84 protein-coding genes and 26 tRNA genes (1 of these 110 only partly in view) are annotated in these 100466 nt (G+C 40.4%); 73 read left to right on the top strand and 37 right to left on the bottom strand.

The window, feature by feature from the left end; all coding sequences use genetic code 11:
- On the bottom strand, positions 1–421 hold a 421-nt coding region (locus BV372_RS05140; RefSeq protein ID WP_143844974.1), incomplete at its 3' end, for a transporter substrate-binding domain-containing protein.
- A gap of 770 nt (positions 422–1191) precedes the next feature.
- Here BV372_RS05140 and BV372_RS05135 point away from each other — a divergent pair.
- From BV372_RS05135 to ggt, 6 genes are all read left to right on the top strand, one after another.
- Positions 1192–1428 carry a hypothetical protein gene (locus tag BV372_RS05135; RefSeq protein ID WP_086684140.1) on the top strand — a complete coding sequence of 79 codons (237 nt, stop codon included), beginning with the start codon at positions 1192–1194 and terminating at the stop codon, positions 1426–1428.
- 170 nt (positions 1429–1598) lie between these two features.
- On the top strand, positions 1599–3359 hold the full coding sequence (locus BV372_RS05130; RefSeq protein WP_086684137.1) for a cell wall metabolism sensor histidine kinase WalK: 1761 nt from the start codon (positions 1599–1601) through the stop codon (positions 3357–3359).
- A gap of 364 nt (positions 3360–3723) precedes the next feature.
- A complete protein-coding gene (locus BV372_RS05125) occupies positions 3724–3954 on the top strand; it encodes a NifU family protein (protein WP_086684134.1) in 231 nt (76 codons plus the stop codon).
- 166 nt (positions 3955–4120) lie between these two features.
- A complete protein-coding gene (locus BV372_RS05120; protein ID WP_086684131.1) occupies positions 4121–6355 on the top strand; it encodes a glycoside hydrolase in 2235 nt (744 codons plus the stop codon).
- A 375-nt stretch (positions 6356–6730) separates the two neighbouring features.
- Entirely contained in the window at positions 6731–7450 is a 720-nt protein-coding gene (locus tag BV372_RS05115) for a phytochelatin synthase family protein (protein ID WP_086684128.1), read from the top strand.
- A gap of 230 nt (positions 7451–7680) precedes the next feature.
- Complete coding sequence (gene ggt / locus BV372_RS05110) at positions 7681–9447, top strand: gamma-glutamyltransferase (protein ID WP_086684125.1); 1767 nt, start codon at positions 7681–7683, stop codon at positions 9445–9447.
- A 45-nt stretch (positions 9448–9492) separates the two neighbouring features.
- Here ggt and BV372_RS05105 read toward each other — a convergent pair whose 3' ends face one another.
- Both BV372_RS05105 and BV372_RS05100 read right to left on the bottom strand, forming a co-directional pair.
- Positions 9493–9753 (bottom strand): hypothetical protein, encoded by a 261-nt coding sequence (locus tag BV372_RS05105; protein WP_086684161.1) that lies wholly within the window; start codon positions 9751–9753, stop codon positions 9493–9495.
- Between the two features lie 444 nt (positions 9754–10197).
- The gene (locus tag BV372_RS05100) at positions 10198–10797 is read right to left on the bottom strand and encodes a DUF1802 family protein (protein ID WP_086684122.1); all 600 of its coding nucleotides are present in this window, start codon (positions 10795–10797) and stop codon (positions 10198–10200) included.
- Between the two features lie 79 nt (positions 10798–10876).
- Here BV372_RS05100 and BV372_RS05095 point away from each other — a divergent pair, with 79 nt between their 5' ends.
- Both BV372_RS05095 and BV372_RS05090 read left to right on the top strand, forming a co-directional pair.
- Positions 10877–11836: an aldo/keto reductase gene (locus BV372_RS05095; RefSeq protein ID WP_086684119.1), complete on the top strand. Its 960-nt coding sequence runs from the start codon at positions 10877–10879 to the stop codon at positions 11834–11836.
- Between the two features lie 1037 nt (positions 11837–12873).
- The gene (locus tag BV372_RS05090; RefSeq protein ID WP_086684116.1) at positions 12874–13593 is read left to right on the top strand and encodes a hypothetical protein; all 720 of its coding nucleotides are present in this window, start codon (positions 12874–12876) and stop codon (positions 13591–13593) included.
- A gap of 284 nt (positions 13594–13877) precedes the next feature.
- Here BV372_RS05090 and BV372_RS05085 read toward each other — a convergent pair whose 3' ends face one another.
- From BV372_RS05085 to BV372_RS05070, 4 genes are all read right to left on the bottom strand, one after another.
- Positions 13878–14723, bottom strand: a complete 846-nt coding sequence (locus tag BV372_RS05085; RefSeq protein WP_143844972.1) for a hypothetical protein — start codon at positions 14721–14723, stop codon at positions 13878–13880.
- Positions 14724–14843: 120 nt separating this feature from the next.
- Entirely contained in the window at positions 14844–15083 is a 240-nt protein-coding gene (locus tag BV372_RS05080; RefSeq protein ID WP_086684109.1) for a 2Fe-2S iron-sulfur cluster binding domain-containing protein, read from the bottom strand.
- A gap of 15 nt (positions 15084–15098) precedes the next feature.
- A complete protein-coding gene (gene cobQ / locus BV372_RS05075) occupies positions 15099–16574 on the bottom strand; it encodes a cobyric acid synthase CobQ (RefSeq protein ID WP_086684107.1) in 1476 nt (491 codons plus the stop codon).
- A 290-nt stretch (positions 16575–16864) separates the two neighbouring features.
- Entirely contained in the window at positions 16865–17269 is a 405-nt protein-coding gene (locus tag BV372_RS05070; protein ID WP_086684104.1) for an Npun_F0494 family protein, read from the bottom strand.
- 571 nt (positions 17270–17840) lie between these two features.
- On the opposite strand from BV372_RS05070, the gene BV372_RS05065 reads away from it, so the two are divergent.
- The gene (locus BV372_RS05065; RefSeq protein WP_086684101.1) at positions 17841–18278 is read left to right on the top strand and encodes a peroxiredoxin; all 438 of its coding nucleotides are present in this window, start codon (positions 17841–17843) and stop codon (positions 18276–18278) included.
- Between the two features lie 94 nt (positions 18279–18372).
- On the opposite strand, the gene BV372_RS05060 is transcribed toward BV372_RS05065, so the two are convergent.
- From BV372_RS05060 to BV372_RS05040, 5 genes are all read right to left on the bottom strand, one after another.
- Complete coding sequence (locus BV372_RS05060; RefSeq protein ID WP_086684098.1) at positions 18373–18774, bottom strand: hypothetical protein; 402 nt, start codon at positions 18772–18774, stop codon at positions 18373–18375.
- Between the two features lie 44 nt (positions 18775–18818).
- Positions 18819–19706, bottom strand: coding sequence for an ABC transporter permease (locus BV372_RS05055; protein ID WP_086684095.1), 888 nt, complete (start codon positions 19704–19706; stop codon positions 18819–18821).
- A 132-nt stretch (positions 19707–19838) separates the two neighbouring features.
- Entirely contained in the window at positions 19839–20858 is a 1020-nt protein-coding gene (locus tag BV372_RS05050; protein WP_086684092.1) for an ABC transporter ATP-binding protein, read from the bottom strand.
- Positions 20859–20957: 99 nt separating this feature from the next.
- The gene (locus BV372_RS05045; RefSeq protein WP_086684159.1) at positions 20958–21854 is read right to left on the bottom strand and encodes a DUF4351 domain-containing protein; all 897 of its coding nucleotides are present in this window, start codon (positions 21852–21854) and stop codon (positions 20958–20960) included.
- 136 nt (positions 21855–21990) lie between these two features.
- Complete coding sequence (locus BV372_RS05040) at positions 21991–25230, bottom strand: NACHT domain-containing protein (protein ID WP_086684090.1); 3240 nt, start codon at positions 25228–25230, stop codon at positions 21991–21993.
- A 159-nt stretch (positions 25231–25389) separates the two neighbouring features.
- Here BV372_RS05040 and BV372_RS05035 point away from each other — a divergent pair, with 159 nt between their 5' ends.
- Positions 25390–25626, top strand: a complete 237-nt coding sequence (locus BV372_RS05035) for a hypothetical protein (protein ID WP_086684087.1) — start codon at positions 25390–25392, stop codon at positions 25624–25626.
- A 190-nt stretch (positions 25627–25816) separates the two neighbouring features.
- On the opposite strand, the gene ald is transcribed toward BV372_RS05035, so the two are convergent.
- Positions 25817–26908 (bottom strand): alanine dehydrogenase, encoded by a 1092-nt coding sequence (gene ald / locus BV372_RS05030; RefSeq protein WP_086684084.1) that lies wholly within the window; start codon positions 26906–26908, stop codon positions 25817–25819.
- A gap of 411 nt (positions 26909–27319) precedes the next feature.
- Here ald and BV372_RS05025 point away from each other — a divergent pair, with 411 nt between their 5' ends.
- The 3 genes from BV372_RS05025 (at position 27320) to BV372_RS05015 (ending at position 29419) form a co-directional block, all read left to right on the top strand.
- Positions 27320–27490 carry a chlorophyll a/b-binding protein gene (locus tag BV372_RS05025; protein ID WP_086684156.1) on the top strand — a complete coding sequence of 57 codons (171 nt, stop codon included), beginning with the start codon at positions 27320–27322 and terminating at the stop codon, positions 27488–27490.
- 338 nt (positions 27491–27828) lie between these two features.
- Positions 27829–28131, top strand: a complete 303-nt coding sequence (locus BV372_RS05020; RefSeq protein WP_086684081.1) for a hypothetical protein — start codon at positions 27829–27831, stop codon at positions 28129–28131.
- A gap of 283 nt (positions 28132–28414) precedes the next feature.
- On the top strand, positions 28415–29419 hold the full coding sequence (locus tag BV372_RS05015; RefSeq protein WP_086684078.1) for a WD40 repeat domain-containing protein: 1005 nt from the start codon (positions 28415–28417) through the stop codon (positions 29417–29419).
- 245 nt (positions 29420–29664) lie between these two features.
- On the opposite strand, the gene BV372_RS05010 is transcribed toward BV372_RS05015, so the two are convergent.
- The 5 genes from BV372_RS05010 to BV372_RS04990 all read right to left on the bottom strand — a co-directional run bounded on the left by BV372_RS05010 (position 29665) and on the right by BV372_RS04990 (position 35753).
- A complete protein-coding gene (locus tag BV372_RS05010; protein ID WP_086684075.1) occupies positions 29665–30738 on the bottom strand; it encodes a PstS family phosphate ABC transporter substrate-binding protein in 1074 nt (357 codons plus the stop codon).
- Positions 30739–30910: 172 nt separating this feature from the next.
- A complete protein-coding gene (locus BV372_RS05005; protein ID WP_086684072.1) occupies positions 30911–32086 on the bottom strand; it encodes a serine/threonine-protein kinase in 1176 nt (391 codons plus the stop codon).
- Between the two features lie 1033 nt (positions 32087–33119).
- Positions 33120–34118 (bottom strand): glycosyltransferase, encoded by a 999-nt coding sequence (locus BV372_RS05000; protein ID WP_086684069.1) that lies wholly within the window; start codon positions 34116–34118, stop codon positions 33120–33122.
- 117 nt (positions 34119–34235) lie between these two features.
- Positions 34236–35033, bottom strand: coding sequence for a DUF6391 domain-containing protein (locus tag BV372_RS04995; RefSeq protein ID WP_256973087.1), 798 nt, complete (start codon positions 35031–35033; stop codon positions 34236–34238).
- A gap of 456 nt (positions 35034–35489) precedes the next feature.
- Positions 35490–35753 carry a helix-turn-helix transcriptional regulator gene (locus tag BV372_RS04990; RefSeq protein WP_045870570.1) on the bottom strand — a complete coding sequence of 88 codons (264 nt, stop codon included), beginning with the start codon at positions 35751–35753 and terminating at the stop codon, positions 35490–35492.
- Positions 35754–36107: 354 nt separating this feature from the next.
- On the opposite strand from BV372_RS04990, the gene BV372_RS04985 reads away from it, so the two are divergent.
- The 3 genes from BV372_RS04985 to BV372_RS04975 all read left to right on the top strand — a co-directional run bounded on the left by BV372_RS04985 (position 36108) and on the right by BV372_RS04975 (position 39090).
- Positions 36108–37085, top strand: a complete 978-nt coding sequence (locus BV372_RS04985; protein WP_086684067.1) for a carbohydrate kinase — start codon at positions 36108–36110, stop codon at positions 37083–37085.
- A gap of 210 nt (positions 37086–37295) precedes the next feature.
- Entirely contained in the window at positions 37296–38453 is a 1158-nt protein-coding gene (locus tag BV372_RS04980; RefSeq protein ID WP_086684064.1) for a glycoside hydrolase family 18 protein, read from the top strand.
- The gene (locus tag BV372_RS04975) at positions 38428–39090 is read left to right on the top strand and encodes a phosphotransferase (protein WP_086684061.1); all 663 of its coding nucleotides are present in this window, start codon (positions 38428–38430) and stop codon (positions 39088–39090) included. Before BV372_RS04980 ends, BV372_RS04975 begins: the two co-directional genes overlap by 26 nt.
- 225 nt (positions 39091–39315) lie before the next feature.
- On the opposite strand, the gene BV372_RS04970 is transcribed toward BV372_RS04975, so the two are convergent.
- Complete coding sequence (locus BV372_RS04970) at positions 39316–40254, bottom strand: tetratricopeptide repeat protein (RefSeq protein WP_256973086.1); 939 nt, start codon at positions 40252–40254, stop codon at positions 39316–39318.
- Between the two features lie 893 nt (positions 40255–41147).
- Between BV372_RS04970 and BV372_RS04965 the strand changes: the two genes are divergently transcribed.
- Positions 41148–43208 carry a glycoside hydrolase family 31 protein gene (locus BV372_RS04965; protein WP_256973085.1) on the top strand — a complete coding sequence of 687 codons (2061 nt, stop codon included), beginning with the start codon at positions 41148–41150 and terminating at the stop codon, positions 43206–43208.
- 219 nt (positions 43209–43427) lie between these two features.
- Here the strand turns inward: BV372_RS04965 and BV372_RS04960 are convergent, their stop codons facing one another.
- Positions 43428–44354 carry a cation diffusion facilitator family transporter gene (locus BV372_RS04960; RefSeq protein WP_086684058.1) on the bottom strand — a complete coding sequence of 309 codons (927 nt, stop codon included), beginning with the start codon at positions 44352–44354 and terminating at the stop codon, positions 43428–43430.
- Positions 44355–45677: 1323 nt separating this feature from the next.
- The gene (locus BV372_RS04955) at positions 45678–46742 is read right to left on the bottom strand and encodes a TrkA family potassium uptake protein (RefSeq protein WP_306298948.1); all 1065 of its coding nucleotides are present in this window, start codon (positions 46740–46742) and stop codon (positions 45678–45680) included.
- 148 nt (positions 46743–46890) lie between these two features.
- On the opposite strand from BV372_RS04955, the gene BV372_RS04950 reads away from it, so the two are divergent.
- The 8 genes from BV372_RS04950 to BV372_RS04920 all read left to right on the top strand — a co-directional run bounded on the left by BV372_RS04950 (position 46891) and on the right by BV372_RS04920 (position 57783).
- Positions 46891–48174 carry an aspartate aminotransferase family protein gene (locus BV372_RS04950; RefSeq protein ID WP_086684053.1) on the top strand — a complete coding sequence of 428 codons (1284 nt, stop codon included), beginning with the start codon at positions 46891–46893 and terminating at the stop codon, positions 48172–48174.
- 443 nt (positions 48175–48617) lie between these two features.
- Positions 48618–48956 (top strand): CTB family bacteriocin, encoded by a 339-nt coding sequence (locus BV372_RS04945; RefSeq protein WP_086684050.1) that lies wholly within the window; start codon positions 48618–48620, stop codon positions 48954–48956.
- A 247-nt stretch (positions 48957–49203) separates the two neighbouring features.
- On the top strand, positions 49204–49524 hold the full coding sequence (locus BV372_RS35010) for a hypothetical protein (protein WP_143844970.1): 321 nt from the start codon (positions 49204–49206) through the stop codon (positions 49522–49524).
- Between the two features lie 208 nt (positions 49525–49732).
- Complete coding sequence (locus BV372_RS04940) at positions 49733–51883, top strand: peptidase domain-containing ABC transporter (protein WP_086684047.1); 2151 nt, start codon at positions 49733–49735, stop codon at positions 51881–51883.
- Positions 51884–51909: 26 nt separating this feature from the next.
- On the top strand, positions 51910–53316 hold the full coding sequence (locus BV372_RS04935; RefSeq protein WP_086684044.1) for an HlyD family efflux transporter periplasmic adaptor subunit: 1407 nt from the start codon (positions 51910–51912) through the stop codon (positions 53314–53316).
- A gap of 245 nt (positions 53317–53561) precedes the next feature.
- Positions 53562–54269: a hypothetical protein gene (locus tag BV372_RS04930; protein WP_373270742.1), complete on the top strand. Its 708-nt coding sequence runs from the start codon at positions 53562–53564 to the stop codon at positions 54267–54269.
- A gap of 169 nt (positions 54270–54438) precedes the next feature.
- The gene (locus BV372_RS04925) at positions 54439–55116 is read left to right on the top strand and encodes a response regulator transcription factor (RefSeq protein ID WP_086684038.1); all 678 of its coding nucleotides are present in this window, start codon (positions 54439–54441) and stop codon (positions 55114–55116) included.
- A gap of 783 nt (positions 55117–55899) precedes the next feature.
- Entirely contained in the window at positions 55900–57783 is a 1884-nt protein-coding gene (locus BV372_RS04920; protein WP_086684035.1) for a CHASE2 domain-containing protein, read from the top strand.
- Between the two features lie 630 nt (positions 57784–58413).
- Here BV372_RS04920 and tsaB read toward each other — a convergent pair.
- The gene (tsaB, locus tag BV372_RS04910; protein ID WP_086684029.1) at positions 58414–59070 is read right to left on the bottom strand and encodes a tRNA (adenosine(37)-N6)-threonylcarbamoyltransferase complex dimerization subunit type 1 TsaB; all 657 of its coding nucleotides are present in this window, start codon (positions 59068–59070) and stop codon (positions 58414–58416) included.
- Between the two features lie 426 nt (positions 59071–59496).
- Positions 59497–59745, bottom strand: coding sequence for a Ycf34 family protein (locus BV372_RS04905; protein WP_086684026.1), 249 nt, complete (start codon positions 59743–59745; stop codon positions 59497–59499).
- 86 nt (positions 59746–59831) lie between these two features.
- Between BV372_RS04905 and BV372_RS04900 the strand changes: the two genes are divergently transcribed.
- On the top strand, positions 59832–61106 hold the full coding sequence (locus BV372_RS04900; RefSeq protein WP_086684023.1) for a CCA tRNA nucleotidyltransferase: 1275 nt from the start codon (positions 59832–59834) through the stop codon (positions 61104–61106).
- Positions 61107–61163: 57 nt separating this feature from the next.
- Here the strand turns inward: BV372_RS04900 and BV372_RS04895 are convergent, their stop codons facing one another.
- Positions 61164–62012 (bottom strand): MBL fold metallo-hydrolase, encoded by an 849-nt coding sequence (locus BV372_RS04895; protein WP_086684020.1) that lies wholly within the window; start codon positions 62010–62012, stop codon positions 61164–61166.
- Between the two features lie 695 nt (positions 62013–62707).
- On the opposite strand from BV372_RS04895, the gene thrS reads away from it, so the two are divergent.
- The 32 genes from thrS (at position 62708) to BV372_RS04770 (ending at position 69824) form a co-directional block, all read left to right on the top strand.
- Positions 62708–64000, top strand: coding sequence for a threonine--tRNA ligase (gene thrS / locus BV372_RS04885; protein ID WP_256973084.1), 1293 nt, complete (start codon positions 62708–62710; stop codon positions 63998–64000).
- Positions 63975–64109 (top strand): hypothetical protein, encoded by a 135-nt coding sequence (locus BV372_RS37405; RefSeq protein ID WP_256973083.1) that lies wholly within the window; start codon positions 63975–63977, stop codon positions 64107–64109. The genes thrS and BV372_RS37405 overlap by 26 nt, the downstream gene beginning before the upstream one ends.
- Positions 64110–64187: 78 nt before the next feature.
- Entirely contained in the window at positions 64188–64406 is a 219-nt protein-coding gene (locus tag BV372_RS35990; protein ID WP_179197980.1) for a hypothetical protein, read from the top strand.
- Between the two features lie 79 nt (positions 64407–64485).
- Positions 64486–65022, top strand: a complete 537-nt coding sequence (locus BV372_RS04880) for an HNH endonuclease (protein ID WP_086684011.1) — start codon at positions 64486–64488, stop codon at positions 65020–65022.
- Positions 65023–65226: 204 nt separating this feature from the next.
- Positions 65227–65302: transfer RNA gene (locus BV372_RS04875), tRNA-Asp, on the top strand.
- Positions 65303–65305: 3 nt separating this feature from the next.
- A tRNA-Glu gene (locus BV372_RS35985) sits at positions 65306–65382 on the top strand.
- 5 nt (positions 65383–65387) lie between these two features.
- A tRNA-Cys gene (locus BV372_RS04870) sits at positions 65388–65462 on the top strand.
- Positions 65463–65467: 5 nt separating this feature from the next.
- Positions 65468–65542: transfer RNA gene (locus BV372_RS04865), tRNA-Ile, on the top strand.
- Positions 65543–65544: 2 nt separating this feature from the next.
- A tRNA-Trp gene (locus BV372_RS04860) sits at positions 65545–65615 on the top strand.
- Between the two features lie 146 nt (positions 65616–65761).
- Positions 65762–65835: transfer RNA gene (locus BV372_RS04855), tRNA-Glu, on the top strand.
- A 93-nt stretch (positions 65836–65928) separates the two neighbouring features.
- Positions 65929–66009: transfer RNA gene (locus tag BV372_RS04850), tRNA-Tyr, on the top strand.
- A 4-nt stretch (positions 66010–66013) separates the two neighbouring features.
- Positions 66014–66098, top strand: a tRNA-Ser gene (locus BV372_RS35980).
- 6 nt (positions 66099–66104) lie between these two features.
- Positions 66105–66178 (top strand) — tRNA-Arg (locus tag BV372_RS04845).
- Between the two features lie 6 nt (positions 66179–66184).
- Positions 66185–66258 (top strand) — tRNA-Phe (locus BV372_RS04840).
- A 9-nt stretch (positions 66259–66267) separates the two neighbouring features.
- Positions 66268–66342 (top strand) — tRNA-Asn (locus tag BV372_RS04835).
- A 5-nt stretch (positions 66343–66347) separates the two neighbouring features.
- A tRNA-Gln gene (locus BV372_RS04830) sits at positions 66348–66424 on the top strand.
- Between the two features lie 5 nt (positions 66425–66429).
- Positions 66430–66505, top strand: a tRNA-Gln gene (locus tag BV372_RS04825).
- Between the two features lie 6 nt (positions 66506–66511).
- Positions 66512–66588, top strand: a tRNA-Leu gene (locus BV372_RS04820).
- A gap of 5 nt (positions 66589–66593) precedes the next feature.
- Positions 66594–66670 (top strand) — tRNA-Pro (locus BV372_RS04815).
- A gap of 3 nt (positions 66671–66673) precedes the next feature.
- Positions 66674–66747 (top strand) — tRNA-Leu (locus tag BV372_RS04810).
- Positions 66748–66752: 5 nt separating this feature from the next.
- A tRNA-Leu gene (locus BV372_RS04805) sits at positions 66753–66830 on the top strand.
- A gap of 43 nt (positions 66831–66873) precedes the next feature.
- Positions 66874–66946: transfer RNA gene (locus tag BV372_RS04800), tRNA-Lys, on the top strand.
- A 97-nt stretch (positions 66947–67043) separates the two neighbouring features.
- A complete protein-coding gene (locus BV372_RS37400) occupies positions 67044–67925 on the top strand; it encodes an HNH endonuclease signature motif containing protein (RefSeq protein ID WP_256973082.1) in 882 nt (293 codons plus the stop codon).
- A 25-nt stretch (positions 67926–67950) separates the two neighbouring features.
- Positions 67951–68025, top strand: a tRNA-Leu gene (locus BV372_RS04790).
- 66 nt (positions 68026–68091) lie between these two features.
- Positions 68092–68191, top strand: a tRNA-Thr gene (locus tag BV372_RS35970).
- 4 nt (positions 68192–68195) lie between these two features.
- Positions 68196–68266 (top strand) — tRNA-Gly (locus BV372_RS04785).
- A 23-nt stretch (positions 68267–68289) separates the two neighbouring features.
- Positions 68290–68361, top strand: a tRNA-Gly gene (locus tag BV372_RS35965).
- A 5-nt stretch (positions 68362–68366) separates the two neighbouring features.
- Positions 68367–68468: transfer RNA gene (locus BV372_RS35960), tRNA-Val, on the top strand.
- 6 nt (positions 68469–68474) lie between these two features.
- Positions 68475–68549: transfer RNA gene (locus tag BV372_RS04780), tRNA-Arg, on the top strand.
- Between the two features lie 3 nt (positions 68550–68552).
- A tRNA-Ala gene (locus BV372_RS04775) sits at positions 68553–68626 on the top strand.
- Positions 68627–68713: 87 nt separating this feature from the next.
- Positions 68714–68796, top strand: a tRNA-OTHER gene (locus tag BV372_RS35955).
- 236 nt (positions 68797–69032) lie between these two features.
- The gene (locus BV372_RS04770; RefSeq protein WP_179197979.1) at positions 69033–69824 is read left to right on the top strand and encodes a DUF1868 domain-containing protein; all 792 of its coding nucleotides are present in this window, start codon (positions 69033–69035) and stop codon (positions 69822–69824) included.
- Positions 69825–70014: 190 nt separating this feature from the next.
- On the opposite strand, the gene BV372_RS04765 is transcribed toward BV372_RS04770, so the two are convergent.
- A complete protein-coding gene (locus BV372_RS04765) occupies positions 70015–70203 on the bottom strand; it encodes a hypothetical protein (protein WP_179197978.1) in 189 nt (62 codons plus the stop codon).
- A gap of 303 nt (positions 70204–70506) precedes the next feature.
- Here BV372_RS04765 and BV372_RS04760 point away from each other — a divergent pair, with 303 nt between their 5' ends.
- Positions 70507–71037 carry a pentapeptide repeat-containing protein gene (locus BV372_RS04760; RefSeq protein WP_086684005.1) on the top strand — a complete coding sequence of 177 codons (531 nt, stop codon included), beginning with the start codon at positions 70507–70509 and terminating at the stop codon, positions 71035–71037.
- A 255-nt stretch (positions 71038–71292) separates the two neighbouring features.
- On the opposite strand, the gene BV372_RS04755 is transcribed toward BV372_RS04760, so the two are convergent.
- On the bottom strand, positions 71293–71817 hold the full coding sequence (locus BV372_RS04755) for a DUF937 domain-containing protein (RefSeq protein ID WP_086684002.1): 525 nt from the start codon (positions 71815–71817) through the stop codon (positions 71293–71295).
- 273 nt (positions 71818–72090) lie between these two features.
- Positions 72091–72822, bottom strand: coding sequence for a 3-oxoacyl-ACP reductase family protein (locus BV372_RS04750; protein WP_086683999.1), 732 nt, complete (start codon positions 72820–72822; stop codon positions 72091–72093).
- 129 nt (positions 72823–72951) lie between these two features.
- Here BV372_RS04750 and BV372_RS04745 point away from each other — a divergent pair, with 129 nt between their 5' ends.
- The 3 genes from BV372_RS04745 to modB all read left to right on the top strand — a co-directional run bounded on the left by BV372_RS04745 (position 72952) and on the right by modB (position 77041).
- Positions 72952–74013, top strand: a complete 1062-nt coding sequence (locus BV372_RS04745) for an SDR family oxidoreductase (protein WP_086683996.1) — start codon at positions 72952–72954, stop codon at positions 74011–74013.
- A 269-nt stretch (positions 74014–74282) separates the two neighbouring features.
- Positions 74283–75098, top strand: a complete 816-nt coding sequence (gene modA / locus BV372_RS04740) for a molybdate ABC transporter substrate-binding protein (protein ID WP_086683993.1) — start codon at positions 74283–74285, stop codon at positions 75096–75098.
- A gap of 134 nt (positions 75099–75232) precedes the next feature.
- Complete coding sequence (gene modB, locus BV372_RS04735; protein ID WP_086683990.1) at positions 75233–77041, top strand: molybdate ABC transporter permease subunit; 1809 nt, start codon at positions 75233–75235, stop codon at positions 77039–77041.
- A gap of 21 nt (positions 77042–77062) precedes the next feature.
- On the opposite strand, the gene BV372_RS04730 is transcribed toward modB, so the two are convergent.
- Positions 77063–78382, bottom strand: a complete 1320-nt coding sequence (locus BV372_RS04730; RefSeq protein ID WP_086683987.1) for a sensor histidine kinase — start codon at positions 78380–78382, stop codon at positions 77063–77065.
- Between the two features lie 3 nt (positions 78383–78385).
- Positions 78386–80761, bottom strand: a complete 2376-nt coding sequence (locus tag BV372_RS04725) for an MASE1 domain-containing protein (RefSeq protein WP_086683985.1) — start codon at positions 80759–80761, stop codon at positions 78386–78388.
- A gap of 744 nt (positions 80762–81505) precedes the next feature.
- Here BV372_RS04725 and BV372_RS04720 point away from each other — a divergent pair.
- Positions 81506–81856, top strand: coding sequence for a hypothetical protein (locus BV372_RS04720; protein WP_086683982.1), 351 nt, complete (start codon positions 81506–81508; stop codon positions 81854–81856).
- Between the two features lie 104 nt (positions 81857–81960).
- Here the strand turns inward: BV372_RS04720 and BV372_RS38315 are convergent, their stop codons facing one another.
- The gene (locus BV372_RS38315; RefSeq protein WP_373270743.1) at positions 81961–82128 is read right to left on the bottom strand and encodes a Ycf66 family protein; all 168 of its coding nucleotides are present in this window, start codon (positions 82126–82128) and stop codon (positions 81961–81963) included.
- 178 nt (positions 82129–82306) lie between these two features.
- Here BV372_RS38315 and BV372_RS04710 point away from each other — a divergent pair, with 178 nt between their 5' ends.
- The 3 genes from BV372_RS04710 to BV372_RS04700 all read left to right on the top strand — a co-directional run bounded on the left by BV372_RS04710 (position 82307) and on the right by BV372_RS04700 (position 83940).
- Positions 82307–82783, top strand: coding sequence for a hypothetical protein (locus tag BV372_RS04710; protein WP_143844968.1), 477 nt, complete (start codon positions 82307–82309; stop codon positions 82781–82783).
- 227 nt (positions 82784–83010) lie between these two features.
- Positions 83011–83256, top strand: a complete 246-nt coding sequence (locus BV372_RS37395; RefSeq protein WP_086683976.1) for a DUF6737 family protein — start codon at positions 83011–83013, stop codon at positions 83254–83256.
- A gap of 534 nt (positions 83257–83790) precedes the next feature.
- Complete coding sequence (locus tag BV372_RS04700; RefSeq protein ID WP_086683973.1) at positions 83791–83940, top strand: PsaJ protein; 150 nt, start codon at positions 83791–83793, stop codon at positions 83938–83940.
- Positions 83941–84070: 130 nt separating this feature from the next.
- On the opposite strand, the gene BV372_RS04695 is transcribed toward BV372_RS04700, so the two are convergent.
- Both BV372_RS04695 and BV372_RS04690 read right to left on the bottom strand, forming a co-directional pair.
- Positions 84071–84874, bottom strand: coding sequence for an SDR family oxidoreductase (locus BV372_RS04695; protein WP_086683970.1), 804 nt, complete (start codon positions 84872–84874; stop codon positions 84071–84073).
- A gap of 807 nt (positions 84875–85681) precedes the next feature.
- Complete coding sequence (locus tag BV372_RS04690) at positions 85682–86272, bottom strand: thioredoxin family protein (protein ID WP_086683968.1); 591 nt, start codon at positions 86270–86272, stop codon at positions 85682–85684.
- A 145-nt stretch (positions 86273–86417) separates the two neighbouring features.
- Here BV372_RS04690 and BV372_RS04685 point away from each other — a divergent pair, with 145 nt between their 5' ends.
- A complete protein-coding gene (locus tag BV372_RS04685; protein ID WP_086683965.1) occupies positions 86418–86822 on the top strand; it encodes an NIL domain-containing protein in 405 nt (134 codons plus the stop codon).
- A 62-nt stretch (positions 86823–86884) separates the two neighbouring features.
- On the opposite strand, the gene BV372_RS04680 is transcribed toward BV372_RS04685, so the two are convergent.
- A complete protein-coding gene (locus BV372_RS04680) occupies positions 86885–87952 on the bottom strand; it encodes a DUF3616 domain-containing protein (protein ID WP_086683962.1) in 1068 nt (355 codons plus the stop codon).
- Between the two features lie 308 nt (positions 87953–88260).
- Between BV372_RS04680 and BV372_RS04675 the strand changes: the two genes are divergently transcribed.
- Entirely contained in the window at positions 88261–89277 is a 1017-nt protein-coding gene (locus BV372_RS04675; RefSeq protein ID WP_086683959.1) for a CHAD domain-containing protein, read from the top strand.
- On the opposite strand, the gene BV372_RS04670 is transcribed toward BV372_RS04675, so the two are convergent.
- From BV372_RS04670 to BV372_RS04660, 3 genes are all read right to left on the bottom strand, one after another.
- On the bottom strand, positions 89255–89890 hold the full coding sequence (locus tag BV372_RS04670) for a hypothetical protein (protein ID WP_086683956.1): 636 nt from the start codon (positions 89888–89890) through the stop codon (positions 89255–89257). The two genes, BV372_RS04675 and BV372_RS04670, sit on opposite strands and share 23 nt — an antisense overlap.
- A gap of 441 nt (positions 89891–90331) precedes the next feature.
- Entirely contained in the window at positions 90332–90634 is a 303-nt protein-coding gene (locus BV372_RS04665) for a hypothetical protein (RefSeq protein WP_086683953.1), read from the bottom strand.
- A 127-nt stretch (positions 90635–90761) separates the two neighbouring features.
- Positions 90762–91055, bottom strand: a complete 294-nt coding sequence (locus tag BV372_RS04660) for a helix-turn-helix transcriptional regulator (RefSeq protein WP_086683951.1) — start codon at positions 91053–91055, stop codon at positions 90762–90764.
- A gap of 246 nt (positions 91056–91301) precedes the next feature.
- Between BV372_RS04660 and BV372_RS04655 the strand changes: the two genes are divergently transcribed.
- From BV372_RS04655 to BV372_RS04635, 5 genes are all read left to right on the top strand, one after another.
- Positions 91302–91907 carry a hypothetical protein gene (locus tag BV372_RS04655; protein WP_086683948.1) on the top strand — a complete coding sequence of 202 codons (606 nt, stop codon included), beginning with the start codon at positions 91302–91304 and terminating at the stop codon, positions 91905–91907.
- Positions 91908–92070: 163 nt separating this feature from the next.
- Positions 92071–94152, top strand: coding sequence for a class I SAM-dependent DNA methyltransferase (locus tag BV372_RS04650; RefSeq protein ID WP_086683945.1), 2082 nt, complete (start codon positions 92071–92073; stop codon positions 94150–94152).
- Between the two features lie 2 nt (positions 94153–94154).
- Complete coding sequence (locus BV372_RS04645; RefSeq protein WP_086683942.1) at positions 94155–95477, top strand: restriction endonuclease subunit S; 1323 nt, start codon at positions 94155–94157, stop codon at positions 95475–95477.
- Complete coding sequence (locus BV372_RS04640; protein ID WP_086683939.1) at positions 95474–96466, top strand: hypothetical protein; 993 nt, start codon at positions 95474–95476, stop codon at positions 96464–96466. Before BV372_RS04645 ends, BV372_RS04640 begins: the two co-directional genes overlap by 4 nt.
- Complete coding sequence (locus BV372_RS04635) at positions 96463–99474, top strand: type I restriction endonuclease subunit R (protein ID WP_086683937.1); 3012 nt, start codon at positions 96463–96465, stop codon at positions 99472–99474. The genes BV372_RS04640 and BV372_RS04635 overlap by 4 nt, the downstream gene beginning before the upstream one ends.
- A 139-nt stretch (positions 99475–99613) precedes the next feature.
- Here BV372_RS04635 and dnaB read toward each other — a convergent pair whose 3' ends face one another.
- A protein-coding gene (gene dnaB, locus BV372_RS04630; protein ID WP_086683933.1) for a replicative DNA helicase crosses the window boundary here: on the bottom strand, positions 99614–100466 show its 3' portion. Its footprint extends 461 nt past the window's final position; only the last 853 of its 1314 coding nucleotides appear in the window; its start codon lies beyond the right edge, outside the window; its stop codon occupies positions 99614–99616.

Below are 100466 nucleotides of genomic sequence, written 5' to 3'. Positions count from 1 at the left end.
ATAAATTGTTGAGGGGTGACAAGCACACATCATTCGATAACCCGCAACTTGGGTTATTAGAAAAATCCACATTTTTCTGACGTTCTGGCGTCGGAGTCATCCCCGCCATCACAAAGTCAGCTCGATTTGCTTGGAGTGCGGGAATTAATCCATTAAAATCAGATTCCATGACCTGGAGTTTAAACCCCAATTTTTGAGCTAGGTTCTTGGCAATATCTATATCAAAGCCAACGATTTGCCTTTCACCACCCTGAGTATCATAAAACTCATAAGGTGGGTAATCTGGTGAAGTTATCATCGTCAGCGTGTCCTTGCCTAAAGATGAGGCAGCTTTCAGAGAATGGCTATGACCTGCGATGATGCTGATTACTAGCATGACTGCAAACAACATCGCTAATCGCCTGACTTTTTTTGTCTGCATCAGAATTTCTCCGATAAACCCCCGTCAGCAAACAACTTAACTCCTGTTGAGGTGCTTTTTTCAACATTAAACGTTAATTGTTGGGTTTCGTTTCTGGTTCTGTTGGCATAAAATTGCCAGGAATGACGCAAAATTTCTCAAATTGTTATTTCTACCCTAAGAGAAGTCGGCTCTAGACGTATACAGCAGAATTCAGGAGTTAGAATTCAGAATTTAGAAGTAAAACAGTCTTTATGCTTGGGTTTGAGGCTTAGGATCTGTACTTCACTAACTTGAAAATTGCTGTATCTGTCTTTTAATCCTTATCTTCTTGCAGTGCTGGACTCACCTCTTGTCCTCTGTATTGAAATACTACTTCGTCAAATATCGATGTACATACCCTCAGCCCAATGCATTGTGGTGAAATTGTTTCATTGGAACTGCCTGATTTCTCATCGAGCAAAAAGAATCTGTAAAAGTCTATTTTTAGCTGCTGGTATTGATCAACCAGAAGCGTACAATAAATATGTATAAGTACATAGTGTAGAGATCATGGGTAATTTAACCCGTAATTGCCCGTAACAATTGATTTACTGACAAAACTTCTAGAAAGCTACTGTATGGTGACTTCTATGAAAATTGCCACTTGCAAGCAGAAGCTGTTACTTTGGTAAAATTTCGGGGAACTATGTAACTATAAATTTTTACATTTGTCAGTAAACTAAGCCGAAATTCATAATAGTACTGCGTTACAAAGCTTTTGACACAACAATTTCTGAGTATATAAACCTATGAATATGAAAGAAAAAGCTACCGATGCGGAACACAGACAAGTCGATAAGGTAGAAATTGCCGTCCGCCTAGACTCTGAGTTAGTAGAGCAAATTCAGCATTTAACTAACGACCCGAGTAAAGTCATTGAAGTAGCGATTCGGCAATGGTTGCGGGGTGAAGTTCCCAGAGATGATGAACTGACACGTACCCCTGTACGCGCTCCTATTCCACCCCGGGGAGAATGGAACGATTAAATATAAATAAAGTGTAAACATAAAATCAAAAAAATGTAAAATTTGCAACTTAGGCTCGCAGAATTACCAAAACTTCAAATAAAAACTCCAAAGCTGTAATAATTTATGCCAAACTTTAAGCAGCTTTAGTAATAATGTTGTCGGCTGCTATTTGTCTATCCAACTCGATAATGACTATTACTGCCAATTCTCAATTGCCGTACTTATTCTCCCAGAATCGAAACTCTATTAATAATCCGACTGATTACCTGCTACCAACTCTAGGAGCTGAGTTGGTATATACACAAGATGGATCAGGGCGTTACCTGACTTTTTGTTGGCAGCACAGTGAGCTTCTGGGGTTAGATCCTGACCAAATAATTGATGAGTTCAATGATGAGGCAACCTTCGACCCAGTGGATAAGGTTGCTTATTTGGAGCGGTTGCACCGGATTTTGACAAGTTTGGTGCCGGAAAAATTGCAGTGCTGGTTTAGTTGCGGCCAGGAGTTGTTTGAGTTGGAATTGGTAATCACTCCGATTATGCCGCAATTGGGTAAAGCGGCTAGCACTGTTTTGGTAATGGGACGCTTAGTGCAAGCTAAAGTCAACAGAGGCAAAGTAGATGTAATCACAAAAACACCTACACAGATAGAGTTGGCTTTACGCTCACAGCGACACCAAAAACTGGTGAATCGAATTACCAAAAATATTCGCCGCAACCTGGATCTAGACATTATTTGGCAGCAAACAGTTGATAGTTTGGGGAAAGTGCTCCGGCTAGAACGCTGTATTATTTGTCCCTACCAGCCTTTTAGCCCAAAAGTGCGGGTAATAGCAGAGTATCACCAGCCAGAGTGCAAATCCCTCCTAGGCGTAGACATAGATTTAGGTACTGAGCCTGCCTTTGCCCAAGCCTTGGCTACCTTAGAACCGATAGTCATGGAAGTACCAGGATATAGTCTTTGTCCACACCAGAAAATTTTAGTGGTGGCTACATCCTATCAAGACCAAGCAAATGGATTGGTAGCATTGAATCTGCGGGATGAATGCTACCCGTTGACAGATGCAGAAATCGAACTAGCCAAAGAGGTCGCGGATCAGCTGGGAACAGCGATCGCTCATGCTACTTTATACAAAGAACTAGAAGCAGCCCGTCAAAAAGCTGAAGATGCCTCCCGTCTTAAAAGCGAGTTTCTTGCCAATGTCTCCCATGAAATTCGTACTCCTCTTAACGGCATGATTGGATTTTTGAAGCTGATTTTGGAGGGGATGGCAGACGATCCCGAAGAACAACATCAATTTCTCAAAGAGGCTCACCACTTATCGATTCATTTGCTGAACATCATCAACGATATCTTGGACATTGCCAAAATCGAAGCTGGCAAAATGGACCTAGATTGTGCTCCTGTTCAATTAGCTGAGTTATTCGGTGATGTAGACAATTTTATGCGTCCTCAAGCCGAGATGAGAAACCTGAGCTTCCGGATGCAAATGCCTATTACCTCAGATGAAATTATTGTTCAAGGCAATTACCAACGGCTGCTACAAGTAATGCTCAATTTAGTAGGTAATGCCATTAAATTTACCCAAGAAGGCGGTATAACTATCAGCGCCGATATCGCCATCAAAAAGGCAAAACTCCAAGGGCAAGAATACCCTGGCATGGTGAGAGTACGCGTAGCAGACACTGGTATTGGTGTTTCTTTAGACAAACAAGATAAACTATTTCAATTATTTTCTCAAGTTGATGGCTCTCGCACCCGCCAGTATGGTGGTACAGGTTTGGGATTGGCAATCTCCCAGAAGCTAGTAGAGGCAATGGGTGGTGAGGTACATTTTTATAGTCTAGGTGAAGGACTTGGCTCCACAGTGACATTTACAGTACCCTTGTATCAACAGCCAGTACTCGTTACATCCACTGACAACGATCTACAAAATAGCATCTGTTAGTCAAGTGTCTAATGTTAGAATTCTCAATTAGATTTAAGAATTGATCGGCTACTGCTAGCTACAATGCGAGTCGCTACAATGCGGTATTCCGCAACTCGAATACTCATAAAGCTAGTACAGTACAGCGGCACAAGATTAGAGATATCATCCAATACAGCTTCTAGATTTAGAGATTTTTGCTATAGCCTAAAGTCATCACAAACAGATAACTGGCTACCAATAACTAACAACTAGCTGCAATTAGATCTAGGATCGTTTTAACAAGGCAAGAAAATAAAATTTTGGGAAATAGCTTGACAGTTGTGCTTTAGCTCTACTGTAGACTAATTCCCCATATCCTCGGTTAACTTACAGGTCTAAAACTATGGAACTGACAACTGACAACGTAGAAACTGTATTAGATGAAATGCGCCCTTACCTAATGTCTGATGGCGGCAACGTGGAATTAGTAGAACTGGATGGGCCTGTGGTCAAATTGCGGTTGCAAGGAGCTTGCGGTTCTTGTCCTAGCTCTACCATGACCTTAAGAATGGGTATTGAGCGCCGCCTGCGGGAAATGATTCCCGAAATTGCTGAAGTAGAGCAAGTTATCTAGGGACTGGGTGCTGGGGATTAGGGAATAGGGGCTAGGGGCTAGAGGCTAGGGACGGGAAAATTCTTTTCCTAATTATCAATCCCCAATCTTAGTACTCAGTATCCAATCCCCAATACCCCTTATCCCCAATCCCCAATCCCCATTGCCCAATACCCTATTATTCCCTATGACCCAACCTCTTTACGTCGCCTTTATCTGGCATCAACATCAGCCGCTGTACAAATCTCCTGGCAGCGGCGTTTCGTTATCTTCCAGCCAACAGTACCGCTTACCTTGGGTCAGGTTGCATGGCACCAAGGATTATCTGGATTTGGTGTTACTCCTAGAGCGGTATCCGAAGTTACACCAAACAGTTAATTTGGTTCCATCTCTGATATTGCAACTGGAAGATTACATTGCGGGTACGGCTTTCGATCCCTATCTCACAGCCAGTTTGACACCAGCGGAACAACTAACTCAGCAACAGCGGGAATTTATTGTCCAACACTTTTTTGATGCCAATCATCACACCTTGATTGACCCCCATCCTCGCTATGGCCAGTTGTATCATCAAAGGCAGGAACAAGGTCAAGCTTGGTGTTTGGAGAATTGGCAACTGCAAGATTACAGCGATTTGCTAGCTTGGCACAATTTGGCGTGGATCGATCCGCTGTTTTGGGACGACCCAGAAATTGCCAGTTGGTTAAAGCAAGGTCGAAATTTTACTTTAAGCGATCGCCAACGCATTTATTCTAAACAAAGAGAAATTCTCAGCCGCATTATCCCCCAACACCGGAAAATGCAAGCAGCAGGGCAGCTAGAAGTCACAACTACCCCCTACACCCACCCGATTTTGCCCTTACTAGCTGATACAAATTCCGGTCGCGTCGCTGTACCGCAGATGAATTTGCCAGAACGACGCTTCCAGTGGGCAGAAGACATTCCCCGCCACTTAGAAAAAGCTTGGGAGTTATATACAGACCGCTTTGGGCAGGAACCGCGTGGTTTATGGCCTTCAGAACAGTCAGTTAGTCCAGAAATATTACCGTATATTATTAAACAAGGTTTTAAGTGGATTTGCTCGGATGAAGCTGTCTTAGGATGGACGCTGAAACACTTTTTCCATCGCGATGGGGCGGGGAATGTTGAGGAACCAGAACTACTATACCGACCCTATCGCCTAGAAACTCCAGCAGGTGATTTAGCAATTGTATTTCGCGATCACAGATTATCAGATTTGATTGGCTTTACTTATGGAGCAATGCCAGCAAAACAGGCAGCAGCAGATTTAGTAGGACACCTACAAGCGATCGCTAAAATGCAAAGAGACAGGCAAAGTGACCAACCTTGGTTAGTTACCATTGCCTTGGATGGAGAAAATTGCTGGGAATTTTATCCCCAAGACGGCAAACCTTTCCTAGAAGCCTTATATCAAACCCTCAGCAACGAACCCCACCTAAAACTTGTCACCGTCTCCGAATTTCTAGAACAATTTCCCGCCACAGCAACTATCCCCGGAGAACAACTACATAGCGGTTCTTGGGTAGATGGCAGCTTTACCACCTGGATTGGCGACCCTGCCAAAAATCGTGCTTGGGACTACCTCACACAAGCTAGGGAAACTCTTGCAAGTCACCCAGAGGCGACAGAAGAAAATAACCCGGAAGCATGGGAAGCTTTGTATGCCGCAGAAGGTTCTGACTGGTTCTGGTGGTTTGGCGAAGGACATTCCTCAAATCAGGATGCAATTTTTGACCAGTTGTTTCGGGAACATCTCTATGGCATTTACAAGGCGTTAAATGAACCTGTACCACCCTATCTCAGGCAACCAGTAGAGGTACACGCAGCGCGGACAGACCATACTCCACAAGGGTTTATTCATCCTGTCATTGATGGTAAGGGTGATGAACAGGACTGGGACAAAGCTGGACGCATCGAAATAGGCGGCGCACGGGGAACAATGCACAGCAGCAGTCCCATCCAGCGGCTTTGGTATGGGGTAGATCACCTGAATTTTTATTTGCGAGTGGACTTAAAAAGTGGCGTTGTCCCAGGGAGAGGTTTTCCAGCAGAGTTGAATTTGCTATGGTTCTATCCTGACAAAACCATGCTTAATAGTCCAATTCCCTTGGCAGATGTGCCAGATACCGCGCCAGTTAATTACCTGTTTCATCACCATCTGGAGATTAACTTACTAACGCAATCGATTCAGTTTCGGGAAGCGGCAGACAATTATCAATGGCATCCCCGGTTTAGCCGCGCTCAAGTAGCTTTTAACACTTGTTTAGAAGTGGCGATACCGTGGGCAGATTTACAAGTTCCACCAGATTACCCCCTACGTCTGATTTTTGTATTGTCAGATGAAGGGCAGTTCTGCGGCTATCTGCCAGAAAATGCTTTAATTCCAATTGAAGTTCCTTAATTGGGATCGAGTAGGAAAACGCCCTCTGATAGAAGATTACGCAAAGACGCGAAGCAAGCCTTTTGCTGCCAAGGTTTGAGAATCAGTGTCTTCTAATTACAGGGGGCAAATCTGTAAACCACCCACAGCCTAAATTTTTTTGTATTTAATAATAGGAAATAATTTAATACAAATTCATATTTGTATAAGTGCTTCCTACTTTAATCAGAATTTATACTAAATAAAATCAAACGCTCATATAAAATTCTTATTTGATTTTTGAACAAATTCCTTATACTTTAATTTCTCTTCTTTTCTGTTCCGTATTTCCAACCTCTATGAGTGATTTTTACAAATCAAATTGGATAGCTGTATAACTTTACTGGATTTTAAAATATGATTCCAAAATTATTTATCAGATTTTTCTTATTAGGTGTTTGTTTGAGTAGCGGAACTGTATTAGCTCAGACACTTTCTCTTCCGCCTAATTTAATTAATTTCAACTCACAAGAAGGTGAAACATTATTAATTGAAAGTCAATCGAGAGAAGATTTTTTTCCGCTTAGTAGCCAGTTTGTTACCCAAAATAATCAAGCCTATTGTGGAGTTGCAAGTATTGTGATGGTGCTGAACAGCTTGGGAATTCCTGCACCAGAAGCAACACAATACAAACCATATCGAGTGTTTACCCAAGAAAACTTTTTTAGCAATGAAAAAACTAAAACAGTGATCGCGGCTGAGGATGTCTCTCGTAACGGTATGACGTTAGATCAGTTAGGAGGGTTATTAGGAAGTTACGGTTTAAAAGTTAGAGTTTACCATGCTGCCGATATTAGTTTAGATAACTTTCGTAAACTAGCATCAGAAAATTTACAACAACCTGGTAATTTCCTTATAGCTAATTATTTACGCAAGGCAATTGGTCAGGAAAAAGGTGGTCATATTTCTCCCTTAGCTGCATATAATAGACAAACAGATAGATTTTTAATCCTAGATGTTTCTCGCTACAAATATCCGCCTGTTTGGGTTAAAGCAGAAGAACTGTGGAAGGCAATGGCAACCCTCGATCAGTCTTCAGGTAAAACAAGAGGATTTGTCTTTGTGAGTAAGAATTAATAGCTTTATCAAGCTTGGATAAATCTAGTTTGAGTAAAATTTACAAGACAAAATTTAGGCATTTTTGGGTACTATGCCAGTTACCTACAGCATAGTAGCAGCAAAAATTATGCCAAGTCTCTAGTTTGGGTTCCAAAATTGATTGAACTAAATTTATATTGAATCAATAAAACTTGGGCATAAAAGGTATTTCCATGTACGCTGAGAAATATTCTTTATATTGCTTCAAAATGCGTGTTTTTACTAAATATAAACGAGTTGCGATCGCGGTCTTTTCTCTTAGCGTTCTGCTTCAGTGCCAAGTTGTATCAGCTGCCTTTACGATACCTCTACGCAACAAAAAAGGGATGGTGGTATCAGCGCATCCCTTAGCAAGTGAGGCAGGTATTTCTATGTTACGCAAGGGTGGCAATGCAGTTGATGCGGCAGTCGCCACAACCTTCGCAATTTCTGTGGTAGAGCCTTTTTCTGCGGGAATTGGCGGCGGTGGATTTTTGCTGATGCATTCCGAGAAAACTGGCGAGATGAAAGCGCTGGATTTCCGGGAACGCGCACCGCTAAATGCTACAAAAAATATGTACTTAGATGCACAAGGTAAGGTGCGTCCAAATGCAAGTGTGAATGGTTATTTAGCTGTAGCGACACCAGGGACGGTGGCGGGAATGTATGAAGTGCATCGTCGTTATGGTAAGCTGCCTTGGCGAGAAGTGGTACAGCCTGCGATCGCTCTCGCTCAAGATGGCTTTACTCTTAGTCGTTTGGTAACTTTCCGTTCTTTACCAGCCTACGAGGATCGCAAACAGGTAATTCTCAGCAATCCGGCGGCGCGGGAAATATTCACTCGCAATGGCGAATATTACCAACCAGGAGAAAAATTAGTACAGCGTGATTTAGCTAAAACTTTAAAGTCAATTGCCCAGAATCCCCAAAGTTTTTATACTGGCAATATTGCCCAAGCGATCGCCGCAGATATGGCAAAAAACGGTGGTCTAATTACTCTGGCAGACTTGAAAGCTTACAAACCAATCTGGCGTACTCCTATTTGTAGTAATTTTCATCAAGCTAAAGTCTGCTCTATGCCACCTCCTTCTTCGGGAGGGGTTCACCTATTGCAGATTTTAAACATAATTGGGGACAGCGATTTAAAATCCTGGGGATGGCATCACCCTGATGCTTTACATTTAATGGCGGAGGCGATGAAGATTGCTTACGCCGATCGCTCGCAATATTTAGGCGATCCCGATTTTGTCAAAGTCCCTGTACAGCCACTCATCAGCACAGTCTACGCTAAAAAACGGCGTCAACAAATCAACATGAAAGTAGCTCAACCCTCAACTGAGGTGAAGCCTGGGCTTGAAACAATTCAACAATCAAAATGTTCTTTTACCCTACTGTCTGCTTGTTCTAAATACGAGTCTTCCGAAACCAGCCATCTGACAGTTGTGGATGCACAGCACAATGCCGTCAGTCTAACTTTTACAATTAACCTTGGCTTTGGTGCTGGTGTGGTAACACCAGGAACTGGAATTATGCTGAACAACGAGATGGATGATTTTGCAGTTGCACCGGGAGTCCCTAATTATTTTGGTTTGGTTGGTAGCGAAGCGAATGCGATCGCACCTCGCAAAACGCCACTATCTAGCATGACACCCACAATTGTCACCGAAAACGGTCACTTACGCATGGCAGTAGGTGCGCCTGGTGGTAGTACTATCATTACCCAAGTGTTGCAAGTTATCCTCAACGTGTTGGAATATGGCATGGATGCTGGTGCAGCAGTTTCTGCTTCACGCATACATCACCAGTGGCTTCCCGATGAGTTGCGCGTAGAACCTTGGGGTTTAGATGCTGTCACTTTACAGAATTTGCGCGATCGCGGGCACAACATTAAAGAAGCAACTCCTTGGGGCAATGCTAATGCGATCGTCGTGACGGCAGATAACACGTTAGAGGGAGCAGCCGATCCTCGGGGGGAAGGTTCGCCAATAGGTTTCTGAAGCGTTAATAAATTAAGTCCACAGTCTACTCGAATAACTGTGGACTTATTGATTTTGGACCATTGACTCTGAGTAATTGCTGGCGAACTCGTTTGCGCGTGCGCTAGGAACCAATGTCCAGCCAGCTTTGAGCAATTTTTGATAAGTCGCCCAACCTTTAGAGCCACCTGGTATTTGATAATCTGGCACTGCGTATTGCCTAAAAGCTGTGTAGGGACGCCAAGGTTGATTGGGTGCGGTCTGCAAATGCAAAATTTTCTCCCCATCACCAATAGAACTAGATAACCAGCACATTTGTCGCTGCATGGTAAACTCCTTTGCGTTAAGCATATATTGCATATTGGCAGACTTTTGTCAATACCTGCATCACTCTTGTGGGATAATTTTGTTGTACCTTAAGGATAACTGTTAAATTCAATACTGCCTTGGAGCAGATAATTACCCACAAGCCTATAATTTAACGGGCCCCTTCCGTAAGATACAAAAAACAGCATTAACCAACTTCTATGCCTTTTCCATTATCTAGAGTGAAGTTTTCTCAATAGTACTTGCGGTTTTTGCCAGTGTATGTATCAACAGTTACTATTTAAGGCTAGACCTCAGGTGTAAATGATTTGTTTTTCTGGTTACATCAGTTTGTATTACTTATACTAGCTATTGTTGCCGTCCCTCAAAATCTCGCTCCAGATTCATCTGTGCACGTTCGCATGTCTTTATCTGTAGCAAGATTTAAAGGACTCGATATGAGTATTAGAAGGATGGGGCATACAACTTGTCGCCAACAATCCCCCGAATCTCTGCTACTAATTGCTGATAGTTAGACTCAGACAATACTGGTTCTGCTGATTGGATGTTAATAGGTTGATCTAAATCAATCCAAGACTTGCAGCTACCATATTCAGCACGATAAGGAATTTCTTGCACCTGGGATAGTTTATAAGTCCGCAACAGGAGAATATATAGCGGCTGGCGGGCTTTCCATTTCAAGCGATCGCTAATAAAATGCTCATTCCAAATATGGAAAGGAAGTAAGCTATTAACTATTGACTCATCACTTACTGGCAAAATATCAGTAATTTCAGCCCAGCTACCGATGCGAACCGTTTCAGGATGCCACCCTGATGTCACTGGACAGACAAGATTGGCATACTCAGGTTTAAGCAAAAAAGTTTGTTGATGCTCAAATGTAGGGTAGAGCAAAACCTGGTTATGAGCAACTTGAAAACGTCCATTTTTTTCATGGATACCGCCTTTGCGGAGCAGCATAATAGTATTGCCATTTTCTAAAGCATTAATAGCAACAGCCCATTCTTTGAGTGCATGGAAATTTGTGGTTAAATTCATCGACATCTACTTTAACTCTGATTTAATTTCACCCTAAGACCGCTACAGTATAAAACTATCCAGGGAGATGAATTAGGAAGCAACTATGGAAAAGCGAAAACTAGGAAAATCAGATGTAGAAATCACGCCTATCTTGATGGGAACTTGGCAAGCTGGTAAAAAAATGTGGGTAGGAATTGAAGATGCTGACTCAATTAAAGCAATTCGAGCCGCATTTGAAGCTGGGATTACCACAATTGATACTGCTGAAGTCTACGGGGAAGGACATTCTGAACGTATTGTAGCCGAAGCTTTATCTGATGTGCGCGATCGCGTGCAGTATGCCACAAAAGTTTTTGCCAACCATCTCAAGTCTCAACAAGTGATAAAGGCTTGTGAAGGTTCTTTGAAAAACCTCAAAACCGACTATATCGACCTCTACCAAATTCATTGGCCATCTGGTGCTTTTAATAGTGAAATTGTACCAATTGAAGAAACAATGAATGCTCTCAACTCACTGAAAGAGCAAGGTAAAATTCGTGCCATTGGTGTTTCTAATTTTTCCCGCGATCAACTAGCAGAAGCTGCCAAGTATGGGCAGATTGATAGTTTACAACCACCTTACTCTCTATTTTGGCGACAGATAGAAAAAGATTTAACGCTTTATTGTATAGAAAATCAGATTTCCATTCTTGCTTATTCATCTTTAGCACAAGGATTATTAACAGGTAAATTTGCTCGCGGAACTAAATTTGACCCAGCAGATAATCGTGCTAAAAATAAGTTGTTTCAAAGAGAAAATTTTGAACGCGCCCAACAAGCTTTAGATAAACTGCGTCCGATAGCCGAGAAACATCATGCCACCCTTGCCCAGTTAGCGCTAGCTTGGTTAATTGCCCAACCTCAAACAAATGCGATCGCAGGTGCGCGTTATCCGCAACAAGCAAAAGACAATGCATTAGCTGCTGAAGTTAAACTTTCATCTGCTGAACTTGCAGAAATCGATGCCATTGGGCGAATTGTCACTGACCACCTGGATGAGAGTAATGTGATGTGGGAATGGTAAGCCAATACCCGTTTAAATTGCACATTTTCTTGTTGCCATAGTCGAAAGTCAAGAGTCTAAAGTAACTCTTGGCTTTTAACTCTAGACGTTGCTCACAAAGCACTATCCAAGCTTATTTGCATCATATCTAAATAAGCTTGATTCTCTTTGTTGATTAATCAAAACATCCTGCTAAGGGCATATTTTATCTAAATTCAGGCTTTTGGGGATCGCATACTAGCCTACACAATTAGATTAGTAAACTTGGTTATGTAAAAGTTTTAATCTGTATTGCAGAATTCAACAAAACATCAACTTTGGTAAACAAAGGGTTGCAGCTAATTATCCTAGTGGTAAATTGTATTTATAGGACACCAGATAAAGCATAACCAAACCGAAGGGCACGTGACCAGGTGTCTCCCGTCATCAGCCCAAGCAAGTTTCAGCCTCTTAATAGTGAAGTGGCATACAGTCTTTCTAAGAAAGGCAAAGCCAAATCCCAAAGCGGAAAAACAAAAAATGCTGAAGTTGCTAGTTGTAATGTCCACCCTAGTTATAGATTTTTGCAAACACTTAACAAGCTTAACGATTTGAAAACTGTAAATTCGAGCGAACCTGGTCACCATTGACCAGGTTTTTGAATTGGGAGCATCCACTTTTAGAAGAAACACCAAGCGATGAGAAATCGCGGCTATAAAACCAAATCCACCTGCATGGATTATATATATTGAGCCTTCTAGTCTGAGGGGCTATTTGCCGAAAGTGGATGTACCCTTTGAATTTGATAGTGGCAGTTTTCAAAAGCGATGATATAATAATTACTCAGTACGGTTAGGAGTGCCGGAATTTACGCTTGAGAAGCTAGTTGCAAGACTAGGAAACATTAACAGTAAATAGTTAATGTGCCCAAGAAACCTATACCATTGAGGTTAAGGTACTTTACCCACCTTACATATAATTAACAAGCCCACTAATGTGGGCTTGTTTTATTATGATGGTGAGAAATCTTCCCTTTGAGAATACAATAGGACAGCAAAATATTTCACTGGAAAATTTTAATGATTGTTAATTGTTTTTGGAAGAAAATTACTATATCTATTTTTATAGCTACATTTGCTTTCTCTTGTGAGCCAACTGCTAACAGAAGAATAGAGCAGACACAGGTTGAAGCTACCGAAGAACAAAAGCTGCCACAAAATATCGGCTATGGCGACTTAATCATTAAAGAGCAATCAGATTATCTGATGATTCCAGTTACCCTCCCAGAACGAAGTCAAGAGAAAGATAGTAATTATAGTGTTTCTCGTTCCTCTGGCAGAGAATACAAACTACATAACTTTATTTTTTATCATAAGCAAGATGGAGCAACTCATCTTTTATTAAATAAAAAAGCAATTATAAATTCCTTCGATTTCTTAGAAACAAAACTAGCAGCTAAGACACCTACAAGATTTTGGTTATATAAAATTCTTGAACAAGATACAAACGCAGATAAAAAAATCAGTTTTGAAGATGCAATAGTTGGCTATCTATCTGATTTATCAGGAAAAAATCTTGTACAAGTTACTCCAAATAATACTCAAATCCTCAATTGGGTGATTGTTCCCAGCCAAAACGCCTTATTTCTCAAAATTATTAAAGACTCTAATAATGACAAAAAATTTACCGAACTAGACAAGACAAATTTTGTGAGAGTAAATCTTGACAAACCTTCTATGGGAACAGAGATTATTAGTGATTCAATAGAGCAAGAAACCAAGTCATATATTTTTAAATAAAAAATTACAGCGAATTTCTGGCCATAATTGCCCACTGAAACGTAGGGTGGGAATCGCTCACAAAGTAAAAATTAAAATTTGAGCGAATGTTAAGCAGGCAGTTTTCTAAGGCTAACTATTTCCTACGCCATTCAGGGAATCATTGGCAAAATCACGGTTAAATTGTTTTTATAAATAATTTATATAATCAACCATTAATTCAGGCTGATTTAGAAAATGCCATGAATCTGTAAATTCATATCATTCAGCTAATAAAAATTTTATTTTAATATTTTGGAGTACTTTTAAAATTCAACTTCATCTAGTTCTGAGGATGTTATTTCAGTAAAAATTTCTGTATTAATATCAAAGTCTATCATAGTTTCGGCTTCTCCATAACTTACGGACACAACCAATAGATATTGAGGTAAGTTACTTTCTTGCAAGTAAGATAAATCTTGATTTTGATAACCTTTCAGATTCCGGATTAATTCCTGGTTAAAATCTAAATCTAGTCCGCGAAAATATCTAAATAATATTTGATAAGCTAAGGGAACAGAAAATTTATATATACTATTTCCATCTATTGGAATCTTATAATTTTTATCTTTATCTATATAATATGGATTTATTTCTCTAATAATTGATTCTACTATATTTATAGGTACAACTACTGCATGGTTGTGTTTAGTTGTTGTAGGAAAAAATGAATAGTCATGAAACTTCTTAATAGGCTTATTATCATACATTAATAACATAGGATATTGAATTTTACTACTAATTTTATTCAATTGTTTACCTTTAATTTCTTCAAAACTTCTTTTATTTTTATGTATCTTTTTGGCTTCAAGAGAAGTCGCTCCTTCAAAAGAATGGCTCCCAGAATATGTGAGTTTTACAATAAAGCCTATGTCACCAAATTGAGTTTCTGTATTTCCAATAAGTTTATATGCTGCTGAGTTAATAGTGACAGGTAGAGAAGAAAAACCGTTAATTTGAATATTACGAAATAGCTTTCTATATTCAAACAAGATTTTCCTGGTAATGTAATCTTCGTCCCAATCTGAAGGGTAACTATCTAATATTTGTTGGCGAAAAATCTTTTCCAACTCACTGTATAATGTCATAAGCGACATTTGTAAAATATTCATATTTAGTAAAAGTTAAATATATAAATTAACCATCCAATGGTCTGGAGCAAAGCACTTTCAGCTTTACACTGCAACTGTTTATTACTGGTGTGGTTGAGAGGCGATGTCTACCACTAACTATCACCAAGTTGGGTCACTAAACAGATTAATAGTTAATAGTTCGCGTCCTGGTGGTATGGCTGTGATACAAGCACGGATAGTATCTCCATCCTCTAATTCCACAGTACAAGCGTGACAAGTCCCCATAAGACAGCCAGTGGGGATAAATATCCCCGCCCGATCTGCTACATCTAAGAGGGCTTCTCCCACTTCAGCATTGACTGTGACATCATCTGGTAAAAACTGGACGCGAACACTCATGAAACACCAACCTCCCTAGGACAAAAAGGGCGTTAAGTCTAAATGGTTTTCAATTTCCGTGGCTAGGGAATCTAAAGTCTGCTCACGCTGTTCTCGGTAATTAGCAACACCCGTAGGCAGAGATTTTAATCCCCGTTGTTGACGCAGGCGATTTAACCAAGCGCGTCTCCAAGGCCCATTGTCAAAGATTCCGTGGAGATAAGTACCCCAAACTGATTGGCAACTATCCACCAAACCTAAATTTACATCATCAAACAGAGGTTGGAAGGCTTGGCTATCTGCTTGCTGTTCGATGCGCGATCGCCCTTGATGGATTTCAAACCCAAAGACTGGTAAACCCATTTGCGGAAAATTTGAGCTAACTTGGCGCTGACGGGCAATTTTCTGTCCGGTAATTACGGTTCTGATGGGTAATAAATTCAATGCGTTATATCTGCCAGCTTGTCCCTCTATCCCTTCTGGATCGGCTATCATCTGACCCAGCATTTGGTAGCCGCCGCAGATGCCCAAAACTGTTCCACCAGAAGCAGCATAGTTTTGTATCGCTTCTGCCATACCGCTTTTTTGTAGCAGTATTAAGTCAGCAATTGTCGTCTTTGTGCCTGGGATAATTACTGCATCTGGATGACCTAATTCTTGCTTAGGGCTTAAGTATCTCACCGAGACTGTGGGTTCCGATTCTAATGGATCGAAGTCAGTAAAGTTAGCAATTCTCGGTAAGCGGAGAACTGCAATATCAAGGTCAGCATGGCTTTTATGTGAGTTTCTCTCCAACAGGTCGAGAGAATCTTCAGCCGGAAACATATGTTCTAAGTAGGGGATAACACCGATAACCGGAATACCAGTCCGTGCTTCTAACCATTTTATCCCTGGTTCTAAGATTGAGCGCTGTCCGCGGAACTTGTTAATTACAATACCCTTAATTAAATCCCGTTCTTCTTGGTCTAATAACTCTAGAGTGCCAATTACATGGGCAAAAGCACCACCACGGTCAATATCAACTACGAGTATAGTAGGTGCATTCAAATATTTCGCTACCCGCATATTTGTTAAATCGCGGTGCTTGAGGTTGATTTCCGCAGGGCTACCGGCACCTTCGCAAACCAGTAAGTCAAATTCTGTACCTAAATGCTGTAGGGATTCTTCAATTGTTCGCCAACCCAGTTCAAAATATTGCTCGTAGTAATCAGCGGCGTTAACTTTACCTACAGGCCTGCCTTTGAGTATGACTTGGGAGGTCATATCCCCTTGGGGCTTTAATAAAATTGGGTTCATTTCTACCCAAGGCACAACTCCCGCCGCCCACGCTTGTACTGCTTGGGCGTAGCCAATTTCTCCACCACTAGCGGTTACATAAGCATTTAAAGCCATATTTTGGCCTTTAAAGGGAGCCACTCGCCAGCCACGCCGCGACAGAATGCGACAAATAGCTGTAGTTATCAGTGATTTCCCTGCGTGGGATGTTGTCCCCACAACCATAATTGATTTCATAATGACTATCAGTTTTTTAATATAAAGGGTGGAATTTTAGGGGTGAACGGTAAGTTGGCAATCCGCTTGTCAATATTTAACAAGCTAGGAAGCTGATAGAAGCATTGAAGGCTGGGCATTCAGCCCCTAATCCCAGAGGATGTTTTAGTACTTCTTATCTTCTATGTACACCGTACAATCACCGGACAAACTCAGTCAGAGGCTGATGTAAAGGCCTTATAAAGGGGGTCGATGCTTGCGTATATATTGTTCCCTTTTAGTTCTTTATCCTAACTCTTTGGTTTTCTACTCTAAAAAGGCAATCTCAACCAACGAGTCATAGCATTTTGTAAGCGATCGCGCCATGAAGGCTGACGCCAATTCTGACTTTGGTATTTTTCTGCTAACTGTTGACCTAGGGGTGTGAGGCGAAAACCATCCGTAATTCCTTGGCCATCAACTTCGCGCCGCAGTACACCTACTTCAATCAGCCAATCCAAGGCGTTATCACAAGCTAATTCTGATAAAGAACGTTGAGTGTAGCCATGCTTGATACCGCTATCCTGAGCGATCGCACTCAATGACACACTTTGGTGATGCATCGCTACTAATAAAGCCGGATTGAAGGGAGAACAAATTAGCGATCGCTCAGCTCGTTCTACAGTACTTTGAGGATAGGAAAAAGTTTTTGGGTTTTGGGAATCAACAGCAGGCATTTTAGATATCTCGATATTTTTAGCTCGATATAGCTTGACTGAACTAATATAGCTGTTTTACAGCACCAGCTATCTCAGCTATCCCAAATTAAGCAACTCACAAAACCGTTATAAGCTTATAGGCTTCCAAATTGCACATTTTTTTGGATTCGCGCAGCGTCTTCGACAGAAGAAGACTGTCATTGGTCATTTCTCCTTCAATGCATCACAGGCTACAAAATACTATTTCACATTAAATCTTTAAAATACTCAGTATTGTTGCGCACCAGGCATCTCATGTAGTAACGAGTGTAATTGTGAATTGTTGAATTACTCTGTGCCCACTAGTGAACACCTAACTACGAACGACCTATTAAGAATTCTTAAAAGCTATGAAATTTTGATAAAATTAAGTGGGTTCAAGCAACAAAGTAACCATTATTCCTACTTAACCAAGCTCCAAATATGACAGTATTAAAATTTATCTTGGTACTGAATTATACTTTGCGAGTAATGGTAAAAGTCAAACAAGGTTACTTGAAAATAACTTGACTCTGGCACTAAACCTGAAGATTGAGAAAACACTAAACTTATGCCTCTAGCAGTTGGTACGGACGCACCTAAATTTATCGCTAAAGACACCAACGGCAACACCGTGTCTTTATCAGATTTTGCGGGTAAGACAGTGGTTTTGTATTTCTACCCCAAAGATGACACTCCAGGATGTACCAAACAAGCCTGTAGCTTCCGGGATGCTCAATCCGATTATCAAGGTAAAGATGTTGTAGTACTAGGCGTGAGTGCAGATGATGAAGCTTCCCATCAAGCATTTACCGCTAAATATCATCTGAATTTTCCTTTACTGGCTGACACTGATAAAAGCCTGATCAAAGCCTACGATGTTGATGGTGGCGGTTATGCCAAGCGCGTCACCTATGTAATTGACCCCAATGGCAAAATCATTCATGTTGATTCAACTGTCAACACTGCTACCCACGCCAGTGATGTTCTAACTGCTTTGGGTCGATAGTTGATTTCACGCGATCGCTAATAATTACTTTTTTACCTTTGCTTCCACTAAAAATGGTGGAAGCAAGGTGTATTTAGAGAAGTTTGCAATACCTTTAGTTTTTTGCTGGTATTGTCTGCTGTGCAGGGGTATTTTCTGGGAGCCTGATGATTGGCAAAGCTTGAGGTGTAGTTCCTACCTTGCCACCATTTTGAATTGCCTGTTGTTGCCTTTTTTTAAATTCAAGGGTTGCTTCGTCTAATTGTTGGTTCTGTTGCGCAGGGTTCCAGTTGAGAGTCCCAAAATTAGCTCGATGAATCAGATCAAACATATTGAAATCTGAACTACCGCCACGGGAGAATGGATCGGTATTATTCTGGTTGGAATCTGCGCCAGGAAAGGAATCTACAGTACTGAGTTGAGCCAAACTAGGTTGAGCCATCAGTAAGGAAGCGCAGCCAATTCCAGCCACAGTAGCAAGTACAAGTTTGCCAAGGGGTAATAACGGTTTTTTCATGGGATTTTTCCCTAAATTTTTTACAAGGAAATCATGCTTATATCTTAAGCAAGAGTTCGCCGAAGTTGGGGTTGAATGCTCAATAAGGCGACCAAAGCAAAGCCAAGTAACACCAGTAATGCTTCGCCAAAAGTAACAGCACCCCAAGGAGCTTGCATTACTACACTACCTAAGCTCCAATTACCGTGGAGATAGAGATAGCGAATTGGTTCAATGGCGTAACTGAGAGGATTGAGAGTAGCAACAACCTGCAACCACTTCGGCATAAAAGATAAAGGTGCCAAAGCAGTACTGGCAAACAATAGCGGTAGGTTAGTAACAAAAATTACCGCAATCAGTTCAATGTGTCCGGGAAGGGCAAAAGCCAAGCCAAGGGAAATAGCTGTTACCCCCAAAGCTAGTAAAAAGACAATTAAAGCGATCGCACCCAACCCAGCTACATCTGGCAAACCTGCGCCTAAAAATGCTGCTGCTGCAACAATTACCGCTGCTTGCAGTAAACTTTGACTGATGATAAAGATTGCCGAAGCAAAGACAATTGAAAATCGTGATGCTAAAGGCGCTACCAGCAAGCGATTTAAAAAGCCAAACTCACGGTCAAACATCACTGGTAAACCCGCATTCAGTGCCCCAGCAAATGCGGTAAAAACAATCACACCAGCAGCTAAGAATTGTCCGTAATTTGTTGTGCTGCCAAAAATGCCTTTAGGAGCATTTTGGAACAATGCACCAAATAGTACCAGCCACATTACAGGCTGAACAATTCCCGCCAATAAAGTTGAAGGACGGCGTTGCAGTTGAATAAACAAGCGACGAGTTAAAGCTAAAGTCTCTTGTACTAATTCACCAAAAAAATTAGGCGTAGCATCAGCGTAGCCTTGCGGTGATGTTGCTGGCTGCCAATTTATATCAGATTTAGGAGTAACGCTCATAACAATTTGGGATTAATTTGTCATTTGTCATTGGTCATTTGTCATTGGGCATGGGGCATTAGTCATTGGTCATTTGTAATTTCTCTGCTTCCCCTTTATCCCCTTGTCCTCCTGATCTCCCTTCCCCAGTCTCTATCTCATATTCTGCTTTTTCTCAGCCTTCGGATCGCGATTGGCTACTGCTGCTAGTTCCGCATCCATCAAAGTGCGTCCTGTAGCGGCGAGGTAAACATCATCTAAGCTGGGGCGAGATTGGGCAATACCAAAAATCGGCAAGCCAGCAGTATTCAAGGTTTGTTGGATGGCGATCAGCGCATCATTCTGCGGTGTCACTACCAAGTTAAGGGAATTACCTTGAGCGCTGTTGATAATTACTTCCTGCACTAATGGCAAAGCTTGCAACAGGTGTTTGGCTTTTTCAGCTTCTTCAATAGGGGAAAACTCGCGGATTCGGAGAGTAATGCGATCGCCTCCTACTTGATCCTTCAATTGCGAAGGTGTCCCAGCAGCAATGACAACGCCGCGATCGATAATCGCCACGCGATCGGCTAGCGCGTCAATCTCTTCTAAATAATGGCTAGTAATTACTACCGTGGTTCCAGAGGCGCGTAACTTCCGCAAGAATTCCCAGACTACAAAGCGGCTTTCTATATCAAGTCCTACAGTTGGCTCATCCAACACCAAAACATCCGGTGCATGAAGCAATCCAGCCGCTAAATCAAGGCGTTTGCGTAAACCGCCAGAATAAGTTCCGCTTTTTTTATCAGCGTATTCTTGCAAACTAAGTAAATTTAACACCGTCTCAATTCGCTGTTTCCCTACCGCGCTGGGGAGGTGATAAAGCGCCGCTTGCAGTTGTAGCAGTTCTCTACCAGTCAGCACCTTATCTAAAGCGACTTCTTGAGCGACATAACCAAGCTTTTGTCTTGCCACTCTGGGGTTATCTAACACCGAGATTCCAGATACTTCGATTTTGCCAGCATCCGGTGTGGTGAGTGTACACAAAGCACGCAGAGTAGTAGTTTTGCCAGCGCCATTGGGGCCGAGTAAGCCAAAGATTTCTCCCGGTTCTACCGCAAAGGAGACATCTTTGACGGCTTCAACCGTGCCATAGCGCTTTTGCAGATTTTGAATTAAAACGGCGGGAGCCATGACAGCTAATCCCCAACGATACAAATCTCAACATAGTCTATCTATATTGTAGTTGAGTAGTGTTAGGTGAGGCGATCGCTTCGATACAGCTGCTTTATCTTATTGGTTGGTTTGAGTTGGGGAAATATTCGCCAGATAATTCACCACATCGCTTTGGCTAGAGAAATCTAACAGCGCCTCAGCTAACTCCTCTAGCTGAGTGATGGATAAAGCGCGAATCTGCTGTTGTGTCTCCGACTCAATTGCACCAAAGCGACGCATTAACTGACGAAGAATTAGTTCTAGTGCCTCCTGTTTCTTTCCTAGTTCTTCTCCCTGTTGCAATCCCTGTTGTAATCCCTGTTGTAAGCCTTGTTGCAATCCTTTTTGCAAAATATCTTGGTAAATCACAGACTCTTGCATAATTTCCTCTCTAAACAGCTGTCTAATCAAATTCTTTTCAAATCGCAAACCAGCTAGAACCTGTACGCAAGCTGATATATTCTGTTTTTCGTCTGTTACCTCAATCATATCCACAGCAGCAGCGACTTGTTCTAATAAGTCTTCGGGTGAGTCGGTTCTAGCTAATGTCGCTAGGGGTAGGAGTGCGGGGTTAGCTAGTAACGGTGTTGGATCTTCCTCCCATAAGCGAATTACTCGATATTCGTGTCTGGTTTTTCTGTCTACATATTGAGTATTAAAAACAATTTCTGAGGAGGTGGGTTGGAGAAAAATCAATACTTGCTCAATATCGCACCAGTATTGGCGTTTTAATCTGGTGTAGTAATCAAGCATCCGAAAGTCAAGTGGGGGTGTGGATGCTGGTGAAGTTTGAAACTCTAAATGCAGGATTTGGTTAGAGATTTGCAAAAAAGTCACTGAATCAGCGCGAATCGGTTCCAGGTTCAGTTCGGTTTTGAGTACTTGGATATCTGAAGTTTCAGATGCAAGTAACCATTTAGCAAAATCGGCTGGGTAGGTTTCTGCGAGGTATTTGCAGGTGTTATCGTAACTCAAGGGCAATCGCTTACTAACTTTATTTATTCATATATTAATTAGTAAGATAGTATATTTAACTATTTGAATGAAGAGCGATCGCTACTTAAATATATAAGCTTTGGTTACAAATTTCTAAACTTTACTCATTCCATCTTTATAGAGTCCGCAGCCACAGTATGACATTATCGATTGATTGGCTGGGTGTAAAAAATTTTAAGGGAAAGTTTTCTATGATTTGATTGCTAATGACACAAATAGACCCATCAAATTTACTGAGGTCATTAAGAAAGCGATCGCTCAATTGTTGTAATTGTAAACCCATACCTTGATAAAACACTAAAACCACGCGCTTGTCACTTTTGAGCAATTTGCAATAAACTTTCAGCGCTTGCATAGTTGCTGGTTCTCCAGTAGTGCGTTCTGGACATCCTTGTGCAACCATTTCCGCATAAATTTCAACAGCGGGATTATCTAAATCAATAAAATTACTGGTGTCGATACCAATTAGCTGGATAGTTTGGCTGATTTGAGTGTCTTGTTTAATGGTAGCTTGCAAGCTTTGAATAAAGTTAATTTGGTTAAGAGTTTCTTTACCTTCTATATTGTCATCTTCATAACTTCCTTGATACCAAGCATTGTAGAAATCTGGATAGGACATATTTTGAGCGCAATGCCAGAGGACTAAGTAGCAACATTTAAAACAATAAAATTGATTTTCATAAGACGCAAAAGGCTCTCCATGAGATGGAATTGCAACAAACTGATCTATGCTTAAACAATCCCTTAAAGCTATGACCACTTTTCTCATAAGCAAACCGTCTGTAAGAACATCTATTAAGTCCAAAGCAGACCTCAAAATAATTGTCCGATTCTGGCTAGAGTACAATAGACTTATTAAAGTATCTATTTCATCATTAATTTCGCCAAAATTTGTAATTACATTTGGATAAATATTTTCATGCTCAATTGAATAATCACTTGAATTCAAGTTAGAGTTATCTTGCCCATGCTCATCGCAATTATCACAAAACAGAGTGAAGTAGATACTATTCATAGCTTCTCTTTTCATCAAAGAAAGCTCATCATCTAGATTATCCTCAAAAGATTTTTCTATATCATCTAGGTATTTAGATAACCGTACATAATCAAATTGTGGTAATATTGCCATAGCTGCCTTGCAAATGGGATTATCATCAGAATGACCAAGGCTCCATTCAAAAAGCTGTGCCACAATATCATTACTGTTAGTGCAAGTGCAATTCTTAAATTCTACAATACCCATTGCTGCCAAAAAATAAGCTCTGAAAGAATAAAAGCCTAAACAATTATCATTAAATTCCACCAGTAATTTGATAAATTCTTCCTTGCTCTTGATAAAATCTTTATTTATTTCTCGCCCTAGCCACAATAAAATTACCTCTTGCCATTGCGGTTCAAAAATACGATATACACAATCTTTTTGGTTATTTTCTAAACAATAGTTATACAGTTTTTTGTTGCAGTTTGGTAGATTCGTCCAAGTTCCTATTTCTTGCCCTGCAAAATAGTCATAGTTACTAGGATTAAAAAGAGTTCCAAAAGACTTATAATCTGGCAATTCTATTTTGTTATTGTGGCGTAAAAAGAAATGCCAATCAGGAATTGCTAAAGCCGCAAAATACTCTTGAAAATTAGGATGAAAGAAAGCATAAACTTCTTCATCACTCCCTGCTAATCTATCTACTAAATTTAACCAACCAACATCACAGGCTAAGTTAAATAACTGTTCACCCATTTCCTGCTGTGCTAAACTCCGCTTCAGGCGAAATCTAGCTGCACTGTTAATACCTGCAAAAGCTAATTTGCTTAAAGCTTGATGTAACTCATTCTTTAATTCATCAGAGTTAATTAATTCGCGAATATGTTCAGATTTCCACTCATAGAAATAGCGGAGATATCTCTGATAAAGCGCGGCTTTAGTTTCTGGTAGTTCTCCTTGATCGATATCAAAAGTTTGGCATAATAGTGCCAACCGCAGAGGATTTTTTACCAAGCTGCGGATTTTTTTATGTTTAGTTTCTTTTAATTTTACTTTTAACTCTTCACCGCGCTGTTGCTGTTCAGCGCAGGTAAACCATTGCTGAATAAAGTCGTCAATTTGGTCTGATTGAAACTCCTGGGTTTTATAAGTGTCAAAACCTGTCAGTTTATTGTTAACATTGATATCCCATACATTTAAGCAACAAGTCAGCACAACTCTTGCTTGTCTCAACCATTCTGTAAGTTCTTGATTAATTTTGGTTAATGATTGGATAGCAGAACTTTCACCCATTTCATCCACACCATCTAACAGCAGCCAAACGCCTCCTTTGCTAAAGCGTTCGATTAACTGATTTTCAATTTCTGGAGTGACGACAACATTAGGTTTACCTAATCTGATAGCTTGAGGTAGCCATATTTTCAGTAAATAGTCTTCAATCGTCTTTTCTTGTAAGTTAGCAAGAGAAATAAAGATGGTTAAATCTTCAGTTTTGGATTTAATAAAAGAGGCGATATTACTTAATAAAGTTGTCTTCCCTGCACCTGGTTCTCCGATGATGGCAATATGCTTGTGGTTCCCAGCTGGTTTTTGTCCAATTACTTCTTGCAGAAATGTGTCATGTTCATAATTTTTGACAATGACTTCTTTCTCTAACTCATAAACAGTTTCTAGTTCTCTATTTTCATGTTCACCTCGGCGTTGTTGGTGTTTGCGTTCCACCAAACCTAATAGAATATGAACATTAATTTCAAATCCTTTTTCTGTGGCTTTGCGTCTAAGTTTTGCAGATTCTTGCTGCGCTTCCAGCATCTTGTAGCAAATCTCACGCCAGTCGATGCTTTTATCTGTTGTTTGGGTAATCTTAGAAGTCGCTGAAGAATTTGTCTTGGGATGTTCGTTCCACTTCTGCTTTACTACTCCCAGATTCTCTTGCTTTGATGCAGTTTGATGTTTTAGTGTCAGCGTAAATTTCCAATAGCCTTGATTCTTTCTAGTCTTGTTGCTATCTTCCGCCAACAGTCCCAACTCTCTAAGACTGTCGAAGACATACTGGATTTCCTGTAACTCTCTTTCTGAGTGATTACTACCAGATTCTCTTTTACGCTGAGGTAGTTTTAAGCTTTTGTTTACGGCTTTAACACAGTTGAGTAGATGTTCTTTTTTTGTACCTACCTCAACTGTTCTGGCTATTCTTCCCGATGTCAGTTTGGTTGTGTATCCTGTAACTCGCAGTTTATCAGCTTCCCAATCAACATAAAGCTGGGGTTTTGGTTGTAAGTTTTCTGATTGCTGTTCGGATAATTGCAGTAAAGCTTCTATCAAAGTTAGCGCGTTATCTAAAACCGATTCATCCCAACGAATATTCCTTGGCATTTATAAAGACAATCTTAAGAAATTAGCACTACCCAAACAGGCAAGGTTCCCCAAGCCGTAAACCTGGATGATACAAGCATTATAGTGAGCGCATGGGGAAGGTGTCTGAGGAAATACCTAAAAAAATAATTCACCTTGTAAACCAAAAAGGTGAATGAAATGTCAGCTAAGAAATCTAATTCCCGTCTAAGCCAAAAATTAATCGCTGTGTTGCTAAGTCTGAAAATTCTATTAGCTGGTATGCAAGCCGTAGACCGCATTCAAAAAGAAGAGTCGGTAACAGAAACTCTGATTTGGCTGATTAACCAATGCATTCCAGTACTGCAACAAGTCAGTCGTCTGGAGGATGAGGAGAAAAAGAGCGATCGCAAACTCATACCTCCAGCTCATAGATAAGATATTAAGCGATCGCGTTGACATGTGAAAATTTACCAGACACGAAATTTCGTATCTGGTAAAGTATCTAATCGCTACTAGCCTAGAAGGTATTCTGGTTAATTAGGTATAAATGCCACACCTGTCAGGCTGAATTCTGGAAAAGCCTTCTAAATGCAAACTTCCTATAAATATTAAGTTTGTTGTGGACTTAGCTGACTAAATCGGGGAATACCTGCTGTACGCCAGGATGCACTAAGCGATGATTATGGACATTTACACCTTTAGCAAGTGCAGGGTTAACTTCCAACGCTTTAATACCCAAGTTTGCTAACTGGACAACATACGGTAAGGTACTGTTGTTGAGTGCTTGGGTAGCTGTCCAAGGTACTGCACCTGGCATATTGGGAACGCCATAATGCACTACACCTTCTTCCACATAAACTGGATTGGTGTGAGTGGTAGTGCGTAAAGTTTCTACACAACCGCCTTGGTCAACGGCAACATCCACAATTACAGAACCAGAATGCATTTGTTGTACCAATTCGCGGGATACTAATATTGGTGCTCTACGTCCAGGCAGCAAAACCGCACCAACAAGCAAGTCAGCTTCTTTAACGGCGGCTTCAATATGGGCAGAGTTGCTATAAAGCAATTCAACTCTAGAGCCAAACAGAGTTTCTAAGTAGGATAAGCGATCAACATTTACATCCAATATTTGCACGATCGCGCCCATACCTACGGCAATTCTAGCTGCTTCTGTACCAACGACTCCGCCGCCTAAAATTACCACTTTGCCTGGTTTGACTCCCGGAACACCTCCTAAAAGAACACCTCTACCACCTTGGTGTCGTTCTAAATAGGTTGCACCAAATTGTACGGATAGCCGTCCAGCAATAATGCTCATCGGTGTGAGCAAAGGGAGTTTGTTTAAACCAGGTTGTTCTACAGTTTCATAAGCGATCGCACAAGTGCCACAATCAATTAAATGTTCAGTCAATTTGCGATCGGCTGCTAGATGCAGATAAGTAAATAATATCTGTCCTTTCTGCAAAAATTTATACTCAGTTGCTTGAGGTTCTTTAACTTTCACAACGAGTTCTCGATTCCAAGCTGCTTCTGGTGTGGGCACAATCTTCGCCCCAGCACTGATGTAGTCCTCATCAGTGAATCCGCCACCAATACCTGCTTGTGTCTGAACGAAAACAGCATGACCATTTTCACTCAACACCCGCACACTCGAAGGACTCAAACCTACCCGAAACTCTTGATCCTTGGTTTCCTTGGGAACGCCGATTTCCATTTATAGCCTCTGATAAATTTTGGTTTCACTTTAGCCTGCCAGTCTCAGACTGGCTACTTCCGTATTAGGGATAGCTAACTAAATGGCCTTAAGTTTCTCTACTTCCTTTGAGGTGCTACCAACTCTTACCCTTGACTATTGCCCTAGTCTTTCTAAAATATATAAAGAATAATAAAAAATTGTAAACAGTTGTTTACATGGGTTCGTCCCAAAAAGCTGCTGCTGGATTTCTGAAGCTATGTTGCTTGAGTTCCAGAGATGGCAACTCACTTCAACACCTACGGAAGTTCTGATGTCTGAAGACCAGTGGCTATGGCACTAGGTCGGAAGCGATTCTGCGAAAAGCCGCAGCGTTTACAGACTTCTTACAATCAATTTCGTTTGCCGACAAGAAGAGAGGAATTGTTAATGATGACACAACCAAAGCCAACTATTACACCCAAACTAGAGGAGCCTAAATTTGGCTTTAATGAATATGCCGAACGATTAAATGGTCGAGCTGCAATGATTGGCTTCATCTTGATGGTGGTAATTGAATACCTAACCAATCAAGGCGTGCTATCATGGCTCGGTCTCAAGTAGTGCTGCCACAAAGCACAGGCGTTAAAGTTGTAAGCTAGTAATTAGAAGAGTTTTGACCAGCTGGGTATTCTAGCTGGTTTTAACTTAAGCAACAGATAGCGAAACTACCTCCCACGACTTACCGTCTATGGCTAAGAGGCAAACAAAAAGTGACAGTTTTATCCGGAACTTGCATTTATAGGTGCAAGAGGATTAATTACTACACTTCCTCTCCTACTTAAGATAATTATAATACGTGAAAATGCCTTGACATCAGAAAGGCCAAAAACGGTCTAATTGCGGGTGAGGTATTCTCGGTAAATTGACATAAAAGCCAATCGGGATCAAAGCAAACTGTGATGAATGTTATATTTCCTCGTTTTTTAAAGTCATCCTACCGGAAAGAGCCACTAATTAGTTTATTAATTACTATGGGCGTAGTAGACGCGCTGATTGGTGGATTAGATGATAGCTGGTCATTATTTACTTTTGGTTTAGTGACAGCAGGAATCAGCCTCGGTGTCAAACTGTGGCGCATCCAGCAACGCCGCCCTTTACCAGAAGAGGAACCTGTGGTGCAACATTACTTACCATCGCGCTCCTCTAGTCCAACTTTACCCATGCTAACTGTGACGAAGAAAAAACCACCCCACCAGAAATAGAGTACTGAATGCTACATAAGTTAGAGCCAGCGCCTTGGTAAGGTAGCGAGGTTTTGGATGTGCTTCACTTGAACTTTTACCAAGTGAAGTTTTTGGTGTGGGCTGCTACAACTCAGTCAAAGCTTGCCATACTCCACAAGAGAACCAGTATACGCCCGGAGGGCAGCTTGTTGGAGAGTAGAGTACGGTAGCAACAGGCGTTACAAAATGAGAAAAAACAGTGAGGAGCGAGGGAAAAGATAGGGATTATTCTGTGCTTCGCCCGTATATTGTCTTGGCATTTATGGCTTCTATTACCCTTCCAGTCACAATCTGGGAGGGGTTTTCCATTAAAACTGCTCATGCGGCTCTTGAAGTACCAAACTTACAAGTTAGAACCAGCTTTACTAATCCTCAATTAATTTACACCCTTCAGGGTCATGGGGGAACTGTTAAATCTCTAGCTTTCAGTCCAGATAGCAAAATTCTTGCCAGTGGCGGTGCTGAAAATGAGGGCGTAATTCGCTTGTGGAATCTAACAAAAGGCGAACGAGTGGGGACTATTCGCAAAGCACACAAAACAGCCGTAGAATCTTTGGTGATTTCGCCAGATGGACAAACCCTCGCCAGCTGTAGTAGCGATTACACAATTAATCTTTGGAACTTAAAAAATCAGAAATTTAAACGCTCTTTTGTTGGGCACAGTACTAATGTGCTGTCTTTAGCTGTATCTCCTGATAGTAAAGTTCTGATCAGTGGTGCTATAGATGGAATTCGTTTGTGGGATTTGCCGCAGCAGCGTCCTCTTGCTACTCTAGCCAGCTTTGATAACTTTATTTATACCCTAGCAGTTAGCCCTGATGGTCAAACCCTAGCTAGTGGAGACAATAAAGGTGTGGTTAAACTGTGGAACTTGAGTACAGGAAAACTAATTCGCGCATATGTAGGACATTCCAATTTAGTTAGTAGTGTAGCTTTTACCCCAGATGGGGCAACCATTGTCACTGCTAGCCGCGATCGCACTATTAAAATATGGAATCTTCAGACTGGCGAACTAATCCGTACCCTTACAGGACATAACAACTGGGTAAATGCTATTTCTATCAACCCTGATGGCAAAACCCTAGCCAGTGCTGGTAAAGATGGTATTAAGTTGTGGGATTTAACCACAGGTGAATTAATCAATACACTCAACAGCCATACTGATTGGGTAAGTGCGATCACCTTTAGTCCGAATGGGCAAATGTTAGCCAGTGGTGGTTTTGATAAACAAATTAAGGTTTGGGGAATTCCACCAAAACGCAATTAGCTGTTATGGAAATCTTCAATGATCTGTGAATTTCAAAAGACTGCTACTGGACGATTAACTAAGAATAGATACCCGACTTTTTCAAGAAGTTGGGTATCTGAATTAATAAGTGCGATCGCCACAAATCATTGTGCAATAGAAAATGCATTACTTTGAGTAATCTGCATCATTTTCCCAAAGTTTTTTTTGCATTGGCGAAACAACATTTCACTTACTATTTTCGCAAGAAGTCTATTAAATATTTACTAGCGAACGCTTACAAAACCAGCTTGCTCAATTGCCTTTTGTCCCTGGTCGGTAAGTAAAAGTTTGGCATAGGCATCTCCAACCTTGTGTTCTTGGCCTTTGTTCTGTTTAATAATCACAAACAAGTTGGAGGTTATTGGATAGCTGCCATTTTTGATGGCTTCAGTATTTACCTGGTTGCGTTGGCGTGGACACTGCTCAGGTGATACTAGGGGTTCGCGGTATGGGGAAACTAAATCGGCAGCAGTGCGACCCAGTGGCAAAGGTTTCACTCTACATTGAGGTACAACTGCACGGGCAGAAGCGTAATATATACCACCAGGAGTTTTGCTGAGTTGGCGGACTGCCTCTGTAGTTGAATAGACATACTTGACATTAGAGCCAAGTGCTCGTTGTTTCAAGCCACTATTGCTAGAAAAGATGATTGTGTCTGCATTCTCTGGTCGTTGCGAAAAAGGTGTGATCGGTAGATTTGGACCCCCTACTTGATTCCAGTTAGTAACCTGCCCCAAATATATCTGCTGCAATTGGTCAACAGTTAAACCTGGCACTTTCAGCGAAGGATTAACTACCACCGCTATCCCATCAATGCCAACCTGACGTTGCTCTAGCGTGATACCTCGCTTTTTTGCAATGGTTTGTTCTTCATCTGTAAGGGGACGGGAAGACTGAGCAAAGTCTAATTGTCCATTCAGTAACATCCGGATACCTGAGGTAGAACCAGGACTACCGTTAACAGGGTCTAGGTAGCGCAACTTTAGTTCAGGTCGGGCACTTAGAATTTGAGAATCTACTACTTGCCGAATAGGTGCCCAAGCTGTGCTACCACCGTAGTTGAATGAGTCGGTTGGCACATCAGCAAGTGACCCAAAAGTGGATGCATTACTAGAGGTGGTCTTGAGACTTTGACTAGAAGAATCGCTGTTGTTACGAGACAACAAGCCAGGCTTGAGCAACCACCAGAGCAGTCCGCCAATCACCATAAGTGTTAGCACTTTGCCAATAATTAAACCTCTCAGGAAGATGGCAACGTCTCCCTTAATCAAAGATTTTCCTTGGTTTGTATTGTCCATATTATTAATGTTGTTGATTTACATTGAGCCTATAAAAATCCTAGATATTAAATCGATAAAGCACCCTGTAATTATTAGTTAGTCACTCGTGTAATTAGATTAAATTTGCTCTTTTGTAGCCAGAACAATCATCTAATTACTAATTTTTATTTAACCGTCTCTGAACTATTGGCTAATCCACATAAGCAGATGGTGAGTCAACAAACTTTTCTATAAATGTATGTATTGGAGTTGGTTGGTTTTGCGGTGCTATACTCATACGTAAAAATGTATATATTAAAATTAGTATTAACACACTAGTAACAATGCCGAAGCCTATCCCCAGTAATAGAATAAACTTTCTATAAAGTAGTAAATCCTGATCGTCAGCGTTTTCATCTTTACCAACAGATTCAGAGTACTGTGGCAACGCCATATCAGGAATCAGGGCTTGCAAAGCTTCTGCTGCGGATTGGTAACGCTGGTTATGGCGTTCGTGAACCATTTTGTCTAAAATATCTGCTAGCCGATCGCTTACCTGTACCTTGTCACGCCAGATTACTTCTCCAGTCTCAAGATCTTCTTCTAGTTGCTCAGGCATTAGACCTGTCAAAGCTTGAATCCCAACCATGCCTACTGCATAAATATCGCTGCTAATTTTTGGTTTTCCCTTGGCTTGTTCGCTTGGCATATAGCCAGGAGTGCCAACAGCAATTGTGACGGTAGCTCCCCGAATACCTACTTTCTTAATACTTCCAAAGTCAATCAGTACAATCTTTTGATCGGAGTGCCGCCGCATGAGATTTTGCGGCTTAATATCCCGGTGGATAATTTTGTGTTGGTGGACGAAGACCAACACTTCTAGGATGTCTTTCAATAAATTAAAGACTGCTTCTTCGCTTAGAGGTTTACCTGGTACTATCTCTTGCGTCAAGTCATAACCGTCAACAAATTCTTGAACTAAATAAAAATCCCCATCTTCATGAAAGTGAGCAAACAAGGTAGGAATTTGGTTATGGTTGTTACCTAGCTGATATAAACCTTCTGCTTCACGGTCAAATAGGTTTTTGGCAATCGGCGCAACAGCAGGATGAGGATGTTTAGGATAAAAATGTTTGACAACACAATAGGGTTGACCTGGTAAATCCAGATCAATCGCTAAGTAAGTATCCCCAGATCCTCCTCTAGCCAGGAGTTTGACAATCTGAAAGCGATTTTTTAGTATTTTTTTGATTAAAGGATGCTGTTGCTTATTCAGTGTGCCGCCTGATAGCAAGTAAGTAATACCACCAGATACTCTACTCTTTAACTGTGTCACAGTATTGTAGCGATGCTGGAGTGTTTTTCTAATGCGAGGGTACTGACGCATGTGGCGTATCCTACCTACTAAATTGCTGACCAGTGAAATTTATTTGTAGAGTTTGCTTAAACTTCCGAATTACCGTCTGTTTAGTTGCTTGATATTTATATAAATTCCAAGCGATTTTTCTAAGCTTGGTATTGGTTTAGGGATAGTTTTACCATTGCTAACTTAGTGAATTTATGCCATTTTTGTATACTTCTTAATGCCATAAAATACATGAAGTGATTTTACCAAAAAATCACTTCATTTTGTATTTTTTTGCTTCCTTTGACTCGTACCTTGACAAGACTGGAGTTAAGAGCCGTAATTCTTAAAAGCTTTTGCTGAAGATGTTCTAATCTTAAATTATTCTACGTAGTAAAGTATAAAAAATATCGTATATAACTACAAAAAATGATATTTATATGTAAAAAATATTACTTATTTTAAATATATATCCAGTTTTATTGCTGAATTTTTTTCAGATACAAAGTTTACTATCTGAGGCTGTTAGTCTCAGTATATTTCAAATTTCAGCCTTTAAAGCTACATAGCAATCAGAATATTATTCTATTATTTAAGTATAAAAATAGACAAAATAATATGTATTTTAAATAACTTCCTAAAATATGTTAGCGATTAGTTTTAGCACTACTAAAGACTGACTTTTAAATCTATCAGAAGCGATCACACTACAATACTACTCACTAATATTTTTGCTAAATAATTCGTCGTGATAACTATTTTAGGTGGCGTGCGATCGCTTCTGGCAGATCCCAGCTTCTTCAAGAAGCCGAGGAGCTGGACAGCAAGTTTCGTTTAGAGGTTATTTATAAAGTAAAGCTTAAATCGTAGGGTGCGTTATAGCAACGCTTAACGCACCATCTTTCTCGGTGCGTTACGGCTAATAATCACTCTCTCAAACTCCCAAATCCTTGCATAGCCGTAACACACCCTACTTAATATTTACTTTATAAATGGTCTCTTAAGTATTCTACTTAATATTCACTATTCCCTGTTACAGTAAATCAGCACACTTGTAGAAGATGCTTTAGTTTAACTATCCCCGAAAATATTTCTTGCGTACCTTACTGTATATACTCTGAGTGAATAATTTAGCAACACGTATTTTTGTCAACTCTGGGATATTTGACTGTTGTTGAATTTTATGATCAAAAAATTCATTTAATTCAGCCAGAATAACTTGGAAACGCTTAATAATATTCTCGTATCGATACTCTGCAAAAAACTGTTCAGGCAAAGTCCCCTTTACTGGAGATTCAAGCAATTTTAAAATGCGTTGCGTATCAAACTCTTTGGAATATCCAGCAATTTTATGGCAATTAAATCCAGGATCTAAGTAATCAGATAACCCTCCATTGACACTAGAGAATACCTGACAGCCACAGGCAAGGGCTTCCATTGGTTGCAGCCCAAATCCTTCACTCACACCTTGTTGTGCCCAATATTCAGCAGAATCGTAAAGATAAATCTTAGCGCGATTGAAGAGTCCAGGCAAATCCTCAACATAGGAATTAACAACAAATACCCGACATTTTTTCTGCAATTCAGGAATTAATGCTTGCATTAAATATTCTGAAGATTTTCTTGCTTGAACTAAAACATCAATATCTCGCTCTAGATGTAAATTTTGAAATTCATCCGAAATTTGATTAGGTAAATAATAAATCAAAGAGTTAGGAGCCTTTTGTCCCCAATATCCCATTGTATTTCGGCTTACAGTAATAATCGGAATACTGGCTGGCAAGCGGAATCTATAACCCGCACTGTGGGCATGGTAGACAACGTTATATTTCTGAAGCTTAGCTGCAAGTTGAGCAATATCAAATCCCCAACTAATCACAAAAATTACATCATCTAAATTTTTTGCCTTGAGCAGATCGTCTAAAAAAATTTTGTCTGTTTCCCGTTGGCGGTAAGTTACAACATCGGCACTACAAATCTGCTGAGCCAAATTAACTGTTTTTAACTCTGCCCAAAGACCACCACAGGCAAATTTACCATCTGTCCCCGGAACTAAGAAATAAAGCTTTCTCATTACTTACTCTCTGAAAATGCGTGGGCGCACAATCGCGTAGCGGTAAGTCCCTATCTTAATAGAAATGTCGCTTTCAAGAGCGGAATAAATAATATTCAGATATTCACCACTAACTACTTACTCTTGCCAATTAACCTGGACAAAATGTGCCTCGCGTCCCCAAACGTCGCGTTTACGGATAATATTTTCAATTTTGAGATTAAAGGGAATAGCAGTTGTAAGGTAGCGCTGTGCCATAGAACCTAAATCTGGTGCGAGTTCAGCTGCTGTCGTGGCGGCTAATCCCAAACCTATTAGTTGCTCAATTGGCCGGAATGGTAGCAAAAAATGCACACTTACAGCTAGTCCAGCTGTTAACAGCATAGCTACTGATAAATTGGTGCCGCAACGGGGATGTACAGCTAAATCCCATTCACCACTAGTAAGGCGATGTAACGCCAGGGTGACTGCACGTCTTAAATCACTGATATTCACTTCACCATAGAGGTAGAATCCATGCTCTGTAGACAAACCACCTAATAGTTCGTTATCAACTTGAACATTGGTAGATTCTCTGCTGGGAGTATAGGCACTATTTGATTCACTCAAAACCCAAACAGTAGCGTGTTCTAAGGCATGAACTTGTCGCAGCATCAAAATTTCTTTCAATCCAGGGATAAATGATAGCTGCTTGAGTAGATCGGCGTCTTGCGTAGATTGTGGAAAATCTGTAGACGCACGAGGTGAGGCTTCTCGTTCGAGGTTGGGCGTAACCCTTTTTAAGGGGTAGGCGTTCCCGAAGGGTGGAGTACGTCTTGGTGTCAGGGTAGCTTGATCTGCAACTTTTGGAAAGTTTCCAGTCAGAGGTGCTGTTAAATCAAAGCTGAAAAAGTCAAAGGGAGACAAGCCACTTGAAAAAAAAGTAGAAGTATTCATAGGAACACTGCTCCCTAAGCCGATGGAGCAACATAGATTTCTTTCAAATGTAGCGCTTGCGGCAAAATATTATTGCTAATTTTTATTGATGAGTAGACATAGCAGTTTACAGTTGGGCAATAAAAGCCCATCTCTATTAATTATTGTAGTACTTACGCATGAGTAAGAAAAAATTAAGGATTTAAGCAAGGGGTGCAGGGATATAAGGGGATAGGGGCTTAGGTATTCAAAACCCTTACACCCTTACATCTAGCCTGCGTCAGTCCTAATCTGGTTGATTGCGACGCTAATAACAGTTTGTGGTAGAGGTTCACACTGAAACAAAGGCGTGAAGAGCAGAACTCTTTGTTAAGCGTCACATTGCCTTGGCTGTAAACCAAAAGAACTTGAACGTGATAACGCAATCAATGATGTCCGGATTAGACGCCATCGATCGCGTCCTTACTAGCAACTTGTCTAATCGTTATGGTTAGGCAGAGGACAGCAATTGACATCATTCAAACAGACTTTGCCCCACTGTAAGGCCCAGCGCACAAGAGCTACTCGGTTTTCCGTCTGGGTTTTAGTGAGAATATTGCTGATATGGTTATCAACTGTGCGTTTGCTAATTTCCAGTTTTCCTGCAATCTCTTGGTTAGTTAAGCCAGCGGCCACTAAGTCGATAATTTGCAGTTCTCTGTCTGACAGACTAACAGGGGTCTGAGACTCGCCAGCAGCCATGACTTATTCTATCCTCCCTTGGTATATGTACTTAATCGCTCTCTCTAATTCTAGAAGATTCTTTTATAGGCAGGTGTTTTCAGTGCTATTAGCATAACAATTGCCATTATTTTCCTTTTATTTTTGCTTCATAGTAATGAAATTGACAAAATGCTTGTACTAAATACTACCATTTGTTAGTTAAAATCAGCCTTTTTACAGATGCCAGGAAACGTGGGGGCAAAAGCATATACATCTTAATATTAGTAGCAAAAATTGCTATTTCATTCTATGAAGGACGGGCGACAGATAGCACAGATTATTGTAGATTTTATACTGGAAAATCTTCCACCCAAATCGAAAACCTAAAATGAAATGAGCAATCCCCGTGTTTTATGTCTCGGTGAAATTTTATTTGATTGTTTAGCCGATCAATTGGGGCTAAAGCTAGAAGAAGTTAAGTCCTGGACTCCTTACCCAGGAGGAGCACCAGCTAACGTAGCCTGTGCTTTAGTAAAGCTGGGGACGCCAGCGGGTTTTATTGGATCTGTTGGTGAAGATCAACCAGGGAATGAATTGGTAAAGCTGTTACAAGAACTAGGCGTAGACACAGCAGGAGTGCAACGTCATCCCACAGCACCAACGCGACAAGTTTATGTAACCAGAGATTTGGCAGGCGATCGCACTTTTGCTGGATTCGGCAAGTATAATACCACTGAATTTGCTGATACGCGCCTGCAAGCAGAAAAATTGCCCCACTCCCTGTTTCAAGAGGCTGATTTTCTAGTTTTAGGTACTTTGGAATTAGCTTATCCAGAAAGTGAAAAGGCAATTCGCCGCGCTCTAGAATTAGCAGAATATTACGATCTAAAAATTTTGCTGGATGTGAATTGGCGTCCTGTTTTTTGGGAAGATGCCAAAATTGCTCGGCAAAAAATTGAAGAAATATTTAAGCAAGTCGATTTTGTCAAACTCTCCAAAGAAGAAGCGGAATGGTTATTCGATACAAAAGACCCTGGCGCAATTACTTATCGTAGGGATTCACTGGAAGGAGTGCTGGTGACAGATGGCGAAAACGGTTGTGCCTATTGCTTGGGTGAGAATGAAGGCAAATTACCCTCATTTTCTATGCCTGTTGTAGATACAACAGGTGCGGGGGATAGCTTTTTGGCAGGGTTTATTCACCAAGTACTTCAGCATGGTATCCAAAGCTTGAGCAATGCAGAAACAGTAAAACGCATTGTCACCTATGCGAGTGCTGTGGGTGCTTTGACTACTATTAAACCAGGCGCGATCGCCTCCCAACCAACTGCGGCTGAAGTCGAAGCTTTTCTGGCTTCCCATCAACTTTAAAGGGTAGCTTGGATGTTTTATTCCATGTGAAAAGAGTAGTAACCTGAATTGCAAAAAAATCAGGTTACTACTGGTAGGCTTTCTTTGTTCACCCAATTTTTGTCTAAAAATCTGATTAGGCTAGTTCTGGAATAATACCAATGTCGTTTGTAGCTTAGTTTGTTCTGATACTTGATAGCGATCGCAGAATTTGTAGGTTCAAGAGGCAGTATGAACACAACTGACGACAGTATTCCAGTTATTGGCAAACGCATTCTTGGATGGACTAGCGCCTATTACCCCGGTTGGAGACAAGAATATTTACATCCTCAGAATATTGATTACAGCGCTGTAACTGCTATCATCCATTTTGCTGTAAAACCTGGGAATAAACAGCATGGTCTGTTATCTGACCCAGCAGGCTTGGACTTTGAAACTAATCAAATTACCCCAGATAACTCAGCGGCGCTGTTGAAAGCAGCTCATGCCGCAGGAACCAAAGTTCTATTTGCTCTCGGAGGAAGAGACGGTCAAGGAGAAGTTTACGGAGCGACACGCAATAGATTTAGAGCCGCTACCAGCTCAGAAAATCTTGAAGCTTTCACTAATAATCTTGTCAAATTTTTAACCAATGATAATACAGGCTATGGTGGCGAACAATATGATGGTATTGATATTGATTGGCAACCTGTAAAAGAAGAGGATGAACAGCAGTATGCTGCGCTCATTAATCTTTTGAGTCAGAAATTAAGCTTGATTACTCCTAGGCCGATATTAACTGCTGCTGTCAAAGACCGACCCGAGCTATTTGCAAAGTTGCAACACCAATTTGAGCAAATCAATATTATTTCCTATAACTTAGCGGGAAATTGGCCTGGTTGGGTTACTTGGCACAATGCACCAATTTATGACGGTGGTAACAAGTTTCCTACGACTGGTAAGTTGCTTCCTTCTGCTGATGGTCTTGTTAAAGCCTTTATCGATGCAGGCGTACCAGCAAACAAGTTAGCGATTGGCATTGATTTTGAAGGGAAAAAGTGGGGTGGTGTTTTTGAGCCACTACAGAAATGGGATAAAACCCAGATACCCACATTTGGAGCAATTCCATACTTTGAAATTATCAATCGCTATTACAAAAAACAAGTCTACCACTGGGATAAAACTGCTCAGGCAGCCTATTTAAGAATTAATACACTGGGTTCAGCTACGGACGGTTTTATCTCCTATGACGACGAAATATCTGTTCAGGCGAAGATTGATTATGTGGCAAATAATGGCTTAGGTGGCGTGATTATTTGGGATCTTGGCGCTGGTTGGCTACCTGAAGCCGAGATTCGCGATCCTCTGCTTCAGGCTGTCAAAAATGCTGCATACCCTTTACCCTACTGATGGGGATTTGGTAGTAGTAAAGTTAGCTGGGATATCAGTTGCGATCGCGAGTCATCAGGCAGCAGTAGGCGCACCTGTTATACCTCCAAGTACAGTAGTTTCACCTGGTCCATACCACCACAAGGGTTTGGTATTAAGCTTTTGGGAATTTGTGCAAGAATTAGACGAGCCAGTAAATCCAACCACTGCCGGAAAAGCTTTGCGTGAGTGTCACGAAGCACTGGTAGACTTCGACGGTGAGCTTCCCGTCCTTGATGCGTTGTCTGAGTCTGAGCCGATTTTCTCGCAACTCCGCAGCCAGGGGGTATTCAGCCCTGCGGACGCAGACATGCTCCTACAAGTGAACGAAAGATTAAAAACTAAGTTCCCACAACTAGAGTTACCCATGCAACCCGTTCACGGCGACTCAAACCCGTCGAATGTATTAAATACCATACGTGGAGTGTTATGGGCTGACTGGGAGGACACATTTATTGCACCCATCGTTTGGGACATTGCCTGTTTTGTTGCCTCATCTCGCGTCTTTGGCAAGGATGTAGAGCGAGCCAATGCAGCACTCAACGGCTACCGTATGAAAATTGATGATCGGGTATTGGATTTATTTATTGAAGCACGCACTTTTCAAACGCTACTCTAGAACTATATTATTGGGCAGCAACACCCTAACAGTTTGCAGCGGTTTGAAGGTCGTTTGCGATGGTTTTGTGAGCGCGAGGAACACGCTTAACCTGCGGGAAGCCCTTGCGTGTCTATGCGCGAGCAACGACAATAAAACTATTTATAGTATGCTAAAGCTTGAGCATTACTACCCAAGTGTTGCTATGTAGTTCCAATCCTTACTAGGAAAGATGCTTCATCTAAATTAATTACCCGTTTGGCGATTAATACTTAAAGATTCGATATTGTATTCAATTGCTTGCTCAAGCAAATTTATTTGGCTGCACAAATTACTTAAGCTTTTTAAAATAGCACTTCTGACTCTTTTGTCGCCGATCTCATCAGAAATATCTAAGGCTGTTGTCAAAAAATCCATTGCTTTTTCATACTGATCAATTCCTTTATATGCCTGACCGAGATTGTGAAGGCTAATCATCACAAGGCTTTGGTTTTCAATTTCTCTGGCGAGCAAAAGTGATTGATTACAAAAAGTAATTGTTTTTTGCCACTGCTGTAACTGAAGATAAATCCCACCAATATTTGCTAGCGAGTCTCCTATGGCTTTAATATCTTCCATTTCATGAGCAATTAGAAGAGCCTTTTGTTCATACTTAAGTGCCTGTTGATAATCTCCTAAACACTGGTAAACATTTGCTAGCGATCCTAAAGCACTTTTTTGGCAAATACGCTCATTTATTTCGCAACTAATAGCTAACTGATTTTGGAAACACTCAATTGCTTTTTGATACTGACCAAGATTGTGATAATTATTTCCTAGCCGCCATAACCCTGCAATATGTAAACTCCTATTTCCTGTCTTATAAGTAATTTTTAGCAGTTGTGTAAAATATTTAATAGACTCATGACATTGACTTAGTTGACGATAACAATTACCTATGTTGTATAGTGCAACCTCCTGCCAATTTTCAGCACCCATCCGCTGAGATAAGGCAAGAAGTAGCTTATGGTATTCCAACGCTTGGGAAAACTTAAATAGTCTTTCATATATAGCTGCTAGCTGACTTAAGCAAGTTAGCTCTTCTTGATGATTTTGGCTTTGTCGGCTGATTGACAACCTCTCCAGGTAATAAGTAAGTCTCCTCTGGAGGAGATGCGTAATATTTTTTTCCTTTTCTCCTAACATCTTGAGTATTGCACTATATTTACTACCTTAAACATGACTGTATTAAGTGCAGCCAAAATTATTTACAGTAATAAGTAGCATTTTCCTGGGGGAGTGTCACGTATTAATTTGGTAAAGTTGTTCATTTTTTAAATAAGATTCATATTATCTTGTTCAAACCGTTAGCAGGATTTCACATTCTAAATTGTATATAGTAAATTTTTTATAACAGCTACGGATTTATACTTAGTTAACGATGAATTTTCAGCTTTTTTGGCTCTAAAACCTTAACTCGCAGATTGATAACAGCTGCGCCGCTTATTTACTATTAGTTTAAAAGTAGCAAAGTTTACAAACAATGCCAAGCTATAAGTAAGTAGATGGTAGAAAGCAGAAGCGGAAATCGTCTTCATAAAGAATTTACAAAGTTTGGCATCTGACTTTAATGATGTCCACTGAGATGGAAATAGACCCGAGAAATTAAAGCGACTTACTGACTCTATTTTCATAGCCAGTAAGAAAAGTTATATTTAATGCAACTTTTTCCCATTTTGTGTCTGTTGTTGCAACATATATTTTTTTCATTAAATTATCTTGTTATATTTACTACAAATTTAATACAAATTAGCAGCTTTTAGCAATAAATCTAGAGACTTAAGACTCATTGAGCAATTAAAAACAATAAATCATACCTAGGGTGAATTAACTTTTTGTCTAAACTTAGCAAATTATTGAAGAGTTGGCTTTTCTGAAATGATGACGTGTGTAGAAGAGTCTTAAATCAGGGCTGATTGGTTGCTGTAATATGCGATCTATAACTGGCTAGGGATAACGCAGCAGAATCATAACTCTCAGGCTTGACCTTCAATCTGCCTAAGACAAGCTTGCTCAAAAGGATTGAATTTGCCTGATTATTGGAGCAAATTAATGATGGATATATTGAAGTAGATGGTAGTCTCAAATTCTGCGATCGCTCAGGGCAAATTATCCGCGAAGAACTACCACCCCAGAGCAAAAACCAAGGATGGATTCATCAAGCACAACTGCGCCCAGAAGAACGCATTTACGGGCTAGGAGAACGGGCTTCATCGCTAAATCTCCGGGCCGCCAAAGATGAGCAGCAACAAAGTAAAATCTATCGCATATGGAACTACGATGCTGCGGGGATGTATCCTCCAGGCTCAGATCCGATGTATCTGTGCATTCCTGTATATTTAGGTCTCCACTCGGTTGGCAGTTATCTAATTTTTTATGAGAATTCTTTTGATGCCAATTTTACATTTGCGGAAACTGCCACAGCTGACTTTACAGGAGGATCGCTGCGTTATTATTTTACCTCTGGTTCACCGAGACAATTACTAGAGCGTTATACCGAATTAACTGGACGTGCGCCCCTACCTCCGCGATGGGCATTAGGCTATCATCAGTCTAAATGGGGGTATCGTACAGAATCTGCGGTGAGAGAAGAAGCTAGAGCTTTTCAACATCAAAAATTACCCTTAAGTGCTATTCATCTGGATATTGACTGTCAAGTTGGATACCGGGCTTTCACAATCGACCCAGAACGGTTTCCGAAATTGGCGAGTTTTACACAAGAATTAGCCGTACTGGGAGTGCAATTTATCGCAATTCTCAACCCAGGAATTAAGTACAGTCGCCACAGCAACCTATTTTTAGAAGGTCAAATATTAGATGGGTTTTGTAAACTCCCAAATGGCAAACTTGTAGTTGCGCCTGTATGGCCTGGTTGGTGCGTATTTCCAGATTTTACCAATCCCAAGGTTCGCAGTTGGTGGAGTCGGCAGTATGCATATTTGCTGGATGTGGGTGTGGCAGGTTTTTGGCATGATATGAACGAACCTGCTGCTTTTATTACTTCCGGCGATCGCTCTTTGCCAAAAGTCACTCAACATTTTATGGAAGGTAGAGGTGGCGATCACCGCGAAGCTCATAATATTTACGGTTTGTTGCAAGCAGAAGCCGGCTACGAAAGTTTGCGTCAATACCGCCCAGAGAAACGACCTTTTATAGTTTCCCGTGCAGGTTGGGCAGGACTTCAGCGCTATGCTTGGACTTGGACTGGGGATATTGAATCTAGTTGGAGTGCGTTACGCCAAACAATATCAACAATTGTTGGCTTAGGGCTTTCTGGGATTCCCTACAGTGGGCCGGATATTGGTGGTTTCCAGGGTAATCCGAGTGCGGAACTATACTTACGTTGGTTCCAGATGGCAAGCTTCTTCACATTTTATCGGACTCACTCTTCTAATAATGTAGAACACCGCACGCCCTGGACTTACGGCGAACCTTACCTAAGTATCATTCGCTCCTTCATGGAATTGCGCTACCGCCTGCTACCTTACTTTTATACTCTATCCTGGGAAGCGGCACAGAAGGGTTATCCGCCTGTGCGCCCGCTGTTTTGGGCTGGTAGCGATGATACAACACTGTGGGATGTAGAAGATGCTTTCTTGTTAGGTGATGCTTTACTGGTTTGTCCCATTGTTGAAGAGGGAGGGAAATCACGGCAAGTTATTTTACCCCCAGGACGTTGGTATAGTTTTTGGGATGACACAGTATTTGAGGGTGGACAACAGGTAAGTCTTTCAGCACCGCTAGAAAGCATTCCTGTGTTGGTTAAAGCCGGGAGTATCTTACCTATGGAAGAAAATAAGCAACTTACTCTTCACCTTTACCCACCTACACAAGGTAAAAGTTTTACTCAGCTATACAGCGATGCGGGTGATGGTTATGGAGCATCCCGACTGGATAAATTCCATCTGCTAAGATTGGCAAACGGTTTAGAATTTACTTGGGAAGAACAAGGAGATTACCCTTTCCCTTACACAAGCGTACAGATCCATTTGCATGGGTTGAAACTTCAGCAAGCTTGGGTAGATGATGCAGAAGTTACTTGTCAGGGGCAACAATTAAAGTGCGATCGCTTCTTAAAGATTCGCTTGCAAGCAGAGTAAGTCACCAACATAAAAAAGCGGCTGGAAAATCCAAACCGCTTTTTGCTTTTAATTAAAAAATGGTAACCGTAAAATTACCTTATTAATTGCTCTGGGGTAAATATTTTCTCTCTGATGAACCTGTGTACTTGGCTGTCGAAGATGTGGCTTTTTCAAGAATAAAATTCACTAGTGCTAATTTTTGCAGTCACCCTATTCTGATCGAAAATGCTGCAAAATTTATCCGGGATTCATGGTACGAAACCATTGCTCATCTTGGGTAAAAAGAATATCGAGGGTGACATTAGGAAATTCTTGTTTCACAATATCGGTGATTTGGTGTCGCATGGCATCGATTGCTTCGATACTAGTTAATTTCTCATCATTAGGTACTAGCCAGTAAAGATGGAGATATAAAGCCTCTCCTACTTCTGTCATTCTCAAATAACGCTTGGCACAAGGAAATTTTGTTGTTGCAACATCAAGTAAATCATTGATACGTTTTTGCAAAGCTGCTTGGGGAGCACCCAACAAAAGTTGATTCAAACTTTCAAGTATAACTTTAGCAGGTATAGGCACAGTCAGTAGCACTAATATGATCACAATTGTGGGGTCTGCATAGGGCACAAACCAAGCAAAAGAGGTTTGTTTAATTAGTGTGACAATACTAAATACAATCCCAACAGAAAGACCAATTATCCCGTTAATCATCCAATTTTTTGCATCTACACGTACTATTGGAGATCCCGTCTTTTTAGCGATAACGGTATGTGTAATTGAAATGATGAGACAGGTAAATGCAGCAATCACGGCATAAATTACTACTACTCCTGCATCAATATGTCTGCCACCATGTAACAACGCAGCCGCTGAAGAAGCAAAGGCAAACATGGACAATCCAGCAATCAGTAGTGACTTGCATAAGTTAAGCAAGGGACTAAAGCCCTTATAACCAAATTGAAACTTTCGTCCCTCTGGGCGTTTCAATAGCCGAGAAATCCACAATGTGGTTAATGCCATTACAAAAGTAATCACATTAAAGAAAGCATCAAGCAATACTGCTCCCGATTGGACGGCTAATCCGAAGCAAATGCCCAAAATCGCTAGAAATAAAGCACCACCGATAGATAAGTAGATGCTAGTTTGTTCAAGACGCGCACTATTCATAAACAAGAGTTACGTATTTAGTTACCTGTTAACTGACTCATGCTTGTCAAACAAGCCATTGTCTATGTTTATACTTAGGATATAGCAAGCATGTCTCCAATGACGGTTGCGTTGCAAAAGTTAGGATGCCACGAAATCCTTCTAGAGACTGGTTTTGATGGCTAAAATCTAAATTAGCCTAGAGAAGCCAACCTCTAATTGGCAGATTTTTCACACTGATACCAGCCTGTGAGTTTTTACAGGCGATCGCTAGTGCAAGAACATAATCTATGCTGTCCAACTTTATTGGTTTAGATAACATTCTGATGGACTAAGCGAAAGCAAGCCTGCTAAGAACATTAACCTTGATTTGTTTTTAACTCTATAGTTATTAATGCAATACTGCACTAGAAAATTTATCCCTCCGTTTATCCTTTAGCAATGGCAAGTAGATTTGATTAAGTAGCTAATCATGATTGATTACACAATGCCATTGCTACATTCCGCATTTTGCAAAAGTTAAATTTTTATGACATACATAACTTCATGTAATCGTAAATTAATTAACGTAATTGTTTTATTTTTGACAATTCGGCACTTTGGCAACTAGCAGGCAAATTCACTTGATATATTGCAGATATTACCAAGATGTTTTCACTTACTCTCTTAAAGGCGGGTTAAACTCCGTCTTTTTTGCTGTTTGACTATTCGGCATTTTGGCAACTTGTCAAAATTTAGCTATGTTATGTTCATAAAAATTGAAAAGATTAACCGGATTACAACATCAAATACGGCACAAATAACCGTTTTTTAGTTCGTATCCTTGATAATCTTGACAACCTATTTAATTTATTTGTGTAATTTTTCCAGAGTCCAAGGTGTATTACCACTTTCAAGCTATCTCGGCGGGATAATACCCGTCTTTTATTTTGCTTTCAGGCTGTTTTGGATTACTTTTATCTAAATATTTAATTGCTAACGTTTGATATTATGTTACCTGCCTCTGTTAGGAAATTTACAAATTCAAATAGACGTTGCTATAGATTTACGTACTATCAGCTTTCAAATGATTTGAACACATCCTATAGGAAGATGCTGTACTAAAAAATAAAGAGTAAATTGATCCGGGATGTTGTTATGCACTGGATTTATATAGAGGTCTGGTAACCAGCCAAACCTTTTTTCTTATTTGTACATTAAAAATAATTTTGTAAAAGAGGAATGACAGTTTTTGGCTGTAGGGTTGGTAGTCCCACGCTATTTGCTATCCTGCCTTTAACCGCTCTGTATCTAGGGGTATCTATAACGTGCAGAGTGCAACACATTGGCTGATCGATATCCCGATCAGCTATTTTTAGGTTTACGCAATTTTTGGGACATAATTGGACCCAGAACTTGGTTGAGGCTACGCAATTGTTCAGCTGTACCCATGCAGATTAAGGTATCTCCTGGCATTAAAACAGTTTCACCAGTCGGACCACCAATCAAATTCCCATCAGTGCGGCGAATAGCTAAAACTAACGCCCCAGTTTGCGATCGCAATTTGGCTTTTTGTAGGGTTTGTCCAACAAAAGGACAAAAAGCTGGGTCGAGCAAAAATTCTTCCATGTACAATTGGCGGTCTGAACCTGAAAGAATACCATCGACAAAATCCAAAACCTGGGGTCTGAGGGCTGCTGCTGCCATTCTTTTCCCACCAGTAATATAAGGAGAAATCACCGCATCTGCACCACCACGTTGTAATTTTTGTAAAGCTTCTTCTGTACTTGCTCTAGCGATCGCCCGAATTCCTGGATTTAGTGTTTTTGCTGATAAGACTGTATATAAATTTTCTGCGTCTGAAGGCAGTGCCGCTACCAGACAAATCGCTCGCTCTATACCCACTCTTAATAGTGATTCATCTAACGTTGCATCACCAAGGTATACTATATAACCTTCTACTTGCGCTCTTTGCACAGATTCCGGCTCAGAATCAATCACAACAAAAGATACACCTTCTGCCCGAAACTCTTTGGCAATTTGGCGACCTGTGCGACTAAATCCACAAATAATGTAATGTCCTGATAGGGATTCCATTAACCGCCTCTGTTGCCGTAGTCGAATTCCTTCTTGAAAGTAGCCTTGAATTACAGCTTCTGTAAATCTATTGACAATGTAACCGATATTGATCACACCCATCAAAATTAAGGCAATGGTAAACAATCTTCCGCGGTTACCTAAGGGGTGTGTTTCCCCATATCCGACTGTAGCCAAGGTAATTACCGTCATGTAAGCTGCATCTTCCCATGACCAGCCTTCTACCAAGCAGTACCACAAAGTCCCAATTAAGAACACACAGCCAAGAGCGATCGCCCCAGCCATTAGCTCTTTTTGAATACGTTGATATGTTTGCTCAGGCCTTAAATACAAAATTTTTCACCACTGCCACTCGTTTGAGAATATCTGAGGCTTAGCCTTAAAAAAAATGATAGTTGCAGAAAATAGTCGAAATTTTTAATAAATTTCTAGGACACTAGTAGATAACTATACGATCAAAAGATTTTCCGAAGGAGAGGTAGTGAGCAGACAAACTTTAGTTGAAGAAGCCACCATCCCCCCACAGTCAGATACTTTACCATCTAGCCCCTTTGAGCCAAACAGCTTCGATGAAGCTGTTATGTCGACCTATGCCCGGTTTCCTCTAGCCCTAGAACGGGGAGCAGGATGCCGGGTTTGGGATACTCAGGGGCGGGAATATCTGGACTTTGTGGCCGGAATTGCCACTTGTACTTTAGGACATGCCCACCCAGCAATGGTAGAAGCAGTCACACGCCAAATCCAGAAGCTGCATCACGTCTCTAATTTGTACTACATTCCCGAACAAGGTGAATTGGCAAAATGGATCATTCAACATTCCTGTGCCGATCGCGTCTTTTTCTGCAACTCTGGTGCTGAGGCTAACGAAGCGGCAATAAAATTAGCACGGAAATACGCCCATACTGTACTAGAAATTGAACGACCAATTATCTTAACTGCCAATGCTAGTTTCCACGGGCGGACTTTAGCAACGATTACTGCTACCGGACAACCAAAGTATCAAAAATACTTTGATCCCTTGGTTCCTGGTTTTCACTATGTACCTTACAACGATATTGGCGCAGTGGAAGCAGCGATTAGCGAACTAGATGAAGGTGATTACCGTGTCGCCGCAATTTTATTAGAGCCTTTGCAAGGAGAAGGCGGTGTCTGTCCAGGTGATGTTGCTTACTTCCAAAAGCTGCGGCAAATCTGTGATGAAACTGGCGTTTTGCTAATATTCGATGAAGTGCAAGTTGGCATGGGACGCAGTGGTAAGTTATGGGGTTATGAAACTCTCGGCGTTGAGCCGGATATCTTCACCAGTGCCAAAGGGCTGGGTGGTGGTATCCCCATCGGTGCCATGATGAGTAAGAAATTCTGCGATGTGTTCCAGCCTGGGGAACACGCCAGTACCTTTGGTGGCAATCCTTTTGCTTGTGGAGTAGCGCTGGCGGTTTGCCAAACATTAGAGAAAGAAAATATTTTGCAGAATGTACAGCAGCGAGGTGAACAACTGCGAGATGGATTAAGAGCGATCGCGGCCAAATATCCTAATTACATTGCCGATGTTCGGGGATGGGGTTTAATCAACGGATTAGAATTGCCAGCCGATATCCAGCTAACCGCAGCTGATATTGTCAAAGTTGCGATCGCAGAAGGCGTACTGCTTGTACCAGCTGGGCCAAAAGTCGTTCGGTTTGTACCACCACTAATTGTCACAGAGGCAGAAGTCAATACAGCCTTGCAAGCTGTTGACAAAGCCTTAGCTACTGTCACGGTATAAGAAGTCCTGGCGAATAGAATTCGCGGCTATACAAACAAAGTCCGCCTCCGCGGACTTTGGTCAATTAAAGAATTTGAAACCCGCCTGCGCGGGTTTTGTCTGTGTAGACGCGGTTTCTAACCGCCCATTTCTGTAGAAAACGTCTATTCCATACAAACGGCTACTGTTAAATTTAACACTAGTCGTTGATTATCCGATTTCAAAATATTTTTCTTAAAGGCAGTAATAATTTTCTATATTTTTTTGATAAACTCCTATATATCAAGTTTTTAGTGCCACATATATAAAATATTTTTTTAAAGCTAGTAAAAAATTTCTCCAGTTTTTTGATAAGATTCAGTGAAATATAGTGTAATTATTATATGTACTTTTCGGTAGTTACACTTACGTATTTCGGCAATAGGATTTTCTAACTTTGGTAATTAAGTTTGCAGAAAATGAGAATGACTCACCTGGGTACTTCCTTATATCGTATTAATCAAGCGAGGAGAGAAGCAGCCAACAAGTGGCAAGCAACTCGCGAAACTCTTAAAATCCAGGAGATTCCAATCATGTCTAACCAATTGTTTGTTGAAGTAAGCGTTGAAGAACAAGAACTAGTTAGTGGCGGAATTGTTGGTGCGTTAGCACAGCTCGCTACTTTGAAGACATCAGATATCGCAGTCCTCGGACCAGTAGCATCCACTAATACTCCGGCTGGTTCAACTTTCACCTTTGGTGGTGCTTCTAGAACTATAACCTTAGAGTCTTTATCTAGTTTGTTGGCTGGAATTACTGTTTAATTTGAAATAAGCAGAATTCAAGCTTAGACAAAAGCTCATCTTTAGTCCTCTTTATGAGGGCTAAAGATGTGTGAGATAAAATCTGGCATCACTATCACAACTCAAGCGTGACTTTGAGGGTTTACATTTGGTAGCCCAGAGTTAACTTACAGAATGTGTTTTTACGAGTTATTTGATCGTCCCTAACTACTTAGCCATAGGGTGCTTTACCATTTCCAACGCAGAGATTAATCAGACAGGAAAGACCGTGTCTAACGACATAAAACTTCAAAGCCCAGAATTATTTACAGAAATATCTGCACCAGAGCAAGAGGCTGTATCTGGTGGATTGTCGTCTTCCAACTTTGCTTTTTATTTGCAGATGACAAAAATAGTTTCTTTAGCCAATAATAAAATGAATTATTCAGATGGCGGTAATAACATTTCTGTCAGTTCAGATAGTAGCTATACACTCTCACAACTTACCATCGGACTGAACCCGTCTTTCTTCGGCAATAGTAGGAATAGGGGTAGAAATAGCAGTTTGAATAGCTTATTACGTTTTTTATTCGTGTTTATGAATTCCTAGTAATTTCATAGCTGGAATTTATAGCAATCTAATTTAATTCCTGAAGCACTTGTAGAGACAGGGGGCAGAGAAGAAGTAATAAAGGTGTACCTAGCCTCACAAAAATTAAATAAGCCTCATATAGCTAATTTAACTAATTTGAATAATCTGCCAAGAATTTAACAATACTTCTAGGTTTGTAGCGGCCATTCTCTAGAGTTTTTTGTTCATGAAATATCAATTTGTTAAACAGCATAGTGAAGAAGATTGCGGGGCTGCTTGCCTTGCAGCGATCGCTAAATATTATGGACATAATTTTACTCTAAGCCACATCCGGGAAGCTGTAGGTACTGGACAATTTGGCACTACTTTATTAGGGTTGAGGCGAGGAGCAGAAACACTGGGCTTTAATACTCGTCCAGTGAAAACTTCACCCGAACTCCTCGATCGAATGCATGAAGCGCCCTTACCGGCAATTATTCACTGGAAAGGAAATCATTGGGTTGTTTTATACGGTAAGAAAGGCAAAAAATGTTTAATTGCCGATCCGGCTGTAGGTATGCGTCATCTGTCTAAAAAAGATTTAGCAGAGGGTTGGACAGATTGGTTGATGCTTTTACTGGAACCCGATCCGGTGAGGTTTTTTGCCCAAAAGGACGATCAAATTGGTGGCTTTTGGCGCTTCTTTAAACGTGTCTGGAATTATCGTGCAATCCTAGCACAAGCTTTACCTATTAATTTAATCTTGGGCTTGCTGTCTTTAGCTTCCCCATTTTTACTACAAATACTCACAGACGATGTACTAGTTCGAGGTGATACAAATTTACTCACTACTGTGGCTATTTCTGTCGTAGTGATGAATTTTATTTCTAGTAGCCTAGCATTTGTACAATCTAATTTAATTGCTAATTTTGCTCAACGCCTACAATTAGGGCTAGTTATGGAATTTGGGCGGCAAATTCTCCGATTACCTTTAAGTTATTATGAATCTCGTCGCAGTGGAGAAATAGTTAGCCGCCTACAAGATATTGAACAAATTAATCAATTGGTTGCTCAAGTAGTTGTTGGTTTACCTAGCCGATTTTTTATTGCGCTGGTTTCTTTGGGCTTCATGATTTTTTACAGCTGGAAACTGACCGTAGTAGCGTTATTTATTTCCGTAGTGATGACTCTATCTACGATTATATTCCAGCCGACTTTACAGCGAAAAACTCGAGAACTATTAGTCACAGAAGCAGAAACGCAAGGTCTTTTAGTAGAAACATTTAAAGGCGCACTTACTTTAAAAACCACTGCCTCCGCTCCGCAATTTTGGGATGAATTAAAAAGTCGATTTGGTCGTCTTGGTAATCTCACATTTCGCACTATGCAGATTGGGATTATTAATAATACTTTTTCGGGATTTATTTCTGCTATTGGTGCTGTTATTTTGCTCTGGTTTGGCGGTAACTTGGTAATTAACCCCGTTGAACACTTAAGTATTGGGCAACTAATGGCATTTAACTCAATGAATGCCAATTATCTTGGTTTAATTGGTACTGTTATTAGTTTTGTTGAAGAATTTACACGTGCTAAAACCGCCACACAACGCTTAACAGAAGTTATCGATGCTACACCAGAGAATGAAGGCGATGGGAAAAAGCCTTTAGTTTATATTCCAGGTGATGCTGATATTATTTGTAGCAATGTTGGCTTCCATTATGCTGGTCGTCTTGACCTATTAGACAATTTTTCGTTAACAATTCCTGGCGGTCAAGTTGTTGCTCTGATTGGCAAATCTGGTTGTGGTAAAAGTACACTTGCTAAACTAATTGCTGGATTATATCCACTACAATCTGGTAATATCCAAATTGGAATATATCACATACAAGATCTTGCTCTAGATTGTTTGCGTCAACAGGTAGTGCTAATTCCCCAAGATGCTCACTTTTGGAATCGTTCTATTGTAGAAAACTTTCGTTTAGGAACACCACATATTAGCTTTGAGCAGATTGTCAGAGCCTGCCAAATTGCTGGTGCTGATGAGTTTATTAGTAAACTACCTGACAAATATCAGACTATTTTAGGAGAATTTGGCGCAAATATATCTGGAGGACAACGTCAAAGATTGGCGATCGCCCGCGCGATTGTTACAGAACCGCCAGTTTTAATTTTGGATGAATCCACTGGTGGACTTGATCCAGTCAGTGAAGCACAAGTTCTGGAAAAATTGTTTAAGCATCGCCAAGGTAAAACCACAATTTTAATTACTCACCGTCCCAAAGTAATTAATCGAGCTGATTGGGTCGTATTATTGGAAAACGGCAAATTGAAACTTCAAGGATCATTGGAGGATTTGCGAACTAAGCCAGGAGACCATTTAGATTTTTTAATTCCTTAATATTAATTTTTCAGAGGGGAGGGGATATGCTCTATACCCATAATCAGAAAATCCTACCGGAAGTTCAAGAAGATTTTATTCCTCCTGTAAGTGCTTGGACATCCTTAGCAGGAATGTTTCTTGTGGGGACTGTCGGTTCTGCTATTGGCCTCTCTTCATGGGTGAAATACAACGTTACAGTTAAAGCTGCTGCAACTGTCCGTCCTATTGGTGATATTCGATTAGTCCAGCCAAAAATGGAAGGAACTGTTAAAAACATCCTAGTTAAAGAAAATCAGATTGTTAAGCAGGGAGATGTAATCGCTTACCTTGATGTTGAACAATTGCGCATCAAAAAGAGTCAACTACTAGGAAATCTCCAACAAGGTAGATTGCAATTAATTCAAATTGATGCGCAAATCAACTCTTTAGATACTCAAATTATCGCCGAGAAAAGAGTAATAGAGAAAACCGTTTCTTCTGCTCAATCAGATTTAGCACGCAACCAGAGAGACTACGAAGAACGCCAAATTAACTCGCAAAGCGAATTCCAAGCAGCAGCAGCCAATCTACAAAAAGCTTATGCCGATCTGCAAAAAGCTTATGCCGATTTAGACTTTGCTAAATTAGATCGCGATCGCTATGAGCAACTTGCAAGTAGTGGAGCTATTGGTCGGCGTGAATATGAAGAAAAAAAACTAATTGTTGAGCAGATAAAATCAACAATAGAAGGTGAAAAAAGAAGTATTGATATTGCTAAAGCCAAAGTTCAATCAGCCAAAGCTGCGGTCAATCCAACTAAAGCAACAGTGGTTATTGCTCAAGAACGTATTGCCCAAGAAACTGCTAGGGGCGAAGCAACTATTGCTACATTAGAAAAAGAAAAGCAAGCTTTAATGCAACACCGAATTGATATGCAAAATCAATTCAGTCAATCTGTAAAAGAAATTCAACAAATTGAAAATCAATTAAAAAGTAGTATTATTCGTGCCACTAGTGACGGTATTATCCTCAAGCTCAATTTGCGAAATCCGGGGCAAGTGGTACGTATTAGCGAACCTATTGCTGAGATTGTTCCTCAAGATGCACCTCTAGTAATTAAAGCTGTAATTCCTACTGCTGAAATTAAAAATGTTGCAGTTGGACAAAAAGTACAATTGCGTGTTGATGCCTGCGCCTATCCTGATTATGGTACTCTTAAAGGTGTTGTTAATGCTATTTCTCCAGATGTTATAACACCTCAAAGTAACAATACAGGTGCAGCAATAGCAACTACTACTCCCTCTGCTAGTTATTTTGAAGTAAACATCCAACCGGAAAGTATAGCATTTGGAAATAACAATCACCAATGCCACATCCAATCAGGTATGGATGCTAAAGCTGACATTATTTCTAAAGAAGAGACAGCACTGCAATTTATGCTGAGAAAAGCAAGATTAATAACTGATTTGTAAACCTAATTAGTTATTTAAAGTTCAGTAACTTTCTGTTCAATCTAACTTTTTAGGCTTACTAGAGAGCATCTTAATATGAAGCAAAACAACATTAGTTATCAAAATCATGTATCTTTGGGTAATAAGAATGGCACAATTTAACAATTCTCTTGTATTATTTAGACATTTTATTTGGCACAAATATAAGATGTTATTCTTGGTGTTTTGCTCTTATGCTAGTAGTCTAACGACCATAGAGTTATCTTGTGAGCCGGAAATTGTGTACACAAATTACGCTGTTAATTGTCTACACCATGACTCTTGTCTGGTTTTTGTTTCTTTATCATAGAATTCAACAAGCATTGCAGTGGTGGTCTTATAGGCAGTCAGTCAAACTCTTCTTAGAAGCAGAGAAAATTCGGGACGATTTGTTGCAGGATTCGTTTACTATTCGTCGCAATCTAGACATTTTGTCAACAGATAATGTTGATTTATCACTCAATAAAACGCAAGAGTTCCTCCAAAAGATTGATCATTTTCATCAATCTTTGGTGAGTTTAAGCGATCGCTTATTTCCATTTCATCTTCAATATAGTTTGCCTTTAGCCATTGGATGCTTATTAGAACCCTGGGATACATCTAATCCTCACCTATATTTCCATATCGATATGCCACCTGACTGGCACAATGAAACAGCCAAACATAGTCTCATAGTTTTAATAACTGTAGAAGAGTTATTAACAATGATCGTACCAGAGGTTGTAATGCCGATATCAATTCATATATATTTAAAACAGCAGAAGAATCTTAGTAATTTAAACATAGAAATTACTTACCCTGATTTGTCTACATTGATTAATTACTCTACTCTCCCAGAATTACAATATCTTTGCGACAGTTTTTGCTTTTTAACATCAGGTAAATGCTTTCGTCGTACTAAAAACCTCAGGGTGGCTTGGTATTTCCGTTGGTAAAAATAGCTGATAAGCAATTATAGTTGATTCTAATTCTCTATAAGTAAAAATTAACTATTCTAATAATAAATAAGATAGTTCATTAGTATAAAGTTTTATAGATAGTTGGATTTTTAGCCTAAAAAACTTCATATTCTAATAATAGACTTCTCTAATTAAGGTAGGAATTATGAAACAAGCTTTAGTTGAAAAGCAGTTGCTAACAATTCTGGTGATTGATGACCATGAATCAGTTTTAGGTGGCACAGTTGATGTGTTGCGAAAAAAATATCCTGGGGCTGAATTTATCACTGCCATAAATGCTAAGCAGGCTATAGATCAAGTAATGAACTCGCAGCCGGATCTCGTGGTTATGGATCTTTCAATTCCAGAAAATCTTGGATTGATAGCACGTCCTGATACAGGTCTTCAACTTCTCAAAAATTTGATGAAACATTATCCTCATCTAAATATTGTTGTTCAAAGCGCTCATGTAAGAACACTTGTACGCATTAGACCTGATATCGATAGCCATAAAGGCGGCTTTACAGTTGCAGATAAAAGTCTTTCCACTCAGGAAATGTTGACTAGAGTTGATTGGGCATTGCAAGGATTGACTCATACGAAAGACATTAAAAGTATCCATTCTGGATTAGAAGTCAAACCAGAATGGCTCAGAGTGTTGACTCTAGCATTTGAAGAAGGATTACAAGATAAAGCAATTGCTGAAAGAATGTGTATATCTGAACGCATGGTGCGTCATTATTGGAGTAAACTCCAAGACGCTTTAGATGTTTATCCTGAAGAAGGTAAAAATATCCGTATTCAAACGGAAATGCAAGCTAGAGCCGAGGGATTGATTGATTAAGTAGTCATGAGAAACTGCGTGTAGCAAGTGTCCTTCACTCCTTGGGTTGTGGGCAATCTATGAACTAATGACTTCGCTTAGAGGCTTGATGTGAAAGAAGAGGAAAGTGGATATTGCTTGCTCAAAAAACACCACATAGTAAAAAATAAAATTAAGTAATATTACTATATATCCTCACAAGTTCCTTAAGGTTATAACCTATTTTTTAGTTATAGAAACATCTCACACTATTTTGGATTTTGCGAAAAGTTGAGCCAGTACGTTTGACGGGTTCCTCGACTAGAGTAAACTATTCAAGATAGGTTTTGGATTGAAAATCGCTCTCTGTGTCTGGGTTTTATGAATCGCTCTGTCGCCAACATTTTGCAATTTGGCATTAGGTAGAGAAACCTGAAGCTTAACTTTGTTGCTGAAATCTTGGGATGATATAGCTAGTTTTGATTGATACTGACGTTCTCGGACAACTGTACTACATAACTCTAAAAACCATTTAATATCTGACTTTGACAGATTGTTAAGAAAACCCTGTATCTATATTTGGTTATTCTGCCAGTTTGTGCTCGCCTGAGATATTAAGGCTCAGAGCGTGTTCTAAATTGTGCAATGGAGATGCCTACATTAGATATGGTTAGGTGTATAAACTTACAATTGCTTTAATGTCGGTAGCGCAAGGATTTAGAGCATTTTGAGTACAGATAGATGTATAGGGCACTCCAGTTTATACAGGGAATTTGCTTCCAAGCAGTTTGTGCAACACAACCCTAAAGACTAGGAAATCAGCTTATGCAGCCTGGACTTTGGAAAAGAATCACATCAGAACTGGCCATCTGGCGTGTAGGTGTATTACCAGGCATTGTAGTTCTTTGTCTGGTGATTATTGCTCGGCTTACTGGTTCAATGCAATCTTTAGAATGGCTAGTTTTTGATACTTTTCTCCGTCTGCGTCTTGCAGAGAATATAGATGAACGAATTCTGATTGTAGGGATTAACGAAGATGATATCCATCGTGTAGGCTATCCTGTACCAGATAAGGAGATGGCGGAACTACTAAGAAAGTTACAAGCTTACGCGCCTAGAGTTATTGGCCTTGATGTTGTTAGGGATATACCAGTTGAACCTGGACACTCAGAATTGGAAAACATATTTAAGAATAGTAAAAATTTAATTGGTATTGAAAAAGTATTACCTGAGACAGTTAAGCCACCACCAGATTTACCCACTGAACAAGTAGGTTTTGTAGATCAAATTCCGGATGTTGATGGTAAGTTAAGACGCAGTTTATTAAGAATCACAACACATCAAGGATACAAATTCGCCTTGTCCCTACTTTTGGCAGAGGCTTATTTAGCTCCTCAAGGTATTAATTTAGAAAATGGGACTGGCGATCGCGAATTTATCAAAGTCGGTAATACTGAACTACCTCGCATCTTCAATAACTCTGGGGGATATGTGCGAACCGATGCAGGCGGGTTCCAGGTACTATTCAATTTTCGCAGTGGTGGAGAACGATTTAGAACAATTACGCTTGAGGATATCAAAGCAGGGAAAGTCCCACCAGATTGGATACGCGATCGCATTGTGATTGTTGGGATGACTGCTCCTAGTGCTAAAGACTTTACCACGACTTCCGCAATTCCATCTGCCAAATTTGCACCACCAGGCCAAGTTTATGGCGTAGAAATTCATGCCCATGCTGTTAGCCAAATTATCAGTGCAGTATTGAATTCTCGACCACTCTTAAATACTTGGCCAGATGAATGGGAATATATCTGGATTTTCGCTTGGGGTTTTTTAGGAATTGCTCACGCTAGACTAACTAAATTTCCTTTAATCAATATTTTAGCTATTAGTCTTGTTAGCTTTATCCTAATGTTCGTTAGTTGTTTATTCTTAACTTGGGGTTGGTGGATACCAGTCACACCAGCAATAATTATTTATACTTTAAATGCCCTAGGTCTCACAGCTTTCTATCAATATGAACAAGCTTTGCGCTCTGGAATAAATGCTCGACATTCCATGATGGAATTGACATTTGAAACAATTCATAATGGACCGCTGCAAACTCTTGCTAAAGTTTTGAAGTTGGTTCGCGATCATAACTTACCTACAGACAAATTACTGCCAGAAGTTCAAAAAGAACTGGAAAAATTGAATCAGGATCTCCGGGGAATTTATGAATTTTTGCAACGTGAACCTGTAAATCAAGATAGTAGTTTATATCTAGGAAAAGGCCTAGTAATTAATTTACAAGACCCTGTTCATGAAATTCTTTATCAAGTTTACAGCTATACCTTAGAGCGAGACTTTCCCTGCTTTAAAACTCTCAGAGTAAAAATCCGCACATTTGAACCAATAGATGAGCGATATTTAAGTATTGAACATAAGCGAGGACTTTGCCGATTTATAGAAGAAGCTTTATGTAATGTTGGCAAACACGCAACTGGGGTCACACGCTTGGAAGTTACCTGTTCTTTATTTGAAGGCTGGCAGACTCTCAGTATTGTAGATGATGCATTAGCTTTCAACTCATATAGAGAAGGTAGAGGAACACAACAATTTAGAAATTTGGCTCGACAACTTAAAGGGAAATTTCGGCGAGTTGCCCTTTATCCTAGAGGTACTCTTTGTGAGTTATCGTGGCCTGTGCCAAAGTTTTGGATGTCTTAATTATCTAATTTACTGGAAATAGAATTTGTCAATTCTGCTTTTAATTACAATAAATACAATAAGTATTTACTGATTTATGGCTTGGAAAATCAATATTTTGTTTATGAATTATGAAATATTGTATATCTAATGATAGATGTTATTAAAAAATTAAATAATTATTATTTAAACTGAATAGATTACCGATTTTTAAAATAAATTTTGGGTGCATACCACAGATAAATATAATTCAGTTAAGCCCTCTTAACCTTTGAATATCAATGGTTTTTGGCAGATATTAAAATACAAAATTTTATTAACTGAATTGTATTAATACATATTCTGTAAAAATTATTTTGCTTATTTTGCCAGTGCAATGCTGGAGGCAAAAACAATGGTGGCTTACATGAAGTGGCTTTTGCACCAATTTTTTAATATGGAGTTTTTTATAACTTGTGTTTTGATTATGACATTAGGCTTGACTATGGCTAAATTGGCTGGATATCAATCACCACACGAACAAAAACACCCAAGTGGTTATTCAGACTCATCAGGTGTGAGGTAATATCATGTCTGGTTGAACAGTTTTTATTGCGTTCGTCCTTGGTGTTTCCGTAGCGTATCCATATTCAAATGTTGATGCATAGTGGATCAAACTTCTACAGGATGCTGCCCATAGTAAGGTAAAGCTTCAGACCAATGAGGACGCTTGCCTTGTTGCCAGTCTAGATAAGCTAGTTCCAAAATACTTGTTACCGTCATCGCTAACGCAGATTTTGCTTCAATTAGTTGGTAAGTTGTCTGCCAATTCGCTAGAGTTTCCTGCCATGCTTCTGGTGTAAACACAGTATCTGCTAATAAAGCTGTGAGTCCTAAACCATCAGGGCTAGGTTGATAAATTGCACCAAAAACTTGACCACGTTGGGCTGGCATTTGAATAGCGATCGCATCTTTTTTTTGGCCTTTGCCTATTTCTGACCAAGCGACAGCGGCTAAGGTGGAAACCGCAAATACAGGAATCTCTAATTGTTGCCCCAAAGTCCGAGCCAGAACAACCCCAATCCGCGTTCCTGTAAAGCCACCAGGTCCTTTTGCTACCGCCAGGAATGCTAGATCTGACCAAGTTTGTGGCTGGATAAATTCGATTAAGTATTGATGTACAAGACTGGACAAATCGCGCCCTAAATCCCATACTTGAGTGCGAGTGTCACCTGCAAAATTATTAATTGCCAAACCTAATTCAGGCGTTGTGGTGTGCAGTGTCAAACCGTATTGTGTAACTGCAAGTTTTTGTAGTTCAGTAGTCAAAATTAATTCAAATATCTATGAGCTTTCTAACTTTAGAAAAAAGAGTATTTAAAAGTCAATAACTCATAACTATAGGAATACTATCTGATTTGTGAAAATTGCAAAACTTAGATACTCCCGTCAAAGGATGCACTTAGCAAATCAACGCTAAAACTCTTCACTATCCCGAAATCTCGCCTTCACCAGAGAATGGTGCGGCTAATCATACAAAGCCTACCTACGTGGGCTAAAGACATTCAGGCTGCGTAGGCAGGCTTTGTAAAGATAGCCCCAAGCTTCCAGCCTGCGGGCGGTATGTCGGGTAACCACAAAACTATTTGTATCAGCATTGACAGGTCAGGCCTACTATTCAGTAGATGCATCTTCAAAAAAGTCGGGTATATTTGTTTCCAATCCCCCGCCCCGCAACACTTATAATTTATAACGTCACGTTGGCACTAATTCACCTGGACGTAACTTCGCCCACTTACCAGTTTCTTGCTTAAAGCTGAGACAACCAACTACATCCCATTCCATCTCAATGATTTCTCCTTTGGTGCGGATGTTGACATTGATCGAAGGTTCATTAGGGTCAAAATTGGGTGTTTCAGTCAAATGGGGCTGTTGATGCTGCGTTTCTACGGCATTATAGGTTAAACAGCGGTCTACATAGTGGCAGTTCACGCAAATACACATAATAGAACCAACTCCAGGAACCTTTATTGTTAATCTAGCTTAAGGCAAACTAATATTCATTAGTTGCTGGGTTGATTTTTATTACAATGCATCCTTCAGTTTCTTCTACCTTAGCTCCTGAAACTTGGCCCTTTAGTCTGGCATTATTGCCACAACCTGCATATATGGTAGGTGGTGCAGTACGAGATGCCTTTTTGGGTAGAAGTCGTGAATACCTAGATTTAGATTTTGTGATTCCAACGGATGCAGTGAAGGTAGCCAGAGCGATCGCTCAACATTATCAAGCGGGTTTTGTCTTACTCGATCCTCAACGGCAAATTGCCCGTGTAGTCTTTCCCAACGCCACAGTTGATATTGCCCAACAAGAAGGAGCTAGTTTAGAAACCGATTTGCACAGACGAGATTTTACAGTCAATGCGATCGCTTATAATCCCCATACCCAAGAAATCATCGATCCCCTGCAAGGCTTGGCTGACTTACAACAGCGTGTTTTACGCATGATCTCACCTGCCAACTTAGAAGACGATCCTTTACGGTTAATGCGAGCCTATCGCCAAGCAGCCCAACTTGGTTTTACGATTGAGCCAGCTACCCAAGAAATGATTCGTTCTTTAGCACCACACATTACAAAAGTAGCCGCAGAACGAGTCAGAGTAGAAATCAGCTATTTGTTGGCGATTCCTGAAGGTACTTCTGCGATCGCAACTGCTTGGGAAGATGGTGTACTTGCACCTTTCTGGAAAAACGCCACGCCTGAAAGCTTTCAAAAACTAGCCGCAGTTGATACAGCCACCGCCTCTATAGCAAAAAATTGGCAGCCTTTAGGGGTGGAGCTGCAAGATTATATCCGCGATACCGTCAAAATCACTCGCTTAGGTATCGCCAAACTTGCTTGTCTCGTCCACCCCGATCCCGAAGCTGCGGAAATTGAGCTAATGCAACTAACCTACAGCCGTGCTGAAATTCAATCTGTTACCACAGCCTTGAGACTGATCCCCCGGCTAAAAGTAGCAAATATGTCTTTGAGAGAACAATATTTTCTCTTTCAGGAAGCAGGCACTGGATTTAGTACTGCTGTAGCGTTGGCCTTAGCTTGCGATAATCTGGTAGGGGCGATGCCTGGCGATAAACTACTTAACGTTTACGCACCTTTGATCGGCCGCTACCTGAACCCTGATGATCTGGTCGCTCATCCCGCTCCAATCGTGAGTGGGAAGGAAATCATTATAGCATTAAAAGTCCCGCCTTCACCATTAATTGGCAAACTTCTTACAGAAATTGCCATAGCACAAGCTGAAGGTAAAATCTCAACGCCACAAGAGGCGATCGCATTTGCAGGTAGCTTACTTGAAGCCTCTTGAAAGAGTCAATAGTGATTAATGCCCTAGTCTAGGCGTGTAATGTATTATCAGCAGAACTTATTTCACAGTGAACTTATAAGTTTCACCATGACTCAAGTATCTAACTTGACTTTCTAAACCTGCTGCTGTCACTGCTTTCATAAAATCCTCAAGCGGCGACTTAAAAACCGTGTAATCGTTGTAATGAATCGGGATCGCCATATCGGGAGCAATAATTTTGATTGCCTCTACCCCTTGCATAGCATCCATAGTTAGGAGTACACCAAATATCCTTGTTCCTCCTAAGTGTAGTAAAGCTAGATCAATATCAGGATACCTTTGGGGAATTTCTTGCAACTGTTCGTACAAAAGTGTATCGCCAGTAATATAAAGCCGATACTTAGTCTCTGCCTGAGAATTCTGGAATTCCAGCATACTTCCCATAACAGGCGGAAGTAAGGCATTAATAACACCTGGGCCGTGCCTTCCTGGCATAGCGCTAATCTTAAGTAAATTATCGCCCTTGGTAACAGTCAATGTTTCCCAAGTATCAAGCGCCTGCGTTGCCTGAAATCCTTTTTGTTGTAGCTTAGTTGCTGCATGAGGAGTCGTGACAATCGGCAAGTTTTTATCAAGTTTTTGCTCTACTACACGGTCAAAATGATCCTCATGCATATGCGACAGCACAATTAAATCAAGCTGTGGCAACTCTGTTAATTCTATTGCTGGATTCGTTCTACGAGCCGAGCGGATACCATAATGTAGATGTACATGCTCTCCTTTATGCAGAAAGTTCGGGTCGGTGAGAATTGTGAATCCCGCATAGCGCAAAAGCACAGTTGCAGTACCAATAAATAAGATTTCACCACTTGCAAAATCTGGCGTGCTGCTGTCTGTAGGCAGGACAAGTTTTCTAGCTTCGTCCATCACACACTTCTTTATTTAGTGAACACATCTAACATTTCTGTGGGAATAGCTGCAAATTGAATGCAACTAATTCCCTTATGTTTGACTACTAGTTCAGCCTAGTATTTTTGAGCATTCATCATTCTAGAGGCGTATTAAGTAGAAAGCAGAGGGCGCAAAGGGTTAAATGTATTTGAAATCAGCTTTTAGAACTTAGGTTGACAAGCAATTCATCTTTGCTAAAATTGGTTGATAAATACAAAGCTTTTCCTTAATTAAAAACGTGTCACTAGCAATTGCCAGCCAGTTTAGTTTTATGACCACTACTAGCACTACCCGAACTACAAACCAAGGGGGGTCGTAAACTGCTGGCGTAAACAGTGAAGCAATCAACTCACCCCTCAAGGTCATACCTTGAGGGGATTTTAGTGTATATAGACATGATTTGGAAATTATCAACTAGGAAATATTAAGTACATGAGCTATATCAGCAGCTTGGTCATAACTACCACTACAACCACTACTATCACGCCTGGAGGGAGGTGACGTAATTTGTCGTGTACAGATACGGAGACAAAACCCCTCTAGGTAACTCTTAGAGGGGTTTTTCATTGTTGGCTGCTCACCTCATACAACTTTGAATTTTAGATTTTGGATTGGGAATCGCCTTTTATGTCCAGGCTGTGTGAATCCATCTGTTGCAATCACTTTTCAAAGTGGTATCAGGAATTGGCATTTATGCAATTACAAGCAAATTAATCAACAGGAGAATAATTATGTACGACCATCGAGAACTTGCAAAAGTAATGGACTTGTTCCATTTTGAAGAACACAGCCCAGGTATGGTTTTTTGGCATCCTCTGGGTTTGCGGATGTTTCGGGTAATTGAAGACTTCATGCGACAAGTTTACGAAGTTTACGGATTTGAAGAAGTACGTTCGCCCCTAATGTTGAGTCGCGTTCTTTGGGAGAAGTCAGGCCATTGGGAAAAGTTCCGTGAAAATATCTTTGTTGTCGGTAGCTTAGATAAAGATGTAGCAACAGAGGATGCCGATTTAAATCAAGTCAGCGCCGATTATGCTCTAAAGCCTATGTCTTGTCCGGCTCACATTGCCATATACAAATCACATTTACGGAGTTACCGCGATCTGCCAATCCGCATGATGGAGTTTGGTATGGTACATCGTTATGAACCTTCAGGAACGCTATCTGGTTGTATGCGTTTACGTCAGTTTGTGCAAGATGATGCTCATATATTTTGCCAGGAAGCTGACATTCATAATGAGATTCGCAACTTTTTGAGGATGGTAAGTGAGGTTTATCAAGCATTTGGTTATGAGAATTTTCATTTAAAAATTGCTCTCCGTCCAGAAAAGCGTTTAGGTAGCGATGCGCAATGGGATAAAGCAGAAGCTCTACTTATAGAATCCTGCAATGCCTTAGGCTATGCCTACGAACTGTCACCAGGTGAAGGGGCATTTTATGGCCCTAAGATTGAGGTGAGCCTAGAAGACCGACTTGGGCGAGCTTGGCAATGTGGCACGATCCAAATAGATTTTAATCTCCCAGAGATTTTTGACCTTTCCTTTGCTAGCAGCAGTGGTGATTTTGAGCAGCCAGTGATTCTACATCAGGCAGTTTTAGGTTCTATTGAGCGCTGGATTGGTATTCTGCTTGAGAACCAAGGAGGAGCTTTACCTTTGTGGCTTGCGCCTGTACAGGTTGCGGTAGCCTCGATTTCGGAAAAATCTGTAGATTGGGCAGAGGTTGTAGTACAAAGATTGAGAGCTATCGGTATGAGAGTGGAACTGCACAAAAGCGATCGCACGATCTCTAACAAAATTCGCGAACTCTCAGCACGCAAAGTTCCCTTTATCGCCGTTGTTGGCGAACGTGAGGCAGCTAACAGCAGTGTTAATCTTCGCCGTTTCGGTGTTCCTGGTCAAGAAGAAATTGCACTTGTACAGCTTGAGAAAGAGCTTATTGGTAGTCATATCAAGCTTGTTTGATTTGGATGTTGGGAGATGCGATCGCCTCAATGACAACAATTTCTTCGTCTTCTATGGAAAGACGTTGGCAATGAGCGATCGCCCAAATGCTATGGGAGGCTTTATCTAAAGCACCATTGAAAAGTAGACAAATATATACTACAACTGTATTATTAATTTATCCGATTACAAATACTACAGAAATTCGATGAGACACAGATTTTCCTCAGCTTTACATAGTGCGATACATTGCCGACCCAGCAAAGGTTCGAGCAGTGCGATGGCGCTGTTAGCATTTGAAGAAACATATCAGTTTCGCGGCGGGAAATCTGCAATTGTTGGCATTTTTGGAGCGATCGCTGGATGGCTGAATCCAGATCAAATTATCCACAGCGGGAGGTGCAAGTGTTCTCTAGCACCCATATAAGGCAAGAAGTATCAACTACTTAACCCCCGCTCCTGGTAATCAGAGGCGGGGGTTGTTTTTTTGAGGAGTTAATTAAGGTATGCAAGCTCAACCACAAGCTCAGGAACCACAGATATTACAAAATTCGGTGGTAGTCTTCTCTAAGAACTACCTACCACTAGCACGCGTCAACATTAAACGCGCTGTTGTTCTATTAGTTACAGGTCAAGCAGAGTCGTTGGAGTTCAGCAGCACAAGGCTTTGGGAAGTTCGTTCACCCAGCATCGTACTACAAGTTCCCGAACACATTCGTCTAACTGTTGGCAATCCCGAACGTCATTGGAAAGTACCACCTGTAAACCGACGTGAAGTACTCAAGCGTGATAACCATACCTGCCAATACTGCGGTAGCACCAAACGTCTCACCCTCGATCACGTAATTCCTCGTTCCAAAGGTGGACAGCATACCTGGGACAACGTTGTAACCGCTTGTGAAAAGTGCAACTCAACCAAGAGCGATCGCCTTCCACATGAAGCAGGAATGGTACTCAAAACCAAACCCAAAGCGCCAATCCACCCAGCGGTTGCATTTGCCGAACAGTTCTGGAACGCACAACGCCTAACTGAGAATGAGTAATTCACTCCCTTAAACCCAGCCAGAGAGGGCAATGAGCGCGATTCAATAACACCGCCCTCTCATTTCTAAAAAAAATTTGTAGTATGCCCTTGACACTTTTGTAGTATTTATGTAGTATATATGTAGTGAAGCAAAAGAGCCTCTGCAAAAGGCACAGCGCTAACACCTCTGAACCATGAAAACTGAATAATTGCCACCCAACGTGGGGGTGTAGCTTAGTCTGGTTTAAAGCAGTCGCCTGTCGAGCGAAAGAACGTGGGTTCAAATCCCATCATCCCCGTGTAGCCTTGTGGACGAATAGAAAAGTCGCTCTGATTCTCAGTCAGAGAGAAGCGGGTGCAACTCCCGTCGAGGCTTCCAAAAATGTCCGAGTAGCCAAGTGGAAAGGCGTTGGTCTGCAAAATCAATCATCGTGGGTTCAATTCCCACCTCGGACTCCAAACGTTGCAGTGTAACCTAACGGTAGGGTACTCGGCTCATAACCGAGGATATGTGGGTTCAACTCCCACCGCTGCGACCAATGCACAGATGGTGTAACGGCAGCACCAGGGTCTCCAAAACCTTTGGTCAGGGTTCAAATCCTTGTCTGTGCGTTCTATCGCGTGCCCCAACATAAGAAGCTTACAAACTGGTCATCTGATTTTCCCAATCAGAGTAGGTTCGACTCCTACAGCCTCCACCAAACCAGGGGGCTGAAAAAACAGCTTCTCAAACTTGTATGTGGTAGAAATTTCAGCTTGGTGCCGTAGGCAAATTGGTAAAGCCACCTGTCTTTCAAGCAGGAGATTGCGGGTTCAATCCCCGTCGGCACTGCTGACTTGAGTTGGGATGGCAGAGAGCAGGAAGACTGGTCTCTCCATTCCTTTATTTCACCCAGAAATCTCAAGTAATTACTCAAATATATATGGGTCGGCTCGCCTACTGGTGTGGGCAACGGTCTGTAAAACCGCCGCGTTTGCGTTGCTGGTTCAATTCCAGCCCGACCCATCATGGAGAGATTGTTATTGGCAGGGCAAGCTGTTTGCTAAACAGTCGTGGATGCAAGTCCACTGTGGGTTCAACTCCCTCTCTCTCCGCCTTATGAGAACGTGGTGTAACTGGATAACATCTCAGATTACGAACCTGAAGAGTGGGGGTTCAAGTCCCTCCGTTCTCGCCTTATCCCCTGGTAGCTCAGTTGGTAGTAGCGCCTGTCTGAAGAACAGGAGGTCATCCGTTCAATCCGGATCTGGGGGACTGGCACATTGCCCCATAGCTCAATGGCAGAGCAAGCGGCTGTTAACCGCGAGGTTGTAGGTTCAAATCCTACTGGGGCAGCCATTCATTGCCGAGTGGACGACTTGGAAAGTCGCTGTGACTCTGAATCACGGAGATGTTGGTTCGACCCCAACCTCGGCAGCCAATTATTGCCCTGTAGTGTAACTGGCAACATCCCTCGCTTTGAACGAGGAGACTCCAGGTTCAAACCCTGGCAGGGCAGCCAAATTATGCTCCTGTAGCCCAATTGGAAGAGGCGATCGCGCCAGAAGCGATGTGTTGCTCTTTCAAATCCTGTCAGGAGTACCAGATATCGGGATGTAATTCAGTGGTCTAGAAGCCTTGTTTTGGGGACAAGGAGTCGTAGGTTCAAATCCTACCATCCCGACCATTTGCCCCTGTGACGTAATTGGAAACCGTCGCTCGTTTAGACCGAGTGTTTTGCAGGTTCGACTCCTGTCAGGGGTACTGATACTCCCGTGGCGAAATTGGTAAACGCTTCCGTTTGAGGGACGGAATTTTTGCAGGTTCGATTCCTGTCGGGAGTACCAAATTGGGTCGTTGCCAGAGCGGGTAAATAACGGCCTTGTGTATGGGGTATTGGCATAGCGGCAAGTGCATCGGATTTTTAATCCGACTCAGACAGGTTCGACTCCTGTATACCCCATAAATTTACTAAAATGAGGAAAATTATGTAGCTGCCATAAATTTCAAGGTAGACGTATTAAGAATAAATAAAGTAACGTATGATATGATACGGAGGTATGAGAAGAAATGACATCCTAAAAAAAGAAGCACAAATTAGGCAATGGATTGACGAGCATCGTTCTAAAGCTTTTATTTGTCGTCAATTAAATTGCAAACCTCTTACTTTAGACTTTTATCTAGCTAAATTGAACATTGTCTATAAAGGAAATCAAGGTGGAAAAGGACGCAAATCAAATAGGCTAAAGCCAGCAAGTGATTACTGTTACAAAGGGTCAACCATTCAGACCCATAGTTTGAAACTCAAGCTGATTAGGGATGGTCTCAAAGTTCCAAAGTGCGAGTCTTGTTACGCCAACGCTTGGCTTGATGGCACTATTCCTTTAGAACTCCATCATATCAATGGCGATCGACATGACAATAGATTAGAAAATCTCCTGCTATTATGTCCTAACTGTCACGCTTTGACGGATAACCATGCAGGCAAGGCTCACAAAGATTTAGAGCGAAAGTTAAAATCGTCAGAATCAATAAATGAGACTGAGGCTAACGAGCGTGTCATCAGCGTTTTGGTGTTTGATAGTGCAGAAAGTCGCGATCGTTGGCACAAAATACCACTAGTACTAAGACAACTTATTAACAATGGAAATGGTATTTATAGTTGTCAATTTGCACACGGAACTTGCTTGTACTGTGGCAAGCTACTAACTAACCCAGATCAAGATACTTACTGTTCTCAGCAATGCTCTAAATTAGCATGTAGACGAACTGTAAGACCTTCTAAAGAAGAACTAAAAAAAATGATTTGGACTAAACCAACTTCTCAAATAGCAAAAGATTTTGGTGTGAGCGATAAGGCGGTGGAAAAATGGTGTAAAGCTTACGGTATTGAAAAACCGCCTAGAGGTTATTGGGCGAAAAAACAACATTCCAAGCTTTAGATGTGATTGATATTTTTTGATTTTTGCCCCTGTAGCCCAATTGGTACGAGGCGCTTTATTTAAAATAAAGAGGATGCTGGTTCAAATCCAGTCAGGGGTATGGCTGAGATGGAGCGGGTAGTCGCCCAAAAGAGCGACTACAATTTCTACTCTCAGATCCACAAATGCTGGTGTAGCTCAATCTGGCAGAGCAACTGACTTGTAATTAGTAGGTTGCAGGTACCCTTCGGGAAGCCGCTTCGCGTCTACAATTCCTGTTACCAGCTTAATGCGATCGTGGTGTAAAGGCAGCATCAGAGTCTTCCAAACTCACGGTACGAGTTCGAGTCTCGTCGATCGCTCTGAACCGTATAGGTTCTTCAATGCGGGTGTGATGTAGTGGCTAGCATCTGAGTGCGCCACACTCAGCGCATGGGTTCGAGTCCCATCACTCGCTCTCGTAGCCCTGTAACTCAGTGGGGAGAGTGCCTCTCTTACAAAGAGGAAGTCGCAGGTACCCTTCGGGAAGCCGCTCCGCGTCTACAATTCCTGTCAGGGCTACCAATTTATGGGAGTGTCGCCTAATGGATGGGCATCGATCTTCTAAATCTACCGATGTAGGTTCAAGTCCTACCACTCCTGCCAAATGGGACCATAGCTCAACTGGCTAGAGCATCCGCCTTGCAAGCGGAAGGTTAGGGGTTCAAATCCCCTTGGCTCCACTGTGGTGTCTGAAGCCAAAGTGGTCGCGGCGCTGGTTTGTGGAACCAGTCATTAGGGAGTTCAAGCCTCCTCAGACACCCCTGAATGGAAGATGCCGCTGAATGGTCGGCAACCGGTCTTGAAAACCGGGGTAGGGTAATACCTAGGGGTTCGATTCCTCCATCTTCCGCCTTCCACCAGAAGCCGAAAAGTGAGGCGCTGTGCTGATAACACAGATACAGGAGGGGCAGTACCTCCCTGGTGGATTACTCAACTGCGATCGCTTTCACAAAGTTTTTGGTAAAGTCTGTTTAACCGGATAAATTTCACAGACTCTGATTTAGAAGCTTAGCCTTGCAGCTAGAGTGCAGGGTTTACCGCCTATTCAGCTAAAATCTATCCAGTGAGAGCGCGAGGCCAACGAGATTGGACGACAATTATCAAACTTACTTGAATCGGGTAGCACGAATGATGCTACCAGAAGCTTACAGATCCCAAGTCCAGCATATTCAGGAGTCTTCTAAATTTCAGCCAGATTCTGGGTTGAGGCAAGCAGTACCATTTCCCGGCTACTCGCTAATTACTCCACCTGCGGTAGAAGCAACAGAAAACTCTGGTTTCTACGCCCAGTTACAAAGTTATCAACAACAATTGTTGCAGTTGTCTGCCAACAGTGATTTGATTGTGCCTGTACCAGATACTAGCTTTCATTTGACGTTAGCAGACTTGATTTGGGATAGTGCTTACCGTGACGCCTGCGAGAAAAACCCCGAATTTGAACTGCAATTACGTTCTTGCTTGGCGGAAATATTTCAGGACTATCAAAAAGCGATCGCAACCGATAATCAACCTATATATTGGCAAGTGCTGGGATTGATAGTCATGCCAAGAGCTATAGGAGTTTGTTTAGTACCGCAGGATGAAAGTTCCTACGAACAGGTGATTAAATTTCGCCGCACTGTTTATCAAAATCCCCAACTAATGGCTTTGGGTATTGAACAACATTATCACTTCACTGCCCATATTACATTAGGCTATTTTGGAGAGATTTCACCCGAACTAGATCGTACAAGCTTTAGCACCATGCTCTCTGATTTAAATCAACAATGGCTATTAAACTCACCAGGATTTTTGGTAGATCGTGTTGAACTGAGAAAATTTGACGACATGACACGCTATTACCGCCAACCAGACTGGCCGAGTTTAGTCATTAGTTAATAGTCATTAGTCAATTGTCAATAGTCATTAGTCATGAGATTCTGGACTTTTGACTATTGATTGAGCAGAGATTATCGCCAAAATATAGATTTTATATTTCAATAAGGTTTATTTAAGACAAATTTTAGGTTCATAGATGGTACTCAAGCAACAACAGAAATGTCATATCAATGACTGTTTTGTACACAACTCAAAGCCCTAATTCACTCTTGAGCCATTTTTGAATTTGACCATAGCTTTGAATCCCAGATGGTTCCTGCAACCGCTTTTTTAATCGTTCTAAGTCTGAACCGCTGCTTGCCGTTGTCGCATGTCTAAGGACTTTCTCCAATTCTTCTCGGCTTTCTGAAATCTCAATTTGGAATAGACGACTCAGCACAAAATTACTCAATGCACTCATCTATAAGTTTGGCGTAATTTGGCGTATCTTCATACAGAATTGGTATAACGCTTTAGACACAGAGAAGATGAGGGTTTTGAGATTTTAATGCCGAAATTTCATTTCTTGTTATAGCAACGTCCACTATCTTAGGGATGAAATTAACTAGCAACTTTAGCTAGTTACAGAAAAAATTCAAAATAGCTAACATAGCTTAACTATACTTTGAAATCCTCTGTTGCCAATGCTGGGTAATAGATTGCCGTGACTCGAAAAGCAATAAAAACTAGCGGAGCATAATCTATGAAGCCAAATGAACTTCTAAAAAACTATGCCGCAGGCACAAGAGACTTTACTGGTGTTAACCTTAGCGAAGCAAATTTGAGAGAAGCCAATCTGAGTGGAGCAATTTTAAATAGAGCAATTTTAGATGGTGCTAAGCTCAGCCATGCTAATTTAAGCAAAACTAGCTTGATTGAGGCAGATCTGAATGGAGCCGATTTAAGCAATGCCGATCTGACTGGCAGTAATCTAACTGGAGCCATCTTAGATGGAGCCATTTTAGATGGTGCAGTTTTGGATGGAGCAAATTTGAGTCAGGCTGATTTAACTGTTGCCAAGCTGATTGATGCTAACCTAAGCGAGGCGGAGTTACATGAAGCAACTTTGGTAGCGGCAAATTTAGATGGAGCCGATTTAAGTGGTGCAGACTTAACTGTAGCCGATCTAACTCAGGCGAATCTTGCTCAAGCAGACTTGAATCAAGCCAATTTAAGCGGTGCAAATTTAGAGAAAGCTAATTTGGAAGGCACAATTCTGGATGAGAATGCTTAAATTGGGCATTTGTCATTTGTTGTTTGTCATTGGTAATTCGGCTTTCTTGCCCTCCATTCTCGACTGCGGATTTCCGGTCATGTCTGCCATTCTTGTTGTCTCACGATCAACAGACAGAGGGAACACAAGGAAAACCACAGAGGAACTTCTTCAATAAATTCCCCTTGTCCTCCTCGTCTTCCTCTCTCCTGTTTCTTCTTTTTCCGATCCTGACAGAAAACCCGATTTCACCAACGAAGTAACAAATTGATTCAACTACCGTCCCATATGACGACTAGCCAGTTGGATGGCGTCAGAGATATCAACATCGCCATCATTGTCTGCATCCAGGAATGAGTTAAGCACTGGATTTCCGCCCGATTGAGGATTTTGTGCGTTCGCACCAGACTGTAAGAAATTCAGCACAACAGGTACTACATAAGGTAGTAATTGTTGAATCATACCAGTATCCAAGCCAGTACGCTGGGCAACAACCTCAGCCACCTGTTGTTGAATACCACCACCAAATACTGAATCAACAGCTTGAGAGTTAGGAGAAGTACCTGCGAATTGATTTACTATAAATTGCACTTCTTCATTTCCCTGTGTGGCTTGTTTTTGTTGTAAAGACGATCGCACTTGACTACCCACAACTGACAACACCGATTGGATAGTAGAAGGGTCTACACCAGTACGATTACTCAACTGATCTACAGTGCTAATAATACTTCCCAATTGCCCTAAACTGCCTTGTTGATTGGGATTAGCAACGGCACCGAGAATTTGATCAAAAAGTCCCATAAGTTTTTTCTCCTTGTGTTAGTCTCAACACCAGTGGTTCTGGACACATTTGAGATGAACTACGCCTAAAAGAATAGTAGAAGAATCACCAATGAGACATCAGCCGCTAGCCGTGATGTTATACCATTTTAGATTTTGGATTGTGAAATGCTTTCTGTGTATAGCTTCTGCAAATCCATCTGTCGCAATCATTTTTCAAATTGGTATTAGTAATGATTGCCGCGATATTAATAACGTCATGCGGATGATGCTGATTTGAAAGCCAATGATGCCTCAACTCATGTACCAACCACCATTGACGTTTATTGTTTGCCCGGTGATGTAAGCATTTCGGGCAAGCATCACTGCCACGTCTGCCACTTCTTCAACCTCGCCAAATCGACCGACTGGAATTAGGTCAGGACGGATGCGAGGATTATCGGAGATCATGTCTGTAGCAATCAGTGCAGGAGCGATCGCATTAACTGTAATTCCTTCTTTCGCCAAAATAGAGGCATAAGCGTGCGTTAGTCCCAGAAGACCAGCTTTGGAAGCAGCATAGTGCGGACCAATCACCCCACCTACTTGAGCCGCAACCGAAGACAAATTGATAATTCGGCCCCATTGCTGCTGTCGCATAGGCGGTAAAACTGCCTGAGTGACCAAAAAAGCAGATTTAAGGTTCACGTTAATTAATTCATCCCAATCGGCAACGCCGATCGCCTCTAATGGTTGAGGACGTGCAATACCTGCGTTGTTGACGAGAATCGCCACTGTTCCCAAACTTTGCTCAATTGTTTCCACAAGGCGATCGACATCAGCCGGGTTTGAGACATCCGCTTGCACGGCAATTGAGCGACCGCCGAATTGTTCGATTTGCTCGCAGAGGCTATTTGCTTCGTGCTCACCATTGCGATAGTTAACCGCGACGTTAGCTCCAACTTGAGCCAAAGCGTGAGCAATTGCTCGCCCAATTCCTCGATTTGCCCCAGTGACAAGTGCTACTTTGCCTGAAATAGAATCCATATGTCAAATCAGCACGTACCAAAATCTAAAATTAAAAATAGTATAAGCTGGTAAAAGTTTTAACCAGACTTGGATTGGCGAATACCAAGCTTTACATTTGCCGAAGCAATCCACAAAAGGAGCAGATACATGACAGCGAAGAATACGGCGCTGGTACTGGGTGGACAAGGCATTATTGGGCGCAATTTGATCCATTACCTTGAAGAGAAGGAATCATGGCAAATCAAGGCAATCTCCCGCCGCGCTCCTGGTTTTGCAACGCGGGCAGATTTTCAATCTATCGATTTACTCGATCCAGATGCGATCGCCAAGAAACACGACTGGCTCAAGGACATTACACATATTTTTTATGCTGCCTATCAAGAATACAAGACTGCTGCCGATCTATCGAAATATAACGTTGGTATGCTGCGTAATATTGTCGAAGCGGTGGAAAAGGCAGCAGACGGCTTCCGCCATATCACATTTATCCAGGGTGGCAAGGCTTATGGCGCGCATTTCGGACTGTACAAAACGCCAGCGAAGGAAACCGACCCACGCCATTTCCCGCCTAACTTCTACTACGACCAAGAAGATTACCTGCGCGATGCAGCCAAGGGCAAGCGTTGGGGATGGACGGCGCTGCGACCTGACATCATCTTTGGGTTTGCAGTTGGCAACCCGATGAATCTCGGCAACTTGATTGCCGTCTATGCGAGCCTGTGCAAGGAGCTAGGCGTGCCGTTGCGCTATCCCGCTAGCCCTAAAGCCTACCAGATTCTCGCCAATGGCACTGACGCAACCTTGCTAGCGAAAGCGATGGAATGGGCGGCGTTGAACGAAGCGTGCTATGGCGAGATTTTCAACATCACCAATGGCGACGTGTTTCGCTGGAGCCAAGTCTTCCCACAGATTGCCGAATCCTTTGGCATCAAATGCGCCGAGCCGCAGACGTTCTCGCTGACTGAGGTGATGCAGGATAAGGAACCAATCTGGTTTGAGATGGTGCAAAAATATGGACTGGCACCAAATTCACTGAAAGACCTTGCCAACTGGCCGTTTGGCGACTTCATCTTCAACGTTGAGAATGACGCTTTCTTCGACGTGAATAAGGCGCGGCGCTTTGGTTTTCACGAGATGCACTTCGACAGCGGCGAGGAGATTGTAAAGTTAATGAGCTATCTGAAGGAACAAAAGATCATCCCGGTTTAGAACAGCTAGTTTGATTAAGATTAACTTGCACGCTCCAGGTGTACAAAGAGCGATCGCTTTTCCCAAAAATCCAGAAGCGATCGCACTTTAAATTAGGTAAGGTGAATTATAAATATTGCCCAGAAGCTTATTTTGTAAGTGTTTGGGTTTAATATCCTGCTGTGAGGATTTCTTGATTATTCAGTAATTTATTGGGCTTTACCAACTTTTTGGAACTTTTAGTTGGTAAATTATGAACTAATAAATTAAAAAACCTTGAGATACTGTAAATGCATAGTAAACGTATCTTGGCTTTTGTAAGTTGGGTGGTGGCCTCGTTGGTACTATTCATTGCCTGCAATCAGACGAGTACACCTAACCCTACCTCAATTGCTAATCCAAAAGCCCAAGCGGTAAGTTTGACGGTATCAGCCGCCGCTAGCTTAAAAGATGCAATGGACGAAATCAAGCCTCTTTACAGCAAAGAGCAGCCAACGGTAAAACTCACCTATAACTTTGGTTCATCAGGTGCTTTGCAACAACAGATTGAACAAGGTGCAGGAGTTGACATTTTCATTTCAGCAGCAAATAAGCAAATAGATGCCTTAAATCAAAAAGGTTTATTAGTTGATGGCACCCGCAAAGACTTATTAAAAAATAAATTAGTGTTAATTGTGTCTCAAAGTTCTAATGATGTAACTGATTTCAAAGATTTAACTTCCTCACGCATTAAGAAAATTGCTTTAGGTGAACCCAAGAGTGTACCGGCGGGACAATATGCTCAACAAGTTCTCACTTCCTTAAAAATTGCCGACCAAATCAAAAGCAAATCAGTTTATGCCAAAGACGTTCGTCAAGCCCTTAATTATGTAGAGTCTGGTAATGCTGATGCTGGGATAGTCTACCTTTCAGACACGAAAAGCACTCAAAAAGCAAAAGTTGTAGCAACTGCACCTGAAAATAGCCATTCCCCCATTGTTTATCCCATTGCTGTACTCAAAAGCAGTAAGCATCTTGATGCTGCGAAAAATTTTGTGCAATTTTTATCTGGAAATACAGCCAATAATGTATTTGAAAAACAGGGTTTTAGCCTAGCTGGAAGTTGAAAAACGAGAATTTTTGACGGCTATGTATTAATTACTTTAGTACTTTTTTAAGCCTTAAAAGTTAGACGAAGAATTATGGTGAGTATTGCCCACTTGACAACTCTACCTTCTACTGAAATTCTCCATAAACAGCTATGCCCCAGGATTTATCTCCTCTCTGGATATCACTGAAAACTTCTTTGTTAGCAACATTCATTACTTTCTTTTTAGGTATTGCTGCTGCCTATTGGATGTTGGAATATCGCGGCAAAGGTAAATCATTAATTGAGGGTATATTTATTGCGCCTTTAATTTTGCCTCCTACAGTTGTCGGCTTTTTGTTACTGCTGTTTTTTGGCAAAAATGGCCCTGTAGGAAAACTTATGCAGCAGTTTGACTTCACCATCGTCTTTACTTGGTATGGTGCAGCGATCGCAGCTACAGTTGTATCTTTTCCCTTAATGTATAAAACTGCATTAGGAGCCTTTGAACAGATTGATAGAAATCTACTGCGAGTAGCGAAAACTTTGGGTGCTACAGAGAATATTATATTTTGGCGTATCAGTTTACCCTTAGCACTGCCAGGAATTATCGCCGCCACAACTCTGGCTTTTGCAAGGGCTTTGGGAGAATTTGGTGCAACCTTGATGTTGGCTGGTAACATTCCCGGACAAACCCAGACAATCCCAATGGCGATTTACTTTGCCGTAGAAGCAGGTGCAATGGATGAGGCTTGGTTTTGGGCGATCGCAATTATGGTAATTTCTCTATCGGGAATTATTGCAGCCAATTTCTGGCAGGAAGTTAGGGGGATTGGGAGGCTAAAGGACAAAGGGACAAGAGGACAAGGGGGACAGGGGAGTGAATTATCTTTGTTATATACACCATCCTCTTCAGTAGGGCTATTTGTAGATATCGAAAAACGACTGCCGAGTTTTCATCTCAAAGTTGCCTTTAATACTGATCGGCAACCCTTGGGATTGTTGGGGGGATCTGGTGCAGGTAAAAGCATGATTCTGCGTTGTATTGCTGGGATAGAAACACCAACCAGAGGACGCATAGTTTTAAATGGTAGAGTACTGTTTGACTCAGAACAAGGAATTAATCTGCCTAGCCGCGATCGCCGCATCGGTTTTTTAGTGCAGAATTATGCTCTGTTCCCACACATGACTGTGGCTGAAAATATCGCTTTTGGTGTACCCAAGGGGCTATCTAACGGCAGTATCCGCGTACAGGTAGAAGATCAATTATTAGCTATGCAGTTACAGGGATTGAGTGAACGTTATCCACACCAGCTTTCTGGAGGACAGCAGCAAAGAGTAGCTTTAGCAAGGGCGTTAGCGAGTCAGCCGGAAGCATTGCTTTTAGATGAACCTTTCTCTGCACTCGATACCCACCTGCGGAGTCAACTAGAACAGCAAATGACGGAAACTCTGGCTAATTACCAAGGTGTAACTTTGTTTGTTACTCATAATATGGAAGAAGCTTACCGCATTTGTCCTAATTTATTGGTATTAGAACATGGTCGGGCAGTTCAACATGATTCCAAATACGATATTTTCGAGCATCCTGTAACTGTAAGTGTTGCTCAAATCACCGGTTGCAAAAACTTTTCCCGTGCAGTGCTTTTGCAAGCATCACAAATAGAAGCGATTGATTGGGGCTGTAGCCTCCAAGTTCTGGAACCCATTCCTGAGGAATTATCTCACGTCGGTATTCGTGCCCATCAAATCACCTTTACCAAAGACTCCAACCAAGAAAATACATTTCCTTGCTGGTTAGTGAGAACTAGTGAAACACCTCATCGGATGACTTTGTTTTTAAAACTGCATTCTCCTGCTACTAGCCCTCATGATTATCATTTACAAGCAGAAGTTTTCAAAGAAAAATGGGCAACTATGAAAGACCAGCCTTTTCCTTGGTATGTGCGTTTAGATTCCCTACGCTTGATTTTGATGGAATAAACTAAAATCAGAACTGGAATTTTATGAAAAATCTAAATTTTGGGGAATCGAAATTATAAATTCAGTGCCACCTTCTGGACGCGAGACGCATTGTAATGAACCACCATGTTTTTCTTTAACAATCTGATAACTGATTGCCAATCCCATTCCAGTTCCTACGCCAATTGGTTTAGTTGTAAAAAAGGGATCAAATATCTTTTTTTGAAGCTCTTTTGGTATTCCTGGTCCATTATCAGCAATGCGAATTAGAACTTGTTTGTCTGTTGCTTCAGTATGAATGTGAATTGTGGGAGGTTCATTATTTTTCTGACTGATAGTTAATAATGGGCAACTAAGTAATGATTCTTCCAAAGCATCAATAGCATTACTAATAATATTCATGAATACCTGATTTATTTGCCCAGCAAAACACTCTACTAGGGGCAGGCTGCCGTATTCTTTAATGACCTGAATTCCAGATTTACCAGGCTTACCCTTCAGCCTATGCCCCAGGATCATCAGTGTACTATCAATACCCTCATGAATATCAACATCTTTAATTTCCGATTCGTCTAAGCGAGAAAAAATTCGCAAAGAAAGGACAATATCTCGAATCCGTTTCGCTCCAATTTTCATTGAGTCGAGTAATTTGGGTAAGTCCTCAATGAGGAAATTCAAATCGTTTGCTTCTATTTCTGCCTGAACCTCAGAAACAGGATTGGGGTAATACTGTTGATAAACTTGTACTATTCTAAGTAAGTTATGAATATATTCTTGAGCATAGGTGAGGTTGCCATAGATAAAATTAACTGGGTTGTTAATTTCATGGGCCACACCTGCTACCAATTCACCCAGGCTAGACATCTTCTCACTCTGGATAAGCTGGGTTTGTGCTTGTTGTAATTCTTGGAGTATTTTCTGGAGTTCAATTTCTGCTTGTCTGCGTTCTGTTACTTCTTGGAGCAATTTTTCTTGAGCATTCCTAAGTGCTAAGTGAACATTAACACGGGCTAGAACTTCTTCAACTTGAATTGGTTTAGTAATGTAATCTACTGCTCCCATTTGTAGCCCTTTTACTTTATGCTCTACATCAGATAAAGCAGTCATAAACATTATAGGAATATCTTTTAGGCTTGCATCTGCTTTCAAACGTCGGCAGGTTTCAAATCCATCAATACCAGGCATCATCACATCTAGTAAAATCAGATCTGGCTGGATTACTGGTACTTTTTCTAATGCCATTTCACCACTCTTAACGACTGAAATATCGAAGCCATCTGCGTGTAAAATATCAAATAGCAACCGGATATTCATTGGAGTATCGTCAACAATTAAAATAGAGTTTTTTTCAACAGTTTCCATAATTTATTTATTTGATATATATACTTCGACTAAGGAAGCGATCGCTTCTATTTCAAACTCCTCAGCAAGCGCCAATAACTTATCAGCAAAAGCTGTATACTTCGTATCTATTTGCTTGATGTGGTTAGTCTCTAATTGGATATTGGCAACATCACAACGTTGAACAGCTTGATAAAGCGCCATGAGTTCGGATGCGGGAGGTATAACCATTTCTGTAACCGAAGCTGAAGCATTTTGATTTTCATATTCATAAATCCATGCCAACTGCAAATGGTTTTGTAATTTATCCAGCAACTCTTGAGCTTGTATGGGTTTAGGCAGAAAATCATTGCAGCCAGCGTCTAGAGCTTTTTGGCGATCGATGTCAAATACACTTGCTGAAGAACTTATGACGATCGCATTTTGCAGAGCCTTTGACTGGCGTAGGTGTTGAGTCATCGTCAACCCATCCATGACAGGCATTGCCAAGTCGGTAATTATTAAGTCTGGCAGAAGTTTGGCAGCTTGTTCTAAACCTTCTTGACCGTTGCTAGCTTCAAAAATTTCAAAACCGATGGGTTCGAGTAAATTCACTACAACCGAACGATTTTCCCAACGATCATCCACAATCAAGATTTTCCTGGTTTCGCCTTGAAAACCGACAATAGTACTTTTAGGAGCAATGATAGATGCTTGTGTCCATTCTTCAGTTTCAGCTAGCTCTACCTCAAACCAGAAAACGCTACCTTCTTTGTATTGACTTTGCACATTAATTGTACTGCCCATGAGAGCCACAACCTTTTGGCTAATAGCTAACCCTAACCCTGTACCTTCTGCTTGCTGTTCAACGCTACCAGCTTGCTCAAAGGGCCGGAAGATTTTCTCTAGTTGTTGGGGAGTCATACCTACGCCGGTGTCTGCAATTTGAAAGCGAATTTTTTGCAGATTTTGTTGGCGATCGCCTACGACCTCAACTTTAAAAGTAACGCCACCGCGATCGGTGAACTTAATCGCATTACCCAAGAGGTTAATCAAAACCTGTCGCAGACGTTTTTCATCAGCACAGATGTTTCGAGGAAGTTGTTTACTTGGCTGATAAATGAAGTAAATTCCCTTCTGTTCAGCCCGGATGCGGCAAATTTCCACTACACCTTGCAGGAAGTTGAGAAATGGAAAATCTTGAGGATGGAGTTCCATTTTTCTGGCTTCGATTTTCGAGAGGTCAAGGATATCGTTAATTAGTGTCAGTAGATGAGAAGCACACTGATGAATGATATCAATACCTTTGTGTTCCTTCTCTGTTAAGGTTTGGGAGCGTTGGAAGATTTGAGCGTAGCCGAGGATACCGTTGAGGGGGGTACGTAGTTCATGACTCATGTTTGCCAAGAATTCGCTTTTGGCTTGGCTTGCACCATCAGCCAAAATTTTAGCTGCTTTGAGTTCAGCAGTACGCTCTTCTACCCGTTGTTCTAATTCATCTTTTGCTTGTTTGAGTTTTGCTTGTGCTTTCCTATTTTCGTTGAGTACAGCCGAGAGTACAAAGGTAGTTAAGGCAACAACACATATAAAAGATTGCAGTAGCAAAAGAGATTGATATACTGATTCTTTTGCAAAAGATCCAAAACCGCGAGCTGTTCCAAAAACTGCGATCGCTGAGATGACAATCACAAGCAGAGTTGATTCCCGTTGTCTAAATCTAAAAGCTGACCAGAGTAACAGTGGAATCATCATATATTCCACAGGAAATCCACCCCAAAAGGCTATCCGACTGATCGCAATCAACGATAACAGTAACAGTGCAAACTCTATAATCTGTTGTTTTTGGAGCCTTTGCTGCTGTTGTGGCTCTAGTAACCATGCTAGGACTACTGGTGTAACGATCAGTGTACCGGCAAGAACCGCTGTCAACCAAGCCCGCCAGACATTTCCATATTCTGCCCAAGGAGTACTGCCAGTTAGACAGAGTACACCAATGGCAACAGTAGAGCTAATCACAGGATAAGGTACAATCAGCACCACAAATTTGAAAACATCCTGTGCCCTGTCCAGCAAATTGCGAGGACCGATAAAGCGATTGATTAACAAAGCCATCATTAACGGATCGCTCATATCGATCAAGGAGATGATGATACTGCTTAGCAAGCTATTTTGATAAAAAATTAAAAAATTAGCAATTAATTCACTCAAAAGAATAGCGGGCCAAATACGGTATCCCAGCACTAGAATAGTACCTAAATAGACACCTGTTGATGGCCAAATTGGCGCTGTTCCATCTTGAAAAGCGATTGTTGCTGATAACTTACCAAGACAAAAGTGAATAACAGGAAGAATAATACATGCTAGTAATACAGTGCGCTCAAAAATGAATTTAAATCTTTTGTGAATAGAAATTTTTTGCATCACACTTCTTCAATTAGGTATGCTACTTAACTAGTAAAACTCAGCAATCATAAAGCTGAATTCAGTAATAACTAAATGAGGGGCGCTTGCTCAGAAGTAGTTCCACGCACCAAATCTGCAATAGCGCTACCCTTGAAGGCATTACCACATACTTCAGCCGCACCTTACATTAAAAATATTGTTCCCAAAAATTGTACGCAATTAACAATTTAAAAATATCTACAGTTCACATATTTCTCTAGTAATTTAAGAGGCTATCTCGCGAGCATGTTAAATATTAATTAACTCTGCATACTTCAAAATTATCTACTCTAACATTGAAATATTTAGAAAATATGAGGGATACAAAGAAACTAGCCCTATACTAGTTTTCAACAAAGAACCTACAGATAAGCGTAGTGTTTCTCTTACGAGAAGGTAGAGTAGGGTAAGCAGTAAAACAGTAATTGCAGAAAACTTGTGATTGCTATCTTGCGGGAAGCCTCTGCGCGTCTACGCTCCACTTCGTTGCACTCGCTGCGGACAATATCACAAGTAATTTGCCAAACATGATATTACAGATGCGATCGCTATATTCTAATGCAGACATTAAGAGCAATCAGGCGATCGCAAATCATACCCCGCTTAAAGGCTTGTCGTTGAGGCTGATGTGGGAACGCGGCGAGATTCTAAGCATAAGGTATTTACAAAACTGTACAAAAATGAGAGAAAGTTACAGTTTTTGCATAAAAATTGGGAAAAAGTATGATTATTGAAGAAAACTTAGCCCAGCAGTTTACGGCAATTGTTGAGCAAGCTCACCCACAAGTATGGAAGTTGCTACGCCATTGCTATGTAAAAGTGATTAATCCTTATAAAACACGAGCACGAGTTCCCCATGTGCCATTCATTGGAATTTATTGCCCTGATAGATTAATCACGGCTGTAGCGGCTGAAAAAAATCTCCTCAGAGAAGTAGCAAGATTTGTGGGATTGGTTGAGGTTATTTGCTTAAATGCCACACACTTGGTGCGCGATCCTCTATCTAACCTCAAGCAGAATCATCCTCAATTATGGTTAGAACTGTTATGGATATCAACACAATTAGAACTATGAAGTTTAATAAGCATGATTAGTAACATCACTGCACAAGCCAAAATTTTGACTTGTGCTGCAATCAAATTCTCTACTAAATCTTCGGCTCGAATTTTTATGGCCTTTTAATAGCGTAAATAGATGCTTTCAACTTTATAGAAACCAGTAATTTCTACAAGCAGAAGTTGACTAACCTGGAGAATTGGATCGAGCCGCCATCTTTGAAACATGAGAATAAAACCATTAAGTACAGCAGCTACATAAAAAAGCGATCGCCACTTGTAAACGCTGATTTATTATTGTTTGCTTTTAAATAAATACATTTCTCCTCACACCCATTTGGAGAGCTTTTCTTTCACCTTTATCCAATCTTTATCAGAATCATCAGTATTATGCCAAATGAAGATGACATTTCGATTCCTCTGCCGATATGCTTAATTTATAACGAATTTGCATTTAGAGCGAACCAGAATGCTTACAAGTAGCGTCATACAACGATTGACCTGTAGTCCTTTAATTATTACATTTCTCCTAGCAATAGCAGGACAGTCCGCTATGGCGCAAAGTCCGATAAATCATGCTCAAATGGGGATCAAGTATTCACAAATATCTACTGAGTTAGACAAGAATACTGATATAAATGTTTCTCAGGCGACTAGTGTAATTGATGAAAAAGCAGCTTTTAACTTAGTTTGGAAACTACCCCAAGTCAAACGCAAAGCCAAAGAAATTGAACGGCTTTCTAAAGGAACTATCCGCGTTGCAGCGATTGTCGATAGTTCACCAACTCCAGAGACACCTTACTACACAATTCGAGTAGTGGAAAATCATGTAGACCATGTTGACACAATATACCTATTTCGTGTCTTGAATCCTACTGGTGTCATCCAAGTTTACGATATTCTCAAGGATGAATATATATCATTACAAGAATGGAAACCTAACTGATTTTCAAACAGCGATCGCTCTGTTAGCCGCAGATTAAAACAGATAAATATCTGTGCTTTGATATTTTGAATATCGACTTTTGATAGGTAGTGAGATTCCCGACTTCTTCAGGAAGTCGGGAATCTAGTAATTAGTGGGCTTTCGCTACACATTGAGATGCAGTAACCAAATAGCTGTTAAGCTAAAACTTGTTAAAAGATAATACTCAACTTTGGTCGCTCACAACAATGTCCGAAAAAAAGCCCGTAAGTCCTTGGAATTACAAACCGTGGTGGTGTCAGCCCTGGTCTATACTGCTCACAGGTGTAACCATAATTAGTGGTAGTTGGTTAATATTTAAAACCATCTGGCTTACAGTTCTAATCTCTATACCTATATTGATATGGATGGGCTTTTTTCTATTAATCTGGCCGCAACTAATTATTCGTAGTGGCATTTTAGATTCATATCAAAGTAACACTTTAGACAATTGATAAGTAGGTTGGTGGAATTAAACCTAAGTATTTACAGTTGTTTTTAGGGGAAGGTGTTTTTACTTTCCCCAAGTAAAATATAGTGATGTTTATGTATATTCATCTACTCACGTCCATATTTAAATCTCGTAGGATGTCTAAAAATTTCTGATTTCCTGCTTTGATTGGGGTCACGCCTAAACAAGCTAAACCTACTTGTTAGAATTAAACATTTAATTTTTACACATTATTTGCACATCATTATTAATTTCTCCTCAACCTTTAGGGGTATGAAAATGAATTATAAGATATATTTATAGTACATGAAATTACAAATCAACTTAATACAAAATAGCACTTTAGTTAGAAGTTTAATTAAAAATTAATAATTAATCTATTTGTTGTGCAGTTAACTTAAATTTCTGATTCTGAAAATTTTGCTTTTCAAAAATAACCAGAGCCATTTTTCAGTGACATACATATCACAGATGAAGGATTTTTATTTTTCCTGCACTATTTCAATTTAATTACCATACTTGTTTGAGAGGTTACTGTATGCAAAAAGCAAATAACCAACAAGGCTATTTCCTGAAATACCTTTCTCTCGCACCTGTGCTTGCGGTTCTGTCGATATCAATTGCCTTTTCTACTTGGGCAGTGTTTAACTTTATTTTTCCAGATCTGCTTTTCCATCCTATGCCATAAGGGGTATTGGATTTAAGCTAATCTTTGTCTTAGCAAAGACATAGAAGAGAAACAAAGCAATCTGCGATCGCTCTTGTAAAGCTGTGACAACAAAGCCAAGTCAGGGGCGATCGCTAGTATCTAGTTCCTATTATTTGATTTCTTGCATATTTTTCACTATTTTCGTTACTAGATTTCTCGGTGTAAATCTAACGATTTCAGCAAGTAATCTATTTTTAAACCCAGGAATAGCAACAGTTTTACCTTCCATTAAAGCGCGATAACCGATTTTGGCTACTGTTGCTGCGTCCATCATGTTATTATTCTCTACCTGTTTAGCACCCGCAATCCCTGTTCTTTCATGAAAGGCTGATTCTGTTGGGCCAGGACAAAGGGCCGTTACAGTAACACCTGTACCTTCTAATTCGCTCGCCAGGGCTTGTGAAAATGATAAGATATAGGCTTTAGTAGCGAAATAAACTGCCATTAAAGGGCCTGGTTGAAAAGCAGCAGCAGAAGAAAGATTTAATACTTTCCCTTCGCCTTGCTTTACCATATCTTTCAAGAATAACTTAGTTAAATGGGTGAGACATACTAAATTTACCTGTAGCATTTCTAGTTCAGTATTCAAGTTGGTTTCATTAAATAATCCATGAATACCAAATCCAGCATTATTGACTAGCACATCAACCTTGATAAATTCTTGTTGTAACTCAGTAAAAATCTCTTCAGGTGATGTTTTTATAGATAAATCTTTGACAATAGCTTTAACAGAAATACCAAGTTCGTCTTGGAATTTATTAGCAACTTCAGCCAATTTTTCTGCCATTCTGTCTACTAATACCAGATTGTAGCCATTAAGGGCAAAAATATATGCTAGTTCGTAGCCAATCCCATTAGCTGCTCCAGTAATAAGAGCAGTTTTTTTAGGCTGACGTTGGTGTGTTGTGTTCATATTAGAAAATATGTGAGTTTTACTTGATGAGGCTTTCATAGATTTCTAATGCTGCTCTACTGCCATAGAGACTATTAACAATAATCTTGGAACTAACAAAAAATATTTTGGGTCATTACTCTTTTAAATAGTTCTTTGATGCTGTAGTTAAGGATTAAATTTTTGTAGCAAGTTAAACACTTGGATAAGTGATGTTCACCTTGTACGCATGAGACTCTAGTAAATTGCCAGAGAAGATTTAACGAAATCTCAAACTTTCAGTTAAATTTTTAGATTATTAGTTAGAAAAGCCAGGATTTAAGCCAGTCTATTTTGAATATACTTTGCTGAATAGAAAGCTATTGTATTTATGAGAACAAACTGAAAATTTTATAAAGTTATGGCTTGCTAATAAAAATTTTATCTACTACCAAATTTTTATCCTGACAATCCGTAGGGTGAGTTTTTGAATTTTAGGGTTTTCCTCACCTGATATATGCTAAGATGCCCTAATTTTTTAGACATTGGTGTTTTTACTCTGAGTTTTCATATTTACATATATTTGAAAAAACTTATCCAAGACTGATGTTTTATTATTAACAGGTTCATATATGGATATTTATATAGGTAGAAAAATTAATCAGTAATTAAAATTACAAGAAAAATCCTCTTAGACAATTGGCAATTTCTTCATATTTATTGCCTACCTAAGAGGGTTAAAATATGTAATTTCTAATTGAGTAAAGTACAAAATTTTAAGGCAATGCTTACCTATTGCCTGTTTTCTGTGGTTTATCGAAGTAAAAACTTCTATAAATAATTACGTTGCTAATTTACCACTTGGCTACCATGACTGCGCGGATCATCTTGACTAGTTGTTGGTGCAACTGGTGCTGAGAATTTAGAAACTTGCCCGCTAGCTTGCGCGTAAGGTAGGGAGGAATCAGTTACTAAAGCTTCTAAGTTACTAGCCATGACAGCGCGTGGTTGATCGCCGATCGCCTGCGCTATAGTTTCGCCGTTCTTACCCAAGAATACAAAATGGGGAATTCCATCAACCCGATATTTCAACATTTCCGGCAGCCACTTGGTGTTATCCACATTCAGCATGACAAAATTTAGCTTGTCAGCATATTGCTGTTCTAACTCAGCGATATCTGGTGCCATTTTTTGGCAGACAGTACACCAATCAGCATAAAACTCCACCAGTGAGGGCTTACCGTTGCTGATAGCGACTTCTAAGGGTATAGAGGCTTCATCTAACTTAGTCAGGGAAGCCGAAGTTGTCTCAGTTCGTAGTCCTAAAACTAGAGCAACGCTGAGGGCGATCGCGACTATCGCAATTAAGAAATTTCTCACACGCGTCCCTATAGTAGATTCAGGCTTTGCTGGAGAATTAACAGGTGAATCCGGTGTCATAACAGAATTATTAAAACTTATTAAGCAGTATCATCTTCAGTTTAACGGGGATTGGGGATGAGGGAAATGAGGAGGGCAAGGAGGATTATACAGCGCGACAGAAATAAAGATACGCTAGAACAGAGATAAAGTCTCTGCGAAATCAGTGAAAAAACGAGTTACTCTCACTTTTCCCAAACGTGCCATACAAATGCCAGTTACTTATCGGCTGGCAAAAGAGTTCAATGTCGCTGCCAATATTATCCGTGCCCAAGTCGCTCCGAATCAAATTGGCAAACTGGTAGTAGAACTATCAGGAGACATCGATCAGTTAGATGCTGCTATCGAGTGGATGCGATCGCAAAATATCAATGTTTCTCATACATTGGGCGAAATTATCATTGATGAAGAGGCCTGTGTTGACTGTGGTTTGTGTACTGGGGTTTGTCCGACTGAAGCCCTTACCCTTAACCCAGAGACATACAAGCTGACATTTACGCGATCGCGCTGTATTGTCTGTGAACAGTGTATCCCTACTTGTCCTGTGCAGGCGATTTCCACCAATCTTTGAATTGACTGCACTTTCGGGGAGTCAATAGTTAAGTTGTCCCCCTGCTTCTATACCTTTTGGTACTAGCTCAAGTTGAACACATCAGCTATGACTGTGCTATCGCCTACCAGCCGATTCTTGGCTGGAGAGTCATAAACTACTAACAATGAAGGTTTCCCAACTACATCATTAAATAAGGTCATACCCTCAGCATGATCTTCTCTATTCCCATAGGGAATGTCTTGTACAAGCTCTGGGTAACTAAGAAGATTTTCTGCTGAATTAACGCCATTTTTCCAACGATAAACTTGCACTGGCCCATCTAAGTCCATCGTCGGCCCGGCTAAAATTAACAAGTCTTCACCATCTAGCAATAAATCTCGAATTCCCAAACCATTCAACCAGAGAAAATGCTTTTTATACCCTTTCTTTTCTTCCCCAATTGGTTGTAGTGTCATCAATCCTGGGGAAGAATCAATTAATTCTATTTCTAGAATTACAGCCCAACCCCGCAATACTGGGCCTCGTAAACCTAAAAAAATCCGGTTTTGATAAATACTTATACCTTCGATATCAAAGCCATTGTCTTTCCCTGGAATTGCTGCTTTAATCGCCCAGCCCAAATGGGGGTCATCTACTAAGGCAGTCATCAGCAAATTACTCTGGTTAGCCAACTCTAGTTTAGCGGCTGTTAACTGCACATCTGGATTGTGCGGGTGTAGGCAAGATGAAAATAAATTTCCCTCTATCAAGGGAATTCTTCCTAGAATGTAACGGTTAGGTTCTGTGATAACAGTTGCTAGCCTTTGAATATTTTTTACATCGGTCTTATTAGATTTAGGTTTTTTACGCTTGTAGCTGTGGGAACCTACGAACCATAAGTAATAATCTGCATAAGCAAACCCTTCAATATCAATCTCATCCGTTTCTGGTGCAGGTAAACTAATAAATTCTGCCACTCGAAAGTGCTGGTGGTCTGCAAAGTTGTTAGGATCTATTAAAGAGAGCCTTTCAATGGTTGATGTTTCATCCGAACCCAACCAGAGATACTTGTGTGAGGTGAGCAGTAATGCCGAAAGGTCTTTTCTGTGTTTTTGAAAACTCTTTGTAAACGTCAGAAAGACTTGGGCTATTGAATAACTGTTATACATTTGACAATCTTTTTAAGTATTTGGCGCTTTGATGATTGTTTTAATGTTTTAAATACTACTAATTTTTCCTAGATAAACACCAGTTTATTCACATTTTTACAACTTAATAATAGTTGATTTAAGCTCAGAGATCGCCACAAAAATAGGTGTGAAATTTACAGCAGATTTTCAGACAATAACTTATTCAATGTTATATTAAAATTTTTTATAAAAATTTAAGTTAAAAAAAATATCAAAAGTTATATATGCAATTTTTTGACTAATGCTATCATGCAATAACCTGATTCAGTATGAGATTGCTGTAGATTATGAAATTAGATACAAATACAACAGCGCAAACGCTCGGAGACTACGCTTACCAGGCGATTCAAAAACATTATAAGAAAACATTAAAGTGGGAAAAATCAGTTAAGAAAGATGAAGATCCAGAAGCATTGCATCAAATGCGAGTAGGGATGCGTCGGCTACGGACTTCTGTCAGTAGGTTTGTCATAGCCTTAGATTTATCGAAGCCGATCAGTGATAAAAATATCGGTAAAATTGCTCGTCGGCTTGGGAATCTCCGAGATTTAGATGTACTCAAACAAACCATAGAAAAAGATTATAAACCGCGTTTATCTAATAAAGAACAGAAATATTTACATACAGCCTTTGATGCTTTAGCTAAACAACGTGAACACGCGCTAGCTACAGTACAGACAACATTAAAAGATGAATCTTACAAGTCTTTAAAACAGTCAATGGAAGAGTGGTTAGAAAAGCCAAGCTATAAAGATTTAGCATCTATTACCATTCAGCAAGTTCTACCAGATTTACTGTTACCAGAAGTGAGTCAATTCCTGTTACATCCCGGTTGGCTAGTGGGAACCGAAGTTGGAGAATCGGAGTTAAAAATCCGCAAAGGCTGGGAAGCAGAAAAAGTAGAACAAGAATTAGCTAATAAAGGTGAAACACTTCATAGTTTACGCAAACAAGCCAAACGCGTACGCTATCAAATGGATTTATTTTCTGATTTATACAACGAGTTTTACGCAGCTTATATTGCAGATGTGAAAAGTATCCAAGACATCTTGGGTGCGATGCATGATGGTGTGGTATTGACTGAGTGGCTAGAGGATGTCTTTAAGTCAGACATGCATACTCATCTGCATGGGCTGACTAAATTATTAGCAGAAAATCGTTACCAATTGTGGCAGCAGTGGCAACCATTACAGGAGCGATATCTGAAAACCGAAACTCGACATGGCTTTCATTTAACAATACTGCATCCTAAGGAATCTGCTTTTTCTACTGAAGATGAAATTAGCGAGCAGACAATTGGATAGGAGCTTCAAGCGACAAAACATAAACACTGCTTTGGGCAATTTGGACAATACGAGTATTTTCTGCCGAACGCAAGCCTGAGACTAATCCAATGGCGCTCCCTAGCATTGCACCTCGGTCAAACTGTTCAGGATCTCCATTGCTCAAAAAGCCCAAGGTACTTCCGGTTAGTCTACCCCAAACAGAACCGTTTTCTACAGCTTTATCATTAGCTCGCTTTTGGGTGATAGTAGTGCCAGGAATCATCTGACTCGATGCTTTAATTGAGACAATTCGACCATTAATTACCAGCGATTGTGCGACAATTTTAGCGCCCCCATCAGTAGGTTTAAGAACAATGGTGACGGGAGTATTTTCCGGTGCTACAACATTACCTTGAGCATCTTTAATTGCACTAGCTAAAGGAAGTGTCAAAGGATAATCTTTCTTTTGCCCAACATCTACAGTCACAGATGCGGGAAATGAAACGATAATGGCTGTATCTTGAGGAATAGTTAGATCTTGACTTACTGCTTGGGGCTGAGGCTGCACAGTAGGTTGAGCACTAGCTGGTACTGTAACAGCACCCAACAGAGACAAAGAACAAGCAAGGCTTAACAAAATTTGCGTTTTCATGACCGTTTTCCTTTTGATGTGAGCAGTGTTTGCAAGGTTTCAACCCCTTCACTCAATCAATAGGTTAGCGATCGCTAGTTTATGCAGTCTGATTGCACTTAGTTAGGAGCAATGTCCGCAAAATCGCTGTGAACCTTTCTAAATCGGAAATTTGGGCAATTTGTGGCATTATAGCCTTGCTCTAAAATCTCGCTATATATAAATCTCCGCGTTTTCCCATCCCCGCTTATATCTATTCCACAATGTAAAATTACGTCAAATCAAGTATTTTAGATTTACCTTCTACAAAGTAAGCTAAATCAAGCTATGAAAAATCCAATTTTATATTTATTTAATTATTGGAGATAGTTCTATTTATAAGAAGCTTTAAACAATAAAGAGACGTGCTTAAATGCACGTCTCTAGGTGATGGAAAATTGATGTATAAAAAGTAATTACGTATTACGCTACATCTGCAACTAGTAACCCGTTCACAGCAATGATGAAAAGCTGTGCTAATTCAGGGGTGTCACAACAAGGTCTTTCATCTGTGTTACAGCATTGTGCTACCCATTTGCCTTCAAGATTCTGATAAAAAGTTCCTAGCAGATGATAGCTGTTCCACACTCGATACAGTTCTCCAAAATCATCTGGTACTGAATCGATTTCAATTTCTGGCGGTACTGTTTGAGCAAGCTGGTCAATGTATTCCTCAAACTCTGATTGAGCCGAGGTTTCGTCATCGAACTCTTCTTGTACAATCATTTAAGTAACCTCATTAACGGGGTTTAAAAGGCGATCGCATACTCTTGCCGGAGGACGATCGTCTTTTTGATTTCATCAAATATATTAGATACTTTAGTAGCTAATAACAAGAAGAATATTCAAAACTTTAATTAGTCACTTCGACAGTACTGAGAAAGTCACTTAAAGAAATATCTAATGCAGCACAAACAGCCTCTAATACTTTGGTTGAGACACTTTCGGACTCACCGTACTCTAGTTTCTTGAGATTTTGATGGGAGCATTCTCCTCCCCTGGCTGCAATTTCATCAGCTAGTTTTTGACGTGATTTTTTTCCCCGCAATCGCTTTAAAAGCATTCCTCTCTCTTTGTTCCAAGCAACCGCTACAACATCTGCAACATAAATATACATTCTGGTTTTTTTATCGTCCTTATTGCTCATATAATAGCTACAGCAGTAAACAAAATATAAAATTTTGAGCTACTACAGTTTACAAACTATAAGGATTTGGAGTGAAATTGAGTCTCCTTTAGATAATCTGAATTTTGCGTTGCTGTTGATAAAAATGCGATCGCAAAGTCGAGATTGTGATTCCCGCCATAAAGGATTACTGCAATTTCAGCAATTTTAACTTTCATATGTGTTAAAAAAGACTTCAGCATGAATCTTGTCTTGCGGTGAAAGGGTATGGATGAAGTCGTCAAAAAACTTGCTGCTATCGGATTACCTTGTATTATCTTGGCGGTATTAATGGCGACTACAGGTTTAAAAGATGCCGCTGCTATCACCACAGCTTTAGCATTCCTGGGAGGTCCAGCAGGGATGGTGGGTGGAATTGCTGCCTTAGGACTAATAGGTTTGATTAGCCATGCTTTGGCAAAAGTAATTCTGGAAGGTTTCTTAACAGGTATTTATAGCCACAGACGGCAGACTCAATCACATACCAAGCTTTTTAAAGAAATTGATTTTTTACTATTGTTTGACAGAAACCTTAAAGAACGGCTCAAAGCTACGGTAAAAACTTACACCAAAAATGTCACTCAAGAGGTAATGGCTATTTTAGAGAATGTCCCTGGCATGACTCCTGCAAACCACAGAGATTTTCAGTGGTCAATTCCCATCATGAAGCTGAGAGATGGGACAGTGGTAAGAACTTGGAAAAACCCCGTTGGTGTTGACCATGTTTTTTTAGGCGATGTCAATGACAGAATGATTTACGGCGGGTTTGTCGGTTGGATTCATAGTGAAGGGTTAAACCAGGCGGTAACTCGTATTAGAAGAGATTGGACTTAATAATGGTTTACTAGATAATGGACAATTTGGCAGCACATACAGATTAGTTAGAGGATTAGTTGTGTAATTTGACCATGAATACATTTAGCACAACACGACTAAAAATTGTTTGTGCTAAGTACTGCTAAATATGACAGATAATTAGTCTACCGTGGAGTTGTGAATGGCGCGAACGGAAAAAGTAAGAAAGCTTGTTGGTTTTATTTGGAGTATTGCTGAACTTTTACGCGGTGATTATAAGCAAGCTGACTATGGCAAAGTCATACTGCCATTCACAGTGTTGCGTCGATTAGACTGCATTTTAGAGCCAACAAAAGTATCTGTGATGGACTTTTACGAAACGAAAGTAAAGTCTATGAAGAATCTGAAGAATCCTGAGCCTTTACTAAACCAAAAAGCTGGCGTACCTTTTCACAATATTAGCCAGTTTACCTTTCAAAAACTCAAAGCAGATCCAGATAATTTAGCCGCTAATCTCAAAAACTTTATTAATGGCTTCTCTGCCGCAGGCAGAGAAATCATCGAATATTTTAACTTCAATGACCAAATTAATCGTTTAGATGAAGCTAATCTGCTATTTTTAATTGTTAAAAATTTTGCTGAAGTTGATCTTCATCCAAAAGAAGCAAACAGCACGGAGATGGGATATGTTTTTGAGGAGTTAATTCGCAAATTTTCAGAATTATCTAATGAAACTGCGGGGGAACACTTTACACCGCGTGAAGTTATCCGACTAATGGTTAACCTTCTGTTTATCAATGATAAAGATATTCTAATCCAAAAAGGTATTGTCAAAACTATCTACGATCCTGCTTGTGGAACTGGTGGGATGCTGTCTGTAGCAGAAGAGTACATTAAAGAACTTAACGAATATTCTAAGCCTGTGGTTTTTGGTCAAGAACTCAACCCAGAATCTTACGCAATTTGTAAATCTGATATGTTGATTAAAGGTCAAGATATCAGCAATATTAAGTTTGGAAATACTTTTACTAATGATGGTTTGGCACACGAAACATTTGATTATATGTTGTCTAATCCGCCCTTTGGTGTGGAATGGAAGAAGGTGCAAACATATGTCAAAAATGAGTATGAGAAGAAAGGATTTGATGGACGTTTTGGAGCCGGATTACCGAGGATTTCTGATGGTTCTTTCTTGTTCCTACAACACATGATTTCTAAGATGAAGCTTGATAATGGTGGTTCTCGAATTGCCATTGTATTCAACGGCTCACCGCTATTTTCAGGCAGTGCTGGTAGTGGCGAAAGTGAAATTCGCAAATGGCTTATCGAAAACGATATGCTAGAAGCGATTGTTGCTATGCCAGACCAATTGTTTTATAACACTGGAATTTATACATATATTTGGATTGTAACCAATTGTAAAGTTCCAAAACGTAAAGGTAAAATACAGCTTGTTAATGGCATCCATTATTACAAAAAAATGACCCGTAGTTTGGGAAATAAGCGTAATGAAATTGGGGATGGTGAAGATGGCAAGCCCAATCAAATAGCAGAAATTACCTGCATTTACGGCGAGGGCGAGTTTCATCAGTATGTTAAACGCAAACTTGAGGTAGATGGTAAAGAACAAGATATTATTGTTAGCAAAATTTTTGATAATGAAGACTTTGGTTATTGGCGCATCACAGTAGAACGTCCGCTAAGGTTAAATTTTCAGGTGAGTGATGAACGTATTGCCAAGCTAGAAACTGAAACTGCCTTTATAAATTTAGCTGAGTCTAAAAAACGCGGTGGGGTTGCTTTACGAGAAATTGAAGAAGGGAAGCAGTTACAGGAGACTATTAAAGAAGCATTGCGTAATTTAGGAGATATTCTATACAAAAAGCGGGATGAGTTTGAAACAGATTTGACGGCTGCATTGAAAGTGGCTGATGTGAAAGTAGCAGCTCCGGTGAAGAAAGCAATTATAAATGCTTTAGCTGAACGAGATGAAACAGCTGATATCTGTATTGATAAAGATGGCAACCCAGAACCAGACTCAGACCTTAGAGATTACGAAAATGTGCCATTGAAAGAAGATATTGATGAGTATATGAAGCGCGAAGTTTTACCCCATGTGCCAGATGCATGGGTAGATGGGAGTAAGACGAAGATTGGTTATGAAATACCGTTTACACGGCATTTTTATGAATATGTACCACCTAGACCGTTGGAGAAAATTGAACAGGAAATTAAAGATTTAGAAGATGAAATTCAGGGAATGCTGAAGGAGGTTATAAATTAACCATGAAAGCCTTAGTTAGCTGTGACCGAAATCTTCTATGGCTTGGAGACTTAGAAAAATCAGTTACCTTAATGCCATTGAAGTATGTAACTCAAATTAATGCAAAAACTCTACCGGAATCAACTCCGTCCGATTTTCCCATAAAATACATAGATATTGGAAGCGTTGATTCTACTGGAAAAATCTTACAAATGAGTGAATTCGTTTTCGAGAATTCACCATCAAGAGCAAGACGAAAAGTGATTCAAGGAGACACGATTGTTTCTACTGTTAGAACATACCTGAAAGCCATTAGCTATGTTGAAGAGAATAATCCCAGCCTAATTGCCTCAACAGGATTTGCTGTTCTTTCTCCAATAGGCAATATACTAAATCCTCGTTACCTATATTACTGGATGCGTTCTAGTTTTGTAGTTGATGAAATATGTGCTCGTTCTATTGGAGTGAGTTACCCAGCAACTAATGCCTCTGAGATTGGTTCAATTTCTATTCCTGTGCTTCCTCTTGAGCAGCAAAGTGCAATCGCCTCTTTCCTTGATCGCAAAACTGTTGCGATCGCTACCCTTATTGACAAAAAACAACGTCTCATCGAACTACTCGAAGAAAAACGCAATGCTCTGATTAACCAAGCTGTAACCAAAGGGCTAAACCCAAATGTTCCGATGAAAGATTCTGGTATTTCTGGGATTGGTGAAGTTCCTGAACATTGGCGAGTAAAAATTTTTAAACGTGTTACATCACGTATTGAAGTCGGAATTGCAGAAGCAGCAACTCACGCTTATACACTCCAAGGAGTTCCTATCGTTCGCTCTGGTAATGTAAAAAAAAATTATATTGATTTCAGCGATATTCTTTATATTGAGGAGTGGTTTGCAGAAAAAAATCGCTCTAAGTATCTTCGTAAAGGAGATATTTTGACTGTTCGCACAGGTGCAAACGCTGGCATGACTGCTGTAGTTCCTGAAGAACTAAATCATGCTCAATGTTTTACTTTACTAATAGCTACACTTAATCCTCAGCAATTTCCCCTCTTTTATAGTTATTATATTAACTCCTCATTTGCTCAGTCATTCTTTACAGTTGAAGGTTGGGGATCAGCACAAGTTAATTTAAGCGTTCCTATCTTGCAAACCTTACCAATTGTTGAACCACCTTATAAAGAACAAGAGGATATTGTTTCATTTATTCAAAAGTCAACAGTAATGATTGACAAAATTATTACTAAAAACAAGGAAACTATAGAAAAACTGCAAGAATATCGCCAGACCCTTATCACAGCAGCAGTAACAGGCAAAATTGATGTTAGGGAGGAGGTTACTGCATGACTTTATGTGCAGCCTGGGTACGTCATACACCGACAGGCGATCAAGAATTAGTATTTGCAACCGATAGTTGTCTTTCTGCGGGTGAACGATGGGAAGCGGGAGTAAAACTTTTTGAATTGCCCCGCAGAGACTGTTTCATCTGTTTTGCAGGAGAAACCAATCGTGCATACCCCATGATTCTCAACCTAATTCAGACAATCAATACTTCTCCTGCTCTGAAAAATCCGCAGACAGATTTATTAGACATCCTCAACCACACAAAAGCTCTCTTTACTGATCTTGCTCAAGCCATTGATCTCAGTGAAATTAACCGCCCAAACTACGATGAAGCGAGAAGTGAAGCTCAATTTATATTCGGGGGTTGGCGCTGGCAAACCAGTGAGTTTTATGTTTGGCGACTGTTCTATGATCTAAAAGTAGAAGTATTTACAGCCGAACGTTGCTATCTAGATGATTCTGAGCCAGTCTGCTTTATTGGAGATATTGAAAGTGACGATTTGATTTTAGAACTTTATGAAGTTGTGGGGATGACAGATATCAAGCTAGATATGCAACCCTTAAAACTACTCATCAGAAAAATTCGGGATACTTCACGACCCTCATCTAGTATTAGAGGTGCACCACAAATCGGGAAAGTCTACCGTTCTGGAAATTGCAAAGTCTTTGGTGTTCTGTGGCAATCTAGTGATGGCAAGCCCCACTATCAAGGTCGCCCTGTTGTTGGCATTCAAAATTTAGTGCATCTGTATTTTGACCCAGATACCTGCGAATTAATTAACAATCTGCCTGATAAAAAACCAGATGTAGCAAAATTTTTACATACCGATGAAATCACTTTTGTCAACCTTTGCTACAACGAAGAGGATAATCTCAAGTTAGATTTAAATGAATTTCAAAGGGGCAAATTACAAGAAATCCTCCGTCAGGTTGCCTATGAGCAATTCTTAAATACTGTAAAAATAATTGAACAGACCGAGGCACAACTATGACTGCAACTGTTCAGACAACCGAAAAAGCTTTTGAAAATGCAATCATTGCCAGCTTATTAAGTAATGGTGGCTATGAAGAAGGGTATGCTAGCAATTTTATTCAAGAACTAGCACTCGATCAAGCCACTCTACTGAGGTTTATTCAAACTTCTCAGATGGAAGCATGGCAACATCTGACAGACATTCATGGTGCTGAGGTTGAACCTAAGTTCATGCAAAGGCTGTATCAAGAATTGAATAATCGTGGGATGTTAGATGTACTGCGATATGGTATCATTGACTACAGTGTACGCTTCAAATTAGCATTCTTCAAACCCGCAAGTGGACTAAACCCCGATACTCTAGTACTTTATAACCAAAATATCCTCACAGTAACTCGTCAGGTACACTACAGTGATCAACATGGAAACTCAATAGATCTACTGTTAAGTATCAATGGTTTGCCAGTCGCCACAGTAGAACTAAAAAACCAATTTACCAGACAAGATGTAGATAAAGCCAAGCGCCAGTATATCCAAGACCGGGATAACCGAGATTTATTATTTCAATTTAAGCGTCGTACTTTGGTACATTTTGCTGTAGACCCGGATGAAGTCTGGATGACTACCCGCATTGAAGGTAGTAATACCCGCTTTCTACCATTCAACAAAGGCTTCAACAAAGGTGCAGGCAACCCTCCCAACCCCAACGGCTACAAAACCGCCTATCTCTGGGAAGATATATGGGCGAAAGACAGTTGGCTAGACATCGTGGGTCGTTTTTTGCACCTTGAGCAGCAAAACATTAAACTCAATGGTAAATCCGCCAAAAAAGAAACCCTTATATTCCCTCGATTTCACCAATTAGATGTGGTTCGCAAGTTGACCGCAGATGCAAAAGTTAAGGGACCAGGACATGATTACCTAATTCAGCATTCTGCTGGTAGTGGCAAAAGTAACTCCATTGCCTGGTTAGCATATCAACTTGCTAGTTTATACAACAACCAAAATGAGCGAGTTTTTGATTTAGTCATCGTTATCACTGATAGGAGGGTACTAGATCAGCAGCTACAAGACACAATTTATCAATTTGAGCATAAGCAAGGTGTTGTGCAAAAAATTGATAAAAACTCTACCCAACTAGCCGAAGCTTTGGTTTCTGGAACTAATATTGTTATTACTACCTTGCAAAAATTTCCTTTCGTCTTGGATAAGATTCGGGAAATCTTAGAAAAAAACAACATTGCCCAACTACCAAAACGCAATTACGCTTTAATAGTGGATGAAGCCCATAGTTCTCAAAGTGGCGAAGCATCCAAGAAAATGAAAGAAGTCCTTTCTGTCAATGACCTCAGCCGTTCAGCTAAAGAGGAAAGCATGACAGAAGAAGAAGATATTGAAGACAATATCCGCAAAGAGATGCATATTCGTGGTAAACAACCGAACTTGAGCTTCTTTGCTTTCACTGCCACACCAAAGCAAAAAACCTTGGAAGAATTTGGTCAAATTAATGCCCAAGGTCTTCCAGAACCCTTTCATTTGTATTCCATGCGCCAAGCAATTGAAGAAGGGTTCATTATGGATGTGTTGCAGAATTACACAACCTATAAAACTTATTTCCAAATTTCTAAAGCGATCGCAGATGACCCTAAAATTAATGCGAAGAAAGCAAGTCGGGCTATAGCCAGGTTTTTATCTCTGCATCCACATAACTTAGCTCAAAAAACTGAAGTGATCATCGAACATTTTCGCCAATGCGTCATGCACAAAATTGGTGGAAAAGCAAAGGCAATGGTAGTTACTGCTTCTCGTCCTCACGTAGTGCGCTATAAAGAAGAATTTGATAACTATTTAAGAAAGCAAGGTTATGTTGATATCAAAGCATTGGTAGCTTTTACCAGTTTCACTGATCGAGAAACAGCTATTAAATACACTGAATATGATCTCAACGGTTTTGGTGAACGGGAATTACCGGAAAAGTTTGAGTCTGGTGAATATCAACTCTTGATTGTCGCAGACAAGTATCAAACTGGTTTTGACCAGCCATTGTTACACACCATGTACGTGGATAAAAAACTGTCTGGAGTCAAAGCCGTACAAACTTTATCTCGCTTGAATCGCACTTTTTCAGGCAAAGAAGATACCTTTGTTTTAGATTTTGCTAATTCAGAGCAAGAAATTATTGATGCTTTCCAGCTTTATTATGAACAAACTACACTAGCATCAACCACAGATCCTAACCGACTATATGACTTAAAAAATAGGCTAGATAGCTACCAAATCATTTGGAATAGCGATGTAGATGCTTTCACGCAGGTATTTTTTAAATCTCAGGAAAAGACAAACAAGCAAGATCACAGTAGGCTTCATTCCCTAGTTGATCCTGCTGTTGACCGTTTTAAGGCATTAGGCGAAGAACAACAAGATGAATTTAAAAATAGTTTAACTACATTCATCAGGCTATATGCTTTCTTGTCCCAGATTATGCCCTTTGCAGATGAAGAACTAGAAAAATTCTATGCTTTTGCTCGTCTACTGCAAACTAAATTACCAAAACGCAGCCAAAGCGAAGTTTTTAAACTCACTGATGAAGTTGCACTGGAATATTATCGATTACAAAAAATCAGAGAAGGTAGAATTGTCTTAGAAAAAAATGCAGAATCACATCTGCAACCAATAACTGAAGCTGGCATACCTAGAGAAAAAGAGACACAAGCTAAACTCTCAGAAATTATAGACATCCTCAACCAAAGATTTCGTACCGATTTTACGGAAGCAGATAAATACTTTTTTAGCCAAATTGAGGAAGCATTAGTTCAAGATGAAGTACTATCACAACAAGCTAAAAGCAACTCAATTCAGAACTTCAAATATGGATTTGAGGATATTTTTCTCACAAAACTGATTGAGCGCATGGATTTAAACCAAGATATATTTGCGAAAATTATAGATGACAAAGAATTTGGCGGAGCAGTGAAGGACTGGATACTAGAGAAGGTATATCATAGGTTGACACAAGATGCTAGCTAAAGACTGACAGTCTTCCAATAAATAGAATTATTTTGTAAAAATTGGCTCGCGTGAGGGAAAGAAAAGATTATGGGATGCGATCGCTTTTACTCTTGTACTGGGTGACTTCCACATTAAATCCTACAGTTTCATGATTTAGCTAATTTTTGTAATCAGAGAAGTTACCAATACTAGGGTCAAACACCACCTTACAAGTATCTGTTATACCATTTCTATTTTTAGCGACTATTATCTCCATAATTCCTTGATCGCTAGTATTCGAGTTGTAATATTCATCTCGATAAAGTAGTAGTCCTAAGTCCATGTCCTGTTCAATATCGCCAGAGTCCTTTATATCAGCCATAGAAGGACGTTTATTACTTTGACCTTCTACACCACGATTAATTTGAGCCAGAACTACAAATGGGACATTGAAGGTTTTAGCAATATCCTTACAAGCACCACAATATTTACCAATTGCTTGCGCTCTATTACCTGCTGCTCTATCTCCAAGCTTTTGAATGTAGTCTAATACTACTAATCCTAACTCTCCTCTTTCAGATTCTATTCTACGAAGTGCAGAACGAATTTTAGTGGGAGTTAATTCACTTGCTGGAGTATCATCAATGATAATGGGCAGTTTACCTAGATTAGATAAACCTTGTACTAAAGAATCATATTCCTCCTCATAAATTTGATTGTGCATGAGTCTTTGGGAATCAATACCTGTGTGCATAGAGAGGAATCTTTTAGTCAGTTGTTCCTCAGACATCTCTGCACTAAAGAACAATACTGGCTTCTGAATACTGCTTGCAATATAATTAGTCAGATAACAGCCGAACCAGCTTTTACCCATAGATGGTCTAGCAGCAACCACAATCAAGTCTTGTTTAATTAAGCCACCAATGAGAGCATCTAAGTCTACTAAACCCGTAGGATAAGCAGGAGATGAACCTTGCTCTATCTTATTCAGGACATTAGCTAAACACTCATGAATAGGTTTGGGTTGAAAT

The sequence above is a fragment of the Nostoc sp. T09 genome (genome assembly GCF_002154695.1).
In the GTDB taxonomy this organism is placed as follows: Bacteria; Cyanobacteriota; Cyanobacteriia; order Cyanobacteriales; family Nostocaceae; genus Aulosira.
Note: the sequence above shows the minus strand (reverse complement) of the source record. Positions and strands in the feature narration are given on the sequence as shown.

What these genes read in the sequence shown, in the direction of transcription:
- BV372_RS05100 (WP_086684122.1), bottom strand. Translation starts at nt 10,797, where the DNA reads ATGTCGATGAATTTAACCACAAATTTCCATGCACTCAAAGAATGGGCT.
- BV372_RS05095 (WP_086684119.1), top strand. Translation starts at nt 10,877, where the DNA reads ATGGAAAAGCGAAAACTAGGAAAATCAGATGTAGAAATCACGCCTATC.
- BV372_RS04730 (WP_086683987.1), bottom strand. Translation starts at nt 78,382, where the DNA reads ATGGAAACTGTTGAAAAAAACTCTATTTTAATTGTTGACGATACTCCA.
- BV372_RS04975 (WP_086684061.1), top strand. Translation starts at nt 38,428, where the DNA reads ATGCTGCATACCCTTTACCCTACTGATGGGGATTTGGTAGTAGTAAAG.
- BV372_RS04990 (WP_045870570.1), bottom strand. Translation starts at nt 35,753, where the DNA reads ATGGCTGCTGGCGAGTCTCAGACCCCTGTTAGTCTGTCAGACAGAGAA.
- ald (WP_086684084.1), bottom strand. Translation starts at nt 26,908, where the DNA reads ATGGAAATCGGCGTTCCCAAGGAAACCAAGGATCAAGAGTTTCGGGTA.
- BV372_RS04940 (WP_086684047.1), top strand. Translation starts at nt 49,733, where the DNA reads ATGAAATATCAATTTGTTAAACAGCATAGTGAAGAAGATTGCGGGGCT.
- BV372_RS04755 (WP_086684002.1), bottom strand. Translation starts at nt 71,817, where the DNA reads ATGGGACTTTTTGATCAAATTCTCGGTGCCGTTGCTAATCCCAATCAA.
- BV372_RS04695 (WP_086683970.1), bottom strand. Translation starts at nt 84,874, where the DNA reads ATGAACACAACACACCAACGTCAGCCTAAAAAAACTGCTCTTATTACT.
- BV372_RS05010 (WP_086684075.1), bottom strand. Translation starts at nt 30,738, where the DNA reads ATGGACAATACAAACCAAGGAAAATCTTTGATTAAGGGAGACGTTGCC.
- BV372_RS04670 (WP_086683956.1), bottom strand. Translation starts at nt 89,890, where the DNA reads ATGAAAACGCAAATTTTGTTAAGCCTTGCTTGTTCTTTGTCTCTGTTG.
- BV372_RS04680 (WP_086683962.1), bottom strand. Translation starts at nt 87,952, where the DNA reads ATGTATAACAGTTATTCAATAGCCCAAGTCTTTCTGACGTTTACAAAG.
- BV372_RS04920 (WP_086684035.1), top strand. Translation starts at nt 55,900, where the DNA reads ATGCAGCCTGGACTTTGGAAAAGAATCACATCAGAACTGGCCATCTGG.
- BV372_RS05020 (WP_086684081.1), top strand. Translation starts at nt 27,829, where the DNA reads ATGAATGTTATATTTCCTCGTTTTTTAAAGTCATCCTACCGGAAAGAG.
- BV372_RS05035 (WP_086684087.1), top strand. Translation starts at nt 25,390, where the DNA reads ATGTCAGCTAAGAAATCTAATTCCCGTCTAAGCCAAAAATTAATCGCT.
- BV372_RS05090 (WP_086684116.1), top strand. Translation starts at nt 12,874, where the DNA reads ATGATTGTTAATTGTTTTTGGAAGAAAATTACTATATCTATTTTTATA.
- BV372_RS05115 (WP_086684128.1), top strand. Translation starts at nt 6,731, where the DNA reads ATGATTCCAAAATTATTTATCAGATTTTTCTTATTAGGTGTTTGTTTG.
- BV372_RS04750 (WP_086683999.1), bottom strand. Translation starts at nt 72,822, where the DNA reads ATGGATTCTATTTCAGGCAAAGTAGCACTTGTCACTGGGGCAAATCGA.
- BV372_RS04985 (WP_086684067.1), top strand. Translation starts at nt 36,108, where the DNA reads ATGAGCAATCCCCGTGTTTTATGTCTCGGTGAAATTTTATTTGATTGT.
- ggt (WP_086684125.1), top strand. Translation starts at nt 7,681, where the DNA reads ATGCGTGTTTTTACTAAATATAAACGAGTTGCGATCGCGGTCTTTTCT.
- BV372_RS05120 (WP_086684131.1), top strand. Translation starts at nt 4,121, where the DNA reads ATGACCCAACCTCTTTACGTCGCCTTTATCTGGCATCAACATCAGCCG.
- BV372_RS04925 (WP_086684038.1), top strand. Translation starts at nt 54,439, where the DNA reads ATGAAACAAGCTTTAGTTGAAAAGCAGTTGCTAACAATTCTGGTGATT.
- BV372_RS04700 (WP_086683973.1), top strand. Translation starts at nt 83,791, where the DNA reads ATGCAAAAAGCAAATAACCAACAAGGCTATTTCCTGAAATACCTTTCT.
- BV372_RS05125 (WP_086684134.1), top strand. Translation starts at nt 3,724, where the DNA reads ATGGAACTGACAACTGACAACGTAGAAACTGTATTAGATGAAATGCGC.
- BV372_RS05060 (WP_086684098.1), bottom strand. Translation starts at nt 18,774, where the DNA reads ATGAAAAAACCGTTATTACCCCTTGGCAAACTTGTACTTGCTACTGTG.
- BV372_RS04960 (WP_086684058.1), bottom strand. Translation starts at nt 44,354, where the DNA reads ATGAATAGTGCGCGTCTTGAACAAACTAGCATCTACTTATCTATCGGT.
- BV372_RS05055 (WP_086684095.1), bottom strand. Translation starts at nt 19,706, where the DNA reads ATGAGCGTTACTCCTAAATCTGATATAAATTGGCAGCCAGCAACATCA.
- BV372_RS05015 (WP_086684078.1), top strand. Translation starts at nt 28,415, where the DNA reads ATGGCTTCTATTACCCTTCCAGTCACAATCTGGGAGGGGTTTTCCATT.
- BV372_RS04655 (WP_086683948.1), top strand. Translation starts at nt 91,302, where the DNA reads ATGGATGAAGTCGTCAAAAAACTTGCTGCTATCGGATTACCTTGTATT.
- BV372_RS35990 (WP_179197980.1), top strand. Translation starts at nt 64,188, where the DNA reads ATGAGACACAGATTTTCCTCAGCTTTACATAGTGCGATACATTGCCGA.
- BV372_RS04945 (WP_086684050.1), top strand. Translation starts at nt 48,618, where the DNA reads ATGACTCACCTGGGTACTTCCTTATATCGTATTAATCAAGCGAGGAGA.
- BV372_RS04935 (WP_086684044.1), top strand. Translation starts at nt 51,910, where the DNA reads ATGCTCTATACCCATAATCAGAAAATCCTACCGGAAGTTCAAGAAGAT.
- BV372_RS05135 (WP_086684140.1), top strand. Translation starts at nt 1,192, where the DNA reads ATGAATATGAAAGAAAAAGCTACCGATGCGGAACACAGACAAGTCGAT.
- BV372_RS04760 (WP_086684005.1), top strand. Translation starts at nt 70,507, where the DNA reads ATGAAGCCAAATGAACTTCTAAAAAACTATGCCGCAGGCACAAGAGAC.
- BV372_RS04970 (WP_256973086.1), bottom strand. Translation starts at nt 40,254, where the DNA reads ATGTTAGGAGAAAAGGAAAAAAATATTACGCATCTCCTCCAGAGGAGA.
- BV372_RS04900 (WP_086684023.1), top strand. Translation starts at nt 59,832, where the DNA reads ATGCATCCTTCAGTTTCTTCTACCTTAGCTCCTGAAACTTGGCCCTTT.
- BV372_RS04665 (WP_086683953.1), bottom strand. Translation starts at nt 90,634, where the DNA reads ATGATTGTACAAGAAGAGTTCGATGACGAAACCTCGGCTCAATCAGAG.
- BV372_RS37400 (WP_256973082.1), top strand. Translation starts at nt 67,044, where the DNA reads ATGAGAAGAAATGACATCCTAAAAAAAGAAGCACAAATTAGGCAATGG.
- BV372_RS04635 (WP_086683937.1), top strand. Translation starts at nt 96,463, where the DNA reads ATGACTGCAACTGTTCAGACAACCGAAAAAGCTTTTGAAAATGCAATC.
- BV372_RS04720 (WP_086683982.1), top strand. Translation starts at nt 81,506, where the DNA reads ATGATTATTGAAGAAAACTTAGCCCAGCAGTTTACGGCAATTGTTGAG.
- modA (WP_086683993.1), top strand. Translation starts at nt 74,283, where the DNA reads ATGCATAGTAAACGTATCTTGGCTTTTGTAAGTTGGGTGGTGGCCTCG.
- BV372_RS04640 (WP_086683939.1), top strand. Translation starts at nt 95,474, where the DNA reads ATGACTTTATGTGCAGCCTGGGTACGTCATACACCGACAGGCGATCAA.
- modB (WP_086683990.1), top strand. Translation starts at nt 75,233, where the DNA reads ATGCCCCAGGATTTATCTCCTCTCTGGATATCACTGAAAACTTCTTTG.
- BV372_RS04650 (WP_086683945.1), top strand. Translation starts at nt 92,071, where the DNA reads ATGGCGCGAACGGAAAAAGTAAGAAAGCTTGTTGGTTTTATTTGGAGT.
- cobQ (WP_086684107.1), bottom strand. Translation starts at nt 16,574, where the DNA reads ATGAAATCAATTATGGTTGTGGGGACAACATCCCACGCAGGGAAATCA.
- BV372_RS05070 (WP_086684104.1), bottom strand. Translation starts at nt 17,269, where the DNA reads ATGCCTGCTGTTGATTCCCAAAACCCAAAAACTTTTTCCTATCCTCAA.
- BV372_RS05105 (WP_086684161.1), bottom strand. Translation starts at nt 9,753, where the DNA reads ATGCAGCGACAAATGTGCTGGTTATCTAGTTCTATTGGTGATGGGGAG.
- BV372_RS04645 (WP_086683942.1), top strand. Translation starts at nt 94,155, where the DNA reads ATGAAAGCCTTAGTTAGCTGTGACCGAAATCTTCTATGGCTTGGAGAC.
- BV372_RS05130 (WP_086684137.1), top strand. Translation starts at nt 1,599, where the DNA reads ATGACTATTACTGCCAATTCTCAATTGCCGTACTTATTCTCCCAGAAT.
- BV372_RS05065 (WP_086684101.1), top strand. Translation starts at nt 17,841, where the DNA reads ATGCCTCTAGCAGTTGGTACGGACGCACCTAAATTTATCGCTAAAGAC.
- BV372_RS05005 (WP_086684072.1), bottom strand. Translation starts at nt 32,086, where the DNA reads ATGCGTCAGTACCCTCGCATTAGAAAAACACTCCAGCATCGCTACAAT.
- BV372_RS04905 (WP_086684026.1), bottom strand. Translation starts at nt 59,745, where the DNA reads ATGTGTATTTGCGTGAACTGCCACTATGTAGACCGCTGTTTAACCTAT.
- BV372_RS05080 (WP_086684109.1), bottom strand. Translation starts at nt 15,083, where the DNA reads ATGAGTGTTCGCGTCCAGTTTTTACCAGATGATGTCACAGTCAATGCT.
- BV372_RS05025 (WP_086684156.1), top strand. Translation starts at nt 27,320, where the DNA reads ATGACACAACCAAAGCCAACTATTACACCCAAACTAGAGGAGCCTAAA.
- BV372_RS04745 (WP_086683996.1), top strand. Translation starts at nt 72,952, where the DNA reads ATGACAGCGAAGAATACGGCGCTGGTACTGGGTGGACAAGGCATTATT.
- BV372_RS05000 (WP_086684069.1), bottom strand. Translation starts at nt 34,118, where the DNA reads ATGAGAAAGCTTTATTTCTTAGTTCCGGGGACAGATGGTAAATTTGCC.
- BV372_RS04725 (WP_086683985.1), bottom strand. Translation starts at nt 80,761, where the DNA reads ATGCAAAAAATTTCTATTCACAAAAGATTTAAATTCATTTTTGAGCGC.
- BV372_RS05040 (WP_086684090.1), bottom strand. Translation starts at nt 25,230, where the DNA reads ATGCCAAGGAATATTCGTTGGGATGAATCGGTTTTAGATAACGCGCTA.
- BV372_RS04895 (WP_086684020.1), bottom strand. Translation starts at nt 62,012, where the DNA reads ATGGACGAAGCTAGAAAACTTGTCCTGCCTACAGACAGCAGCACGCCA.
- BV372_RS37395 (WP_086683976.1), top strand. Translation starts at nt 83,011, where the DNA reads ATGTCCGAAAAAAAGCCCGTAAGTCCTTGGAATTACAAACCGTGGTGG.
- BV372_RS04675 (WP_086683959.1), top strand. Translation starts at nt 88,261, where the DNA reads ATGAAATTAGATACAAATACAACAGCGCAAACGCTCGGAGACTACGCT.
- BV372_RS04660 (WP_086683951.1), bottom strand. Translation starts at nt 91,055, where the DNA reads ATGAGCAATAAGGACGATAAAAAAACCAGAATGTATATTTATGTTGCA.
- BV372_RS05050 (WP_086684092.1), bottom strand. Translation starts at nt 20,858, where the DNA reads ATGGCTCCCGCCGTTTTAATTCAAAATCTGCAAAAGCGCTATGGCACG.
- BV372_RS04710 (WP_143844968.1), top strand. Translation starts at nt 82,307, where the DNA reads ATGCTTACAAGTAGCGTCATACAACGATTGACCTGTAGTCCTTTAATT.
- BV372_RS05085 (WP_143844972.1), bottom strand. Translation starts at nt 14,723, where the DNA reads ATGAATATTTTACAAATGTCGCTTATGACATTATACAGTGAGTTGGAA.
- BV372_RS04980 (WP_086684064.1), top strand. Translation starts at nt 37,296, where the DNA reads ATGAACACAACTGACGACAGTATTCCAGTTATTGGCAAACGCATTCTT.
- BV372_RS04880 (WP_086684011.1), top strand. Translation starts at nt 64,486, where the DNA reads ATGCAAGCTCAACCACAAGCTCAGGAACCACAGATATTACAAAATTCG.
- BV372_RS04690 (WP_086683968.1), bottom strand. Translation starts at nt 86,272, where the DNA reads ATGACACCGGATTCACCTGTTAATTCTCCAGCAAAGCCTGAATCTACT.
- BV372_RS04995 (WP_256973087.1), bottom strand. Translation starts at nt 35,033, where the DNA reads ATGAATACTTCTACTTTTTTTTCAAGTGGCTTGTCTCCCTTTGACTTT.